The sequence below is a fragment of the Bradyrhizobium sp. HKCCYLRH3059 genome, assembly GCF_051168035.1.
GTDB lineage: Bacteria > Pseudomonadota > Alphaproteobacteria > Rhizobiales > Xanthobacteraceae > Bradyrhizobium.
In genome coordinates this window covers 282,468-392,481 of sequence record NZ_JBNPUF010000002.1, presented here as the reverse complement: position 1 = coordinate 392,481, position 110,014 = coordinate 282,468, and the positions used below count along the sequence as shown (strand labels likewise).

Here is a 110,014-nt window from a genome sequence, read left to right as displayed (position 1 = left end):
GGCGGAAGGTGAGGGGGTCGAGGAAGTCGTCGTCGACGCGGCGGTAGATCACGTCGACCCGCTTCAGCCCCTCGGTGGTGCGCATGAACACCTCGTCGTTCTTGACGATGAGGTCGCGGCCCTCGACCAGCTCGATGCCGAGCTTGTCGGCCAGGAACGAGTGCTCGTAATAGGCGGAGTTGTAGATGCCCGGCGTCATCAGCGCTACCGTCGGCTCGGCCGAGGCGCTGAGCGGCGCCACCGAGCGCAACGCCGACAGCAATTCGTCCGGATAGCGCTCGACCGGCGCGACGCGGTGGCGCGCGAACAGGTCCGGAAACAGCCGCATCATGATCTCGCGGTTTTCCAGCATGTAGGACACGCCCGACGGCGTGCGCGCGTTGTCCTCGAGCACGATGAAGTCGTTGGCGTCGACGCGGACGATGTCGATGCCGGCGATATGGACGTAGACGTCGTGCGGCACGTCCTGGCCGTTCATCTCCGGGCGGAACACCGGGTTCTGGAAGATCAAGTCATCCGGGATGACGTTGGCGCGGAGGATGTCCCGGCCATGATAGATGTCGCGCAGGAACATGTTCAGCGCCTTGACGCGCTGCTTCAGTCCCTTCTCCAGCAGGGTCCATTCCTTGCCCGAGAGGATGCGCGGGATGACGTCGAACGGGATCAGCCGCTCCTGCGCCTCCGCCTCGCCATAGACCGCGAAGGTGATGCCGATTCGCCGGAACAACAGCTCTGCCTCGTGGCGGCGATACTCGAGCGCCTCCGGCGGCGTTTCCTTCAGCCACCGCGACAGCTCCTGATACGCCTGACGGACCTCGCCGCCCGGCCCGTTCATTTCGTCGAACGCAACTGCCATAGATGCCCGTGTGTCCCAGCCTCGCCATACACTGCATGACTCCTCGGGATGGTAGCAAGGGGCGGGCCAGCGCGATATGCATTCTCCTGCGGCATTTCGTGGGGGGGTGCGAAGGCCGTGCCCGAAAAACCGGCTGCGTGGTGCTCAAATCCGCGGCATAGACTGCGACGTTCCGGATGACATTGGCGCCGTGGCGGGCCAAAAGAGACGACAGATGCGAGGAGAAACCATGAGCGAGATCGTCACCGCGGGGTTGCTGGTCATCGGCGACGAGATCCTGTCCGGCCGCACCAAGGACAAGAACATCGGCTTCATCGCCGAATACCTCACCAATCTCGGCATCGACCTCAAGGAGGTCCGGGTGGTCTCCGACGACGAGCCGGACATCATCGCGGCGCTCGATGCGCTGCGGCATCGCTACACCTATGTGTTCACCACCGGCGGCATCGGTCCGACCCATGACGACATCACCGCGGATGCGATCGCCAAGGCGTTCGGCGTCGGCATCGACCACCATCCCGAGGTGGTGGCGCGCTTCCGCGAGCGCTGGAGCGAGCAGGAGCTCAACGAGGCGCGGCTGCGCATGGCGCGCATCCCCGACGGCGCCGAGCTGATCCAGAGCGCCACCATCCTGGCGCCCGGCTTCAAGCTCGGCAACGTCATCGTCATGGCCGGCGTGCCGTCGATCATGCAGGCGATGATGGACATCGTCGCGCCGAAGCTGAAATCGGGCGTGCGCATGCTGTCGGAGACCGTGCGCGCCAATGCCCGCGAGGGCGATATCGGCGGCCCCCTGCGCGAGATCGCCAAGGCGCATCCGGACACCATCATCGGCAGCTATCCCTTCATCGACGAGGATCAGAAGCCGAACACGCATCTCGTCGTGCGCTCGCGCGACCAGGATAAGCTGTCGGCCGCGATGGCAGCCGTGAAGGAGATGCTCGCCGGGCTCAACGTGACGCGCTAAAGCAGGTGCAGCTGTCGAGAACTCGCGGACGAGATGAGATGCCAGACAAGACTTTGAGTGCAGAGGAGCGCGCGGGCCGGGCCTTCCCGGTGTCCTGGGACCAGTTTCATCGCGATTGCCGGGCGCTGACCTGGCGGCTGAACGAGATCGGGCCGTTTCATGCCGTCGTGGCCATCACCCGCGGCGGACTGGTGCCGGCGGCGATCGTGGCGCGCGAGCTTGGCGTGCGCGTCATCGATACGATCTGCATCGCGAGCTATGACCACACCAAGCAGGGCGAGCTGCAGGTCCTGAAGGGCATCTCGGCCGACACGGCGCAACTCGGCGGCGGCACCGGCAAGGGGCTCCTGATCGTCGATGATCTCGTCGACACCGGCAAGACCGGACGCATGGTCCGCGAGATCCTCCCCGACGCCCATTTCGCCACCGTCTATGCCAAGCCGAAGGGCCGACCGCTGGTCGACACCTTCATCACCGAGGTGTCGCAGGACACCTGGATCTTCTTCCCCTGGGACACCGCGCTGTCGTTCGCGCCGCCACTGCGCGACGGGGCGGCGTAAGCCCGGAGAGTGGCGAATAGGGAGTAGCGAATAGGGAATTCGGGTGGGCGAGGCGTTCGCTATTCGCTACTCCCCATTCGCTATTCGCCAGCCGAAGGCTCGCCATGCCGCTGCAGAACCGCGTCACGCCGATGGGCGATATCGTCGCCGCGCCGCATCGCGGCCTCTTCACCGGAAATCGCGGCATCATCCACGACCCCGCGACGAAGACGCTGTTGCGGAAGCGCTGGTCGAGCCCCGCCTGGCTGGTCTGCCTGTGCGAGTTTCGCGGCAAGCGCCGCAAGGTCATGGCAACGCAAAGCTGGACCGAGCTGTTCTTCCTTGACGAGGCGACCGCGCTCGCCGCCGGTCATCGCCCCTGCTTCTACTGCCGCCGCGACGACGCCAAGAGGTTTCGTGCGGCGTGGGAGGAGGGCAACGGCGTCGGGGCACTGCGCATCTCCGAGATCGATCGCGTGCTCCATCGCGAGCGCCTCGATCGCGGTCGCAAGCGCCTGCATCCGCTGCCGACGCCGCTCGCCGCCTTGCCTGACGGGGCCATGGTGCAGGCAGGCGAGGAGAGCTTTCTGATCCGAAAAGGCAGGGCGCTGCCCTGGTCGGCGGCGGGCTATGACGCGCCACGCGCAGGGATCACCGACGCGTTGCTGCTGACCCCGCCCTCGACGCTGCGCGCGATCAAGGCGGGCTACGCGCCGGTGCTGCATCCGAGCGCGATGACCGTCGGGTGATCGGGGCGCCGTGCGGATGTGCCGCGCGGAGCTCCGCGCGTCACCACGTGTAGCGCACGATGCCCTTGCCGGCGTAGCTGCGGGTCACATCCGAGAACTCGCCCTCGAAGCTCGCGGCGGCCGACCAGCCATTCCGCCACTTCATTTCAGCGGAGACCGTGGTCAGCGCTGAATTCTGCGCCTGCCGCGCGCCGTTGACGACGAAGGATGCGCCCGGAAGGGTCTGGAACGTGGCCCCGGCCGACCGGCTGGGGTTGAAGTCATAGGCCCAGGCGAAGCGGCTGCGCAGCGTGAAAACGCCGTCAGCCAGCGCATAGGCCTTGTCGGTGCGCAGGCCCAGCTCCGACCGCGTATCGGTGACGTTCTGCGATCCAAAGCGCAGCGCGAAGGTATTGGCGCCGGAGACCGCATTCTCCGCATAGCCCGGCAGGCTGAACGTCGTGAACTGCGCCGCGGCGTAGGGCGTGATCCCGAACCCCATCCAGGGCGACACGAAGCGATAGCCGCCCTCGACCCGGCCGGCAAAGGTGTTGGCGTCGAAGTTGGCGCGCAGCTGGTCGACGCCGGCCACGGTCACGGTGCGGTTGGTGGTGATGTTCTGCCAGCCATAGGCCAATGCCGCGGAGATATAGGCCGGGCCGACCGTGTGCCGGACGAAGGCGCCGGCCTGGAACAGGTCGGACCGGCCGCTGCCGCCATTGGCGACGCTGAACGTGGTGCCGCCGCCGGCCATCGAGAACCCGGCGATCGTGGACGGCGAGAAGCGGTAGTCGGCGCCGACGGCCGTGCCGTAGATGTTGCTGGTGGTATTGTTGGACCCGAGCGCGGTGTTGCCATCAGTGGTCTGCGAGCCGCCGAAGCCGGCTGCCCACACGCTCCAGCCCGGCCTGACCACGGGCGCGGCCGGCGCCTTGGTGTAGATCGCGGCCAGCGCGTCGTTCGGATTGCGCTTGGACGCAAAAGCAAGCGTCTCTTCCGCGTAGCCGATCGCGCCGCTGGGCGCAGAGCCCTGGTCGCCGCGGCCGCCGATGAACGGATCGGTCATGACGCCCATGAATTGCGTCATCGCATTGAACGTCGTCTGCTGCGAGCCGGTCGCGGTCTCGCCCGAGATCTGCGTCAGCCCCGCTGGCGTCAGCCCGGTGAAGACGACGGGAATGCTGCCGTTCGTGTTGAAGTAGTTGCTGAGCGCGTTGCTGACGTTCTGCTGGTTGATGTTCCCCGACGAGCTCATCGTCAGATTGAGGAAGGCGTTGTTGGCGTCGTAGCTCAACGTCGCGCTGAAGCCCGCCGGCAGGTTGGTGTTGGTGACGCCGCCGAAGGTGCCGCTGACGCCGCCGGTGGCGGTGAGAATGGTGTATTGCTTGGAGATGTAGCTGCCGTTTGCGAAGGTCGCGGTGACGGCGGCGCCCCCGAGCGTCGCAGTGCCGGTGACGGTGGCGAACGACGCCGTGCTCGGATTCACCTGCACCAGGTATTGCGCGCCCGACTGGAACGCGAGGTTGCCGACGATAGCCATGGAGGACGCCGGGGTGCCGTTGCCCGGCGCGAACGAACCTGAGATCGTCGCGTTGGCGCCGGTGACGGTGCCATCTCCGCTCAGCGTGCCGAACGTCTTGTTGAAGCCGTTGAGATCCAGCGTGGCGCCGGACAGCACGCTGAACACCGTGCTGGCGCCGAACGCGCCGGCCGAGCCCGCGCGCAGCGTACCTGCGTCGACATTGGTCGCGCCGGTGTAGGTGTTGGTGCCCGAGAGCAGCAGGATGCCGCCGCCCGCCTTCACCAGGGTGCCGGCGGAAGCGCCGTTGCCGACGATGCCTTGCAACGTGGTCGTGGTCGCGCTGGCTATGTCGATCGTCGACAGCCCGGCAATCTTGAAGTCGCGGCCGTTGGCGAACGTTGTCGTGCCGGTGACCGCCAATGTGCCGCCGTTGGAAATGATCACGTCGTTGGCGACGTTGCCGAGATTGGCGGTGGCGCCGACCGAGAGCGTGCCGGCGCTGATGTTGACGTTGCCGGTGAACGTATTGGTCGCCGACAGCACCAACGTGCCGATGCCGGTCTTGTTGATCGCCGTGTTGACGCCGCCGGTCGTTAGGCCGGTGCCGCCGATCGAGTCGCCGTAGGTCACGGTGCCGCCGGACACGCTGATATTGGCCGTCACGCCGCTCAGGAAGATGCCGGCGCCCTGCGCTGCGCCGGCCGCTGCCGAAAATCCATTGATGGCGCTTGGCCCGATGCCGATGCCGGGGGTGCCGGCGGCGCCACCGGTGACGGTGTTGCCGGAAATCGGCGAGTCGAGAATCGTCAGCGTACCGCCGGTGGCGACGTAGATGGCGCCGCCATTGCCGGCGCCGCCATTGCCGCCGGCGCCGCCGTCGGAGCCGGGTCCGGGACCGCCCGCGCCGCTGGCGTTGGTGGCGCCGTCGCCGCCGGTGCCGCCGTTGCCGCCATTGGCGTTGCCGCTGCCGCCGGGATTGTTGTTGGTGTAGGTGTTGCTGTTGGTGGTGCCGGAGCCGCCGCCGCCACCGCCGCCGTCACCGAGCGCGGCGCCCGCGGTGCCGGCCGTGCCTTGCGTGCCGGTATGTCCGCCGGTGCCGCCCGCGCCGCCGCCGCCGCTGGCACCGCCGTTGTTCGCGGCACCGCCCGCGCCGCCGTTGCCGCCATTCACCGGGTCGGCCGCCGCATTCTGTGCGCTGCCGCCATTGCCGCCGGCGCCACCGGTGGCGCTGTTGCTGGTGAAGGTCACCGCGGCGATCGTGACGTTGGCGCCGCTGCCGACCAGCAGGCCGCCGCCGGCACCGAGACCGCCACCGCCGCCGCCGCCGGAGCCATAGGCCAGACCGCCGCTATAATAGCCGTTCTGGCCGTTCTGGCCGTTGCCGCCGATCGCGGCCGTGTTGGTGATCGCCAGGCTGGAGATGTTCACGGTCGGCGCGTTGGCACCGTTGACGACGATGCCCTGAAACGAGGAGGCGCCGTTGATCGTCTGGCCGTTGCCGGTGATGTTCACCGTGACGTTGCTGTTGGCGGCCTGCAGTTGCGCAAGCGAGCTCGACAGCGTGAAGCCGCTGGTGATGTTGATGGTGACGGTCGAGTTGGCGCCGGCGGCCGCGACCGCTGCCACCGCCGTATTCCAGTCGGTCTGGTTGGCGACATCGATCGCCAGGGCCTGGGTGCTCAACATGGTGCCCGCAAGAAGAACCGAGAGGGTCAGCCAGCGCCGCGACTTCGGCGCAGCAAACATCGTTCTCGCAAGGCAAGCCATTGCATTCCCCAATAATGAAAGCGGAGGTCAGATACGAACTGGATTAAGCAGCAAAAAATTCACGCCACACTTGTGGCCAAGAAATGAAATGTTAGGACACATACTGTCAAGCGCAGCAAAGACACACAGCGTCGGGAATGTTGTGCGTCTGGTATTTTGCTACCAAGGATAGATTTTCCCCATCCGGCGACCGTGATCGATGATCGCTGCGATCTGCTGCAAAACACAGAGCAGTGCATATGAAAGGCTGACGTGGCCATCGCGGCGGTCGTGCAGGGGCAGCAAAGGCGCGGCCGTGCTGTTGCGGCGAATCGCGCGTGGTGAGACCGTGCTCACCTCGGATGCGCTCTTACTTTGATTCCAGGACCGTGTGCGTGTCGCCTCCCGGCGCGATCGCGATTGAGCCAGGGCCCCGAGCGCGATGCCTGGGGGGCGGCGAGCCGTCGACGCCCTTGCTTCGGGTCTGACCTGACATCTGAGTCAGGCAAACCTCTGCCGTGCCAGCTTTGCGCCGGTGCCGAGCGCCATCAGCTTGGCCTCGGCGATCTCGCGCCGCATCGGCGCCATGCCGCAATTGGTGGTGGCGATGATGTTCTCCTTCGGCACCACCTTCATGACGTCCTCGAGGGTCTTGCAGACGTCCTCGGCGGTCTCGATCGCGTCGCTGGCGACGTCGATGACGCCGGCCTGCACGATCTTGTTCTTGAGCAGGCCGAGCAGCTCGATCGGCACCTTCGAATTGCGGCATTCGACGGCGACCTGCTGGATGGTGCTGGCGTCGATGACCGGGAAGGTCTCCTCATACTGCCGCCACTCGCCGCCCAGCGTCTCCTTCCAGTCGGTGTTGGCCTTGATGCCGTAGCCGTAGCAGATGTGCACGGCAGTCGGGCAGGTCAGCCCTTCGGCGGCGCGCTCCAGCGCCTTGATGCCCCAGTCGCGCACCTCGTCCATGTAGACGTTGAAGGCGGGCTCGTCGAACTGGATCATGTCGATGCCGTCGTCGTGCAGCGCCTTGGCCTCCTGGTTCAGCAGCTCGGCGAAGGCGAACGCCATCTTCACACGGTCGCCGTAGTAATTGTCGGCGATGGTGTCGATGATGGTCATCGGTCCGGGCAGCGTGAACTTCAGCGCGCGCGTGGTGTGCGTGCGCGCGATCCGCGCCTCGTCGCCATGGACGCGGCCCTTCAGCGACAGCGGCGCCACCACCTGCGGTACCATCGCCTTGTAGCGGTCCTTGCGGATGCCCATCTCGACCTTGTGGGCGAAGTCGATGCCCTCGACACGTTCCAGGAAACCGTGCACGAAATGCTGGCGCGACTGCTCGCCCTCGGTGAGAATGTCGATGCCGGAATCCTCCTGCAGCTTCAGCGCCAGGATCGTCGCATCGCGCTTGGCACGCGCCAGCTCCTCGCCCTTCGACTTCCACGGAGCCCACAGCACGTTGGGCTCGGCCAGCCATTCCGGCTTCGGCAGCGAGCCTGCGATGGTCGATGGAAACAGCATGGTCGAACTCTCCAGCATAAAGGCGGTCAGGCTTGAGCGCCTGTCTGCCATGGCTTACCCTTTAGGTACAGAAGAACGAAGCCGCCTCGCGTGTTCCGCAGCGCGGCATAATGGTCCGGGGAAGGAATCGTGGAAGGATGATCGATCTCCATTATGCGCCGACGCCGAACGGCTGGAAGATCTCGATCATGCTCGAGGAACTCGGGCTGCCCTATACCGTCATTCCCGTCGACATCCGCGCCGGCGACCAGTTCAAGCCGGAGTTCCTGGCGATCAGCCCGAACAACCGGATTCCCGCGATCGTCGATCACGCGCCGGCCGATGGCGGCGCGCCGTTCCCGGTGTTCGAGACCGGTGCCATCCTGATCTATCTCGCCGACAAGACCGGCCGTTTCCTGCCGCAGGAGACGCGGGCGCGCTCGCGTGTCATCCAATGGGTGATGTGGCAGATGGCCGGACTGGGACCGATGATGGGGCAGCACGGCCATTTCGCGCTCTATGCGGCTGAGAAGATCCCTTACGCGATCCAGCGCTACCGCGACGAGGTGGCCAGGCTGTTCCACGTGCTCGACGTGCAGCTCGGCAAGACCGGCGCCTATGTCGCCGGCGACGACTATTCGATCGCGGACATCGCCTGCTTTCCCTGGATGATGACGCACAAGGCCCAGGGATTCACGCTCGACGACTATCCCGACATCCAGCGCTGGTACGCGGACCTGCGCGCGCGGCCCAAGCTGCAGGCGGGGCTGGCGATCGGCAAGTTCGTCAAGGAGCCGTTCAACGAGCAGTCGCGTCATGTGATGTTCGGCGCGCGCGCGAAGGAGATGACGGGGCGGTCGTGAGCGAGCTCCGCGGCATCGCGAGGAGCATGGGGATAAGCCATCCAGACCGTATGTTGCAGCCCCTGGATTGCTTCGTCGCTACGCTCCTCGCAATGACGGAAAGAGTGGTTTGCACCAACTCTCTCCGTCATTGCGAGCGAAGCGAAGCAATCCAGGGCCACGACCACACTCCGGATTTTTGCGCGCGCAAAGGCGAACTTATCGAGACCTTGAGGAAACACACATGATCGAATTCTTCTTCGACTGCTCCAGCCCCTGGACCTATCTTGCCTTCCACAACATCCAACCGCTCGCGCAAGAATTCGGCGTCGACATCGTCTGGCGGCCGATCCTGGTCGGCGGCATCTTCAACACCGTCAATCCCAGCGTCTATGCGCAGCGCGAGAAGCCGGTGCCGGCCAAGGCGGCCTACACGCTGAAGGACCTCGACGACTGGTCCCGCTCGGCCGGGCTCAAGATCAAGATGCCGCCATCGGTGTTTCCGGTGAACAGCGTCAAGGCGATGCGCGGCTGCATCTGGCTGGGCCAGGACATGGTGCCGTTCGCACGGGCCGTGTTCGAGATATATTGGGGCGAGGACCAGGACATCTCGCAGGATGCGGTGCTGACCGAGGTGTGCCGGCGCGTCGGCATCGATCCGAAGGCGTTCTTCGATGGGATCGCGCAGCAGGGCATCAAGGACCAGCTGCGCATCAACACCGAGGAGGTCGTCAAGCGCGGCGGCTTCGGCTCGCCGACGATCTTCCTCGACGTGACCGACATGTATTTCGGCAATGATCGCCTGCCGCTGATCCGCGAGGCGCTGGCGCGGGCGAAGGGGCGCGCCTGATGCCGCGTGCGATCGTCTGCCGCGAGCTCGGTCCGCCGGAGACGCTGCGGCTGGAGGCCCTACCGCCGCGCTCACTCGGTGACGGCGAGGTGCGAGTGAAGATCCGCGCTGCCGGCATCAACTTTCCGGACATACTGATGGCGGCCGGCGAGTATCAGCTCAAGCCTGAGCTGCCGTTCACGCCCGGCGTCGAGGCCGCCGGTGACGTCGTCGAAACCGGGGCCGGCGTGACCGGCCGCGCCGTCGGCGACAAGGTGATCGTCCGCATGCGCTTCGGCGCCTATGCGGAGGAGGCGGTGGTTGCGGCCAGCCAGCTCACGCCGCTGCCGTCGACTTTCGACTACGCGGAGGGCGCGACCTATCTCGCCGGCCACGGCACCGCTCATCACGCCCTGGTCGATCGCGGCCAGCTCAAGCCCGGCGAGACGCTGCTGGTGCACGGCGCCGGCGGTGGCGTCGGCCTCGCCGCCGTCGAGATCGGCAAGCTGCTCGGCGCAACGGTGATCGCGGCGGCGTCGTCGGAGGAGAAACTCGCGGTGGCACGCGCGCGTGGCGCCGATCATCTCATTCTGTATTCACGCGGGCCGTTCCGCGACGCCGTCAAACACATCACCGATGGCCGCGGCGTCGACGTCGTGTTCGATCCCGTCGGCGGCGAGGTGTTCGAGAACAGCGTGCGCTGCATCGCCTGGGGCGCGCGGCTGCTGGTGATCGGCTTCACCGGCGGCATCGGGCTCGCACGCACCAATCTGATCCTCATGAAGGGCGCAAGCGTGCTCGGCGTTCGCGCCGGCGAGGCGGTGCGGAAGGATCCCGAGCTGGGCGAGCGACGGATGGCTGCACTGCTCGCGTTCGCTGAGCAAGGCAAGCTGCGGCCCAACGTCTCCCACCGCGTTCCGTTCGACAATTACGCATCGGCGATCCGGCTTTTGATCGATCGCAAGGCGATCGGACGCGTCGCGCTGGTGATGGATTAGTTGGCAGGCGTCTGCCCAAAAATTCGGCGGATGGGGCTGTGTATTTTTTTACCACTGGATTCATAGAGTGATCGGACAGGTCGAGGCCGATCATGTTGAAGACGTCGAAGATACTTCACCGCATAGCCCTGTCTGCATTGCTGCCCATCGTCACACTGGCCGCGTTGGCGGCCTACGAGATTTCCACGAAATGGGCGGTGCGTGTCGAGATGACGCGCATGCAGCCGGCGGCGGACGCCGTCGCCAGGCTCAGCCGCTTCGTTCATGAGCTCCAGCGTGAGCGCGGCATGTCGTCGGCATTTCTGAGCAGCAAGGGCACGCAGATGCGTGCCGAGCTGGATCAGCAGCGCAAGCTGACCGATGGCGAGCGCGCGCACGCGGTTGCCGCGCTGGACGGGCTGCGCCGGAGCGCCGCACTGGCCGAGGCGGCGCAGGCGAGCGAACAGGCGTTGACGCAGCTCGATCGCCGCCGCGGCGACATCGATGCCCAAGCCGTCACGCCGGCGGCAGCGGTCAGCTCGCTCACCGAGATCGTCAGCCGGCTGATCAGCCTGATCAGCGGCATATCGAGGCTCAGCGATGACGACGATATCTCCAAGGCGATCATTGCCTATGGCAATCTGACCGAAGGCAAGGAGCGCGCCGGCCTGGAGCGCGCGGTCGTGGCGGGAGGCCTTGCCGCCGGTCGCTTCGAGCAGGCCGCCTACGCGCGCGCCATAGGGCTGGCTGCGGCGCAGGATAGCTATTTCGCGGCCTTTCGCGCCGCCGCCTCGGCGAAAGGACGTGCGGCGTTCGATGCGGCGATGACGGGACCGGCGATCGACGGCGTCGTTGCCATGCGCAAGGTGGTGGAGCAGGGTGGCGTCAGCGGCGATTTCAAAGGGCTCGCGAGCAAGGCCTGGTTCGATGCGGCCACGCTGCGGATCGATCTGCTGAAGCAGGTCGAAGACGCTCTGGCCGTCGAGCTGTCCGAGCTGATGGCCGGCAAGCAGGCCGCGGCCACGGCCAGCCTCGCCGCCGTCGGCGCGCTGCTGCTGGTCGCCTTGGCGCTGAGCCTCGCGATCGTCGTTGCGCTGGCGCGCAGCATCACCGGGCCGATCAACGCCCTCGCCGATACGATGACGCGGCTGGCGAAGGGCGATGTGAGCACTGCAATCGACGCGGTCGATCGGCGCGACGAGGTCGGCCTGATGGCGAGGGCAGTGCAGGTCTTCAAGGAGAACATGATCCATGGCGCCGAGCTCGCTGCCAGGGATGCGGAGGCGATGAGCCAGCGCGCCGAAAAAGCCAAGCGCGTCGGCGAACTGACCGACCGTTTCAGCGGTGACATCGCGGCCGTGATCGACAGCGTGATCTCAGCCTCGGCACAACTCGAATCGACGGCCGCCGTGATGAATCGGACGGCGAGCCGGACCTGCAGTGAAGCGAGCAGCGTCGCGCAGGCGACCGAGGCCGCGTCGAGCAACATGCAGACGATGGCCGCTGCGACGGACCAACTGTCGAGCTCGGTCGCGGGCATCGGCGGTCAGGTGACGCAGTCGGCCGACATGGCGCAGAGGGCGGCCGCGGAGGGGCAGAGGACCAACGAGACCGTGCAGGGCCTTTCCAGCATGGCCGAGCGGATCGGCGACATCGTGCGGCTGATCAGCGACATTGCCGGCCAGACCAATCTTCTCGCGCTCAATGCGACCATCGAGGCCGCGCGGGCGGGCGAAGCCGGCCGCGGCTTTGCCGTCGTCGCCGGCGAGGTGAAGCTGCTCGCCGAGCAGACCGCCAAGGCGACCGGCGAGATCCGCGCGCAGATCTCCGGAATGCAGGAGGTGTCGAGCGAGGCCGTCCGGGCCATCCGCGGCATCACCACGACCATCGGCGAGCTGAACGAGATCGCGTCGTCGATCGCCAATGCCGTCGAGGAGCAGGGCGCGGCGACGCGCGAGATGGCGCGCAACGTCCAGCACGCAGCCAAGGGGACCGACGAAATTTCGCAGAACATCCAGCAGGTCACGGCCGCCGCAAACGAATCCGGCGCCACCGCCAGCCAGGTGCTCGGGGCGTCGGCGGAGCTGCTGCGTCAGTCCGAGAGCATGCGCCGCCATGTCGATGAATTCATTCGCGGCATCAAGGCGGCGTGAGCGATCGCACGCGATGTGATTGGCGGCGGTGATTGGCTGCCGGGGTCGATTGCGATCCTGGTGCTGGTGATGGAGTCGTTGCAGTCGCCGCCCACGCGGTGTCGTCCCGGCCTTGAGCCAGGACCCATACCGCGCAATCTATCGCGTGGCACTCTGGACGCCGTTCTTTACCAAATGGTGTCCTGGGGCCGTGGAGCTACTTGTACTCCCGCTCGTCCCACCACGGGAAATAGTCGGGCATATCGGCCGTCACCGTGTTCTTGAATTGCGCCGGGCGCTTCTCCAGGAACGACACCACGCCTTCCTTGACGTCGTCGGAGCGGCCGCGCGCGTAGATGCCGCGGCTGTCGACCTTGTGCGCCTCCATCGGATCGTCGGCGCCCATCATGCGCCACATCATCTGGCGGATCAGCGCGATCGACACCGGCGCGGTCTTGTCGGCGATCTCGCGGGCCAGTGCACGGGCGGTGGGCAGCAGATCATCCGGCGGCACGACCTTGCTGACGAGGCGGCCGGCGAGCGCCTCCTGCGCCGGAAACACGCGGCCGGTGTAGCACCATTCCAGCGCTTGCGAGATGCCGACGATGCGCGGCAGGAACCAGCTCGACGCCGCCTCCGGCACGATGCCGCGCTGGGAGAACACGAAGCCGAACCGCGCCGCGTCCGAGGCGATGCGGATGTCCATCGCGAGCTGCATCGTGACGCCGATGCCGACGGCGGGGCCGTTGACCGCGGCGATGACCGGCTTCAGCGACTTGAAGATGCGCAAGGTGACCTGGCCACCGCCATCGCGCACCTGCGGATCGGAATAGTCGACGCGGCCATCGGCGTGGCGCTTCACCGGTCCGCGCTTGGCATCGCGATCGAACGTGTCGGCCCCGGAGGAGAGGTCAGCACCCGCGCAGAACGCGCGGCCCGATCCGGTGACGATGATCGCCCTGACGCCGTCGTCCTTGTCGGCGCGATCGAAGGCGTCGATCAGCTCCTCCATCATGGTGCCGGTGAAGGCGTTGAGCTTCTCCGGGCGGTTCAGCGTGATGGTGAGGATCTTGTCGGCGACGTCGTAGAGGATGGTCTGATAGGCCATTGGCGCTTCCTGATGTTGTCGTGGCGCTTATTAGTTGTTTGCTCGTGCCACAATCTCCGCCGTCATTCCGGGATGCGCCCTCTTGGGCGCAGGCCCGGAATCCATAACCACCATCGTGAGTATGGATTCCGGGCTCGTGCTTCGCACGCCCCGGAATGACGACGACTGGGATCGACGATAGGGAGTACAATAGTTCAGCGAGAGGCCGCGTCAAATCGTGACGACATTCCGCATGGCGGGCAAAGCGCCGCGCTTTTCATTGCTCTCCCTGCACGCGATCCGGCAGCGATGTGGTCCACGCTCTGTCCCCGTCATGGCGAGCGTCAGCGAAGCAATCCAGAGTCGTGGGCGGGACTCTGGATTGCGTCGCTTCGCTCGCAATGACGGAGGAAGGAGTGGGGTGACGCGAATCAGGAGGCCGGCAGTATCGGCCATGGCCGCTGCTCGCCGCGTAATCCCTCGAACATCTTGGCCATCCCAAGTACGCCGACATCATCGAAGCGGCGGCCGACGATCTGCAGGCCGATCGGGAAGCCGTCGGGGTCGTAGCCGGCATTGACGGAGATTGCCGGGTTCTCCGACATGTTCCAGGGCACGGTGTAGGTGATGTGCTCGAACGGCCTCTCGGGGTCGTTGACCGGCGAGGCGAACTCGGCGGGGAATTTCACGCCGGGCGAGACCGGCGAGATGATGTAGTCGTAGTCGCAGAACAGTCTTGCCGCGGCGGCGCGTAGCGCCATCGTGACGTTGAAGCCTCTGACGACTTCGACGCCGGAGAGCGCGGCGCCGCGTTCGGCCCAGCGCAGGATGTAGGGCAGGGTCTTCGCGCGCACCTCGGGCGCCAGCCGCGCCAGATCGTCCCACAGCCGTGCACGCCAGAAATTGTCGAGACCATCGAGCATCTCGCGCGTCAGGAAGCCTTTGACCTCGCTGATCACGGCGCCGGCGTCCTCGAACGCTTTTGCCGCAGCCAGGGTCGTCGCGCGCACAGGCTCCTCCAGTGGCTGGCCGACGCCGCCGAGATCGAGCATCAGGCCGATGCGTAGCTTGCGCACCGGCTTCTCCGTGACCTTCCAGTGCAGGTCCGACGGCGGCAGGCTGGTGCCGTCGCGGCGGTCGGGCTTGGACAGCACGCTCATCATCAGCGCGGCATCGTCGACGATGCGCGTCATCGGACCGGCGACGCGGCCGACATAAGGCGGGTCGATCGGCACGCGGCCGAAGCTCGGCTTCAATCCGACGAGGCCGCACCACGACGCGGGCAGCCGGATCGAGCCGCCGATGTCGGTGCCGACATGCAGCGGACCGTAGCCCGCGGCGGCTGCGGCACCCGCACCGGCGCTCGAACCGCCGGGGTTCATGCGGAGATCCCATGGATTGCGCGTCAGCGGATGGAAGCTCGACAGGCCGGACGACAGCATGCCGTAATCGGGCATCGTGGTCTTGGCGAAGATGATCGCGCCGGCCTCGCGCAGCCGCGCCACCGGCGGCGCATCGGCGGCGAGCGGCGTGCGCGTGACGCTGGCTGCGCCGAGCGGCATCGGCTGACCCTTGGTGGCGAGATTGTCCTTCACCGTCGCCGGTACGCCGTCGAGCACGCCGGCCGGCTCGTCATTGGCCCAGCGCGCGGTCGACGCCTCGGCCGCGGCCCGCGCGGCGTCGGCGTCGAGCAGATACAGCGCCTTGATGTGCGGCTCCCACGCCGCCACGTGCGCCAGGACCTCGTCCATCACCTCGGACGGCGAGAACTGGCGCGCGCGATAGCCGGCGATCAGGTCGACGGCGGAGAGATCATGAAGCGAGGTGACGTCATCCGAGACGGGCTTGTGCATGCTGGTACTCCCACGCCGAAGTTCATCTCGATCTGCCGCCCGCTCATTGAGTATGTCAGTCGCGCTAGGCCGCCGGCAGCCGCGTCTCGATGATGCGGGCGAACATGCTGGCGCCGATCGGCAGGATCTTGTCGTCGAGCACGTAGCCGGGATTGTGCACCGGCACCGAGCCGTCATGGCCGACCCAGAAATAGGCGCCGGGAATCGTCTGCAGCATGTCGGCGAAATCCTCGCTGCCCATCTTCGGCGTCGAGCGCGTCAGCACCTTGGATGGATCGACCACGGTGCGCGCGACCTGCTCGACGACCTTGGACTGCTCCTCCTGGTTCACCAGCACGCTGAACGTGTCGCGGATGTCGACATCGATCTCGCAATTGAAGGCGGCCGCCATGCCGGCGCAGATCGCGCGCATGCGCTCGCGCACCAACGCGCGCACGGGGTCCGAGAACGCGCGCACGGTGCCGCACAGCCAGGCATCGCCGGGAATGACGTTGTAGGCCGAGCCGGCGTGGATCTGCGTAATCGAGACGACCGCGGCCTGCAGTGGCTCGACATTGCGGCTGACGATGGTCTGGATCGCCTGCGCCACGGTGGTCGCGATCACCACCGCATCCTTGGAACGCTCGGGCATGGCGCCATGAGCGCCGTAGCCGGAAATCCGGATGTCGAAGAAGTCGGCGCCGGCCATTGCCGGACCGGGCAGGATCGCGATCTCGCCGTGCTCCAAGTCCGGCGCGTTGTGCAAGCCGTACAATTCGTCGCAGGGGAACTTCTGGAACAGGCCGTCCTTGATCATCGCACGTGCGCCGCCGAGGCCTTCCTCCGCCGGCTGGAAGATGAAGTGCACGGTGCCGTCGAAGTTGCGGGTCTCGGCGAGATAGCGCGCGGTGCCGAGCAGCATCGTGGTGTGGCCGTCATGGCCGCAGCCGTGGAAACGGCCGGGGATGGTCGAGCGCCACGGCAGGTTCGTGTTCTCCTCCATCGGCAGCGCATCCATGTCGGCGCGCAGGCCGATCTTCCTGCCGCTGTCGTTCTTGCCCTTCAGCACGCCGATCACCCCGGTGCCGCCGAGGCCGCGATGCACCTCGATGCCCCATTGCGCAAGCTTCTCGGCGACGATGCCGGAGGTGCGCGTCTCCTCGAAGCCGATCTCCGGATGCGCGTGCAGGTCGCGGCGGATGGCGGTGAGCTCGTCGGCGTAAGCCTGGATGCGATCGATGGTGGGCATGGGGCGTTTCCGTTGTCGGGTTAAGCTTCGAACGCCGGGCCGTTCGGCTTGAGGCGGATGCCCGGACGCAAGCTGGTCCAGGGCAGGGTGGAGGGATCGGCGGGCATCGCGCCGGGCGCGGCGCAGATCAGGAGATGTTCGGCGATCGGTTCGAAATCGGCGCGGAAATGCACCGAGCTCTTGTTGACCAGGATCGCCTGCGCGGTCGGCTCGATGCCGACGAAGCGGTACATCTCCTGGTCGGCAAGCTGGGACTTGTGCGAGGCCACGACGACGCGGACGTCGCCAATGCGCAAACACGCTGACGGGCCCATTTCCATCTTGCGGCCGCCGTAGAACGGGCCGGGTGCGACGAAGCGGCCGTCGGAGATCTTCTCGACGATGAAGCTCTCCTCGAACGGCGCATCGCCGGGAATGCCGCTCTTGCCGCCGAGCGACAGCGTCACGGTGGCCCCTTCGCCGGCCGCATGCGCGGCGATCGCCGCTTGCGGATCGTAGATCATGCCGATCGCGGCGCGGCTGGCGCGATTGCGCACCAGCGCGCGCAGCATGCCGGTCGTATCGGAATCGCCGCCCGCGCCGGGATTGTCCTGGGTGTCGGCGATCACGATCGGACGCGTCGCTGTCTTCGCCAGCGTCATCGCATGGCGCACGCCGTCATCGGGCGTGTAGATGCGGCCGTCGAAATCATCCTCGTGGCCCGCGACGATCGCCGCGATCGCATCCGCCGCGGCGTCCGCGTCGGCCTGCGTCCGGCCATAAGCGAACACGCTTGGGCCGCAATGCGCGAAATCGGCGGCGGGAAAGCCGGGCGCGAACGACAGCGTCGGCACCGCCTCGCTCTGCAGCGCCGCAAGCTTCTCGTAGATGCCCTTGGTCGGCTGGTCATTGGTGCACTGCCAGCTGATCGGGATCAGGAACGGCAATTGCCGGAAGGCTTTCGCCAGCGGCGCCTTTGCGCGCAGCAGCAGCGCGAGGTGCTCGGCGCTGGCGCGGCCGGTGTCGGCCATGTCGGTGTGCGGATATTTCCGGTAGGCGATCAGCGCGTCGGCATGTGCCATCATCTCGGGGGTGACGTTGGCATGCAGGTCGAGGCTCGCGACCAGCGGCACGTTCGGGCCGATCACCTCGCGCACGCGCGCCAGGATCTCGCCTTCGCCGTCGTCGAGATGCTCCGTCACCATCGCACCATGCAGGTCGAGATAGACGCCGTCGAGCGGGCCGGCGGCCTCGATACGGTCGACCATCACGCCCGTGATGCGCTCGAACGCATCCCTGGTGACATGCGCCGAGGGACTCGCCGCGCAGGCGATGGTGGGCACGACGTCCCAACCGTTGGCTTCTGCGACCGCCATGAAGCCGGCCTGGCCCGCATTGATGCCGCGCATCGTCGTGAGCACGGAGGCCGCATCGGCGATCGAGGCGCGGCCGCCGCCGTGCATGAACGCGTCGTAGTCCGCTTTCGTCGGTGCGAATGTGTTGGTCTCGTGCAGGAAGCCGCCGATCGCGACGCGCGTCATTACTTCGCCTCAGGCCGTTGAACGTGTCATGACGTTAGACCGGCCCTCGCGGCGCAGGCAAGCGAAGGAGCGATGCCGTTTTGCATGCGGGCCACGATGACGGCGCGCCGGCCTGCACGGACTCTCTCCGCGCGTCATTCCGGGGGCATCGCACGGCGATGAGCCCGGAATCCATACCCACAGGCGGTCGTTGGGAAGCAGGCTGTCGACCAGCCGATATCACCACACCCGCCTGAGGGTATGGATTCCGGGTTCGTGCTGCGCACGCCCCGGAATGACAGCGGTGGGTGGCCCTGCTACGCCACGGCCTCCGACACCGGGCGGAAATTCGCGAAGTCCCAGTTCCGCCCCGGCGCGGCCTCGAGCAGGGATTTCGTATAGGCCTCCTTCGGATGCGTCAGGATCTCGCCGGCCGGGCCCTGTTCGACGATGCGGCCCTTCTGCATCACGACGACGTCGTCGCAGATCTGCGCGGCGACCCGCAGGTCATGCGTGATGAACAGGATGGCGATGCCGAGCCGGCGCTGGATCTCGTCGAGCAGCTCCAGCACCTGCGCCTGCACCGAGACGTCGAGCGCGGAGACCGCTTCATCCGCCACCAGCACGTCGGGATCGAGCGCGAGCGCGCGCGCGATCGCGATGCGCTGGCGCTGGCCGCCGGAGAACTGGTGCGGATAGCGCGAGATCGCGTCCGCGGGCAGGCCGACCAGCTCGAGCAGCTCGCGCGCCCGCGCCATCGCCTTGTCATGCGAGGTGCCGTAGTTGACCGGTCCCTCGGCGATGCTCTCGCCGACGGTCAGCCGCGGGTTGAGCGAGCGGTAGGGATCCTGGAACACGATCTGGATGCGCTTGCGGTGCGGCTGCAGCAGCCGGCGGGTCAGGATCGAGATCTCGTGGCCGGCGAGGCGGACGCCGCCGGAGGTCGGATCGATCAGCCGCACGATGCAGCGGGCCACGGTCGATTTGCCGGAGCCGCTTTCGCCGACGATGCCGAGCGTACGGCCCTTGCGCAGGGTGAGCGTGACGTTCTGCGCAGCGACGACTTCGCGCGCTTTGCCGATGAACGAGCGCTCGCGATAGACCTTGCCGAGCTCGTTGGTCTCCAGCACCACCGGCTCGGTGCTCTCGGGCCGCGGCGGGCGTGGGATCAGGCTGGGCACGGAAGCGAGCAGGTTGCGCGTATAGTCCATCTCGGGGCTGCGCAGGATCTTGTCGAGCGCGCCGGTCTCGACCAGGCGGCCCTGGCGCATCACCGAGACGCGGTCGGCGATCTCGGCGACGACGCCCATGTCGTGGGTGATGAACAGCACGGCGGTGCCGTGATCGCGCTGCAACTCGCGGATCAGCGAGAGGATCTGCTTCTGCGTGGTGACGTCGAGTGCGGTGGTCGGCTCGTCGGCGATCAGGAGTTTCGGCTCGAGCACCAGCGCCATCGCGATCATGATGCGTTGGCGCTGGCCGCCGGACAGGCGATGGGGATAGGAGCCGAAAATGCGCTCGACGTCGGGCAGGTGGACCTGCTCCATCATGTCGAGGATGCGCTTGCGCCGCGTCCGCGCATCGAGAGACGTATGCGCGCGCAGGACCTCGTCGATCTGGCGGCCCACCGGCACGACCGGATTGAGCGCGGTCATCGGCTCCTGGAAGATCATCGCCATCCGGGTGGCGCGCAGCTCGCGCAGCCGGCGATCGCTCGCGGTGAGCAGCTCTTCGCCGACCAGCTTGACGCTGCCGCCGACGGCATGAAGCGCGTTCTTCGGCAGCAGGCCCATCGTGGTCAGCGAGGTCACCGATTTGCCGGAGCCGCTTTCGCCGACGACGCAGAGCGTCTCGCCCTTTTCGACCTTGATCGAGACGCCGTCGATGATGCGCGGGCCGTTCGGGTTCTTCGTCTTGCCGACGGTAACGACGAGATTGTCGATGTCGAGGATGGTGTCGGTCATGTGTTCATTTCTCCAGCGTCATTGCGAGGAGCGAAGCGACGAAGCAATCCAGAGTTCCGGGCGTGGCCCTGGATTGCTTCGCTTCGCTCGCAATGACGAAAAGTGAGATGATCATCCGGGCTACGAACGGCCGTCACTTGCCGGCCTCGCGCTGCTTCATGCGCGGGTCGAGCGCGTCGCGGGCGGCGTCGCCGATCAGGTTGATCGAGAGGATGGCGATCGACAGCAGCAGGCCCGGCCAGAAGATCAGCGACGGCTTGATCTGGAAGTAGGAGCGGCCCTCGGCCATGATGTTGCCCCAGGTCGGCGTCTCCGGGCTGATGCCGGCGCCGAGAAACGACAGGATCGCCTCGGTGAGGATCGCGGCGGCGCAGATGTAGGTGCCCTGGACGATCAGCGGCGCGATCGTGTTCGGCATCAGATGCCGCCACATGATCTTGGGCATCGAGGTGCCCAGCGAGATGGCGGCCTCGACATAGGGCTCCTCGCGCGCGGTCAGCACCACCGAGCGGACCAGGCGGGCCACGCGCGGGATCTCGACGATGGTGATCGCGATCATCACGGTGCCGACGCTGGCGCCCGACAGCGAGACCACGGCGATGGCGAGCAGGATGCTCGGGATCGCCATCAGGCCGTCCATCACGCGCATCAGGATGGCATCGACCCAGCGGAAGAAGCCGGAGACGAGGCCGATCACGAGCCCGATCGCGATCGAGATGATCGCGGCGCCGACGCCGACCAGAAGCGAGATGCGGCCGCCATAGATCGTGCGCGACAGCAGGTCGCGGCCATAGGCGTCGGTGCCGAGCAGGTGTTGCGCGCTCGACGGCTTGAGCCGCTGCGCCGGCGCGAGCAGCACGGGATCGTGCGGCGCCAGCAGCGGTGCGAGGATCGATATCAGCACGATGAGCGACAGGCAGACGGTCGCCACGGCGATGATCGGGGTCGAGGTGAGAAAGCCGAACCGGGGCCCCAGTCGGGTGGTGACCGGGATCGACGGCTCAGGGGTGGTGACGATCGCCATCGGAAAGGGCCTCAGTAGCGGATGCGTGGATCGAGCAGGGTGTAGGCGAGGTCGATCAGGAGATTGACCGCGAGATAGATGAAGGAGGTCAGAAGGATCATGCCCTGGATGACCGGATAGTCGCGCGCCAGCACGGCGTCGACGGTGAGGCGGCCGATGCCGGGCAGGTTGAACACGCTCTCGGTGACCACGACGCCGGAGATCAACAGCGCGAAGCCGGAGCCGATCACCGTGATGACGGGCACGGCCGCATTGCGCAACGCGTGGCGCAGCAGCACCGCGATCTCGCTGACGCCCTTGGCGCGCGCGGTGCGCACGAAGTCCTCGCCGAGCACGTCGAGCATCGCGGCGCGCGTCATGCGCGCGATCAGCGCGACGTAGATGAAGGACAACGCGCAGGTCGGCAGGATGATGCGCTCGAAGAACGGGCCGAAGCCGGCGCTGAGACTCTTGAAGCCCTGAACGGGGACCCAGCGCAGGTTGATCGCGAACAGCTGGATCAGGATGTAGCCGATGACGAACACCGGCACCGAGAAGCCGATCACCGAGAGCGCCATCACGAAACGATCGATCCAGGTGCCGTGCTTCCAGGCCGCGATGACGCCGAGCGGGACAGCGACGAGGATCGACAGGATGATGGTCGAGATCGCGACCGAGATCGACGGCTCGATGCGCTGGCCGATCATCTGCAGCACCGGCACCTTCGAGATCAGCGACACGCCGAGATCGCCATGCAGCAGCTGATTGATCCAGGTGATGAACTGGATGTAGAGCGGCTCGTTCAGTCCGAGCGTGGTGCGGATGCGCTCGAGCTGCTCAGGGGTCGCGTTGTCGCCGGCGAGAATCGCGGCGGGATCGCCCGGCGTCAGCCGCAGCAGCAGAAAGACGAACAGCGCCACCACGCCCATCACGGGGATGGATGCGAGGATGCGGCGAAGCAGATAACCGATCATCTTGAGAGAACCGCCTTCATGGTGCTGGGGCGACGCGCGCAACGTCGTGAGAGAGTGTGCATGTCACCGATATCCATCGCTTTCAAGGTCTCCGGTGTTCGCTCGTCCGCTCGTGCACGCGCGATGACACGGCGTTCGTGATCCGCGCGAACCGTCGCATTTGCGAACAATGTCGCAGCACTTTGCGGCGAACCTTGCGCGAAACTTTGCAAGCCGCATGCCATCATGCGCGCGCCGTGGAGCCGTTGTCTACTCACCGTCCTGGTCCCGGAAAATGAAACCTTGCTGCTGCGCAGCAGGCGGTGCGTAGCCGGGAGAGCGAAGCGACCCCGGGGTCTCGCGCTGCGGCGATGACCCCGCATGTCGCTGCGCTCATGCGGGCTACGAGATCTTGCCCGGAGGCAATCCTACGCCAGGGTCGCGAGCAGCCCCGCCATCAGGCGGCCACGCTCGGCAAGGCTGTCGATCTCGATGTGCTCGTTCAGGGTGTGCATGTCGGTGCCGCGCACCCCGAGGCCGTCGAGGGTCGGAATGCCGAGCGCGCCGGTGAAGTTGCCATCCGAGCCGCCGCCTGCCGAGCCGTGCGGCAGCGACAGGCCGAGCTGTTCGGCGATGTCGCGCGCCTTCTCGTACAGCGCCATGGTTCCGGAATCCGGCTCCCACACCGGCCGCGTCACGCCGCGCGTCACCTTGAAGGTCACGTCGTCGGTGGTGCCGGAGAGCGCCAGCATCCGCTCCACGCCGTGGTCGAGATCGGCCTGCCGCTTCGCCATGCTGAGCGCTTCGCCGGTGGCGGTGGTGGCGACGCAGTTGACCCACTGGCCGGCATGCACGATGCCGACCGAGAAGGTGCAGTCCTCCGTCGTCATGCCGTCGATGGCGAGGATCTGTCGCGCCATTTCCCGGATGGCGGAACGACCCGCGCCGAGCCGTGCGCCGGCATGGCTCGGGCGCCCGATCGCCTCGAGATTGAAGCGGGCGATGGCATAGCGGCCGGTCACCACGCCGTTGTCCTGACGGCCCGGCTCGGGCACCAGCACGTATTTGTTGCGCTGCGCCTCGGCTTCGATGATGTCGCGGGTCGAAGGCGTGCCGACCTCCTCGTCCGGCGTGAACAGGATGGTGATCGGCAGCGGCGTCGCGATGGAAGCCTTGATCAGCTGGCGGATCGCTTCCAGCGTGAGATAGTTGCCGCCCTTCATGTCGCAGATGCCGGGCCCATAGCATTTGTTGCCCTCGCGGCGCCAAGGCAGTCTGGCCAGCGTGCCGACGGGGTGAACGGTATCCATGTGGCCGGCGATCAGGATGCCGGGCTCACCCTGCCGCGGGTGCGGGAAGCGGGCGCGCACGCAGCCGGCGAAACCCTGGCGCCCGGCGATGCGCTCGATCGTCGCACCCATGATGGCCATGTCGCGCGCGGCAAGATCCAGCATGCGCTCCACCGCGGCGGCGTCCCAGGTCGGACTTTCGCACTCGACCCAGCCGCGCAAGCCCCGCAGCATGATTTCGGTATCGAAGGGAAGATGGGCTGGATTCATTTGTGCTCTCTCAAGGCTTTGTCGCGATCTCATGACAGGAGACGGAGTTGCGTACGCCTTGTAAAGCGAAAGCTACGCAGACGTTAACGGCATTGTCAGCCCAGGGCCGCATGCGCTGAATGCGGATTGACGCGAAAGGCGACGTCTGCAACTGTCGAAAGCTCGCGACTTACAGCATGTTAGTTCGCACAAGGATTGATCTGCACGCCCAACGAATGGTCTGGATCTGATGAGTTTCAGGTCAAGCCATCCACTCAGGAGACCTCGTAATGTTCCACAGCCCGCGCTGGAAACGTCTGACGCTCGCGACGAGCCTCGCCGTTTCCATGCTTTCGCTCTCGACGGCGCTGAGCACCCAGGCCATCGCAGCCGGCAAGAAGACGATCACGGCGGTGATGCATTCGGATCTGCGCGTCATCGATCCCGGATTCACGACGGCCTACATCACCCGCGACCATGGCTACATGGTTTATGACACGCTGCTGGCGACCGATTCGAATTTCAAGGTCCAGCCGCAGATGGCGGACTGGAAGGTCTCCGACGACAAGCTGACCTACACCTTCACCCTGCGCGACGGCCTGAAATGGCATGACGGCACGCCCGTGACCGCCGAGGACTGCGTCGCCTCGCTGAAGCGCTGGGGCCGCAATGACGGCATGGGCCAGAAGCTGATGGACTTCACGGCGAGCCTGGAGGCGCCGGATGCCAAGACCATCGTGCTCAAGTTGAAGGAGCCCTACGGACTCGTCCTGGAGTCGATCGCCAAGCCGTCCTCGCTGGTGCCGTTCATGATGCCGAAGCGTCTCGCCGAGACGCCGCAGGGCCAGCAGATTCCCGAGCAGATCGGCTCGGGCCCGTTCAAATTCGTCAAGGCGGAATTCCAGCCGGGCGTGAAGGCGGTGTACGAGAAGAACACCGACTACGTGCCGCGCAAGGAGCCGGCGAGCTGGACGTCCGGCGGCAAGGTGGTGAAGGTCGACCGCGTCGAGTGGATCACGATGCCTGACGCGCAGACCGCTGTGAACGCGCTGCAGTCCGGCGACATCGACTTCATGGAGAACCTTCCCTACGACATGCTGCCGGTGCTGGAGTCGAACTCCGAGCTCAAGATCGACGTGCTGAACAAGTTCGGCTACCAGACGCTCGGCCGCATGAACTTCCTCAACCCGCCGTTCGACAACGTGAAGGTGCGCCGCGCGGCCTTCCTCGCCCTGAACCAGAAGGACGTGCTCGACGCGCTGGTCGGCAACGAGAAGTACCAGAAGGTCTGCGGCGCCGTGTTCGTGTGCGGCACGCCGCTCGAGACCGACGTCGGTGCCGAGACGCTGATCAAGGGCAACGGCATGGCCGAGGCCAAGAAGGCGCTCGCCGAGTCCGGCTATGACGGCACGCCGATCGCGATCATGGCGCCGGGCGACGTCACCACCTTGAAGGCGCAGCCCGTGGTGGCGGCGCAGCTGTTGCGCGAGGCCGGCTTCAAGGTCGACCTGCAGGCCACCGACTGGCAGACGGTGGTGACGCGGCGCGCCAGCCAGAAGCCCGTGAAGGAGGGCGGCTGGAACATGTTCTTCACCAACTGGGTCGGCGCCGACGTCGCCAATCCCGTGGCGAACGTCTCGGTCGGCGGCCGCGGCACCAAGGGCGGCTGGTTCGGCTGGGCCGAGGATGCCGACATCGAGAAGCTGCGCGACGCCTACGCGCGGTCGTCCTCGCTCGACGAGCAGAAGAAGATCGCCACCGAAATCCAGAAGCAGAACTACGAGAAGGTGATCTACATCCCGCTCGGACAATATCTGCTGCCGAGTGGCTGGCGCAAATCGCTGACCGGCGTGCTCGACGGCCCGGCGACGCCGGTGTTCTGGAATGTCGACAAGAGCGAGTAGGCGGCGGACGCACTCGTGACGCAAACAAAGACGCGGCGAAGTGGAGACTTCGCCGCGTCTCTTTTTTGTTCCTGCATTCGCCCGTGCGTTAGCGCCCTTCAGCAGTGCGGATCGCGCACGGCTTCGAGACCCTCGACCATCAAGGGTGGGCTGATCTGATCCTGGGACGGGTTCTTATCGGTGCGGATCGGCATGGCCGGATGTCGGCTGTCCCGCGGCTTGGTGACTTCATTCGGCATCATCAGGCTCCTTGCTGCTGCGCATAACGGACGAGGCGCAGCCGAGTTCCAGATGGCGGGACGCCATCGTCGGCAGTCACGATGTGTGCAGCCGCGTGATGCGGTGACCCATGCGTCCGTGGCGATTGACCTCCGATGGAACTGCTGCAAGTCTCCCTCGCCGAGACTGTTTGCTGAGCGTTTGCAGACGCGACGCAGGACGCCTCGTCAGGCCTTGATCGGTATCGGGGCCCTCGGATGGAAGCCCACGTCAAGAGAGATCGCATGTCACATACTCCGCGCCGGACCGCATCCGCGCTCGTTTCATGGTTCGTCGCCTCGGTCATGGCCGTGTCGATGGCGGGCGTGACGACCCAGGCCCTCGCCGCCGGCAAGAAGACGATCACGGCGGTGATGCATTCGGATCTGCGCGTCATCGATCCCGTGTTCACGCCGGCCTACATCACGCGCGACCACGGCTACATGGTATACGACACCCTGCTCGGGACCGACGCCAAGTTTCAGGTCCAGCCGCAGATGGCAGAGTGGACGGTCTCGGACGACAAGCTGACCTACACCTTCACCTTGCGCGACGGCCTGAAGTGGCACGACGGCGCGCCGGTCACCGCCGAAGATTGCGTCGCCTCGTTGAAGCGCTGGAGCCGCAACGACAGCATGGGCCAGAAGCTGATGGAGGCCACGGCCTCGCTCGAGGCCACCGATGCCAAGACCATCACCTTGAAGCTGAAGGAGCCGTACGGCCTGGTGCTGGAGTCGATCGGCAAGCCGTCCTCCTACGTACCGTTCATGATGCCGAAGCGTTTGGCCGAGACGCCCGCGAACCAGCAGATCTCGGAGCAGATCGGCTCCGGACCGTTCAAGTTCGTCAAGGCGGAATTCCAGCCGGGCGTGAAGGCGGTGTATGAGAAGAACACCGACTACGTGCCGCGCAAGGAGCCGCCGAGCTGGACGGCCGGCGGCAAGGTGGTGAAGGTCGACCGCGTCGAGTGGGTCTCGATGCCCGATGCGCAGACGGCCGTCAACGCGCTGCAGGCCGGCGACATCGACTTCATGGAATTCCCGCCGCTCGATCTCGAGCCGGTGCTATCAGCCAATCCCGATCTTTCGATGAACGTGCTGAACAAGTTCGGCTACCAGACCTTGGGACGCATGAACTTCCTGTTTCCGCCGTTCGACAATGTGAAGATCCGCCGTGCGGCGTTCCTGGCGCTGAACCAGAAGGATGTGCTCGACGCGCTCGTCGGTAACGCCAAGTACTACACGATCTGCGGCGCCGTGTTCGGCTGCGGCACGCCGCTCGAATCCGACATCGGCTCGGAGACGCTGGTGAAGGGCAACGGCATGGAGCAGGCCAAGAAGCTGCTGGCCGAGGCCGGCTATGACGGTACGCCCGTCGTGATCCTCGCGCCGGGCGATGCGATCACCCTGAAGGCGCAGCCGGTGGTCGCCGCGCAGCTGTTGCGCGAGGCCGGCTTCAAGGTCGATCTGCAGACGACGGACTGGCAGACCGTGGTGACGCGGCGTGCCAGCCAGAAGCCGCCCAAGGAGGGCGGCTGGAACATGTTCTTCACCAACTCGGTGATCGCCGACTCCGGCAATCCGATCGGCAGCACCTTCGTCGGCGCACGCGGCCAGAAGAGCCCGTTCGGCTGGCCCGACGATCCCAAGATGGAGGAGCTGCGCGACGCCTTCGCCAAGGCCACGAAGCCGGAGGACCAGAAGCGGATCGCCGCCCAGATTCAGCAGGAGGTCTACGACCAGGTGATCTACGTGCCGCTCGGCCAATGGTTCATGCCGAGCGCCTGGCGCAAATCGATCACCGGCGTCCTGGAAGGGCAGGCCGTGCCGGTGTTCTGGAACGTCGACAAGAGCGAGTGACGAGATGTCGGCCGCGGCCCGTAGCCGCAGCCCGGATGAGCGATAGCGACATCCGGGTTCAAACGCGCTGTGGAGGAGACCCGGATGTCGCTATCGCTCATCCGGGCTACACGACTGCCGACGGGGCCGGCTCTCTCGCCGTCATTCCGGGGCATCGCGCAGCGATGAGCCCGGAATCCATATCCACGCGCCGTCATGTGGCGAAGACAAGCGCCACTGCCATCTCACACCACACCCTGTCCTGTGGCTATGGATTCCGGGCTCGTGCTGCGCACGCCCCGGAATGACGCGAGGATGGAGTGACGTGACGTCGGCAGCAGCCTCGTAGCTATGAGGCCCTGATCTCGTCCAGCGCCGCCAACACCTCGCTGGAAGCGACCTCGACCCTGCCGATCTCGTTGAGCGCTTCATCGATGCGCCCTGAGCTGAACAGGCGCGCGGCTTCCTTGCCGTGGCGGTGCACCGCCTCGTGAGGGCGTTCGAGGTTGCGAAATGCCGGATCGCCGGCCAGACGCTGGCCGCCTTCGCCATAGTACCATTTGCCGAGCCGGCACGTGTGATGATCGGAGAGCTCGTCGGCGCGAAGTTGCAGCCGGCCGACCGACATGTCCACCAGCCGCTTCTTCCAGATCACGTGATCGGCCTTGGCCAATCTCACCACCTGGTTGTCGAGCGAGAGCTTGGCGATCTCGCCCAGCATCTTGCCGACCTTTGCGTCCGTCTTGCCCATGGTGTCCGCGAGCGACATCACCTCGTTGGCATTGGCGGTCGCGAGATCGGCGATGATGGTGATGCCCTGCGCGACCTCGTCGGTTGCGGCGGACTGCTCGGCGAGAATGCCGGAGATCTCATCCATCTTGGTGCTGACCACCGCGGTCCGGGTGCCGGCCTGATCGATCGCCTGCGCCAGATCGTTCATCTCGGACATGCCGACCTCGACCGCCTTGGCGCCGCCGGCCATGGCCTCGACGATGCCGCTCATCTCGGCTTGCAGCCGCTCGATACGACCCTTGATGTCCTCCGTCGCCTTGGTGGTCTGCTGCGACAGGTTCTTGACCTCGGCGGCGACCACCGCGAAGCCCCTGCCGAATTCGCCGGCGCGCGCCGCCTCGATGGTGGCATTGAGTGCCAGCAGGTTGGTCTGGTTGGCGATCGCGTCGATGGTGCCGACGATGGATCCGATCTCGGCGGAGGCGGCGCTGAGATCGGCGATCTTCGCCGAGGTGTCGCGCACGGAGCTGGCGATGCCGTTCATCGTCTGCAACGTCCGTTGTACCGCGGTCACGCTGTTCTCGACGGCCTGGCGCGTCGCGGCAGCCTCGGCAGCGGCTTCGGTCGACGTCGACCGGATGGTGTGCACGGAGGCCTGCATCTCCACCGATGCGGCAGCGAGACTCTGACAGCGTTCGGACTGATTGTTGGAGGCGCCGATCAGGCGCGCCGCGCTGATCGAGGCTTCGTTGCTGTTGATGCAGATGTCGACGACGGAATCGAGATCCTGGGACGCGCGGGCCGCGAGCGCGGTGCCGAGACGATGGATGGCCTCGATCAGTTGCGGCTTGAGCTGGGCGCGCAGCGCGGCAGCATCGACGCCTCCGATATCGCGATTGAGCTTGCCGTCCGCCCAGTCACCGAGGCACTGGGCCAGCGCGTCCTGGAAGGCGTCGTGTGCGGAGGTGTCGGACGCAAGCGGGGCGTCCGATGGTTCGTTCTTTCGGCGGAATCCCAGCATCGTGCCTCTCATTGATGGCGAGCCCCGGCCAGCCTGAGCGACGTCGCACAACCCGCCCGGACGCCGGCAACCGTTGGTTCCACCCTGGTTCGGTTATGGTTAATGGCGGGTTTCTCCTTGCAACCGGCGGTGGCGAGATCTGCAGGGATCGGGGCTCTCGCGTTCTCCGGCCTGCCGCCTTGACGTTTATGTAAGTAGTGGCTTACAGTAAGCCATGACTTACGGAACGACACTGAATGTGCTGGCGGACCCGACGCGGCGGGAGGTGTTCGAACGGCTGCGCGGTGGACCGCGGCCGGTCCATGCGATCGCGGCCGGGATGCCGGTGTCGCGGCCGGCGGTCTCGCAGCATCTGAAGGTGCTGAAGGATGCCGGGCTGGTCGAGGAGCGCAGCGAAGGCGTGCGCCGCATCTACGCGTTGCGCCGTGAGGGGTTGGCCGAGCTGCGCGACTGGCTCGACAGCTTCTGGGACGACGCGCTGCTCGCCTTCAAGATCGAGGCGGAGCGCACGCATCGGCAGACGAAAGGGGGGATCGATGAGTGAGGGGGCCGTGATCGCGCCGGTGCGGAAGCTCGTCCATGTCCGGGCGCCGATCGATCATGCGTTCGACGTGTTCACGCGCGGCCTGACGCGCTGGTGGCCGCATACGCATGGGGTCGGCCGCAAGCCGATCGAGAAGGTGATGCTGGAGCCGAAGCTCGGCGGCCGCTGGCTCGAGATCGCCGAGGACGGCACGGCGACCACGGTCGCGACCATCACGCTATGGGAGCCGCCGCATCGCTTCGTCATGCTGTGGCAGATCGATGCGCAGTGGAAGCCGGACGCGGCGATGCGCTCGGAGGTCGATGTGCAATTCGTTGCCGAGGGCCCGGACGTGACCCGCGTCGAGCTGCTGCACCACAAGTTCGAAACCATGGGCCGCGAGGCCGGCGCGTCGATGCGGCGGGATGTCGACGGCGGCTGGCCGGGGCTGCTGCAGCGCTTCGTAGCCGAGGCCGAGCGGCCGCCGGCGTCATCATGAGCAGTTCATCATCTGCGTGGGGGAGATCGTGATGTCCGAGTTCGTCGTCCATTCCGTGCCGGGGAGCCCGTTCGGGCGCAGCGTGCTGATCGCGCTGGAGGAGAAAGGCGCGCCGTATCGGCTCGCGGCGCTGGCGCCGGGCGACTCCAAGGGCGCGGCGCATCTGGCGCGTCATCCCTTCGGGCGCGTGCCGGTGCTCGCGCATGACGGCTTCGTGTTGTACGAGACCCAGGCGATCCTGCGCTATCTCGACCGCGTGCTGCCCGAGCCGGCCCTGACGCCCGCGGATATCAGGCAGGCCGCGCGCATGGACCAGGTGATGAACATCAGCGACTGGTACCTGTTCCAGGGCGTCTGCAACGTCATCATCTTCCAGCGCATCGTCGGCCCGCAATTCTTCGGGACGACCACCGACGAAGCCGCGATCGCGCGCGCGATGCCGCAGGCGAGAACCGTCATCACGGAGTTGTCGCGGCTGCTCGGCGAGCAGCCGTTCATGGTCGGCGATCATCTGTCGCTGGCCGATCTGCAGGCCGCGCCGCAGGCGAGCTTCCTGTCGTTGACGCCGGAATGGGCGGAGCTGACCGCCGGCCATCCCAACCTCGTCGCCTGGATCGAACGGCTGGAGGCGCGGCCGAGCTTCAAGTCCACCACCATGGTGGAGCTGACGGCGCGAGCGCAGGCGGCGTAGGCGCGTGGCGTCGATCATGCTTCGGGTGAGATCCAAAGCCCAAGCGAGCGATCGCGCCGCGACGGCCGTCGGGATGGATGCGCGACTTTCAGCCGCCTGATTAATCCAGGTTATATCGCTGCGGGCCGGTTCCATTTTAGCTGCGACGCAGGTCGAAGGGCCTCGGCATCCGCCGCACCCGATCGACCGCCACAGCGTCCCGATGACCGAATGACGAAGCCGGGTCGGCGGGACGGATTGGACACAAGCGCGCACCCCTTGATGCTGCGATCAGAACCCGATCTCCCCGGCTGCTGCGTCTCCTGCACCCACGTCGATTCCGGATTCTGTGCCGCGCTTTTCACGGCCTGCCGGGCGCAGTCGGCGCTGCCGCGGCTCCATCAGCAGTTCTTCACCGTCCGGGCCGGCCAGCAGATCAAATGCCAGAGCGAGGCGCGCGACGATGTGCTCGTGCTCTGCAGCGGCTGGGCATTCCGTTACATCCAGTTGTCGGATGGCGGCCGCCAGATCCTGCGCTTCCTGCTGCCGGGCGACATCTTCTCGCCGGCGGCGATCTTCGCCAAAGGCATGAGCTTCTCGGCCAAGGCATTGACCCAGGTCCAGGTCAGCCGGCTCGATGGCGAGGAGGTCCGCAAGCAGTGCCGCGCCGACGAGCTGGTCATGATGGAGGTGTTCCGCTCTCTCGGCGACAACGGCCGGGCCTCCTACGAGCTCATCACCGTGCTCGGCCAGCGTCCGGCCGAGCGTCGGATCGCGCATCTGCTGCTCAGCCTGATGCGGCGCGTCGCGGTGGACGGTGTGGTCCAGCATCACCGCTATCCGTTTCCCTTGAAGCAGCAGCACATCGCCGACGCCGTCGGCCTGACCTCGGTCCATGTCAGCCGCGTGCTGGCGCTGTTTCGCGATCGCAAGATCCTGACGATCTCGGAGGGCAGGCTGGAGGTCACCGATCTCGCCGAGCTCGAGCGGCTGGCGGCGTTGAACTGAGCCGGGCAGGGCGGCCGAGCGGGGCGTGCACAGGGCTGGTGCGGACGGTGGGACTCGAACCCACACGACGTTGCCATCGAGGGATTTTAAGTCCCTTGCGTCTACCCGTTCCGCCACGTCCGCCTGTTGATTGCGCTACCCTTTTTCGTCTGCCGCGGCAAGCGTTAGACGGGAACCGCCCAGTGTTAGACAAAACTCGTTCTGTTCTCGTTCACTTCGCCACGAAGTAGCCAGCGGCAACAGCGAGCGCCTGGAGCCCGATAGAAATCCCGGTGACGATGGCGGCTCTCTGATTTAGGCGAGATCCTTCAGCAAAAGTCCCCAGCACGCTGATCTGCTTTCCTGCCTTTTTTGCCCAAGGATGGTTCATGCCAAGGTAGTACCCGGGGACGTCTTTGGGATCGCCTTCACACACCACTACGACAGAGGCGCGGTACCAAAGATATGCCGCTGCGCCACCGGCGAGCACAGATAGCCAAGTGAGGGTCGTTTGTGCAGTCTCCCAGGTGAGCATTTTCCCTGCAATCTCCATAATCTATGTTCCTCAGCCGCACTACCCCAGCATTGCGAGTGAGCGTGATCTTATATGCCAATGGTAGAGAGCCTTGCCTCTGAAGGAGCCGTCATGGACATAAATGGCCTCTGGACCGCTCAGTTCGCAGCTCTCAGCGAAGGTGTGGGGGTGATGACCATCCAGGATGGCAATTTGTCGGGTGGCGACAGCGGCTACTACTACTATGGATCATATCAACAGGACGGAAATCGCGTCACGGGTAAGATTCGCGTGGTGCACTATGCCGGAGCGCTCAGTAGCGCTTTCGGTCCGCTGAGAGAGCTCGAGGTGAGCTTCGTCGGGCTTGCCGATGATGATCTGATCATGGCGCAGGGCCGGGCGCTTGGTCGTGGGGTGCCTCCCGTCCCGCTGGCAATCAGTCTACGGCGCGTCGCGAGGCCCGGAGATTTCAAATGAAGCTTTTTATTAGCTGGTCAGGGCAGTCGAGCCAACAAATCGCCAACGAGCTCCGAAAATGGTCTCCGTTAATTCTGCCTGCGGTCAAGCCGTTTATCACTACAACTGACATCGAGAAGGGAGCTCAATGGCAGGGGGTGATTCGAGACGAACTTGAGAAATCCAGCTTCGGCTTGGTTGTTCTCACGCGAGAAAACCTGGATTCTCAATGGATTGCGTTCGAGGCTGGTGCCCTGTCCAAGCACCTGTCTGGCCGGGGGGCGACCGTCCTCTTCGACATCGGGCATTCTGACGTCAAAGCGCCGCTAAGAATCTTCCAGGGAACGGTCTTTGGCGAACAGGATTTCCGGAAGCTTATTGGTGATATAAACGAGGCGGTCGAGCCCGAGCAACGCCGTTCCGACGACGAGTTGGATCAGCTCTTTCCAATGCTTTGGCCGAGTATCGAAAAGCCAGTTTAGCTTCTGCTAGAACAATCCTCGATGGCACAACCCGCGGCGGCCGCTGATCGACCACCGGACTACGCCGAACTGGCGCAGGAGATGATGGCGCTGTTGCGTCAACAAAATCTGGTGCTGGCCTCGCCGGAGAAATTCTTTGCTCCTCTTGTCGATGAAATTACAGCAAGACTGACGTCACCCAGACGACGTGCCCCTCCGTCAGCTGATTACGAAACTATCCAAAGAGCTTTAGGAAGGTTACCCTCGGGCGAGATCGTGCGCACCTTGACCGAAGAAGAGCTAAGGGCGCGCGCCCGAGCGATCAGGGAGGAGCGCATGACCGTTGCACAGCGCCAGCGTGAACAGGAGGCTCTGATAGAGGAAGAGCTTCGGCTCGCGCGCATGAAAGCTGCTGAGATCTCGGAAGGCGGTGAGGCCGAAGGATCATAGCTTAAGCGCGGATCATTCTTCAGTTCCGTGTGAATACCCAGGCGATTAATCCATATTCTTCAATCGCTTGAACGCCCGGACTACATTGTCCTCCCGGGAGACGTGCCGAGTATAGTGGGTTCCCATCCGCTGCGACTTGTCGCCCAGCAGGTCGGCGATCTCCGCGTCCGTCGCGCCATTGCGCTTCCACCAGGCCGCGTAGGAGACGCGGAGGCCGTGCAGGGTGGTGCCGGCGCCGATCAGGCCCTCGCGCTCCTTCTCGCGCAGCCAATGGCTCACGGTGGCCTGCATGAGCTTCTCGGAGCTCCACGGCGGGCCGTCGCGGTGGCCTTCTGACGCCCGCGCCTCTTCCGAGACCTCTTCGTCACATCCGATCACCCCTCGACTGCCCTGGAAGACTTACACGCGCAGGTCGTTGTCGTGAAGTGCAATTCGGGTTTCGCGGGCGAGGTCGATGAGAGAAGCGCAGAACGTCAGCAGCGCAGCCATGAACAGCAGCGCCACGCCATATTCGTGGGCAACATCGAACAGGGCGCTGATGAAGGCAACGATGATGATGAGGGCGGTGAGGATCGCAGAAAGGATGGAGCAGAACAGCGACCTGTTCAGGAGCGAAGCCCGGTGCCGCAGCCGGGGAATATCCGTCTTGAGGTAAGCCTTTGAAGCATCATCATCGGTGATGCCGTGAAGGAACTGGGCCCGGTCGACCACACGGTTGATGCGGGAAATAAGAACCGAGATGAAGGACGCGACGGCTCCCAGCAGGAAAGCCGGGGCCGCCACGTTGCCGATGATCCGTGCCAGCTGGTCGATTGAAGGCGTTACCGGCACTAACTGGATTACACTGTCCATCTCCTCGCGCAGTCCTTGCAAGTTCTTCAGGTGTCGCGAACGCGCCGGATGGGCGGGATCTTGAACGTGCCATCCTTAAGGGCAGTCTTGGGCTGATAGACCCTGACGCTGAGATTGAAGGGCAGGCTCGGCGGACACGGAAGCCAATTCGTCTCCTTGTCGGCGCCTGGTGATTGCGCCTGGATGTAGATATCGAGCGAGCCGTCTGGATTGTATTTGATCGGCATCGCCGAAGTTATGCCGTAGCGGTTGATCGCGTTCCGAACATAGAAATTCTCGCGATAGGGCGAGACCGACCAGACCCCAGCTTCGGATGGGAATATCTCGTCCTTCTCCAGATGGAGAACATACTTCGCCGCGCCGTCCAGCACGTTGCCGTCGCCATCGACAAAGGCGGTTGGATAGACCGCATCGTCCGATGTCAGCGCCCCCAATCCAAACCAGGCGATGAATGCCCGCGTGGTGTAGTCGGTACCGAAGCGACCGATATTCAGCGCGCCCTGCCAGCCGTTGACGGTCGGCGCAGTGTAGGGGCCTGTTTCCAGCTTGTACCAGACCTCGGCCGGCGCCCGGTTGATCCCCCGCAGAACGGCCGGATCGAGCTTGGACGGTTCAAAGTCCTTGCCGACCTCGATCCCGATGCGCTTGAGCTTGTCGATAGTCTTGGCGTCGTCAGGGTAAGGCGGGTTGTCCTTCAACGCAGCGGCGAGGCGCTTGAAGAACATCTCGCCGGTCATGAGCCGCACCTGATCGTACGGCGTCGCCGTTGTATCGACACTGGTGTCGATCGGCACATCGGAGGGTGGCGTGTAGGACTTGCCCCAGGCGCTGAGCGGCGTCAGTTGCAATTCATCCTGCAGCTTGTTGATTGCAACGAACTCCTTGGGGCTGTCGCATGCGATCTGGACCAGAACGGATGCGTAGCGGGTCGTCGAACGGAACGTTTGCTTGATGCCATTGGGCGCAACACCGTTCCATTTGGGGCCGGCGATCAGGAAGTTTCCGGCGCCAGTTCCGGTCGTCCGACTGCCCGCCGAGGCGAAATCGTCGGTCCACATGTTGAGCGCCTGCATGATGATGTATCGCCCCTGAGTGTCGGGCTGAGAATAGACGAACGGCTCCTTGTCCAGGTCGATGAATGAAAACGCCCAGAGGGAGTTGACGCTGATGCGGACGCAGTCTTTGAAATCCGGATCGACATAAGTCCGCATCCTGCCGAACTGGTTGACAGGCGCTTTATACTGTTCGGACTTCGACGTGGCCGTCATCACCGCTCGGGTTGCGTCCATCATGACAAGCGGAAAGCCGTAGACATAGCATTCCAACGCAAGAACATACGCCAGTTCTTCCTCGACATCGCCCTTCAGGTCGCCGAGTGCGCGCAGCAGCGGGCCGGCCGCCTCGCTTCTTGTGGATGACAAGGCTGTGCCCAGCCCGGCACCGAGTGCGGTCGTGAGCAGGCAGCGGCGATCAAGCGAAATGCCTTCCTGTCCAGCAGATGAATTCATGAGCGATCTCCTTTTCATTAACGCGCCGCTCGACCCATATTTGACCTAAGCTCGAAACGTCCCGTCTTTCGGTCGCAAGCCGTGGAAGAGGGAGACCACCGCAGATGACGCCCGGAACATATCGGATTCTGAGAGTGGGGAGCTTTTGCTCCCCACTGCTTTGCTGGGAATGACCAGGCTAGTCGTTTGCTTTGGTCGCGGCCTTCTGCATGGCTTTGCGATCTTCCTCAGCCAACTGTTCCGGCTTGATGTTGTAGGTCAGTTTGTCGATCTTGCCGGTGAATCGGAATGGCAGCGTATAGCTATCATCGACCGCGGTGCGGGTATCGAGCCCAACGTCCATGGATTCATCGATCGCCATCATGAATGGAATCGTGTGTTCCATTTTTTGTTGCGACAGCACCCGGCCGTCAACCGAAAGGACACCGCTGCCGCCTTTGCCGAGTCCGGGTCCATCGTATTTGAAGTCGAAGACGATCTTGTGCTTACCCGGACTGAGCGCCTGGCCCAGCCAGTCATCGGCTCCAACGCCGCCCTCCCAGCTGTAACGTTTGAGATTGAGAAGATTGTAGACGAAGACCGGTTTGCCCTTGAGCAGGTAAAGGCCGTAGCCACCGAACCTCCCGCCCATCGTAGCGATCATCCCTTCGGCACCGCCACTGGGCACGGTGATCTCGGCTGTGATCGTGTAGTCCCTGTTCAGGAGGCTGGGAGCATTGGCAATCGGAATGTCAGCGTTCTCACCGACATAGGTGAACTCCGTTCGCCCTGCCGTCCCACTCGGCCGCGGCGTGAGAAGTCGCGGGAGCACCGAGTTATCCAGCGGAAACACCTGGTACCTGCTCGCCTCCGCCGCAAACACCGCCTGCAGTTCCTTGAGCTTCTCGGGATTCTTCGCCGCAAGGTCGTCCGCCTGCGAGAAGTCCTCGGCAAGGTTGTAGAGCTCCCACTTGTACTGCTCGACCGGCGGCAGCGCCTTCGTGCCGACAAGCCACGGCGGCTCGGGTGGTGTGGTCGCGGCGTACCAGCCTTCGTGGTAGATGCCGCGGTTGGCGAACATCTCGAAGTACTGGGTCGTGCGCTTCGACGGTGCGTTGGCATTTGCCTTGTCGAACGTGTACGCCATGCTAACGCCTTCAATGGGCTTCTGCTTGATGCCGTCGACCATGTCGGGCGCCTTGATGCCGGCCGCCTCAAGGATTGTGGGCACGATGTCGATCACGTGATGAAACTGGGGGCGAATGCCTCCGACATCGTTGATGTGGCCGGGCCACGAGATAGCCATACCCTGCCGCGTCCCACCGAAATGCGACGCGATCTGCTTGGTCCACTTGAAGGGCGTGTCGAACGCCCACGCCCACGGCACGGCCATGTGCGGATAGGTCTGGTCCGAACCCCAGGATTCGTAATATCGAAGATACTCGACCTCCGGCAAATCGAGCACGCCATTGGCGACCGTCAGCCAGTTTGGCGTACCCATCATCGAGCCTTCCGAACTCGTGCCGTTGTCGCCGTTGATGTAGATGATCAACGTGTTGTCGAGCTTGCCCATGTCTTCGACGGCCTGGATCACCCGGCCGATCTCATCGTCGACATAGGCGGTATAGGCCGCGAACACGTCGGCCTCGCGAATGACGATCTTTTTCTTCACCTCCGAGAGCGAATCCCACTTCGGCAAGACGTCCGGCCACGGCGTGAGCTGCGTGTTTGCGGGAATCACGCCCAATCGCTTCTGGTTGGCGAAGATCTGGTCTCGCAACTTCTCCCAGCCCTGGTCGAACAGGTGCATCTTGCTGATCTTGTCGATCCATTCCTTGGTTGGCTGGTGCGGGTCATGGGTCGCGCCAGGTACGTAGTAGACGAAGAACGGTTTCTCGGGCGCCGCGGCGTCAAGTTCCTTCATGTAACGGATCGCGTCGTCCGCCATGTCGGTGATCAGGTTGTAGCCCTTCTTCCCGACCCACGGGTAAACGGGGGTGTGGTCGCGGAACAGGTACGGCGTCCACTGGTCGGTCTCGCCACCCATGAAGCCGTAGAAGTACTGGAAGCCCATCCCGCTCGGCCATTGGTCGAACGGACCGGCCGCGCTGTATTGGAAGGACGGCGTGTTGTGGTTCTTGCCGAACCACGATGTGGCATATCCGTTGTCGCTCAGAATCCGGCCGATAGTCGCGTTCTCCGGACCGATGACCGAGTCATAGCCCGGATATCCAGTCGCCAGTTCACTGATCTGGCCGAAGCCGACCGAGTGATGGTTGCGACCGGTGATCAGAGCCGCTCGCGTCGGCGAGCAGAGCGCCGTCGAGTGGAATTGGGTGTAGCGCAGGCCATTCTTGGCGATGCGATCGAGCGTTGGCGTTGGGATCACCCCGCCGAATGTGCTCGGCACGCCATAACCGGAATCGTCGGTCATGATCAGCAGAACGTTCGGCGCACCTTTACGTGGCACGACCGTCGGAGGCCACCACGGCTTCGAGGTCTTCGCATCCTCCGTGATCGTGCCGCCGAATTTCGGCGGTGGCGGTGGAAGCTGGTCGCCCGGAATGGTGATGGTCGCGGCCGGGGAGCCGAGCGGCGGCGTAGTCGGTTGCGCTTGCTGTGCAAACGCGGGGGCGGATATCGCCGACGTCAAAAACAATATGGAAGCAATCGCACGAAAATTCATCGCAGGCCCTCCCCAAGAGGTGCGCGCAACCGCGCAGATGCTTGTGATCCTCTAGGACAGCGCAAGGAGCGACGTTGACGCAGATCAACCCACGCGCGAAGGCCCCTAGGGGCAGATGCGATCGCCTGGCTGTGCTAACCAGCGGGGCACGCTCATCTATTGTATTATTGTATGGACCTGCCGATGTCTCACGCCGGTCAGGCATCTGCAAAGAACCATCAAATATCGAAGAAATATTGAAAGAGCAGGACACGCGCACACGCTCGGCATCGTGCTGCACCGAACAAGTCGAATAACGGACCTTGAGCGAAATCAATGGGGAACATTTTCTGAGTCTCAAACCGTCAAGGGCAAGCTTTCCTGGTCTTCCTGGATCGACAGCGATACGCTATGCTCGCTTACAAGCTCAATCATCCCGTCGTCGGCGCCGCGCTCGCGATCACCTTGATTGCGGTTTCGTTGGTTTCTTGGCAGAAGCTTTCTGCGAAGCATCGGCTTGCGATCAAGAGCGATCGTCTCGAGTAGGGCAATCGTCTTGACCTGGGAGATGGCTGCGCGGAGACAGCGTGGCCCTATGGATGTAGCTGGCAACTGCCTCCTGAAAGACGAGAAACCAAAAGGCACTTTCCCAAGCGGCGACAGGGTTTGTCTTGGTTTCTCTCATGATCACGCGCGAGGCTGTCCTGTCTCTCAGAGCGCCGCGTGAATTTACCTAGGAACAAACAAGCAATTCTTTGCTAAGCGGCGGACCAGCGCGACACTGTGCTTCACTTGCAACATCCGGTTGCAAATTGTTCCCTGTCATCGTGACGGCTATCGCCCGGCGCAGTACGGCCTGTCATACTGTCAGCATCATGCTCGTCACTCACTATGAGCGAGGGTCGTGGTTCGGCAGGAGATTGCCATGAGAATGACGAGGGCGCTTGGCGCTATTGCATTTGCGACCATTGCATCAGTACCGACGATTGTCTCGGCAGATGAGAGCGGCATCAGCTTTTGGATTCCGGGCACATTCGGTAGCCTTGCCGCCACGCCTCAGCAGCCCGGTTGGTCGGCTGCGTCAATTTACTATCATACCTCAGTGTCTGCCGGCAGGGACGTGGCGCGCGCTCGTGAGATCCAGATCGGCCGTATTCCTGCGAATCTGACAGCTACCTTGAACGCAAACGTCAATGCGAACGTCGATCTTGGCCTGCTGAACGCGACCTACGTCTTCGCGACACCGGTTCTCGGTGGTCAGGCGTCTGCAAGCCTGATCGGAATCTACGGCGCAAATACAACCTCGCTCAATGGATTGGTGACGGGCTCGCTTTCAACACCGGGCGGCTCAATTCCGTTCTCGCGCTTTGATTCCGTCAGCGATTCCATCACTGGCTTCGGCGATTTGATCCCCCAATTCGCACTGCGCTGGAACGCGGGCGTCAACAACTACATGACCTACGTGATGGGTGACATCCCTGTCGGCGCTTACCAGTCCACGCGCCTCGCCAATATCGGGATCGGGCATGGGACGATCGATGCGGGCGGCGGCTACACCTATTTCAATCCACAGAGCGGACATGAGCTCTCCGGCGTGCTAGGCTTCACCTACAATTTCACAAATCCTGACACGCAGTATCAAAGCGGCGTCGACATGCACTTCGACTGGGGCGCTTCGCAATTCCTGAGCAAGCAGGTCCAGATCGGGCTGGTGGGCTACGTCTACAAGCAACTTGGCTGCGATAGCGGCTCCGGCGATCGCGTCGGCTGCTTCCGCTCGCAGGTCGCGGGTGTCGGCCCGCAGGTCGGGTTTATCTTCCCGGTTGGTGACATGCAAGGCTACCTCAACTTCAAGGCCTACAAGGAATTTGCCGCGGAAAACCGGCCTGACGGCTGGAACGCCTGGGTGACGTTTGTCATCTCGCCGGCAGCACCAACACCGACCGCGCCACCGAGGCGGATGATCACGAAATAAGGCTTTGATGAGCCGTGGCGGCCCAGCTCCCGCCCCGGCAATCGCCAGCTGACCTGCCCGGCTCTCCCCGGCGAACGCGCTGCGCCACCGCTAGCTACACCACCACCGGTGACACGACCTCGGATCCGGCACGGCTGGTTGTGGATGCACGAGGAGCGGGGACTGATGTGAAGATTGCGCCTGCTGGAGTCGAGCTGTTCGCATGAGAAATTGCCGCAGAACAGTCAACTCTTGCGGGTGTGGCGCTAGTTTGCAGCTTTGTGACTAATAACGACTAATCGTCATCTTTGCGGCATATGGTACCTCCAGCCCACGCAAGGGCGATCATTCGATCAGGGAGGCTATTTTGCATCGCTCTTCTATTCTGGTCCTCGTCGGTATCACTGCAAGCGCGGCGGCGTTTGCTCATGATCACCCCAGTCGGCTTCACGGGACCTATGCGATGACGGGCGCATCGGACTGTATCCAGAACTCGGCGTCGATCGGATTCGATTCGAACTTCTTGCCGAAGGGTCCGGTCGTGTTCTTCGCCACCACCGTCGACGGCGTCATGGTGTTTCGCGCCGACGGCACCGGCACGGTGAACAACCGGTCCTTCACGGTCGACGCCGGCGAAGGGACGACCAGCGATATCTCGTACCAGATCACCTACTCGATTGACCCCGGTGGCAAGCTGTCGGTCAAGGCGGTGCCAGGTACGTACAGCTCCACGACCCTGACCGGACCGAACGCCGGGTTGACGCAAGTCGTCGATGTTCCCGACACCAGCGGATTCATCGGCGAAGCAGCACGGGCCATCGTCCTCGCCCCGCCCGCGCCGACCGTCCTGACGGTCAGTCGTTCCAATGGCACCCAGTTTGCCCGGATCTGCAATGGATCTCTCATCATGACCCGCCTCAGCGACGACGACCGCTGATGTAAGGGCGAGCCATTGTTCGGATCGGGGAGGAAACCATATGCACCGCTTTCTTATTTTGGCCGCCGCTGCGACGGCAAGCACGGCCGCGTCTGCGAATGATCATGCAAGTCTACGCGGAACCTATGCGTTAGCTGGCAAATCGTTGTGCATCCGGAATCCGGCCGCTGTCGGATTCAATTCGAACTTCACGCCAAAGGGCGGCCCGCTGAAGCTCTTTTCCTTCACCGTCGAAGGCGTCATGGTGCTTCGCGCCGATGGCACCGGGATGATGGATGTCCAGGACTTCTCGGTGGACACCGGCGGAGGCGAGACCGGCGTTACCTCATACAAGTTCACCTACACGATCGCCTCCGATGAGAGAGTGTTGCTCAAGGCGGTGCCGGGCACGTACAGCCACACGATCCTGACCGGCCCGATCGCCGGGCTGACGCAAGTCGCCGACGTTGCAGATGCGACTGGGGTGATCAGCGAGGGCGCGCGGACCATCACATTCGCCCAGCCCGCGCCGATCGTCCAATTGGTCAGCCGTCCCGATGGCAACCGGTACGCGCAGATCTGCAATGGATCGCGCATCTATATTCGCATCGGTGATGCCGATCGCTGATCTCGCCAACGGCGGCGCTCTGTGGCCGGCGCCGCCGTCCCGCCCCGAAGCTTGTTTCTCTCGCTCGGGCGGCCTCCTCGTCGCTCCCTTGGGCGCGGCGAGATCGGGGCCGACCTGTCCCCGCCGCCCGCAGCAAGGGATAAGAGGGGATGGTGTCGAAACCGATTGACCGCCCGCACCGTGAAAGGGACCGGATCAAGGTGAAAAACCGTAAGCGTCCGGCAATGGCGTGCCTGATGAAGCTCCTGCTCAAGCCAGCGCGAGCGCCTTGGTAAAGCCTCAATCCGGCCGTCACCAGCTGCTTTGAGATGCCTTCGCGTTGAAGCGCTTTGCCAAGTCTGGGATCACGTGGTGCAAGACATGGACGAAGCGGCCGTTGTAAGGCACGGACCCATCACGAGAATCCGATTCGGATCCGCATCCCTTGCGGGCCGGTCGTTGGGCGAGGTGAGCGTGACGAATCCGAGGACCATCGCAGAGACGAATGCTGCCGCCGTTCGGGCCGATGTCCGCGGCCGATCGGCCCATGATCGAGCCCATGATCGAGCCAATGGCTCGACGCCGCTGCACGGTCGAGGCTGCGTGACCAGCGATCGGCTTCGCGTCGCGCTGGCTGCGGGACTGCTGGGGTTGGGATCGTTGCTGTCGGGCTGCGCCGGCATGAGCGACAGCGTGTCGACCGCCTTCGCGGATCCGGCCAAGTATGAGCTCTATGACTGCAAGCAGCTCGAGGCCGAGCGCAAGGCGCTGGCCGGGCGCGCAGCCGAGCTGCAGGGCCTGATGGCCAAGGCAGAGACCGGAGCCGGCGGCGCGGTGGTGGCCGAGGTCGCCTATCGCAACGACTATATCGCGATCCGTGGCCAGACCCAGTTCGCCGAAGAGGCCTGGCGCCGCAACAAGTGCCAGGAGACCCCGGCGCCGCAGCCGGCTGCTGCGAAATCCGGCAAGCCGGTCAAGCCGGCGCGTCCTGCGCGGCCGATGGCCTCCGGTGCGGGCACGCCGTCGACGCTGCCGCGGGACGGCTCGGTCTACTGAGACCGGGCTGCTTCGCCTACGGCCGCCAGTCGTAGATCCAGCTCTGCCGCGCCGACAGGCGCTGCGGGCCGAGCGCCTTGATGCTGAGGTCGCGGGCCAGCGCCAGCGGTCCGGTCATGTGATAGAGGCGGCCCTGGTTGCGTGCGGTGCGCTGCACCTGGCCGACGCGCGGGCGGCGCAGTCTGGCGTAGCGTTTCAGCGCAGCCGGGATCGCGCCCGGACCGTCCGGGCGCGCCTCGCTCAGGCACTTGGCGAGCACCACCGCGTCCTCGATCGCCATTCCCGCGCCCTGCGCTGCAAAGGGCAGCATGGCGTGCGCGGCGTCGCCCAGCAGCGCGACGCTGCCCTCGGTCCATTCGATGCCTTCGGGGACGCCGAACAGCGCCCATTTGCGCCAGCCGTCGACCGCATTGAGCAGCAGCCGCGCCGTCGCGGGCCAGCGCGGCGGCGCGAACGCCGCCTTCAGCTCGCTCGGATCACCCTCCGTGCTCCAGCCCGGCCGGTTCCAGGTCCCCGGCACCACCGCGACCACGTTGACCTGGCGGCCGGCCGAAATCGGATAGGCGACGAGATGGGCCTCGGGGCCCATCCAGAGCTGCACCCGCGCTGCCGTCAATTCGCGTGGCAATTGCCGGGCGTCGAGCGTGCCACGCCAGGCGATCAGGCCGGAGAACTCGGCGCGGACCTGCGGAAACAGGTGGTGCCGGACCGCCGACCACACGCCGTCGGCGCCGATCAGCGCCAGCGCCACGTCCTGGCGGCGCTCATTGCCGCGGCGATGCACCACGGTCAGACCCTTGGCGTGGGCGGCGACGTCCTCGAACTGGCAGCCGAGCCGCAGTTCGACGTCCGGATGCGCCATCACCTCCGCGGCCAGCGCCGCCTGCAGATCGGCGCGGTGGATCACCCAATAGGGCGCGCCAGCCGCCTGGCTCGCGGCCTCGCCGAGCGGCAGGCGGGCGATCTCGCCGCCGGCCCGCGCGCTCATGATGCTGACGGCGTCGGGCACCACGGCACGCGCGGTCAGCCGCGGCCCCAGGCCGAGATCGAGCAGGATACGGCTGGCGTTGGGCGAGAGCTGCAGGCCAGCGCCGACCTCCTCGAGCCGTTCGGCCTTCTCCAGCACGACGACGCGGAAGCCCTTGGTGGCGAGCGCGAGCGCAGCCGTCAGGCCGCCAATTCCGGCCCCCGCCACATAGACGGTACGCGATGCCACGACACGCCGATCAGGCGACGTCCTTCAGCACGCATTCCGGCGGCCGCGCCTCGCCGGCGGCGAGGTCCGGCGCATAGCGGTACAGCGTCGAGCAGTACGGGCAGATGATCTCTTTGTCGTTGCCGAGATCGAGGAACACGTGCGGATGATCGAACGGCGGATTGGCGCCCACGCACATGAACTCATGCGAGCCGATCTCGATGACGGGGACTCCGGCATCGTTGTTGAAATGCGGGACGATGTTATCGGCCATCGGTATCACCTCGCGTGGCAACGGGAGCGTATGCGGTCAGCACGACGGAGCAGGACGGGACTGAGGTCGCACGGCCGCGCGCGTCGAAAACGGCGCGACCATACTGAGCCTTAAGGCCAATTCCTAGTGCTGGGAACCCGCGTTTGGTGCAACGCACGCCGTTATGTTGTGGCCTGTGGATTCGACACAAACTCAGGGCCGCCGAGAAGCCCTTCTTTCGTCGGGGCCGTTGTGTCAGGCACAAAAATTATTATGTCTCTCCGCATCGTTCCCGCGAAAACGTGAAGGCGGCGTGATCTCGAAGCGAATCAAGCTGGGACTCGGTCTGGCGCTGGCCGGGCTCGCCGTGAGCGCCGCGGTCGGCGCTGCGATATGGCCGCACGCCTATGGGGCCGGAGCCATCGTCGTGGCGCAGGACGATCCGGCGAGGCTGTCGGAGCTTCAGATCGCGTTCGTTCTGCAGAACGATCCGGCGCGGATCATCAGCAATATCGAGGACGCGCTCGCCGCCGGCGATCCAGATCTCGCGGAGAGCTTCGTCGCGCTCGCGCGGGATCAGCAGGTGGTGCTCGACGAGGGGCTGGTGCAGCGCGTGAGCGATGCGGTGGCCGCCGAGAAGGCGCCGGCCAGCGTTGCCAAGCGGTTCGCGACCGGGCTCGTCACCGGCCAGGCCGACGACGTCGCGAGCCTGTCCGGCACGGTAGCCGGCGATCTCTTCGTGTTCGGCGACATCCGCGACGCGGTCCGCGAAGGCAAGCATCTGGTGATGGGCGAGGAGACCGACCGCCTGGTGCTGGGCCTGGCCACGGCCGGTCTTGCCGTCACCGCCGCAACCTATGCCTCGGCCGGCACCGCCGCGCCAGTGCGGGCCGGGCTGACGCTGGTGAAGGATGCGCGAAAGGTTGGCCGGCTCGGCGAGGGGCTCGCCGCCTGGGCGGGACGCTCCGCGCGCGAGGTGGTCGATGCGCCGCTGTTGCAGCAGGCGGTGGCCTCGGGCTCGGTGCTTCGTCCGGGCCAGACCGCGACCGCGATCCGGGCGGCGTTCCGCGCCGAGAAGGCCGGCGCGCTGGTGCGGCTCGCCAAGGATGTCGGCCGCATCACCGAAAAGGCCGGCACGCGCGGCGCACTGGATTCGCTCAAGCTCGCCGAAGGACCGAAGGACATCGCCCGCGCGGCCCGCCTGGCGGAGGCCAAGGGCGGGCAGACGCGGGCGATCCTGAAGCTGCTCGGCCGCGGCGCGCTGCTGCTGACCGCGGGGGCATTCAATCTCGCGCTCTGGCTGTTCGGCGCGCTGATGACGCTGCTCAGCTTCGTCGCATCGCTGAAGGCGATGACCGAGCGGGCCACCCAGGCCTGGCTCGACCGGAGCCGGCGGCGCCGCCTGCGCCGGATGCAGGCCGCGGCCGTCGCTCCCGAACTGGCCGCAACCGCGCCCTGCGGCTAGAGCATGATCCGGAAAAGTGGAAGCCGGTTTTCCGAAAAGATCATGCTCAAACAAAGGGATAAGATCATGATGCGATTCCGTGGAATCGCATCATGATCTAGACTTCGTCCGACCAGCTTCACTCCAGCGTTCCGGGATTCGCGACCGATGCCGAGCTTTCACAACGGCGCCGTTGAAATTGCCTTCATCGACGAGGGGGAGGGCGATCCGATCGTGCTCGTCCATGGCTTTGCCTCGAGCAAGAACGTCAACTGGGTCTATCCGGCCTGGATCTCCGAATTGCGCAAGGATGGCCGCCGGGTGATCGCGCTCGACAACCGCGGCCATGGCGATTCGGCCAAGCTGTACGACCCCACGCTGTATTCGATCGCGGAGATGGCGAGCGACGTCACGGCGCTGATGGATCATCTCGGCCTCGCCAGCGCCGACGTGATGGGCTACTCGCTCGGCGGCCGCATCGCCGCGCATATCGCGCTGACCGCGCCAGAGCGGCTGCGTTCGGCGATCTTCGGCGGCATCGGCATGGCGATGATCGAAGGCGGCGGTCCCGGCGAGAACGTCGCCGCCGCGCTCGAGGCGCCCTCGATCGATAACGTGACCGATCCCGTGGGCCGCACCTTCCGCGCCTTCGCCGACCAGACCCGCTCCGACCGCCTGGCGCTGGCCGCCTGCATGCGCGGCTCGCGCGGCCTGATCTCGCGCGACGACGCCCGCCGTATCGCCGTGCCGGTGCTGGTCGCGGTCGGCACGGCCGACGAGGTGTCGGGCTCGGGTCCGGCGCTCGGCGCGCTCATCCCCGGTGCCGAAGTGCTCGATATCCCCAATCGCGATCACATGCGCGCTGTCGGCGACAAGGTCTACAAGGCCGGGGTGATCGACTTTCTGTCACGGCGCTGAAGCCGTAGCCCGGGCGAGCGCAGCGACCCCGGGGTTCTCCGACACAGCGCGCGAGATCCCGCATGTCGCCGACGCCTTGCGGCGCCGGCTGTCGCTGATGCGGGCTACGGAGGCGTCATGCGGCGGAGCCGTCCACACGCTCGCCGCTGAACCACCTCGTCGCCGCGATCAGCGCGGTGAAGGTGGCGATCCACACCATCCGGGCGCCGTAGCGGTCATGCGGGCCGGAGATGACGCCGCAGATCACGGCATTGCCGAGCAGTGCCAGGGTCACGGTGATGGCGAGCAGGGCCACGTCGTCGCGTCGCCGGCGCCAGATCGCGTGCGCCGCGATCGCCGCCGCCGCCAGCATCGAGGCCAGCGCGACCGGCACGTGCAGCCAGTTGATGACGGCGAAACTGATCTCCCAGTGCTGCTGGTGTGCGGCGCGCATCTTCTTGACCTGCGAGGGGACGTAGCGCTCGATGATGCCATAGGTGTGCGGCAGCCAGCCGTTGGTGCCCTCGCCGGTCGCCACATGCACCAGCTGCTCGGCGGTGGCGACCGCGGCGGCCCTGGCCTGCCACAGCGGGTAGGCCGCGAGCGACCGCTTCACGATGAAGCCCATCTCGTCGTTCATGCCCTCGAAGCGGCCGAGCTTGTTGAACATGCTGTTGCCCCACAGGAAGTCGTCGGCGGTGGGCGGCAGCTCGTTGCGATAGGGGCAGAGCTTCAGCTTCTCGCGGGCGCAATGGTCCTTCAGATATTGCGCCACGATGCCGTCCTGGAGCATGCGGCCGAAGGCGACGCCGGTACCGCCCGGCGTCCACGCGAGCTGGCCGGACAGGGCAAAGTTGGCCGCGAGCAGCATCGCCGCACCCGCGACGATCGTCATGCTGGCCTGGATCAGGCCGGAGAGCGCGATCTGCCGGCGCAGCCAGGGATAGGCGATCCAGCCGGCGCAGCACAGGCCGAACAGCACGCCGAGCGTGGCGCTGTGGGTGGCGGAGGCGAAGGCGACGAAGCCGAACAGCGCGCACTTTTCCAGGACGGTGGTCCGGCGCGCCTGGGTGACCATGATGTAGAGCGCGAGCACCGACAGGCCGGCGAAGATGTCGGTCAGCAGCATGCTGGCGAGCCAGGGCAGGGCGGTGGTCAGGATCAGCAGCAGGCCGATCCAGAGCAGACGCAGCGGTTGGGCCAGTCCCAGCAGGCGCAAGGTGAGCTGCAGGATCCACAGCGTCGCCAGCGCCTGCAGGCCGAGATTGAGCCAGAAGCTCGAGCCCTCGCCCCAATGCAGATAAAGCCCGAACACGGTCGAGCGGCTCGGCACCAGATAGCCTTCGTACCAGCGCGCGAGATAGCCCCCGGTGTCCCACTGCAGCAGCGGGTAGCCGTTCCACAGCGCCGGCGCGACCAGGAAGAGCGGGATGACGATGACGGGGAGCCAGGCCAATCCGGCCTCGGTCGCGCGTTCGTCCAGGATCTGAGTGTTACTGATACCCGTGTCCCCCCGATCAGGAGCACCGTGGCCGAAGTATGGTCAGGGCGATATTCACTAGTAGACGCAGAGCGATGGATGGTAAAGCCGATCCCGTGATCGAACGGGGGGCCGCCGGCCTTCGATCCTCCGGGTGGTTCCTTTTTGCCGCAGCCACCGGTATCCGCCCCACCCGCCCTCCCGCAGGGTGCTCCAGGGGGCGGGAACGGATTGCTTCCCCGGTGATCGTCTTGATTTTGGGTTCCTGCTGCCCACCTTGAGCCGACGCGGTGCCGAATGGCATGGCGGCGCAACCGGGACGTCACCGGCGGGGCGTAACGGAAATGTCTCAATCCCGTGTTCTCTGGGAGGCAGGCTGGCTGGAATGGATCCCCGGCCTCGCGCAGCCCGCTGAGGACATCGTTCCATGCGCCGTGCTATAAGGCCCGCCCACTGAAACTGCGAGAAGCAGCCATGGCTATGCATCAGACCAATCCGCAGCAGGGCAGCAAGCTGGCGACGCTTGATCCGATATGGGATCGGATCCGCCACGAGGCAGAAGAGATCGTGCGTCGCGAGCCCGAGCTTGCGACCTTCATCTATTCAACCGTTCTGCACCACGGCCGTCTCGAGGATTCGGTCGTGCACCGGGTTGCCGATCGTCTCGATCATTCCGCGCTGTCGGGCGACCTGATCCGCCAGACCTTCGACGACGCGCTGCGCGACGAGCCGGACCTCGGCCATGCGTTTCGCGCCGATCTCGTCGCCGTCTACGATCGCGATCCCGCCACCACGCGCTTCATCGATCCGTTGCTCTACTTCAAGGGCTTTCACGCGCTGCAGACGCACCGGCTGGCGCATTGGCTGTACCGCAAGAGCCGCAAGGATTTCGCGTTCTATCTGCAGAGCCGGTCTTCGGCGGTGTTCCAGACCGACATCAATCCGGCGGCGCGCATCGGCCGCGGCATCTTCCTCGATCACGCCACCGGCTTCGTCTGCGGCGAAACGGCCATCATCGAGGACAACGTCTCGATTCTGCACGGCGTGACGCTCGGCGGCACCGGCAAGGAGAACGAGGATCGGCATCCCAAGATTCGTCACGGCGTGCTGATCGGCGCCGGCGCCAAGGTGCTCGGCAACATCGAAGTCGGTCATTGCGCGCGCATTGCCGCCGGCTCAGTCGTCGTGAAGCCGGTGCCGAACAACGTCACCGTCGCAGGCGTGCCGGCGAAGATCGTCGGCGAGGCCGGTTGTGCGGAGCCGTCGCGCACCATGGATCAGATGATCAACGCGATCGGGATCTGAGCCGCGAGCGCGTCGGCGACAGCGAAGTCAAGACCTTCTCATCCAGGGAATTTCGTGCCAACACATCGGCGTCTGTGGATTTGACGATCCGCCGTTTGTCTTGGCGGAATGAATGTGAGATCCACGGCGTCCCTTTCAGGTCGTTCGACATCGCCGGCTCGTCTTGCCTCGATCGATGGGCTGGAATGTCGAACTCATAAGGACACGGACGTTCGCGCTGCAACGTCCGCATCATCTGCAAACCTCGCTGTCGATTGGAGATCACCGTGGACGTTCAGGAAGTCAGGAAGCTCGACGCGTATCTGAAGCGCGTGTTCGGCAATCCCAAGATCCGTGTGGTGCCGCGGCCGAAGAAGGAAGACTCCGCCGAGGTCTATATCGGCGAAGAGTTCATCGGCGTGCTGTTCGTCGACGACGAGGACGACGACCGCTCGTTCCAGTTCCAGATGGCGATCCTGGAAGACGATCTGGTCGAGTAGTTGCCGGATGCAGCGGCCCGCATGAGCGCGAAGCGCATGCGGGGACGCTTGCGAAGATGGCGGCGTTGCCAGAACGAATCGTGGTGCAGGCGCGCCCAGGGGCGCGCTCGCGCGGGTTGAGAGAGCAGCTCCCGCAGACCGGCTCCAGCGTGCTTACGCACACGCTGTCAGCACGCAATCCGTCCGCGGATGAGCCCGGCTTCCATCCACGCCGTCATTCCGGGGCGCGCGAAGCGCGAGCCCGGAATCCATAGCCCCAGGACGGCGTGAGACGCGCGATGGTCGTGGCGCATGTGGTCGCCCCAACATCCGCTCGTGAGTATGGATTCCGGGCTCACGCTTCGCGTGCCCCGGAATGACGATCGGAGAGAGTTTGGCAGCTCTCACATTCGACGTCCGTGCGCGGGCTGCGCTCATCCGGGCCACGATTTCAACGATTGCCTACGACCTACTTCACCGCGTGCATCTGCGCAGTCAGCCGCTCCATCGCGCTCGCCACGTCCTGCCATTGCGACAGCCAGCTGCGGGGGTAGCGAAACACGAGATCCGCGCCCTCGACGCGGCGCTCGCTGAGGCACATGCCCGGCGTGGCGGCATCACGCGTGCAGCGGGCGACCAGCAAAGGCTGCTCGGCCGTGAACAGATCCTCCATGTCGTACGCTGTGCCCGCGCGGAAGCTTCGCATGCTCAATCCGTCCTGCACCGGCACGGCCGTCGGATTGAGATAGCGCGGATAGATCGTCTTCAGTCGCGTCTCGGGCGACATCGCGTCGTGATGCGCCGATATCGAGACGAAGATGCGATCGATCGGGTGCGGCGCCTGATCGATCTGGTCGGCGCTGACGTGATGCGGCGCCTCGGGCGGCGTGAGCGAGGGATATTCGAAGCCGAGATCGACGCGCTCCTGCGGCCCCGTATGGCGCTGGATCTTCACCCGGATGGCGGCCGTCGGCACGTTGAACACGGTGCCGCCGATGCTGACCGGCAGGCGCTCGGGTCCCTTGAAGGTGCCGGCGCGCCAGGTCGGCCAGAGCAGGTAGGCGACCAGCGCGATTGCCGCCGCCGCCAGCACGCAGCCCAGGATGATCGGCACGGCATGGCCATGTCCGTTCGAAGGGCGGGCACTGCGGACCGAAAACATCGTCATGGCGGGCAGGGGATCTCAAGGACCGAATCAGCGCCGACTATGCCATGGCGATGCGGCATTCTGCAGAAACTTACCTGCAGGGAGACGCGCACCGGCCGCGGCCGCCATTAACCCTTCCTTAAGGATAATGTGGCGGGCGCGGTCGCTTTTTGCCAAACCAGCATCGGTCAGTTCTGCAAGCGTGTGAGTGCGTACGATGTCGGCAGAGGCGTTCAATTCCCTGTTCTCGCTCCTCATCGGTTTCGCCTTGGCCGGCGCCTTGGCGAGCGGCTACCAGGCCTATGCCGAACGTCCGCCGGGATTCGAGCTGCTGCAGGAGGGCGTCACGCCCCGGCGGTTCGCCGCGGTGCCATTCCTGGTGTTCGCCGCGCCCTTCATCATCATGCGCAACACGCTGCGCGGCGCCCGCATCGAGCGCCGTCGCTTCGAGTTCGTGATGCTGGCGACCGTGATCGCCGGCTTCTGGAGCATGATGTGCGGCACCTTCGTGGTCATGACGCTGCGCGCCGCGGGCGTGCTGGCCTAGTTCCCGCGCCGGGCGCCGCAGCGGCGCTTGCTTGAAATCGCTCTGGGGGCTGTGCCAAGGTCGCCTGCGAACGGGAGACCTCGATGGCCATCTACGAACTCGACGGGCAGGCGCCCGAGCTGCCGGCGGACGGCAACTACTACATCGCCGACAATGCCACCGTGATCGGCCGGGTGAAGCTCGCCAAGGAGGTCACGGTCTGGTTCGGCGCGGTGATCCGCGGCGACAATGACTGGATCGAGATCGGCGAGAGCTCCAACATCCAGGACAACGCCACCTGTCACGTCGATCCTGGCTTCCCGCTGCGCGTCGGCCGCAACGTCACCGTCGGCCATAACGTGATCCTGCACGGCTGCACGGTCGAGGATGATGCCCTGATCGGCATGGGCTCGATCATCATGAATGGCGCGCATATCCGCCGTGGCAGCGTCGTTGGCGCCGGCGCCATCATCACCGAGGGCAAGGATTTTCCGGAATACTCGCTGATCATCGGCGCGCCCGCGCGTGTCGTGCGCACGCTGGAGCCGGCGCAGGTCGAGCGCATGGGCATCGCGGCCAAGGCCTATGTCGCCAAGGGACCGCGCTACACCAAGGGTCTGAAGAAGATCGGCTGACGTCACGGCCGATGGAGTCGGAGATTCTTCACGTCCCTTCGGACTCGCCTGCCTCCACTGCGCTGGCGACACGTTCGTGGCCGCTCGCCCACAGCGCATGCTGTTCGCTGCCGTCCTGATAGGGATTGGCCTCGGCCGGAATGTTCGCGCGCGCGGCGCGCTCGCCCTGTTCGAACGGATCGGGGTCGGTGCTCATGCTGACGTCCTGCTCCTCTGCTTCGGCTTGTGCTTCGACTGGTTTCTGGACTTGTCGTCGGGCTCGTTCTTGCGTTTGCGCGCAGGCTTGCCTGCGCCATCGCCATCCTCCGCAGCGCTCTTGCGCAGCGCGTCCTTCAGATCCGCCGGCACGCCGTGCTTTTCCAACAGGTCCATGAACGCCTCGTCGGCGAGGTCCTGCAGACTCAGCATCTGATCGCGGCCGAGCTGCTTGAGCTTGTCGAACGTGTCCTCGTCGAAGGCGATCAGCTTGCGCACGGCTCCTTGCTCTCCTCGCCCCATCAATCCTCTCCGATCAACATTCGTTCCGGAACGCGGTCCGTCCGGCTGGGTTGAAGTGTAAAGGGAGACGGTCCCATGGCCAGGTTTTCATTGGGCACCTTGATCGTGATTGCAGGCCTCGGCACGGCCACTGCGGTGTTCGCGCAAGGCGGTGGCGGCGGTGCGGGAGGCGCTGGCGGTGGAGCGAGCGCGGGTGGCGCGGCGAGCGCGGGAGCCGCCGGCATCGGCACGACCGGTACCGCTGCAGGATCAGGGAACGTCGCCGGTCTCGGCAACGCGCAGAACGAAGCCGGAAGCGGCAGCAATCCCTCGCGGCTGTCGCAACCGGGGGCGGCAGCTGCAAACGGGACTAACAGCCTCGGCACAGCGCAGTCGTCCGGCTCGGGCGCAAGCCGGGTGGGGTCGAGCAATTCCGGCGTCACGACCGGCGTGGGTCGTGGAGCGGGAGGCACCGCGGCGACGGGACCGAACCGCGCCAGTGATACCGATGAGCAGGTTCAGCAGGAGAACAAGACGGCCGACCGGAAGGTGAAGAGCATCTGCCGCGGTTGCTGAATATTGCCCGCGGCTCCGGACGTCACGTAACGACATCGAGATCGCGCAGATGTGAGCGGGGTTGCCCGCGCGCCGTTCCAAATCCGGCTTAGAGACATTCGATGGACAGTACCGAGTGCAATGACATTGTCATGCCGGTTGAATTTGGAGACGGATCGATGCGCAAGAGATTGATGGGATTGCTGGCGGGCGCCGTAATCGCGGCCGCAATGATTCCGGGCATGGCGTCGGCGCACGGGCCGGGCGGTTTCCATCATGGCTTCGGCCATCGTGGCTTTGGCCCGGGTTTTGGACTCGGGTTTGGCTTGGGTTTTGGTTATCCCGGCTACTACGGATACGGAGGCTATCCCTATTATTACCCGTACACCTACGAGGACCTCGGCGGCTGTTACGTCGCCCGCAAGCGTGTGCGGACAGCGCGCGGCTGGCGCTTCCGCAACGTCGAGGTGTGTGAATGAAGCTTGGGCGAGGCGACCGGCCGATCCGGTCACTTCGCCTTAACGACATCTCGTGACGATTTGTTGCCGCTCCGATCGGCGGAGCGGCGGCGGAGAAGTAGCTGGCGCAACGCTTGCATGGGATCCAGGCATGATCAACACACTCACATCCCCTGAACTCACGTTTGTCTTCATGGGCGTCGTCGTCAGCCTGGGCGCCGCGCTGGTCTGGATGGCCTGGGAGCTCGAGCAGGGCGGCAGGCAGCTGGCGAAGATCCGTCGCGACGATCGTCGCCTGCGCTAGCAGCCGACGGTCCGGCGCCCGCATGAACGCAAGCGACATGCGGCAAGCGACATGCGGGAAGCCTCGCGGGCGCAGTCTGACGGGTTCGCTCGCCCGGGCCGCGGCTGTCAGCTCAGCACGCCATATTTCTTGAACCACGCCTGCATCTGCGCCCAGCCGTCCTCGGCGGCGTCCTTGCGATAGCTGGGGCGATAATCGGCGTGGAAGCCATGCGGCGCGCCGGGATAGATCTTGAACTCAGCGGTCTTCTTGTTGTCGGCGAGCGCGGTCTTCATGGCTTCGACGCTGGCGACGGGAATGCCGGTGTCGGCTTCGCCGTAGAGGCCGAGCACGGGCGCCTTCATCTCGGGTGCGAGCTGCGTCGGGCTCTTCGGCCAGGCGGGATTGGGCGGATCGATCAGCGGGCCGTAGAACGCAACGCCCGCCTTCAGCGCCGAACTATGCGCCGCATATTCCCACACGGTGCGGCCGCCGCGGCAGAAGCCGACGATGCCGAGACGCGAGGTGTCGCCGCCCTGCGACTTGGCCCAGGCCACCGTCGCGTCGAGGTCCGACAGCAGCTCCGCGTCGGGCTTGGCATTCACGATCGGCAGCAGGTCCTTGATCTCGGTGATCTTGGTGAGGTCGGTCCCGCTGCGGAAGTAGTAGTCCGGCGCCACGGCGAGCGCGCCGAGCTTGGCGAGACGGCGCGTCACGTCCTTGATGTACTGATGCAGGCCGAAGATCTCCATCGCGACCAGCACGACGGGCGGATTGCTGGCGCTGGCGGGGCGCGCGAAATAGGCCGGCATGTCGCGGTCGCCGACCTTGATCTTCGCATCTCCGGCATTCAGGCCGCTGGTGTCGGTGGTAATGACCTCGGCCCGCACCGGGCCGGCAGCCAGCGTGTAGCCGGCCGTCACGGCAGCGGACGCGGTCATGAAGCCGCGGCGTGAGAAGGGGGCGACTTTTGTCAGCCCGATGACATCGGACGTCAGTGCTGGATCGGCGGACATGGGGGCTCCTCTGCGTCTTACGGGCGCATTGAGCCGAGAATTGACGGGGAAAAGCAAGTCACCAGCCGGAGAGCCGCGGCGTCGGATCCGTTCCGGGCGGTCGAACGCGCCGCCACAAAAAACAAGGCCGTCGGCGCAGTATGGCGCCAACGACCTTGCCAGCCCCGGATATTGAAATTGGCCCTGTGCCATCCTGAAATTGGCTCGCCATCCGGTGAAGGCAGGATGGCGTGACTCCCGGTTTCAATCTGTGAAGCACTTCACAGGATCCTGGGAATATTCGGCGGGCTTTCTACGAGCAGGCGTCGGGACCGGCCGTCTCAGGATCGGTTACGACGATGCCGATGGCCGCCGCGGCTGGCATGGGCGCGGGCGCGGATGCTGCGGTTGCGTGGAGCAGGCGCGGCCTGCTCCGAGCTCTGCGTGCTGGCGAACGACTGGCGCAGGCCATCGATGGAGTCCTTCAGGGTCGAGACCTGGTCCGACAGGCGCTTGGTGTCGGCCTGCTGGGCCGCGAGCAGGCGGCGCATGCTCTGCAACTGCTCCTGCATCATCTGCAACTGGTCGATCGATTCCTGCTGGGTGGCCTCCAGGCCCTTGGTCTTCTCCACCAACTGCTCGGACGCCTGCACCGTGCGCGCCTGCAACTGCCGCGTCACCGCGCCGCGCTCGGCTTCCGGCGCGCCGCCATAGGCACGCCACAACATGATGCCGCCGATGCCCGCGATCAGCACCACGAGCGTCGCGGCTGCGAGCGCGATCGGCTGGGCGCCCTTGACGGGGGCCGGGCTGAGCTTCTCGGGGTAGCGTCTGGTGTCGCGCGTCACCGGATTCATCACGAAACCACCCAAATTGAAAAAGCTTCGGATGCTCCTCCCGAAAACTGGGAGAGGCGAAAAACTCGAGCAGAGAACGCTGTCCGCCCAGCCCGCAAATCGTGCATCTGGCGAACGAACCAAGTCGTCAGCTTTTGATTAGGAAATCCGACAAAAGCGAGGCCTGCAAGCCCGAAATGGCGCGCCCGCCGCATGCACCACGCCGGTTCCGGGGCGCGGTCGCGACCAGCCGAAAACTGCGGCCGGACAAATGCTTACTGCGTTGCGCTGCAGTTCCGGCAGATCGTGAGCTTCTGCTTGAGGCGGGCCTCGTCGGCGAGGTCGGCCGCCTGTTCCTCCTCCCAGCTCATCCGGCCGCGATAGCCGGAGCTCGACTGCGCGGACATCACGTCGCCCCGCGAGTCGCCATGGCGCTTCGCGCCTTTGCGCGACGTGCCGATGTCCGGCTCCGTCACCATCTCGGTGTCGGCGTCGGAGGTGGCGACACGGCCGTCCCAGTCGGCCGCAGCGCTCGTCGGCTGCGCGGTAATCACCGCGGGCGTAGCGGCCATCGCCGGCGCGGCTGGGCCGGCCGCGGCCAACGGTCCCGAGCAGCCGGCGCCGGACATGCAGCAGTTCGCCAGGGTCAGGGCCGCGGCCAGCAAGGTCGCGCTTCGCAGGATCATCATCATGCCGACAACCTAAACCCGACGGTCGAGGGAAAACAAGGTTGGCCGGCCGTCGCCGCGCCCCGCCTGTGACATATCGTCAAAGCAAGGCCAAAAAAAGTTGCGGCCAGGCCTTGGGGGAGGCCTGGCCGCGCGCGAACCGGTCTGGGACGGGGAGGGGTGGGGATGTGACCGGGTCGCGTAACTCGAATTCGTGTCTCGCCTCTCTGATCAGCGCTTGCGGACGCCTTAGCGTTCTCTGGCGCTGGCGGTGGCCACTGCCGGGCGGCCGTCGCCGAGCGAGACCCAGACGTTGGGGTCGCTCTGCGACTGCCGCTTGACGAAGCGGTAGCCGGTCTCGGTCCAGGCGACGACGCTCTCGTTCTGATTGTCGAGCACGTACTCGCCCTTGTCGGTCTTCACGGTGAGGACGGCGTGTCCTTCACCCTTCTTGTCGCGCACCACCGTGATCAGCAGCGCCTCGCGGGGCCAGCCGGCATCGATCAGCAGCTTGCGCTTCAGCAGCACGTAATCCTCGCAGTCGCCGTAGCCGTCCGTCGGCAGCGACCATTTCTCGACCACGCCCCAATGGTCCATGTCGGTGATGGGCTTGACGTTCTCGTTGACCCAGCGATTGACCTTTAGCAGATCGCGCCAGGCGGTCTGGGACAGCACGATGTCGCGGGGCTGCGACGCGCCGCCGCGGCATTCCTCGGGCGCCTCGGTGCAGAACTCGACCCAGCCGATCGGCGCCCGTGCGGTGTCGCCCAGGCTCGCATAGAGCACCCGGTCATCACCGGCATGCGCCATCCCGCCCATCGCCATCAGGAAGGCTGCGACCGCCCACCCCGTTGCCTGTCCCGTCCGCTTGACCATTTTGGCCCCCGTTTTCGTTGGGACCATGTGTCTCACAAAGATTTTTCGCTGCCGCTAAATCGCCACGATGGATTTGACGCAAATCCAAGTAAAACAAAGGGCTTATTCGACTTTCACTTGAATCGAATCTAGCTAAAATTTGAATCATTCGCGGTTGAATCGAATGCGCTGCATTAAGCCGGGAACCGCTGCCGTTGCAGGGTCCCCTGCGCTTTTCCCGTCAACAATTAACTGCGCCGGATCACCTGTGCGCTGGCCGAACGCCACACGGCGCCCGTGGTGGCGGACGCCGTGTGCTCCGTGAAGTTGCGGGATTTCAGAGGCTTGCGGCTTTACCGCGCGGTAACGCTGTCTTCGAGCGTTTCGGCGAGCTGGGCGTGCGTGAACTCGATCGCGAAGCCGCCTTCGAGATTTCGCACCACGCGCGCCTGGACGCGGCCGAGCATGACCTGCGATTTCAGCGGCGGCCTGGTCTCGGCCGCAATCGCCGCGCCCGACAGCGACATGTCGATGATGCGGCAGGTCATCTTGGTGCCGTCCTCGAGCGTCAGCACCGCGATCGGGTTGCGCGGAATGATACGGTCGTGGCGGCGATCCTCCGGCAGATTGAGGATGTCGCGGTTGGCGAGCCAGGTCAGCTGCGCGGCGAGCTTGTCGCGCTTGCGCGCGGTGGCGCCGATCGTCATGGCGAAGCCATTGTCGATGATGCGGGTGATCTTGCCCTCGACGCGGCCGATATGGTCGAGATAGGCGATCACGCGGTCGCCGACATTGCCGATGCCGGGCGCGAGCAGCGCCAGCCCGCCCGGCGACATGTTGATCACCTGGCAGGGAAACTCGCGCCGGTCGGGCAGCATGTAGCGGCCGAGCAGGTGGACCTTGACCCGCTGGAAACGGCGGCGCTCCTCGGCGGCCGGAAGAGAGAGTTTTTTGTTCGGCAACGCCATGTTTCGCCACTCAAAGCCGGCTCTTAGCGTGCCGGATGATCCAGTGTTGAAACTAAGTCCTTCACGGTTAATTCAGCGTTACGTTGTGCTCCTGCAGCACTCTGCCGCGGGCCATGACGAGCTGATAGAATGGGCAGGCGCGACATCGCGCCAATGACGCCAACGGAGATGGGAGAGACGTTCATGCGGAGCTTGTTGGGAGCCGTCGTGGCGGTCGTGGTCTGCGTGGTGGCTGGATCGCCGCCGGCCGCGGCAGCCGAGATGAAGGTGACCCTGCTCGGGACAGGCACGCCGACGCCGCGGCTGTCGAGCTTCAGCGCCTCGACCCTGATCGAGGCCGGGCCTGAGCGGCTGCTGTTCGACCTCGGACGCGGCTCCACGATCCGCCTGTTCCAGAAGAGCATCCCGCTCGGCAGCATCACCGCGCATTTCCTCACCCATCTGCATTCCGATCACGTGGTGGGACTGCCGGACATGTGGCTGAGCGGCTGGATCGGCACGCCCTGGGCCTCGCGCAAGGGGCCGATGGTCGTGTTCGGACCGAAGGGGACAGTGGCGATGACGGAGAATCTCACCAAGGCCTTCTCCGAGGACATCCGCATCCGCATCGATGACGAGCACTATCCGCCGGAAGGCGTCGCCTTCGCCGCGGCCGACATTGGGCCCGGCGTCGTCTACGAGCGCAACGGCGTCAGGGTGAGCGCCATCGAGGTCAATCACGGCGAGAAGATCAAGCCGGCGCTCGGCTATGTCGTCGAATTCGACGGCAAGAAGGTCGTGCTGTCCGGCGACACCAAGCCCGATCCGCGGGTGGAGAAGGCGGCGGAGGGCGCCGATCTTCTGATCCACGAGGTGGCGGTGATCGATCCCGAACTGATCAAGACCTATCCGAACTATCGTGCGATCGAGGACCACCACACCTCGCCGGAGGAGGCCGGCAAGATCTTCACCGAGGCGAAGCCGAAGCTGGCGGTCTACTCGCACATCGTGTTCGCCACCGTGAAGCCGGTCCAGGACGTGCCCGAAGAGGCGCTGATCGCGCGCACGCGGACGAGCTATGAGGGCCCGCTCGTGGTCGGGCGCGATCTCACGTCGTTCGTCATCTCGGATCAGGTCGCCGCGTTTGCTCCCGACGGCAGTCCGATCACGCCGCTGACCGGCTCACATTGAGGAGGCGGGACGGCAGCCCAGTTCCCGTAGCCCGCATGAGCGCAGCGACATGCGGGGACGTCTGTCCGCCGGCGATTCACCGTCGGCGTGCGACAGCTTCGACGTGGGCACGCGATGTAAGGATGGTCTGTCCCGGATGTCGCTTTCGCCTGCGCCCTTCGGGCTCCGGCTGGCGCTCATCCGGACTATGAAATCGGCGCTGCACTCAGCGCAGTCCCTCATACACCATCAGGCCGCGGGCGAGCGCGAGCTTGCGCAACGCGCGCGGCACGATCGGCTCGGCGGGCGGATGGATGTAGCGCCATGACACCATCTCCAGCGGACCGAGCGCGCCTTGCGGCGTCTCAAACGGGGCGAGCAGGCCGGTCAGGCTGATCGGCTCATGCGCGCGGGTCGCGAACGGCAGCAGCAGCAGTTCGAAATGCGCGGTCGTGCGATCCGGCGCCTGCGCCGTCACGCCGGCGATCGCCGGCAGCGTCTCTTCGCAGACCACCGCGGTGATCTCCTCGATCTCGCGGCGGCTGGCGGGCGCGAACTGCGCCGGAAAGCTCCTGTCCTTGACGTCGCCGCCGAGCAGGGCGCACAGCCGCGTGCCGGCCATGCGGAACGGAAAGCCGCTGTCGGCATCGCAGGACAAGACGAAGATGTCGCCGAGCAGCTCGCGCACGGCCGACGGCTCGAAGTCGCAGCGCTCCGGCGCCTTGGCATGGCCGCGCCTGTCGTTCCAATAGGCGAAGAGCTCGCGATTGGACGGATGTTTCATCTCGGTGATCCCTCGCGCCCTCGACGTCACGGAGGACATTGCTGTCCCGCTTTCGTCCAGGCGCCTCCCTGGTTTGTTTTCGCAGGAGGGGTGGTGCAGCGTCCATGCCGATGGTGCGATCGTGCCGGCTTTCCCCCGGCCTTCCGCGCGTTAAGGTTAAATTAACGATGAGCTTGGCGGCCGCCGCGCGATCGTTAACAATGCGTTCATCAGATCGCGGCCGGAAGGTGGAAGGTCCGCCGCGATACGGTGAGTTACACGCAGGCGGCGTCAAACAAGTCTGGTCGTCGCGACGGGGCGGGGTGGGGAAAACGACCCCGGGCGCTCCGGACGCGGCAAAGGCCGGCAAGTCTCGGAGGGAGGGTTTTCTCAGAACCCTCCCTCTTTCTTTTGGCGGATCGGCTGTCCTTTCGCCTCCGCAGCCCGGGGCTGCACATCAACTCTGCCGCCATGCGCTTGCACAGGCCGGCCAAAGCCGCCTATCTGACGGATCTGTTCCTCTCGTCGAAGGCGTGCGTTCCGTTGGATTCCCCCTCGTCAGACCTCACGCAGGATCCGCCGCTCCAGCAGGCGCGGGAGCCGATCCTCAATCTGCCGGGCGCACTGACCGCCTACATCCTGCTGATCGCGGTGATCCATCTGCGTGTGCTGCTGCCGGACGAGTGGAACGGCTGGATCATCGACCTGTTCGCCTTCGTCCCGAAACGATACGACCAGACCCTGATGGACGGGGCGTTTCCCGGCGGCACGCCGGCCAAGATCTGGACCTTTTTCAGCTACTCGCTGCTGCACGCCAATCTGGCGCATATCGGTTTCAACGTGCTTTGGCTGCTGCCGTTCGGCAGCGCGCTCGCGCGCCGCTTCGGGGCGGTCCGGTTCTATCTGTTCATGGCGGTGACGGCGGCGGCCGGTGCGCTGGCGCATCTGCTCACGCACGAGCACGCGCTGGCGCCGATGATCGGCGCCTCGGCCTCGGTGTCCGGCACCATGGCGGCGGCGATGCGCTTTGCCTTCGTGAGCGGCAGCTTCCTGTCGTTCACCCGCGGCGATGCCGAGGCGGCGGCCAGGGTTCCGGCGCTGTCGCTGACGCGTGCGCTGCGCAATCCGCGGGTGCTCGGCTTTCTGGCAGTGTGGTTCGGCGTCAACATCGTGTTCGGCATTGGCGGCATCACGCCCGGCGCCGAGGGCGCCGACGTCGCCTGGCAGGCTCATATCGGCGGATTCATCGCCGGACTGATCCTGTTTGCGCTGTTCGATCCCACCCCGCATGTGCGTGACGATGCTGCGCCTGCGTTGCCATCCGACGTGGTCGACCGTTAGGTGCCGCGATCCTGCGCTTGCGAGCGCAGGTGATTTCATTCATCATTTGCGTCCACTGCAACCGGGGCACGATTCCGGATGAACGAAAGCAGGCGATTTGTGCCGCGCAGGCCAGCTTGCGGAGTGCAATGCAACCAAAGCGCGATCAGAAGGATTGGATCCGTTGCATTGCCAGACTGTTGATTGAAGACTCGCTTGACTGACGATCGCTGGAAGCATCGGCCGCAACGACGCCTCGCTCAAGAAGGCACACCGGCCCCTCAAGGAGACGAGCAATGACAGTACGTGCGATCCTCGACACCAAGGGCCATCAGGTCGAGAGCGTCGAGTCCCAGACTACACTCGCCGAAGCCGCCAAGCGGCTCGCCGACCGCAAGATCGGCGCGGTGCTGGTGATGTCGGGTTCCCGGATGGAGGGCATCCTCTCGGAGCGCGACATCGTCCGCGCGCTCGGCGAGCGCGGCGCCGCCGCGCTGACCGAGCCGGTGTCGAACGTGATGACGCGGCGGGTGGTGAGCTGCAAGCCTGCGGATACCGTCGCCTCGATCATGGAAATGATGACCAACGGCAAGTTCCGCCATCTGCCGGTGATCGAGGGCGGCGTCGTGGCCGGCCTGATCTCGATCGGCGACGTCGTGAAGTGGCGCGTCCAGGAATACGAGGCCGAGCAGGAAGCACTGCGCCAGTACATCAAGACGGCGTAGTCGCTCCGCCGCCGGTCGGCGTCACCGCGCCGATCGCTTCCTGGATGGAATCCAGCGCACGTTCGGCCGCCCTGGTGCCGAACGCGATGAGGTCGGCCGCGCGATGAAAGTCGAACCAGCCGATCTGGCCGACGCGCGGCGAGATCAGAAGGTCCGGCGGATCGCCCGCGAGGCGCGCGCGGGTGATGCGGTCCTGCATGATGTTGAAGGCGTCGACCATCACCGACGAGATGCCCGGCCGGCCGCCCTCGCCGAAGAACTGCCGCTTCACCGCGCGCTCCGGCGAGAACAGCCTGCGGAAGCGCCGCTTCGGCGGCGCGCTCTCCATCACTGTCTCCGGCACCTCGACCGGCTGGCCATGCGAGTAGATCGTCGTCGAATGCGTGAACACGTCGCTCGACAGGTTGGCGGCGATCACGATCTCGGCGCCGAGCGCGCGCGCCGCCGACACCGGCACCGGATTGACCATGGCGCCGTCGACCAGCCAGCGGTCGCCGATCAGGACCGGCGCGAAGATGCCGGGCAGGGCGTAGGAGGCGCGCATCGCGTCGACGAGGCTGCCATGGGTCAGCCAGATCTCGTGCCCGGTGCGGATCTCCGTCGCCACCGTCGCCACCTTCATCGGCAGCTCCTCGATGGTGACGCGGCCGAGCGAGGCTTCGAGTTGGGCGGCGAGCTTCTCGCCGCCGATCAGGCCGGAGCCGTTGAGGCGGATGTCGAGATAGCCGAGGATGTTGCGCATCTGCAGGCTGCGCGCCCATTCCTCCAGCGTATCGAGCTGGCCGGCCGCATAGGCGCCGCCGACCACGGCGCCGATCGAGGTGCCGACCACGACATCGGGCACGATGCCGTGCGCCATCAGGGTCCGGATCACGCCGATATGGGCAAAACCGCGCGCCGCGCCGCCGCCAAGCGCAAGGCCGATGACCGGCTTGCGGATCGTGCCGAGACCGACATCGGAACCTTCGGTTCCGTTCGCACGGCGTCCTTTCAGAATGTCCAGCACCGAGATCTCCACGCCTACGCAAACTGTGTGCAACGAGTCGGCAACGGACTCATGACGCATGACAGCCTAGCACCAGCCTAGCAGAAGCATCCTTTATGCCGGGTCGACGGGAGCGCCGGATGCCGCTGATTTGAACTCTCCGCCGGAGAATGCGACCAAGTCGCGCGCTGCTTACGGGGTTCCTCCGGGACAGTTGAGTAGAGGCTTGAATTTGCCGCGTTTTTGTTCAAAAGCAAGACGATGACGACAGGTCGCGGGTTCACCAGATTCCGGCGCAGCGGGCGGCTATGGCTTGTGCTCGCCTTGTCGTGGCCGCTGACCGGGCTCGTGACGCCGCCGGCCGCGGCGCAACTGTTCAGCGACCGGCCACCGCCGATTCCGCCGGCTTCGGTGCCCGATCCCGGGGCGGCGGTGAGCCTGGCGCCACCCTCCGGCCCCGCCGCCGGTCCCATTCCGCCGCCGGCCCCGCAGGTGCTGCCGGGACCGCCCGTCGCCGCGATCCCACCCGGCGCGCCGGCTGCGATCCCGCCGGTTGCTGCTCCACCCGCCGCGGCTCCCAATCAGGGCGTGCTGTCGCTGTCGGCGCGGTTCGGAAAGGACCTGCCGAACATCAATGGCGGTCTGGTCTGGCGCGTGTTCGCCGACCGACCGGACGAATCCGGCGCCTTCAAGATGCTGCGCGAGGATCGCGGCCCGACGCCGAACATCGTGCTGCCGCCCGGCACCTATGTCGTGCATGTCGCGCTCGGCCTCGTCAGCGCGGTCCGGTCGGTGAACCTGAAGACGGAGACCGATCGCGAATCCTTCGTGCTGCCGGCCGGGGGCCTGCGCCTCGAGGGCAGGGTCGGCACCAGCAAGATCCCGCAGAACCAGATCTCGTTCGCCATCTACAAGGGCAGCCAGTTCGATGGCCGCGAGCGGGCGCCGCTGGTGCCGAACGTCGCCGCCGGCGACATGCTGATGCTGCCGGAGGGCACCTATTACATCGTCTCCAACTATGGCGACGCCAACTCGGTGGTGCGCTCCGACATCCGCGTCCAGGCTGGCAAGCTCACCGACGTCACGGTGACGCACCGCGCCGCGGTCATCACCTTGAAGCTCGTCTCCGACAAGGGCGGCGAGGCGCTCGCCAACACCGCCTGGTCGGTCATCAACCCCGGCGGCGACGTGATCAAGGAATCGATCGGCGCCTTCCCCAAGGTCGTGCTGTCCGAAGGCGACTACCGCGCCATCGCCAAGAACGAAGGCAAGGTGTTCGAGCGCTCCTTCAGCGTCGTCAACGGCGTCGACGGCGAGGTCGAGGTGCTCGCGCGCTGAGCGGCTCGCACGCGAAATGGCCCCGCAGAAGGACACCGACTCTCCCCGCTATCTATGAGAGCCAGTCTCCGGGAGAGCCGCATGCAGATATCCCACATCATCCGCCAGGCCATCGAGATCGGCGAGCGCAAGGGCTGGATCACGTTCGACGAGCTGAACGCACTTTGCCCGGGTAACACAGTCGAACCCGAGGACATCGAGCGGATCATGCGGGCGCTCAGCGACGCAGGCATCCGTCTCGAGGAGGACTGATGCAAGAACAGCGTTTTTGGCAGGAGCGCGCCTGACCACGGGTGTCGTCCCGGCGAACGCCGGACCCATACCGCGGATGCTATCGGGGGACGTCGCTGTCAGTGGTCCGCATCACCGCGGCCGGTGGCTATGGGTCCGGCTCAAGGCCGGGACGACAGCGGTGATTGTCGAAGCAGTGGTGCGCGACACGACTCGCTAAGTCGTGCACATCTGCCCGTCGGGTTACTTTGTCGCAGTTATTAGTTCTTGTGTCGTCGGGCAAATCAGGCGGATCTTTCCGCGCATCCCGCCTCGAGATGAGGGGCGTATCGCGGTCGTCACGAGACGCGAGGCGGGGAGCGGTGGGCGTGGTGGATTGCAGCGCGGGTTGCCCGCGCCGACGAACAATTCGCCACGCACGGTCAAGTCGCGCGGTCCTGATATCCCGATGCTGATGTCAACTCACGTTGAGGCTTCGCTTCGCGTGGGGATGGTGGCCAGAAAGCCCGGCGCACCAGGGAGAACGCGAAGCAGCCGTTCAGCCATCGCGCAGGGAGGGCCGGGTTTCCGGCTGACCTGTGGTACCTGCCGCCTGCATTTTTTTCGCAGGCGGGCCACGGGCCTCAGTCGAGGTCCGGCTCTCCCTGCGCCCTCTGTTCGAAGGGGGCGGTTCGATTAGCAAAACTCGGGCAGATATTGTCGCGAGATCGCAGGTTCACGTCCGCATCTATGCCGTATCCGTATCGACCTCGCCGTTGCGACATCGGCGACGAACGTGAAGCGATGCTGTCATAGTCGCTAATGCGCGATAACCATGGAACCACTTAAAACTGTCACAATCGCTGCGCGCGAGGCGCGAAGCCAATGCATTTACAGCTCGTTAAAGCCGTGTCTGCTTCAGATACCGTCGGGACCGACAGGGTGGCGATTGAGTGGGAATGATGCGTGCCGCGACGACCAAGGCGTTGACGACGATCAGCAGCGATCTGTTTGACGACATTCCGGTGCTCAGGCGCAAATGGCAGGCGGCATTGAAGCCGGGCCAGCGCCTGCCGCGCTACGAGGACGTCATGCTGGGCAGCCTCGGCCGTCTCGCCGATCATATCGCGGTGCTCAACAACGAGGACGGTGGCCTCCAGATTTCGCGCAGCGGCCGCTACGTCCAGCAATGGCTGCAGGACGAGCGCTGGGACGTCGCGGTCGAAGCCGTGTCGCCGGATTGCGCCACCGTGCTGGTGGAGGCGGCCAATTGCGCGCTCGTTAGCGGCCAGCCCTATCTCGCTCATGCGCATTGCGTCCGCGACGGCATGGTCCGCAGTTATGACGTGCTGGCGCTGCCGACCAACTCGCGGTGGGGCAGTACGCTGGTCGGGACCTACGTCAACGAGCGCGACGCGCAATATAATCTGCTCGATGCGATCTTCTCGACGACGGACGACGGCGTGGTCTCGCTCGCGACCATCCGCGACAGCGTCGGCATGCCCTGCGATTTCCAGGTGGTTCATCACAATCGCGCGGCGGCCGACCTGCTCAGGCTGCCGTCGGCGACGCTGCAATGGCATCGGCTGAAGCAGGGCGGCAACATGCTGTGCACGCCCGAGGTGATGGCGCGGCTGTTCGACGTCGTCACGCACGGGCGGAGCGACCAGTTCGAGCTCGACAGCGAGGCGCGCAGTCTCAGGCTCGGCGCCCACGCCTTTGGCGACATCATTTCATTGACCATTGCCGACGTGACCGCGCTGAAGCGGCGCGAGGCCTCGTTCCGGCTGCTGTTCGACGCCAACCCGGTGCCGATGTGCATCCTCGATGCGAAGACCGCGCAGATCCTCAATGTCAACGATGCGATGGTCGGGCACTATGGCTACGGCCGGGCGGATCTGCTGTGCATGAATGTCTGGGATCTCTGGCCGCCGGGCGAATGGGAAAGCCTCGATGACGCGCTGCTGCGGCTGGCCGACGGTGATCTGTTTCACCGCGACTGGCGCCATCGCAAGGCCGATGGCAGCGAGATCGAGGTGCTGACCTACGGCCGCGAGATCACCTTCGATGGCCGCGACGGCGTGCTGGTCGCGATCGTCGACATCACCGAGCGTCGTCGCGCCGAGGCGCGCATCGCCTACATGGCGCACCACGACGGGCTGACCGGCCTGCCGAACCGCGAATTCTTCCAGCAGCGCCTCGCGCAGGAGCTCGACGGCGCCGGGGCGGCCGACCGCCGCATCGCGGTGATGTGCATCGACCTCGATCTGTTCAAGACCGTCAACGACTCCTTCGGTCATCCGATGGGCGACCGGCTGCTGCAGGCGGTCGCGGGCCGCCTGACACAGCAGATGCATGGCGGCAAGCTGGCGGCGCGGCTGGGCGGCGACGAGTTCGCGGTGATCATCAGTCAGAGCTGCGGCGCCAGCGACGCCAGCGAGTGTGCCGCCCGCCTGATCGCGGCGCTCAGCGCGCCCTATGACATCGACGGCAACGAGCTCGTGATCGGTGCCTCCATCGGCATCGCGCTGTCGCCGGGCGACGGCGCGAGCTGCGAGGAGCTGATGAAGAACGCCGACATGGCGCTGTACCGCGCCAAACAGGACGGCGGCCGCGTGCATCGGTTCTTCGAAAAGGAGATGGACCGCCAGGCGCAGAAGCGCCGCGACATGGAGCACGATCTGCGCCGTGCCTTCGCCCAGGGCGAGTTCGAGCTGCACTACCAGCCGCTGGTCGACGTCGCGACCGGCGCGATCTCCGCATTCGAATGCCTGCTGCGCTGGCGTCATCCCGACAAGGGCATGATCTCGCCCGCCGATTTCATTCCCGTGGCCGAGGACATCGGCCTGATCGTGCCGCTCGGCGAGTGGGTTCTGCGCGAGGCCTGTCACGAGGCGGCGCGATGGCCCGACGGCATCAAGGTCGCGGTGAATCTCTCTGCGGTGCAGTTCCGCAGCCGCAACCTCGTGCAGGTCGTGGTCCAGGCGCTGGCGCAGTCGGCGCTGGCGCCGGAGCGGCTCGAGCTGGAGATCACCGAGTCTATCCTGCTGGCCGAGACCGAGGCCAATCTGGCGACGCTGCATCAGCTTCGCCAGCTCGGCATCCGCATCTCGATGGACGATTTCGGCACCGGCTATTCCAGCCTGAGCTATCTGCGCAGCTTCCCGTTCGACAAGATCAAGATCGACCGCTCCTTCGTGAAGGATCTCGCGCAGCGCTCCGACTGCCTCGCCATCGTCCGCGCCATCTCCGGCCTCGGCAAGAGCCTCAACATCATCACCACCGCCGAGGGTGTCGAGACATCGGATCAGCTCGAGTGGCTGCGCGCCGAGGGCTGCAACCAGGTCCAGGGCTTTCTGTTCAGCGCGGCCAAGCCGGCCTCGGAGATCGCGGGCCTGCTGGCGCAGTTCGGCGCGAGATCATCGCAGGCGGCGTGAGGATTAGAGGGAAGCGTACGGAATGTTGCACGCGGCTTCGGAGTGCCAATTAGTTGGGGGCTGAGGCATCTCCGCGCGTCATTGCGAGCGCAGCGAAGCAATCCGGACGGCTTCCGCGGAGGAATCCTGGATTGTTTGCGCTCGCAATGTTGGGCGGATGGAGCGTGGCGCGGCAATGAGCCGAGCGATCGCCGGGCGTCTGCTCCTGAAGGTCGCGCCGGTCCCGCGCGTGCCTTCGTCAGAACCGCGTCACGATGTCCGCGAGCGCCGGACGCGGCCGGTCCTCGCTCGGCTTGGCCGGCTTGCCGATGTGAATGAGCCCGGCGAGCTTCTCCTCCGTCTTGAGGCCGAGACCGTCCATCACGTCGCGGTCGAACATGAACCAGCCAGACAGCCAGCAGCCGCCATAGCCGAGTGCGGTGGCCGCGGTCAGGATGTTCATCGCGCTCGCGCCGGCGGAGAGCTCCTGCTCATAGGCCGGCACCTTGGGATGCGGCCGGGTGAAGCTGACGAGGCCGATCACCAGCGGCGCCTCCATGAGGCGATTCTTCTCGACCTCCAGCTCGGCGGCGCTCGCCTGCGGGTTCTTCCTGGCGAACACGGCCGCGATGACCTCGCCGGCGCGGCGGCGGCCGTCGCCCTCGAACACGATGAAGCGCCATGGCGCAAGCTTGCCGTGGTCTGGCACGCGGGCGCCGATGGTCAGAATGGTGTCGAGCTCGGCGGGCGAGGGGCCGGGGCCGCTCATCTCGCGCGGCTTCACGGAGCGGCGGGTCTTCAGCAGTTCAATCGCGTCGGTCACGTCGGTGGGTCTCGTTCGTTGCACGCGCGACAGATAGCATGGGCCTCCGCCTGCAACGAGACCACGGCACGGCGTTTTGATCGGTTCTACTGCACCCGGCGCTGCAGCCTTTGCGGGTTTCGGCGAAGACTTCGCGCGGGACGACGCGGATCGGGGCATATCCGATGCGGCCATCTGTCCTAAGCACGATATTCCCAGCGAATTGTCGAACCTTGGGCGGGCCGGTAAAAACATAGTGCTAAGAGATCCGCCGGGAGTTGCCTCGAGTGCAAGATCTGACGTGCCGATGACCGCACTGATTCCGTCACCTGACGCCGTCGCGCGGCTGCGCGGGACGGCTGGTTTCGCACGGGCGATGCGGGCGTCGACGGCATCGGCGATCAGGCTGTATCGGGGCGATCGCATCCTCAATGCGCTGCTGAGCGACCGGGCGCGGGCGCTGTTTCCGCACGTCGCGCTGTATCTGCATTTTGCCGAGCAGCGCGACGGCGAGCTCGGTCTCACCGTCGGCGCCATGAAGGAGATGTGTGCCAGGCTCGACCTGTGCAGCGGCGGCCGCTGCGAGGCCATGCTGGCGCTGATGCGGGCGACCGGGCTGGTGGCGTCGGCCTCGAATCTGGACCGCCGGCGGCGGCCGCTGGTCCCGACCGACAAGCTGATCGCGCTGCATCGCGAGCGCTGGGGCGTACAGTTCGACGCCATGAGCGCGGTGCTGCCGGCCGCCGTGGGTTACCGGGCTGCGTTGAACGATCCGGCCTTCGTGAAGAGCTTCGTGCTCGAGCTCGGCCGTCGCTTCATCGCCGGCGTCCGGATCCTCGACGGAGCGCCGGAGCTCGAGCCGTTTGCCGAACGGACCGCGGGCATGGTGATCCTGTTCAGCCTGGCCCAAGGCGCCGGGCCGGACCAGCCATTCCCGCCCGACGGCCCCGTGCCGTTCTCAATCAACGGTCTGGCGACCCGCTTTTCGGTGTCGCGCAAGCACGTGCTGACGCTGCTGCGAGACGCAGAGGAGAAGCGCCTGCTCATCCGCAGCACCGACGCCATCACCATTCTGCCGCTGGGGCGCGAGGCGATCGAGCGGATGCTCGCGACGATGTTTCTCTACATGGCCGAATGCGCCGACGTGGCGCTGCAGGCCGCGGGTCGAGACAGAGGTTCGGCGGATGCTGTCGCCAGTCTGTCGGCGTAGCCGCGTAGCCCGGATGAGCGCGCGCCGGAGCCCGTCAGGGCGACGGCGGGAGCGACATCCGGGATCTCACGCGCTGTCGCGGCGACACCGCATGTCGCTGCGCTCGTGCGGGCTACGCGCTACGACGTCACGCCGCCTCGCGCTGACGGCGCCGCACGTCCGGCGGCGTCGCCTCGTCGACCAGGGCGGCGATGGCCTCCGCGGTCGGCATCACGGTCTGGCCGTCGCGGCCGAGCCGGCGGACGGAGACTGAATGCGTCTCGGCCTCCTTCTTGCCGACGACGAGCAGGGCCGGGATCTTCTGCAGCGAGTGCTCGCGGACCTTGTAGTTGATCTTCTCGTTGCGCAGGTCGATCTCGCATCTGAGCCCGGCGCGGCGCAGCGCAGCCAGCACCTGCTTGGCGTATTCGTCGCCTTCCGAGGTGATGGTGGTGACGACGACCTGGGTCGGCGCCAGCCACAGCGGGAAGCTGCCGGCATAGTGCTCGATCAGGATGCCGATGAAGCGCTCCATCGAGCCGCAGATCGCGCGATGGACCATCACCGGCGCCTTCTTGGCGCCGTCGGCGTCGATGTAGAACGCACCGAACCGCTCCGGCAGGTTGAAGTCGACCTGCGTGGTGCCGCACTGCCAGTCGCGGCCGATGGCATCGCGCAACACATATTCGAACTTCGGCCCGTAGAACGCGCCTTCGCCTGGATTGATCTCGGTGCGGATGTGGTTGCTCTGCGCCTTGATCTCGTTCAGCACGGTCGCCATCACGCGCTCGGCGTGATCCCACATCTCGTCGGTGCCGACGCGCTTCTCCGGGCGGGTCGAGAGCTTCACCGTCAGTTCGCCCTCGAAGCCAAAATCCGAGTAGGTCGACAGAATCAGGTCGTTGATCTTCAGGCACTCGTCGGCGAGTTGGTCCTCGGTGCAGAACACATGCGCGTCGTCCTGGGTGAAGCCGCGCACGCGCATCAGGCCGTGCATCGCGCCGGAGGCCTCGTAGCGGTGCACGACGCCGAATTCGGCGAGCCGCAGCGGCAGGTCGCGGTAGCTCTTCAGGCCATGCTTGAAGATCTGCACGTGACCCGGACAGTTCATCGGCTTCAGCGCGAACCAGCGCTTGTCCTCGGCCTCGTCGCCGGCGGACTGCGCCGCGAACATGTTCTCGCGATACCAGTTCCAGTGGCCGGAGGTCTCCCACAGCGACTTGTCGAGGATCTGCGGCGCGTTCACCTCGTCATAGTCGCCGGCGAGGCGCCGGCGCATATAGGCGATCAGCGCCTGGAAGATGCTCCAGCCTTTCGGATGCCAGAACACGACGCCCGGGCCTTCCTCCTGGAAGTGGAACAGGTCCAGCTCGCGGCCGAGCTTGCGGTGGTCGCGCTTTTCGGCCTCCTCGATCTGCTTGAGGTAGGCGTCGAGCTGCTCCTGCTTGGCGAACGCCGTGCCGTAGATGCGGGTCAGCATCGGATTGTTGGAGTCACCGCGCCAATACGCGCCCGCCACCTTCATCAGCTTGAAGGCGTTGCCGATCTTGCCGGTCGAGGTCATGTGCGGACCGCGGCAGAGATCGAACCAGTCGCCCTGGTAGTAGATCTTGATCGGCTCCTCGCCGGGAATGGCGTCGACCAGCTCGACCTTGAAGGCCTCGCCCTTGTCGCGGAACACCTGCTTGGTCTTCGCGCGATCCCACACCTCCTTGGTGAAGGGTTTGTCGCGGCCGATGATCTCGCGCATTTTCTTCTCGATCGCGGCGAAGTCTTCGGGCGTGAACGGCTCGTTGCGGAAGAAGTCGTAGTAGAAGCCGTTCTCGATGACAGGGCCGATGGTGACCTGGGTGCCCGGCCACAGCGCCTGCACGGCCTCGGCCAGCACATGCGCGCAATCGTGCCGGATCAATTCCAGCGCGCGCGGATCGTCGCGGTCGACGAGCTCGAGCCTGGCGTCCTCATTGATCGGATCGTTGAGGTCGACGAGATCGCCGTTCAGCGCCATGGCGACGGTGCGCTTGGCGAGCGAGGGCGAGATGCCCTTGGCGATGTCGAAGCCGGTGGTGCCCCGGGGATATTCACGCCGGGCGCCGTCGGGGAAGCTGATGGTGATCTTCTCGACCGGGGCGGCGGGCTTCAGGTTGCTGAGGCTGTATTGGAAATTGGACTTTTGCTGGTCGGACTTGGAATCAGGCGATTTCGGATCGGACATGGGTCACTCCTTGAGCTCACTCCTGCGAACGAGCGCAGGTAAGCGGGAGCAAGGGGTATAGCAGGGGATTTTCAGGCTGCAACCGGGAGAGGGACGGGAAAACCGCCCAATTGCGGCTGGTGCGGCGATGCGGAGATTGCCGCCGCGGGCCGGTATGATACAACTTCAAGTGTTCGGGGCGTGGGGACGCGTTTGGCGATGGAGTCTGCAGGAGAGGCGCCGCTGTCTGTGTATCGGCGCGGCGGCATTCATGTTGGGGCCGCGCTGATCGTGTTCGTGTTGTCGAGCCTGTCGTCGTTCGCGGCCGTTCCGGCGATGCCAAAGCCGGCGACCCAGCCAAAGCCCGCGGCACATGCGAGGCCGGGTGCCCCGGCCAGGCCTGCAACGGAGTCCAGGCCGGCCGCGCGCCGCGCCGCGTCGCCGCGGGTCGCCGACGGCTCGACGCCGATTGCGTTCGCTCTCGTCAAGGGCTCCTCGGACGCCTGTGGACATGGCTGTGACAGCTGGATCGCCGCCGAAGGCAAGATCGACGGCGGCGCCGCGGCGCGCTTTCGCAAGTTCATGAAGCAGATCGGGGAGCGCAGACTGCCGATCTACTTCAATTCTCCAGGCGGCAATCTGCAGCAGGCGCTCGCCATCGGCGACATGCTGCGCGAGCGCAAGGCCGCCGTGCGGGTGGGACGCACCACCTTGCGCGAGTGCGGCTTCGAGCCTCAGGAGGGCGAAGCTTGTACCAAGCTGAAGCTGTCCGGGCGCGAGCTGCATGGCGAGGTCTGGACGCGGGGGGCGATGTGCAATTCGGCCTGTCCCTACATGCTGCTCGGCGCGCCCACGCGTGAGATCGCAGCGGATGCGACGCTCGCGGTGCATTCGCCGCGCGTCATCCTGAACTTCACCGGCGGCGTGCCGACCCGCGAGATGCGGGCGCAGGCGATGCAGCAGGCGATGGCGCGGGCCGACAAGATGGTGCTCGACTACATCACCAAGCTCGGCGCGGATCCCGCTCTGCTCACGGTGGCGCGGTCCGTCCCGTTCGAGAGCATGCGCATCCTGACGCGGGAGGAGATCGCGCGGTTTGCGCTCGACAGGCGGCAGCGGGTCGAAAGCCCCTGGATGTTCGAGACCGCCAGCCGTGGGATTGCCTACAAGACCATTCTCGCACGCAAGGACGGTGAGAGCACGTTCCAGACCACGCGCTTGCAGATGGTCTGCTTCGATCAGGACCGTTTCGAGCTCGACGTCGAGCGCATCGCGCCGGCCGGCTCGCCGCCGGGTCCGCTGGCGATGGCGAGCGGAGATATGCGGCTCAATTTCCTCTCGCCGCCGCGGCGGTCGGGCGATCGCGAGACCTGGGGCGTGTTCCTGAATGCAAGCCAGGTGAAAACGCTGTCCTTGATGCCGTCGGCCGAGCTGAGCGATTCCCTGTTGAATGTCGCGCGTCGCAATGTCTCGACATTTCCGGTGAGCAGCGAAGGCCTGCAATCTGCTCTGAAGATGCTGACCGAGAGCTGCCCGCCGTCCAGAGCCATCGCCCGTCCGACGAGTACGCCGGTTCCGTGGACGCAGATTCCCTCGCCGCAGGCCTCGGCGGCGCAGTCCGCCCCCGCGCCCTGACGAGAATGGCGGCCAGGACGAAGGAGGGAGGACGAGAGAAAGTCATGGGCGGCATGAGACATTTTCATGCAAATGCATGAAATTCTCTGCTATTGAGGCGCGATGACATCCACTTTCGCTTCCGGGCGCTTTGCGCCGACCGCGCTCATGCTCGGCAATCTCGTCACCGGCTGCTCGGTGCTCGCGCCCGCCGGCCTGCTGTCCGAGCTCGCCGCGGATCTCGCTGTCGGCGTTCAGACGGCGGGACTCCTGATCACCTTCGGCGCGGTGGTGCTCTGCATCTGCTCGCCCTTGACCGCCTGGCTGACGAGCCGCTTCGATCGCCGCCGTCTGCTCGCAGCGACGCTCATGGTCCTCACGCTCGGCAATCTCGCCTCGGCGTTTGCGCCCGATTATGCGAGCCTGCTGGTGCTGCGGCTCGTGATGCTCGCGGTCGGCGCGCTCTATACACCGCAGGCCGCCGGGACGGCGGCGCTGATCAGCCCGATCGAGAGACGCGGCAGCACCATCGCCTATGTCTTCCTGGGCTGGTCGCTGGCGGCCGCCGTGGGGCTGCCCATGATCACCTTCATCGGCAGTCATTCCGGTTGGCGGGCTGCCTATCTCGCCGTCGGTGCGGCCGGCGCGGTCAGCTTTGTTCTGCTGACATGGCGCCTGCCATCCGGCCTGAAGGGCGCGCCGGTTGCGTTGAAGACCTGGACCGAGCTCGGCCGTAACCGCCTGGTGGTTCTGCTGCTCCTGGTCACGACCCTGCAGATGTCGGGGCAGTTCGTGATCTTCACCTTCATGGGACCGCTGTTGAAGCGCCTGACTGGCGCGGACTCCAACCAGATCGGGCTGGTGTTCGCGATCTACGGCGCCTGCGGCTTTCTCGGCGTCGTCATCGCAACCCGGATCGTCGATGGCTGGGGGGCCTACCGGACATCGCTCTTGTTCACCTGCCTGATGTTCGCCGGTGTGTCGGCCTGGACGCTGGCGGCGGGCACCTACGGCCTCATGGCGGTGGCGGTCGCCATCTGGGGGTTGGGGTTTGCGTCCACCAATTCGATGCAGCAGGTTCGGCTGGTGGCAGCCGCGCCGCCGCTTGCCTCGGCGTCGGTGTCGCTCAACACCTCCGTGCTCTATATCGGCCAGGCCATCGGCTCCGCGATCGGCGGCAGTCTGTTTGCACGCGACCTGCTCGGAGCCACCGGCTACGTCGCACTGATGTTCCTGACCCTGGCGTTGCTGGCAATTCTGGCCAGCCGCCAGCGCGCGCGGACCCCGGTTCCGGCCTGAGCAGCGGGTTGGCGCTTGGCAAAGCCGGCCCGACCGGATTAAAGGCCGATGTCGTGGGGGGCTGCTGGGGCGTGGATTCTGCCACGGCCGGCGAGTAGCATCGACGGACGTCCTCGCGTGCCCACGGGTCGGATGAGAGAGATATGGCATGAAGAAGATGATGTTGAGCCTGGCCGCAGTGCTGCTGTGCACCCCTGCGCTGGCCCAGAGCGCGCCGATGGTCGGTGACCGTCCGCTGGTGCAGGTCAAGCCGAAGGGGACGAAGACCGCCGCCGCCGCGCCGGCCAAGCCGCAATCGGCGGCCGCCAAGCTCCAGGCCTGCCTGGAGATCGACGACGGAACCAAGGAGCGCCTGAACTGCTACGACGCCGTCATTCCGCCGGCAGCCAAGCCGAAGGCGATGAAGGCCAAGGTGGTCGGCGACTGCAAGTTCACCAAGGAAGAGGATGAGCGGCTCGCCTGCTTCAACGGCTTCGTCGAGAAGCTTCCGAAGTCCTGAGGCATTGCGGCAGCCTCTGTCTCAGCGGCTCGACACGCGGTTCGACATGTCCTGGGCTCCGGCCGCGATCCGGATCGGCGGCTGGGCGGCCGCCATCTTGACCAGCACATCCTTGATCGGGTTGCGGGTCCATGCCTGCGTGACGTAGTCGCGATGGGTGATGCCCTCGTCGGTCTCGACGAAGACGACGCTGCCCGGGCGCAGCGGCCGGTCCATGTCCTCGGAGACTTCGATGCCGCGATTGCGCAGCATCGCCATCAGTTCCTGATCATGCCGCGCAGTGTAGCGCGTGTAGGAGCTGATGAAAAAGCCGGAGCGGTTGCGCTCGACCCAGTTGGCGAACTTGTCGAGCTGGCCGTAGACCGCATCGAGCAACACGACGCCGCGCACGCGGTCGCCGATGCCGCCGACCTCGAGGCTCCAGGCCGTGGGAAGGAAGCCACCGCTGTAGCCGACGATCACGATGGGCATGCCGGCGAACGTCTTCGCGGCGGCCGGATTGCCGGTCAGGCGGGCGAGGCTGGCCGCAGCCTCGTCCATGAAGCGCTTGAAGCCGCCGGGCTGCCAGAACTTGCCGGCGCTCGAATCGGCGGCGTCGACGGCCATCTGCGGCGCGAGCAGCACCGCGTTGACGCCGGCCGCGGTGATCTGCTGCGGCACCAACTGGCGGTCGCGCACGTCGCGCTCCAGCGTGGCGCCGTTGCCGTGGAAGAACACGACGATCACGCCCGGCTTGCGCACATCGAATTGTTCGGGGACGTGCACCAGCACACGGCTGTCGTTGTAGGTCTGGTCCTGCCAGTAGACGCGGCCGGACAAGCTGCGGTGGCCGCGGCGCTCACCGTTGCTGACGTTCAGGAATGGCGCGTCGGATGCCGGATTGTTACCGAAATAGGGAAAGGCCGACGACTGCATGCTGACGAGGGTCGTCAGATCCTCACGCTGCCGCCGTTCTGACCGTTGCGGCTCCAGCGATGCGATCTGTGAGGGCGCCGGCTTCGGAGCGAAGTCGGAGGGCGTGTGAAGCCGGAAGCTCTCCTGCGCGGACGGGAAGCGGTCGCTGAATTCAGGTGCCGGAAAACGATCGTCGAAGGTCAGCCCCTGGGCCGTCGATGCGTTGGCGGCCAACGCCTCGGGATTGGGCGCCTTGCCGCAATGCGTGAAGGAAAGGCAGATTGCCAGCGCCGATGCCGCGCGCCACCAGAGGCACGAGCCCCTGCGCACAGACGTCACCACTTTCTCGTCTTCCCCGATCATCCGTCCCCAAAGACGCGTTCGAGCCGCAACACGGCTCTTCAACCAGCGGATTTCGTTCAACCTGCGCCGCCGAAATTGAGGTCGCGTTAAGGATCGTGTCCGGTCGACCCCGGGCGTACCGGGACACACCACGCGAACGTGTCGCGATTGTGGGACGGCCGGCGGCCCGATGCAATGCCGCAGCCCAGCCCGGCCGAAATCGGTTCAAAAATACCCTTGAAGAAGGTCATATTTAACGCCCGTTAACGATGTTTGAATGCTTCGGCGGGAACCTGGGCTGAGGCAGAGGAAGGGGCGCCGGGCGTCCCTCGACGAGATGGCTGCATCCGAGGCGGACGATCCCGGCCGGGGCCGGACAGACGGCGACCGGGTTCCATCCGTGTCCTTGCCGGTCGCGACCGCGATCGTCATCGCCGACATGATCGGAGTCGGCGTCTTCACCAGCCTCGGCTTCCAGGTCCGGGACATCCCGTCCGGCTTCTCCATTCTGGCGCTGTGGGCGGTCGGGGGACTGGTGTCGATCTGCGGGGCGCTGTCCTATGCCGAACTCGGCACGATGTTTCCGCGCTCGAGCGGCGAATACAATTTCCTCACACGGGCGTTCCATCCGGCGATCGGCTTCATGGCCGGGTGGGTCTCGGCGACGGTGGGCTTCGCGGCGCCGGTGGCGCTCGCGGCCATGGCGTTCGGCGAATATGGTCGGGCCGTCATCACCAGTGCTCCGCCGATGCTGCTCGCCACGGGTGCAGTCTGGCTCGTGACAGCGGTGCAGCTCGGCGGCATCAGGCAGTCGAGCCGCTTCCAGCTGTTGTCGACCATGCTGAAGCTCGCGCTCATCACCGCCTTTCTCATCGCAGGCTACACCATTGCCGCCCCGCAGTCGGTCACTTTCCTGCCGACCGCGGCCGATATCGGCCACGTGACGAGTGCGGCGTTCGCAACCGGACTGGTGTTCGTGATGTACGCGTTTTCCGGCTGGAACGCGGCGACCTACATCATCGGCGAACTGCATGCGCCGGAGCGGACCTTGCCGCGCGCGCTGCTGCTGGGCACGGTGATCGTTCTGGTACTCTACATCGCGCTCAACGCTGTTTTCCTGCGGGCTGCACCGATGGACGCGCTCGCAGGCCAGCTCCAGGTCGCGAGCATCGCGGGCAGTCATATCTTCGGCGAGACCGGCGGGCGCTTCGTGGCCGCGATGATCTGCGTCGGACTGGTTCCTTCCATTGCCGCGATGATGTGGATCGGCCCGCGCGTGCTGATGACGATGGGCGAGGACATTCCGGCGCTGTCGGTGTTTGCGCGGCGCTCGCGTAATGGGGCGCCGGCCTATGCCGTGCTGTTCCAGCTCACGGTCGCCACCCTGATGCTGTTCACGGAAAGCTTCGAGGCGGTGCTGGACGTCGTCCAGTTCTCGCTGTTGTCCTGCTCGCTTCTCGCTGTGCTCGGACTGATCAAGCTGCGCATCGCGCAGCCCGAACTCACGCGACCCTACCGCGCCTGGGGCTATCCGGTCACGCCGTTGATTTTCCTCAGCGTGACCTTCTTCATGATGTACTATCTCATCACAACGCGGCCCTTGCAGGCAGGGCTCGGCGCAGGCGCAATGGCGTCGGGATTGGTGATCTATTGGTTCGCTCACGCGCGATCGCGCCGTATCGCCGCAACGCTCGCATCGGGTTCGGATTGAAATGCTGTTGGTCTCGAGAGTCTGGTTCGCCGTCGCATGTCTGATCCTTGCCATGAGCTTCGAGGCTCGGGCTCTGACCACCACGCCGGACGATACGGCGCGGGTGCTGGCGGGCATGCCGCCAGCAGCGGGCTCGCCGCTCCTGCCCTTCGTGCAGGATCCGGCGTGGCGGCGCCACGCGGCGTTCTTCGACAACGCCTTCAATCAGCTCGAGCAGCGACAATTGTCGAAGATCAGGGCCTGGGCGGATGCCAATCTGGCCGCGCCGCGGCCGTCGATGTTCTATTTCTTCTCGGGGCCGGATTTTCTCTATGCCGATGCCTTTCATCCGAAGGCAACGACCTATGTCCTGGCGGCACTCGAGCCGACGGGCCCGATCCCGGACCTGACCAGATTGCCCCGAGGCAGCATCGGCCCGGCGCTGTCCTATGTCGAACGCTCGTTGCAATCGGTCCTGAGCTTCTCCTTCTTCATCACCAAGGACATGAAGGTCGACTTGCGCGAAGGCGAGCTCGAAGGGACCTTGCCGATCCTCTACGTCTTCCTGGCGCGCACCGGCAAGACGATCCGCGAGGCCAGTCTGATCTGGTTGGACGAGAACGGCGGATTGCACGGCAACGACGAGGCGCCGACGCGCAATGCGACCAAGGGCGCGCGCATCCTGTTTGCCGGCGCCGACGGGGTCGCCAAGACGCTCTACTACTTCTCCAGCGATCTCTCCGATTCCGGCGTGAAGGCGAGCGGGTTGCTCAAGTTCTGCGAGCCGCTGGGGCCGGGCGACAGTCTCCTGAAGAGCGCGTCCTATCTGTTGCATGAGAACGGCTTCGGGCGGGTCCGTAGCTGGCTGCTGAAGAACAGCGCCACCATCATCCAGGACGATTCCGGCATCCCGCTCGCAAGCTACGAAGCGCGGGCTTGGCGTTTCCTGCCGTTCGGACGCTACGCCGGGCCGATCGACAAGTTTCCGGACATGTATCAGAGGAGCTATGCGAAGCTGTTCGAGCGCGCGCAGCCGCTGGAGTTCGGGATCGGCTATCGCTGGCGCACGCGTGAATCGAATGTCCTGCTCGCGGTGAGATCGCCTCCGGCCGACGCGACAGTCTCGGCCGAAGCGAGCGTCCTTCCAGAGACGGATTACCAGCCGCCGCCGCGCGCCCGGCGCGTGCCGCGGGCGTCGGAGCCGGTTCCTCTCTATCCGCCGCCGCGGCGCGACGATTTCATCTTCTGGCCGAGATGGTAGGGGCGAATCTCACCAGTGCACGCTCTGGCTGGGCACGATGTAGGACGTCGTCGGCGGGGGCAGGGCGGTGCTGTCCGTGAGATAGCGCCAGGCACCGACAATGACGATCAACAAAGCGATGATGCAGAGCAGGTCCACCTGGCGTGCGTCATGATGGCCGGCATGATCGGGACCGACACTCTTGCGCGCTCGGTGGCTTCTGGGGCTGATTGTCCAGCGCATCGTTGTTTCCTCCCGAAGGAAGCGTCACATCAATGCCAGTCCAAGCGGCGCGGTTCCTGCTGACAGCGCCGTCGCATTGCAGAAGCATAGTCCTGGCGTGGGATTTCGCCAGCGCCATCTGCGAGGTCGATCGATCGATTCGGTGCTTGTTGCGCTGCACCTCAGTTCGGCCCGTTGACGCCGCGCCATCGCGCATAGCGCCAAGGCAGGTACCAGCGGGCGCGCGCAGGAGCCGTCGTTGGGACGTTGTCGATGCCGGAGGTGCCAAAGGGCTGGCAGCGCAGCAGCCGGGCGAGCGTCATCCAGCCGCCTGCCCAGAGCCCGAAGCGCTCGATGGCTTCATCAGCATAGACCGAGCACGTCGGCAGGTGCCGGCAATTGTAGCCGACCAGCGGCGACAATGTGTGGCGATAAAGCCAGATCAGCGCGTGAGCCGCGCGGCGCGGGAGTCGCCCCAGCAGCGACCCGATGTGCGCAGAATGGCAGCCGATGTCGGAGCATGAGTGCTTCATGAGCGAAATGCCAGATGGATGTGCGAGCTTCTGACCGGTTCCTCGGCAGGGAACCCTGCTCTCGTTCATTTGTGGTGATGTGATGCAACAATGGCCAGTTTTCAGCGGCGCCGCAGCACGCCGCAGCTGGACGGTCGGTGATTGCCCGGATACGTTTCCCGACAAGGATGTGACAGACTAATAACGGATTTGAGGCCAGCTTGTCAGGTCTTTCCGCAAGAAAACCGAGGAACTGCGTACCGAGCTATACGAGGGGGACGGATTGCGCGTGAGATTGCTGCGGTCGCATGAATTGCGCTGGATGCTACTCGGTGTGGCAGCGCTTGGTTTGGTGGTCGGTGGGGCGATCACCGTTATGTCCAACACGGCGCGCGCCGGCGGCGCGCTCGAAGAGCGCAAACTCCCGATGCGGTTCGGTTGGGTCGCCTGCGAGCCGAATTGCGGCTGGGTCAGCGCGGTCGGGATCGTTACCGGCGACACGCCGAAGGATTTCGAGGATTTCGCGAGGGATCGGGACCTGACGGGCGCCACCCTGGTGCTCGACTCCAGCGGTGGTTCGGTCAACGACGCCATAACCCTGGGTCGCCGGTTCCGTGGGCTGAAGATGCGCACCACGGTCGGCATGACCCAGCGTCCGAGCCGCGCGGGTGACCGGCCGCGCGTGGTGCCCGAGGCCTATTGCGAGTCGATGTGCGTGTTCCTGCTGCTGGCTGGAACCACGCGTTATGTTCCGGACACCGCCCATGTCCGCGTTCACCAGATCTGGATGGGAGACCGAGCGGACGACGCCAAGGCGGCGAGCTATACGGCGCAGGACCTGATGATCGTCGAGCGCGACATCGGGCGTCTCGCCAAATACACCTTCGACATGGGCGGAGCGGGCGATCTGCTGTCGCTGGCGCTGAACGTGCCGCCCTGGGAGGACCTGCATGAGCTGTCGCGCGCCGAGCTGCGCCTCACCAATATCGTGACCACGGATCTGGTCGCCGAGGTGCTGCCGCCAAAGGGGGCGGTGCCCGTCGCCGAGCTCGCGCCGAAGCCGCAGGCCAGGGACAAGCAGCAGGACCGCTTCCCGGCCGCGCTCGACAAGCAACTCTCCCGCACCGCCGAAGCGCTTCCGGCGGCGACGGTGGCGGCGACGCCGCCGCAATAGGCAGCGACGTCGCTGGCGAACCGGCGCCAGCGTCCGAAAGGGGCGACCGGTGCCGTCACCCTCGTGCGAGCTGGCTATGTGATTTCGACGTGCGGGGGAATGATGCCGCCTCAGCCCTGGGCCGCGGCCGGCTGCTCGCCGTTGGCTTTGGCCTCGATCTGGCCGATCGCGTCCACCACGGCATCGAACGTCAGCATCGTGGAGGCGTGGCGGGCCTTGTAGTCGCGCACCGGCTCGAGCAGGGCGATGTCGGCCCATTTGCCTTCCGGCGGCGCACCGTTCTCCTTCAGCATCCTTCTCACCGTCTCCCGCAGCTCGCGCAGCTCCGCGGCGCTGGAACCGATGACGTGGCGGGCCATGATCGAGGAGGAGGCCTGGCCGAGGGCGCAGGCCTTCACGTCGTGGGCGAAGTCGGTCACCACGGGCCCGTCCATCTTGAGGTCGACCTTGACGGTCGAGCCGCACAGCTTGGAATGGGCGGTGGCGGTGGCGTCCGGGTGGTCCAGCCGTCCGAGCCGCGGAATGTTGCCGGCCAGCTCGATGATGCGCTTGTTGTAGATGTCGTTCAGCATGTGCCTGACGTCCCGGAATTACCGGCGTGGCGGCCTTGGCGGCCGGGTTTCATCGCCCTATATTGCGAGTATATGGGAACGATTGGCAGGAATTCCAGCCACATCCACAGGCGTCCGGCGCGAGAGGCGCCAGCCTGCGTGTGGCACCTCTGCAGGTGACGCCCTCAAGGTGATGCTGTGCCGGTGACACTCCGGTCGGACCGCCGACCGGTCGAACGGAGTTGAGATGGACACTTTGATCAAGACGTTGCGCGCGAACAAGCCCGAGGGCAAGCCGTTAGACGCCAAGCTGACTGACCCCCGCGCTGCAGAGCTCGATCCTGCCGATTTTCTCGCCGCCGCCGTGCGGCCGGATCGGCCACGGCCGTCGCGCGCGGAAGCCGAGGCCGCGGTTTACACGCTCCTGAATTACATCGGCGAGGATCCGACCCGCGAGGGGCTGGTCGACACGCCGCGCCGGGTCGTCGAGGCCTATGATGAATTGTACCAGGGCTATCACCAGTGCCCGGCCGAGGTGCTCGACCGCACCTTCGGCGAGACCGCCGGCTATGACGACTTCGTGCTGATTCGCGACATCGAGTTCACGTCGCAATGCGAGCATCACATGATGCCCTTCTACGGCCGCGCGCATATCGCCTATACGCCGGTCGAGCGGGTGGTCGGCCTGTCCAAGCTGGCGCGCCTGACCGACATCTTCGCCCGCCGCCTGCAGACCCAGGAGCATCTCACCGCCCAGATCGCGGCTGCGATCGACGAGGTGCTGAAGCCGCGCGGAGTCGCCGTCATGATCGAGGCCGAGCACACCTGCATGTCGGTGCGGGGCGTCGCCAAGCACGGCGCCATCACCTTCACCAGCCGCTTCACCGGCATGTTCAGGGACAATCCGGCCGAGCAGTCGCGCTTCCTGTCCATGGTGCGGTCGCCGCAACGGTAAGCCTGCCAACCCGTTGAGCAGAGAGTTTCGTGTCTTCATCCTCAGTTGAGCGCGAGGAGGGCTTGGCCTTCCTGCCCAAGTTCGACGCGGCCGGCCTCGTCACCTGTGTGACGACCGATGCCGTGAGCGGCGACGTGCTGATGGTCGCCCACATGAACGAGGAGGCCCTGCGCAAGACGGTGGCGACCGGCGAAGCCTGGTATTTCAGCCGCTCGCGCAATGCGTTGTGGCGCAAGGGGGAGAGCTCGGGCCAGACCCAGCGCGTGGTCGAGATGCGCACCGATTGCGACCAGGACGCGGTCTGGCTGCGCGTCGAGCAGGCCGGCGCGGCGTGCCACACCGGCCGCCATTCCTGCTTCTATCGCAAGGTCGAGCGATCGGATGACGGCAGCGGTGCGCGGCTCGTCTTCGTCGATGCTGACCGGCTGTTCGATCCGGCCGAGGTCTATCGCAAGTAGGCCAGCGACCTGCCTCCGGGCCTGTCCGGTCGTTCATTGGCCCGGCCGGGCCCGGCGAATTAACTCGCCATTAACCATACCCGCCGCATTTTGCCGGACGTTTCCGGCGCGTTCGTCTGCCAGCGAATCTGCAAACAGCGGGTCTTCCCATGTCGGTCGACGCATCCAACTCCTCGTCAACCGGTTTCCTCGATGGCGTCCGGGCGAAGGTCGCAGGCGCGATCAAGCAGGCCGCTGACAGCGTCGGCACCAGCTTCGAATATCTGCTGTCGACCGCCAAGATGGAGTCCGACTTCAATCCGACCGCCGGCGCCTCGACGTCATCAGCGCGCGGGCTCTACCAGTTCATCGACCAGACCTGGCTCGGCACGGTGAAGGAAGCCGGCGCCGATCTCGGCTATGGCCAATATGCCGACGCAATCACCCGGACACCGTCGGGCGACTACACCGTCAGCGATCCCGCCATGCGGCAGGCGATCATGAAGCTGCGCGACGACCCGCAGGCGTCGTCCGCGATGGCGGCTGCGCTCACGCAATCGAACAGCTTCCAGCTCGCCGGCAAGATCGGCCGCCGGCCGACCGATGCCGAGCTCTACATGGCGCACTTCATGGGTGTCGGCGGCGCCGCGAAGCTGATCACCAGCACCCAGGAGACGCCGAATGCGTCGGCCGCGCGGATGTTTCCCAGCGCCGCCGCGGCCAACCGGCCGATCTTCTACGATCGCGACGGACAAGCCCGCAGCGTGTCCCAGGTCTATGCGGTCCTGAACACGCGCTATGCAGGCGCCGCCAATTCGTCGGCCACCCGGGGCGCGCTTGCACTCTATGGTGGGACGAATGTCGCGGCCAATGCGGCCGGCGGCGGCGCGCTGCCGACCACCGACACCGCAACCTTCCTGTCGATGTTTCCGGATGCGCGCGGCTCATCCCGGTCCGGCTCCTCGACGACGGCCGATGCGTCGGCGGTCAACCGGCCGGCAGATCCGATGTTTCGTTCGCTATTCCAGGTTGACGGCCAGTCGAGCCAGGCGGTCTCGCCGACCGTGCGCGAGCTATGGGGCCATTCATCGGTTGCCAGCGCGACCCCGTCGGAGAGCGGCAGTATCGATGCCAGCGGCAATGGTCAGCGCAGGCTCGACCTGTTCAGCGATCCGCACGGCACCTTCTCGGGCTGATGCACCGGCGAAGGCGGTCGCGCTCGTCGCTGAACCATTGATCAAAAAGAACTATTTTGAAGTCCCGCCGCGGCTCGCGCCGCTGGCGGCGGTCGCATTTCCCCCGTCGGATTACGGCCAAATGCGGCGTTGAGTGGTAACATAGTATGTAAACAACCTGCCGCCTTAACAAAACATCAACAAAACCAGCCACTTATGGTGAACGCTTTGTTAAGCGTCGTGGTTTATTTTCGGTGCTGTTGAGGCCCTCGTGGCCTTTGTCTGCAAGTTGCGTAAGCCGGAAAGACCATGATCGTTCGGCAGTTTCTCAGTTGGGTCAGAACCGCACCCGCCGGTGAGCGGGCAGAGGCCACCAGGGCGCTCGCGCGGGCGTGGCTGTTGTCGGATCTTTGCGATGAGGATCGCGGCGCCGCGGAGGGCGCGCTCCTCATGCTGCTGGACGATCCGTCGCCGCTGGTGCGGCAGGCGATGGCGGAGGTGTTCGCCCGCTCGGAGGAGGCGCCGGCCGCCATCGTCCAGGCGCTCGCCACGGACCAGGCTTCCGTGGCCGCCATCATCCTCGAACATTCGCCGCTCTTGATCGATGCCGACCTCGTCGACATCGTCGCGACCGGCAACTCCGACACGCAATGCGCGATCGCGCGCCGCGTCGGCCTGCCCGCGCCGGTGTGCGCCGCGATCGCCGAGGTCGGCAGCGCCGCCGCCGCGCTCGAGCTGATCGAGAATGCCTATGCCGAGCTCGCGCCGTTCTCCTGGGACCGCATCGTCGAGCGCCACGGCCACCTCGCCGCCATCCGCGAAGCGATGCTGGTGCTGGACGACCTGCCGGCCGCGACGCGCGCGGCGCTGGTCGACAAGCTGTCCGAGACGCTGGCGCAGTTCGTCGTCGCCAGGAACTGGCTCAGCGCCGACAGGGCAGGGCGCATCACCAATGAGGCGCGCGACCGCTCGACCATCACCATCGCGGCGCGCTCGCGCGGCGAGGAGCTGCGCGGGCTGGTCCAGCATCTGCGCGCAACCTCGCAACTCACCGCGGGCCTGATCCTGCGCGCGCTTCTCTCCGGCAACGTCGAATTGTTCGAGATCGCGCTATCGGAGCTCGCCGACATGCCGCGGGCGCGGGTGTCAGCGCTGCTCAACGATCGCGGTCGCGCCAGCCTGCAGGGGCTGCTGCGCAAGGCCGGCATTCCCGACACCACCTTCGACGCGTTCAGCATCGCGCTCGAGGTCTGCCGCGAGAACGGCTTTGCCGACACCCTGAGCGGAGCAGCGATCCTGCGTCGCAAGATGGTGGAGCGCGTGCTCACCCATTGCGCCACCGACCGCGACGCGGCCGCGCCGCTCTTGATCCTGCTGCGGCGCTTCGCCACCGAATCCGCACGCGACGAGGCCCGCGAGTTCTGCGACGAGGTGATGGCGGAGGATTTCGTCGCCGGGCTGGAGTTCGGACTGATCGCGGCCTAGCGCAGCTCGCCTGTTCGTCCGCGGATTCCTCAGCAGATCAAGGCCGACATCTCTCCGCCCGTCATTCCGGGGCGCGCGAAGCGCGAGCCCGGAATCCATAACCACAGGGCAACGTGCCGAGGCAAGCTGTCACCGCTCGCGCGCCTCACATTCCATTCTATGGCGATGGATTCCGGGCTCATCGCTGCGCGATGCCCCGAAATGACGCCAGGATGGATGGTGGCCAACGATCCTGCGATGGAATGAATGGATAGTGAGCGGCCAGCCGGCCTATGGCTGATCGCTCGGCACGAGGCTCGGCGCCAGGATCGCTTCGAGATGCTCAGGCCGGTTGCGGTTGACCTGGATCAGATAGTCGTCCGCCACGCGGCGCAGCCGGCGGCTCAATTCGCCTGCGACCGTCGCGCTGTCATACTTCGTATGATCATGCACGATCGCCTGGATGGCGTTGACGTGATGCTCGAACAGCTCGGCGGGGACCTTTTCGAGGTCGGGCGCGTGCTCGATGATCCGGCACAGGCTATCGGCAACCTCGGCAGCGGCGGGATAGCCGAAGGTCGCTGCGTCGCCCTTGATGTCGTGGGCGGCGCGAAACATCTCCTCGCAGGCGTCGTCGTCGAAGCCGGTCCTGAGCACTGCTGCATAGGCCTTGGTCAGACGATCGGCCTCGGTGTCCATCCACGATTTGAACTCGCCGGACAGCTCGGCCAGCGCGGCTTCCGCGCGTGCGATCGGATCGTCGAGATCCTTCTCCTCGGCGCGGCGCAGCACCTTCTTCAGCGGATTGGGCTGGGTGATGACGTGATGCGAGGCGTAGGTCTTGACCTGGACCGCCGGGGCCTTGTCTTTCGCCATCTCGATATCCCCTGATGATGCCGACCAACGCAAATCGACTCACTTCCCCGATTCATAGCCGAGGACCTTGGCGCGCTGGGCGCCGATCCCCCGATTGCGTTAACGCGGGCTCACTGCCGCGCCCCTAAACTGCGGAGCGCGCTTTATCCAGAAGTGACGGCTGCTGGAAGATCTCCGCCTCGCCGCCGATCCGGCGCTCCGGCCCGATATAGGCGGTGTTGGTGTTGCGGCGCCGGTCCGGGCCGAAATAGGTCTTGGTCTTGATGAAGGGCCGCGGATTGGCGACCACGTTGAGGATGCGCTGATACAGGCCCTTGGCCGAGATCGGCTTGGCGAGGAATTCCGTGACGCCGGCGTCGCGCGCGACGGTGACGCGGCGCTTCTCCGAATGTCCCGTCAGCATGATGATCGGCGCGTAGGGATTGCCCTTGGCTTCCGGCTGCCGGATCATCTGCGCGAGCTCGAGGCCGTCGAAGATCGGCATTGCCCAGTCGGTGATGACGATATCCGGCGAGAAATGAGTATACATCTCGAGTGCGGTCGCGCCGTCCTCGGCCTCGTTGACCTCGCGGGCGCCGAACGAATGCAGCAGCGTGCGCAGGATGCGGCGCATGTGCGGGTTGTCGTCGCAGACGAGAAAGCGCAGCTTGTTGAAGTCGATGCGGTACATTTGGCCGGCCCGAAGGGATCACCGGTGATGGCGGTATACCCGCATTAACCATACGGAGCCGCGGGTTAACAAAGCGTTGCGCAGGGCGGCCACGGAGCAAAAAGGCGCGGAAAACCGCCCGATGTCAGTAGCCGAACTGCTCGCTCAGGATCCGCTCTTCCAGGCTGTGGCCGGCGTCGAACAGCATCCGCATCGAGATCGTCTTGTCGGAGAGCACCTCGACCCGCTGGACGTTGCGGACCTCGTCATGGTCGGCCACCGCCGCGACCGGCCGCTTGTCGCCTTCGAGCACCTCGATGATCACATAGGCCGTGTTCGGCAGCAGGGCGCCGCGCCAGCGACGCGGCCGGAACGCGCTGATCGGCGTCAGCGCCAGCAGCGCGGCGTTGATCGGCAGGATCGGGCCCTGCACCGAGAGGTTATAGGCGGTGGAGCCTGCGGGCGTGGCGACGAGCACGCCGTCGGCGATCAGCTCCGGCATGCGCTCGCGCTCATCGATCAGGATGCGCAGCCGCGCCGTCTGTGCCGTCTGTCGGAACAGGTAGACCTCGTTGATGGCGTGGTGGATGTGAACGACGCCCGCGGCATCGGTCGCCCGCATCAGCAGCGGATGGATCACCGATTCCTGGGCCGCTTCGAGCCGTCCGTGCAGATCGATCGTGCTGAACTCGTTCATCAGGAAGCCGACCGTGCCGCGATGCATGCCGTAGATCGGCTTGCCCGAGCGCATGTGGTCGTGCAGCGTCTGCAGCATCAGGCCATCGCCGCCGAGCGCGACCACGACGTCCGCCAGGTCCGGATCGGAGTTGCCGTACAGCGCGGAGAGCTGCGTCAGGGCGGCCTGGGCTTCGGCACTCGGACTCGCGACGAAGGCGATCCGCTCATATCGCTTGGACGTGGTCATGCGTCGCAGGGCTCGCTGGTCAGTTGGCCGGTGACAGGCGCCGTGTCGTCTAGCCGACCTTGCCCGTGCTTGTCCATCGCGGCCGGTATCCTGGGGCAATGGGGCCGGGATGAGGCTGATATGGCCCGGACGTGCGCGCACGCACGGAAGTCATCGTGGCGTCATTTTTCCTGCAGGCTGCGCACGGGGTCCCAGGCCAGGGACCCGGTCGCCAAGCTTGCTTTCACGCGTTCGGCGAAGAAGTGGCTTGGCCGATCGCTCAGTGCGCTGTGCGCGAAGCAGTCGACCGCTTGCGGCAGCTCGCCGGCGCGCCAGTGCGCAAGGCCTGTGGCATAGCTGGTGAGGAGGGTCTGTTCCTCCGGCGTGAGCTCGGCTGCGCGGCCATGCAGCTCGTAGATCTTCAGTGACTGCTCGCGGCCCTTGACCCGGATGGTGTCGAGCTCGCGCCAGGCAAACTCGGTGCCGGCGAGCGCCACCGTGCTCTCCGAGGCGATGATCGTGGTGCCGTAGAATTTGTTGGCGCCCTCCAGCCGCGAGGCCACGTTCACGGCGTCGCTCATGACGGAGTAGTTGAAGCGGCGTTGCGAGCCGAAATTGCCGACCAGCGCGGCGCCGCTGTTGATGCCGATGCGCTGTGCCACCTTGATGCCCTGGAACGCCGTCGACGAATGGTTGAGCTCGGCGAGCTTCGCCTTGCAGTCGAGCGCCGCACGCGCCGCGCTGCGCGCATGGTCGGGATCGTCGAGCGGAGCGCCGAACACGGCGACCACGGAGTCGCCGATGTATTTGTCGACATAGCCGTCGTGGCTTTCGATGACGTCGGTCATGGCCGAGAGATATTCGTTGGTGAGCGCCATGAGCTGCTCCGGCGTCATCTGCTCGGCGAGGCGCGAGAAGCCCTCGATGTCGGAGAAGAACACGGTGACCTCGCGGGTCTCGCCGCCGAGCTGCGGCAGCCGGCGCGAGGCGAGCATGCGGTCGATCTCGTGCGGTGCGAGGTAATAGGCGAAGCTCTTCTGCAGCAGCCTGCGGTCCTTGTCGGTGACCATGAAACGATAGCCGGTGGTCGCAGCCAGCGCGAGCACACCGGCTGCGAGCGGCTCCGTCAAGGGCAGCCCGTAGGCATGGTCGAAGAGGATGGTGGCGAGCGCGGTGTAGAGCAGCGCGAGCCCTGCCAGGATTGCCGCTGCAGAGGCGGGGCGCAGCAATCGGGCGAGCAGCGCAGCCAGCAGGGCGATGGTTGCGGCGATGGCGAAGATCGCTGGGCGTCCGAGCTCGGTGACCGCGTCCTGCCGAACCAGATTGTTCACCGCCGTGGCGTGGATGTAGACGCCGGCAATGGTGCTGCGGGCGAACGTCTCGGAGATCCTGCGCTCGTCCAGAACGCAGCGCGGCCGCCGCGCGCCCTCGGCGCGGGTTGCGAAGCGCTTCGAGGTGAGCCGCCGATCCTCGATCCCGACGGTGCCGAGCAGGACGACCTTGCCGGCGAACTCGCGGCGAAAATAGTCCTTGTCGCCCTTGAGCGCGCAGGCGCGCAAGTCGGCAAACGAATAGGTCGGAATGTCCTGGGCGCCGCCGGCGAAATTCAGGGTCATGGTGCTCGGCACGCTGCCGGGCACCTCGTACGCACCGAGTGTGACGCCATCGGCGGCAATGACCGGCGCGGTGCCGGTTGCGCGCCCCGCCAATTCCAGCGCCATGCTCGGAACGGCCTTGCCGTCGACCGACAGCGTCAGCGGATGGCGGCGGACGACATCGTCGCTGTCGGTATAGGTGTTGAGCGGACGAAGGTTCTGCTGCTGACGCACCGCGATGCGCTGGCCGGGCGCGGGCAGGATCGGCGGCTCGGCAAAGATCTCGCCCAGCACCACCTTGCCGCCGGCGGCCGCGGCCGCGAGCGCACGCAGGAAGTCGCGATCGAAGCCGCGCGTCTTCTCGCCGAGAGTGCTGTCGCCGAGCGGAATCTCCGACTGCTCGATCGAAGTCTGGAACACGATGTCGAAACCGACCACCTTGGCGCCGCCGTCGAGGACGGCCGTCAGCACGCGCCCGATCTCGCCGGTCCAGGTCAACAGCGGCGCGCCCTTGAAGGGGGGCGCCTGATAGCTCTCCTCGTCGACCGCGATCACCACCGCCGGACTCGCTGCTGCATCGTGACGGTTGCCGAAGGTCTCGAAGCGCAGCCATGTCAGCGCATCCAGCGACAGGCCGCGGCCGCGCTCGAAGAGGGGCGACACGAACAGGCCCGCGCACGCCAGCGCGATGGCGATGACGGCAAGCGCGTCGCGCGTCCGGCGTCCGATCGCCACCGACGAGAGCCTTCGGTCTCAGTTGAACCGGATCAATCGCCCGACCGCAGGGCCGGGGCCCGCCTTGGCCTGTGCGTCGACCTTGAACACGATGCGCAAGTTGCTGAAGCTCGCGACATAGGTGCCGCCGGGCGTGAGCGGGTGACTGGTGCCGGCGAAATCGTAGAATCGTCCCTTGTATTGCCGGCCCGAGAGCTCGACCTGCTGGCGCTCGCCGGGCTGGTCGAGGCGTTCGACGGTCAGCGTGCCGCGCCCTTTGGCCTCGAAGATGGGTGACGCGCTGTAGATGATCGCCTGCGCCACCGGCGCGCTGTCCGGTCCAACGCTGCGCACGATCGTGGCCGCGACCTCGCTGGTCTCGCGCGAGGTGGCCTGTGCATGGCTGGCGTCGCAATTGACGATGTCGCTCTTGAGCGTCGCGCCGTCGACCGTGCTTTCGCCGGGGCCGACGGTGACACTGCCGGCGCCGTTGACCGTCTCGCGCCGGCACGATTTGAGGTAGCTCATCACCACGGCGCCATCCGGGCCGAGCTTGATCACCTGGCCGGGCGCGACATAGTCCATCAGCTCGGCGCCGGCCACATCACCCTGGACGTCCTCGACCAGCGCCGCCGGCGGACCGGCCCAGGCTGCCGGCGATCCGATCACGGCCGGTCCGGCGAGCCCGGAGAGGGCTGCGATGATGAGCGTCGGCAACTTCATGATGAACTCCGTGATCGCAATCGGCGGCGGCCTCTTGCCCCAAACCTGGGTGTCCCAGTGATGGGACGTCGGAGGCGATGGAGAGGTTCGAGCCCATAACACACCTGAGGGGAACAGGCACTGGTGCGGATGTGACTTGGATCACGGAAGAGTTGCTTGAGCTTGCTTCCAAGCCGCGGTTCATGCCCTTGCAGAGGTGGCGTGTTGCGCCAAGCGCCTAGGGGAGTGAGCTGATGGCAGGGATGAGATCATCCGTCGCGTGGCCGAGACTGATGGCTTTCGCCTTGACGGCACTGCTCGCCGGCCCGGCCCTGCACGCCGAGGATGCGCCACCGGCGGCGCACGACGCCGCAGCGCCGGGCTCGCATCGCACCGGCTCGGCCGGAAATCGCGCCGCGAGCCCGCCCGGCTCAGCATCGACCGCCGAGCAGCACAAGCTGCCGCCGGACTCTACCACGACACAGAAGCTCGAACTGCCCGGCCGCACGCTGTCGTTCACGGCGACTGCCGGTTCGATCCGCCTGTTCGACGACAAGAGCGAGCCGCAGGCCGACATCGCCTACACTTCGTATCAGCTCGATGGCGCCGACCGCGCCAGCCGCCCGGTGACCTTCTTCTTCAACGGCGGGCCGGGTGCCTCGTCCGCCTATCTGCAGCTCGGCAATGCCGGTCCGTGGCGGATCGGAATCGACGCGGCCAGCGTGACGCCGTCGTCGAAGCTGGAGCTGATGCCGAATGCAGACACCTGGCTCGACTTTACCGATCTGGTGTTCATTGATCCCGTCGGGACCGGCTACAGCCGTTTCGTCGCAACCGGCGACGAGGTGCGCAAACGGTTCTTCTCGGTCGACGGCGACGTGCGTTCGCTGTCGCTCGTGGTGCGTCGCTGGCTGGAGAAGCACGACCGTCTCGCATCGCCCAAATTCATCACGGCCGAGAGCTATGGCGGCATTCGCGGTCCGAAGATCGTCAACAACCTGCAGCATGACCAGGGCATCGGCATCAGCGGCCTGATCCTGCTGTCGCCGCTGATGGACTTTCGCGACTATTCCGGCTCGAGCCTGATGCAATATGTCGCGAGCCTGCCGAGCTATGCGGCCGTCGCGAAGCAGATGAAGGGGCCGGTGACCCGCGCCGATCTTGCCGATGTCGAGCGTTACGCCAGCGGCGACTTCCTGCTCGATCTCGTCAAGGGCGAGGCCGATACGGAAGCCACCAATCGGCTCGCCGACAGGGTCGCGACCCTGACCGGCATCGACCAGGTGGTCAGCCGCAGGCTGGCCGGCCGCTTCGACGTCTCGGAGTTTCGCCGTGAGTTCGACCGCAAGAACGGCCGCATCACCGGGCGCTATGACGGCTCGGTGCTGGGCATCGATCCCTATCCGGATTCGAGCCGCTCGCGCAGCTCCGATCCATCCGGGGACGTGCTCACCGCGCCGTTGACCAGCGCCGCGGTCGAGCTGACGACACGCAAGCTGAACTGGCACCCCGACGGCTCCTATGAGCTGTTGAGCGGGGCGGTGAACCGGTCATGGGATTTCGGAAAGGGCACCAACCCGCCGGAGTCCACCGGCGAACTCCGGCAGATTCTCGCGCTCGATCCCAAGCTCAAACTCCTGGTCGGCCACGGCCTGTTCGATCTCGCCACGCCATATTACGGCTCGAAGATCCTGCTCGACCAATTGCCGGCCTTCGCGCGGCCGCCGCGGGTCAAGCTCGTGGTCTATCCGGGCGGCCACATGTTCTATTCCCGCGACGATGCGCGCAAAGCCTTCCGCGGCGAGGCCGAGGCGTTGATGAAGGAGGGCAGGGAGGAGGCCCGATGAGTGCAGCGACACCCGGGCTATGAGTCTTTCTTGCGCCGGCCCTTGGGATATTTCCGCTCCATCTCGGCCTTCACCACGCGCTCCGGCCGCACCCGTGCGCCGGCGAGCCAGATCTCGCTGACGCCGGACTTGGTGCGCACGCGCCGCACCGCCTCACCATGGCTGGCATAGCCGGCCGCGTGCACGATGCGCCCGGTGTCGCGTCCGGTCACCTCGATGCGGGCGGCATCGAGGAACGGGTTGATGAATACCGGATTGGCGACCATGACCTTGTCACCAAACGGGACGAGATCGACGGCGCCCCACAGCGTCCACCAGCGGCCGGTCCAGTCGCGCGTCTTGCGCGACGGCGCGCCGTGGGTGGCGAAGGCCTGCAGGATGAACTTGACGCCATTGGCCCAGCCGGGTGCCCAGCCGTCGACGGCATTGGTCAGCACGGTGATCGTGATGTCGCGGGCGGGAATGACCGACGTCCGCGAGATGTAGCCCTGGAAGCCGCCGCCATGGCCGAACCAGTCGAAGCCGGCCGTTGTCCCGCTCATGAGCGCCAGGCCGTAATAGGCCTCTTCGACGTCCTGGGGCACGCGCCATTGCCGGCGCACCATCTCGCGCCGGCTCGCGACCGACAGCAGGCTCTTCTTCGCGTTCGGGGCAAGCTGGGCGAAGAAGCGGGCGGTGTCGGCCGCGGTCGCGACGATGCCCGCTGCCGGCATGATCGCGTTGGTCGGATTGTCGCCGGGAATCACGACGCGGCGGCCCACGGGGACGACGCGTGAATGGCCGCGCGCGAACGGGACACTCTTGCCGAGCAGCGTCATGTCGGGCGCGCTTTCTCGCAAGGCCAGGGGCGTCATGACCTCGCGCTGCAGCCAGGCCGGGTAGGGCTCGCCGGTGATCGCCTCGATGACCAGGCCGAGCAGGCCGTAGCCATGGTTGGAATATTTGAACCGGCTGTTGGGATCGATCGCCGGCGGCTGCTTCAGCTCGGCCAGCAGTTCGTCCTTGTCGAGATATGACCGGCCATCCGTGAACTGGCCGGAATCCTTGCCGTCACGGATCAGGCCTGCCGTGTGCGACAGCAGCTGGTTCAGTGTGGCCGCGGCGACATCCGGATGCAGATCCTCGACGTACTGTCCGACGGTGTCGTCGAGCTTCAACCGCTTCTGCTCGCGCAGGCGCATGATGGCGGCGGCGGTGAACGCCTTGGTGTGCGAAGCGATACGGAAGCGGTGCCGCGGCGTCAGCTTCTCGCCGCTGTCGAGATTGGCGTGCCCGAAGGCCGCCTCCAGCACGATCTCACCGCGATGGGCGATCGCAATAATGCAGCCGGGTTGCTCGGAGACCGCGACCTGAAAGGCCAGCCAATCCCTGATGTAATCGAGTGCTGCGCCAAGCCAGGACTCCACGAGGCAATCTCCCATTCAAAAATCTGATGAAAATCGTCTGCACGAGGTTTCATCCATAGCGGATCAACGACAGCGGACAAACGAAAATGGCGCAACCCTTTCGGGTTGCGCCACTGTCGAGATCGGAGCTGGTCCGATCGCGTCGTCAGTAGACGAGGCCGGTGCCCGGCTGCTTCTCGAGCGCGTCGGCCAGCGAGCGATATTCGGGGCTGTTGGTGCCGGCGAGCTGCGCGACCTTGTCGAGGTGGTACTTGGCCTGCTCGCGGTTGCCCTGTTCGAGCTGCCACAGGCCGTAGTACTGCCAGGTGCGCACGTGGTTCGGATCATCCGCCAGGGCCTGCTCGTAGTACTGCTTGGAGGCCTGGTAGTTGCCGAGCTTGCGGTAGGAGTAGCCGATCAGATTGGCAACGTCGGCGACGTCCTCGCGGTTCAGCGCCTTGAGCTGCTGGATCGCGGTGGCGTAGTCGCCGCGATCATAGATCGAGGTATAGGCCGTGCGATAGGCCGCCAGGAACTTCGGATCTTCGATGCTCGAGCTCTTGTCCTTCTTCTTCTTGCCCGAATCCGACGCCGGCGGCGACGACGGGGTATCGCTGCCCGCGGCATAGGCCTTCGACAGAAGCAGCGGCCCGGAGGCCACGGCCATCGAGAACAGAGCCAGCGTGGCAATCCTGAGCGCAGACTTTTTCATTCGTATCTCCCGAGTTGTCGATCCAACAGGTGACTGCGTACGGGGAAGAACTCCCGCAGCTGCGAAATATTCCCGGCCATTTGCGCGGATTTTGCGCCGCGATCGGTGCATTATACGGACGACATGATGACAGACCAGTCACCTCGATGACTATCCCTTCATGTCCATGAACCGAAAACAGCGCTTTACTTCAGGGTGGGTTCAGTGCCGGTTCCCTATCGTCGTCTCCATGATCACGAGCCCATCCAGACTGGATGGTGCCTCCAGATCTTCACATCACGGAGACGACCATGCTGAAGTCAATGTCTGTTGCGCTGCTCGCCGCGTCGATCCTGACTGCGCCCGCGTTCGCTGCTGGTGCTGCAAAAACCGATACGTCCGCGAAGTTCAGCCAGACCACTGGCACCGCGAAGACCGATGTGAGCAAGACCGATGCGGCCAAGACCAACGCCACCAAGCCGGGCGCGACGCAGGCCGGCGACAAGGCGAACGAGATGAAGCCCACCGTCGGCAAGACGAAGACCAAGCCGCATGCCTCGCTTGTCCGCCACAAGCATCGCCACGTGGCGCATCTCAGCCATCACAACAAGGTGAGCTTCAAGCGCGTGACGCCGGCGACCCGCCGCGGCTGATCTAGCCAAGGCCACGCAGAGCCGATCTGGTCGTTGACCGCCGGGGCGCGCCAGAGCGCTCCGGCGGCAGCGGCTTGACGAAGGCGTGAGCCGGGACGGATTTCCCGGCCTCTGGCTTTGAGCTAGAACGGCCCCGGGATTGGCTTTCAAGAGTTGGGCGCCTGGGGATGGGGAGAATGAGCTGGTGGCCGGCAACCGCGCTGGCGCTGCTGTTGGCGGGGTGCGCCAGCGGAGGTCCTGCCGCGTTCATGAGCGAGGACAATCGCGGCATCTCCTACACCGGCGATCGTGGTGTCGGCAGCCAGCCGTTTCCAGCCAACCACCGCAGCGAGATCCTGTCCTATCTCAGGACCTACCTGAACAATCCGGTCGGGGTGCGCGACGGCGTCATGGCGGAGCCGGTGCAACGGACGGTCGGTGGCCGGCTGCGCTATGTGAGCTGCCTCCGCTATGCGGCGCGCGAGTCCGACGGCAGCTACCGTCCGGCGCAGGAGCGCGCGGCGGTGTTCGTCGACGGCCGGTTCGACCGTCTGGTCGAGGATGCCGGCGAGCTCTGTGCCGGGTCGACTTACGCGCCATTCCCGGAGCTGGCCGGCCTCACGCGCTAGGCCGCGGCGTTTTCAGGTCCCGGCGTTTTCGAAGGATGGCCACGTCGTCGCAGCGCCTTGCCAAGCCGCTTGCCCGATCACAAATCAGGGATGGACCGAACGCTTTGTCGCCTCGCGGCGACCAAATATCGGGCGAGGCGTCAGCTTCACGAAATATTCGGGAAGCCTATGGAACAAAAGGCCTTTGTTGCCCTCTGGTGACACCGCAGCAGCAATCACAGCTGCGTCACCGCCACCGGGCAACCCAAATGCGGCCATGATGTTCGATAGATGTCGCAAACGAATAACGGGGACGTCCCATGAAGCGGTTTTTATTCAGTGCAGTGGCTTTGACCACATTGGCTGCCCCGGCTTTCGCCGCCGATATGCCTCCGCGCACCTACACCAAGGCACCGGTCTACACGCCGCCTCAGGCGATCTACAACTGGACCGGCTTCTATCTCGGTGGTCACCTCGGCGGCGCCTTCGCGGGCAATAACAGCCTGGAAGGCAACAACGGCCGCTTCCTGGGCGGCGTGCAGGGCGGCTTCGACTACCAGTTCGCCCCGAACTGGGTGCTCGGCATCGAAGCCCAGTACAGCTGGATGGATCGCAATACGACCAATTTCGGCTTCCCGGGGGCTGCGGTCGTGACCTCGACCGGCGCCAACCAGCTCGGCTCGGTCGCCGGCCGCCTCGGCTACACCTGGGGACCGGCATTGCTCTATGCCAAGGGCGGTTATGCCTGGCGGGACGGCAACAATCTCGGGGTGAGCGTCGCCGGCGTGCCGACGGGCTTCACCACGTCCGGCAATACCAAGGACGGCTACACCGTCGGCGCCGGCCTCGAATACATGTTCGCGCCGAACTGGTCGGCCAAGGCTGAATACCAGTACTACAATTTCGGCAATACGACCTTCACGGGTGGGCCGGCTCCGGTTGTGGGCAGCCGCTTCAACAGCGACGAGCATACGGTGAAGGTCGGCGTGAACTACCGCTTCGGCTGGGGCGGACCAGCCGCCAGCAAGTACTAAGCGAGATCGCCGAGCCCGTGACCGGCGGCGTTCGGCTGGAAGCGGATCACGCCTCAATTCCAACACGCCCGCGCCGTCTGGTGCGGGCGTGTTGCTGTCCGGTGGTTGGCTGGCGATGGTTTCGGGATCGCTCACGCAGTGCGAAAAAATTTTCAAACCTTCGTGAAACTTTCGCCATCAGTTGATATTATCGGTGCGCCGGTTTGATGGATCATCCCACATGCGTATCTTGGTGTCCGTGCTGTTGTTGTCGGCGGCTGTTTTGCCGTGCTCCGCCCAGACCGTTCTGAAGACCGAACCGTTGATGCTGGCCCCCTACGAGGTGGCGCTGGTGCAAACCGCGTCCTGCCCGTCGGGCAAGGTGCTGAAGGTGACCGGTGCGATCCGCGGTGTCAGCCGCAAGCGTGCCTGTGTCGCCCTTCCGGCCGAAACGGCATCGCTGGCGACGGCGACGCCCTGAGAACGGGCTTCATGGCGACCTTCCAGCGGGCAGCTCCGGCTGCCCGCTGATCGCGGGTCTGTCTGTCGAAAAATCCTTGATGAAGGCAAGTCGTCCGCGGGACCGGACTGGCATGAAGACGTGAATGTCTTCTGCCGGCGGCTTCCGTCCAGGCCCGCCGAGGCTCGGGGACAGCAGCGCACAGAGGCTATAAGTATCACCCGAGAAGTATCACCCGCGGCGCGCTTCCGCCGCAGCCGCTCAGGATGCGAACGGGATGTTGAACTCCTGCTCGGCTTCGGCACGGTTCTGCCAGGGATCTTCCTCGGGCTCGGCGGCGCAGGGCCGGATCTCGTAATCATTGTCGAGCTGCAGATGCGCGGTCGATCGCGCATTGATCATCACGTCCACCACCAGCCCGCTCTGCCGCGCCAGCCGCCAGACATCCCCCTCGGTCGGATAGGCCTTGCTCAACTTGGCGTCGTTGCAAAACAGCGCGTAGGGCATTCCAAACAGCTCCAGAGAAGCGAAGGATGAACCGAGAATGAACGGCACGTGCAGCGAGACACTGGCGCGCCTGGGGCAGGAAAGGGGCCTTTTCGGGCGGCCGAGTCGTAAACGAGTCCTAAATTTTTGAAAAAAGAATCCGTGGGACTCCGGGGCTAGAATCGCCAGATGGTTAAGCCCATGGGAACCGATCTCCACATCTTCTGCGGGCGGATCCAGCTGACGCTCGCCTTTGGGCTGCTGCTCGCCTTCGTCGCCAATGTGGCGCTGCTGTGCGCCTGGCTGTGAGCCGGCGCGGCGATTGCGGATATGTTTGTGTACCCTCGGCCATAGATCCCCGGCGCGGTCGCCTTTAGTCCTCAGGGAGGGCGCTCCGTCCGGCCGATGCTTTCAGGCGCGCGAGTGTCGCGCTGAAATATTCCTGACGCTCCCGATTGAAGCGCTCCTGATGGGCCCGGAAGCGCGCGACGCGGGCGCGAATCTCCGCCTGCATGTCGCGCTGCAGATCGAGCTGCGAGGCGATGCTGGTGAAGCGCTCCGCAGGGACCGGGCTCGGGGCGGCGAACGAAGCCTCGGACGCAATGGCGTCGGGCGCTCTCGGCCTTGCAGGCTCCCCCACGGCATTGGGGATTGCGACTTGCACGTTGCCGCCGCGACGTGCCTCGGCTTCAACGGTGTTGCCGATCACGTGCTCGACAGCGGCGTGCGTCGGGCGACCGGCCACGGCCTGCTGCGGTGTGATGGGGGTGCCGGCCGGAACGGTAGGCAGCTCGAACTGGGCGAAGTCGGCCGGCTTGCCGGTCACAGACTGCACGAAGGCCATGGTCTGCGCGATCAGCGCATCACGCTCTTCCTTCCACGTCATGACGCTTGTCCCCCGATGCCTCAATTGCAACAAAAGCGGCTGACGAAATCAAGTTGAAGACCAGTGACTTCTGGGGATAAGCAGGAGTTCTAGGTGAGATGTGACAACAATGTTGCCACAGTCTGAACTCGTTTCGTCCCCCACCCGCAAAAGGCGATACCGGCAATCCAATCCCGCACAGATGGTTCCTAAGCGGCGGTTTTTCCGGAGCTCTTCTTGACAGAGGAGCGCGGCTCGCCCCTATGGCCGAGCCGCCCCGGTCTTCGGGGCATCATCTGCTCGCAACCTTCGTGCACCGTCCGGGCACTTCGCAGACTTCGATGGACAACCCCTCACGCTCCGAGCGGTCGCGCAAGGCCGCGCTCACCGCCGCCCTCACCATCATCGCCCGCGATGGTCCGGGGCGGCTGACGCTCGACGCCATCGCCCGCGAGAGCGGGCTGAGCAAGGGCGGCCTGATGCACCAGTTTCCCAACAAGGAAGCGGTGCTCAAGGCTCTGCTGGAACAGCAATTCCTGCACTTCGACGAATTCGCCAGCAGGTACAGGGCTGGAGCCGGCAAAGCGGCTGATCAGCCCGAGCTCGCGACGCAGATCGCGATCTCGCGGGAGCTGATCGCCCAGCAATATTCGGTGGCGCAGGCCATGCTCGGGGCGCTCGCCCAAGAGCCGGGATTGCTGGCCGATGCCCGTGCCAAGGATGCCGAGAGAGTAGCCGAGATCCGCGGCGAGGCCGATGACGCTGATCTCGCGGTCCTGCGATGGGCGGCGGCACGTGGGCTTGCCTTGATGACGATGCTGCGCGTCTCGCCGCTGGAGCAGCCGGACCTGGACCGTCTGTTTGCCCGCCTGCTCGACGACCAACAATGGATTGCATTCCGGCAGGCCGGGACGACTGGGGAGCGATGACACGCTCGAGCTCGGCGCCATCTCCATCATTGGACGGTTCGATCTGAGCGAAGTCGGGCTGGCTTGCCGTCCGACTTCCGTGCGCCGATGCCTCCTGGAGGTCCCCTGCCGACCGCCTCGACGTGTGGAACAATTCTTTTCATTCGATTTGTATTTACAAACCGCCTGGTCGGTTTATTGGGGTGGCCATGTCGACGCGCCGGCAACGGCGCCGCAATCGTGGAGGAGGGGATGAGGAGTCGATTTCCGAAGTCTGGCTTCGCGCGATCGCCGCGAGCCTCTGTGCCGGATGCAACACGGTGACGCCGGTGGCCTATTCCGGGGTGGCGTCGGCGCGCTATCTGGCGCCCAACACATCCGATCCATCGGGCCGGGTGCCTTACCGCTACGGGGCTGCCACCGACTGGCGCAGCTACGACAAGGTGACGCTCGATCCGGTCGTGATCTATCGCGGCGCGGATCATCAGTTCGGCGACATGTCCGACCGGGACAAGGCTGCGCTCGCCGCCTACATGCAGCGGCGTTTCCTGGAAAGTCTCTCGGCGCGCTTCCAGATCGTCCATCAGCGGGGGCCGAATACGCTGCGCGTGCGGCTCACCCTGACCGGCGCCGTCGCCAACACGCCGGTGCTCGGCACCGCCTCGCGCTTCGATCTCGCGGGAGCCCTCTACAACGGCGTGCAGAGTGCACGCGACGGTGAGGGACTGCTGACCGGCTCGGTATTCTACGCGGCCGAGATCTTCGATGCCGCGAGCGGGCGACTGCTGAGCGCCTTCGTCAGCAAGCAATATCCCTCGCCCTACGACATCAAGGCCAGCGTTGGTGCGCTCGCGGCCGCCGAGGCCGGAATCGACAAGGGCGCCGAGGCCCTGGTCGCGCAGCCCCAGTGAGCGGGCCGTGCGAACGATCGCGTCGCGCGGGCAGATGGCCCCGCATCGGGGCGCCTTCGTGTGCGCGCTTTGGCATCGAGGGCACGGCCAGATCTCGGGCAGTCAGCGGCGACGTCAACCCGGCCGTACGAGCGCGTGGCTCGAGGCCATGGAGACAGTGAGGTCCCTGGACATGACATTGAGATTCGTTCTGCGCGTCGGCTTACGCATCGTCGTCGGCCTGCTGCTGTCGATGGCGGAGGGCCGCGGTCACGTCGCTCCCGTCGGCGATCCGTTCGGCACATGGTTGACCGAGGACGGCCGCGCCCGCGTCCGCGTCGAGCGCTGTGGCGCGATGGCCGACCGCGTCTGCGGCTACATCGTGTGGATGAAGGAGACGGCGGATGCCAAGGGGCAGCCGTTCCGCGACCGGCTGAATCCCGATCCGGCCAGGCGCGGCCGTCTGCTGCTGGGCCACCAGATGCTGCTCGGCCTGAAGCTGAACGCCGACGGCCGCCACAGCGGCGAGGTCTACAACGCCGAGGACGGCAAGACCTATGCCGTCTCGATCTGGCGCGAGGGCCCGAAGATGCTGGCGGTCAAGGGCTGTCTGCTCGGGCTGTTCTGCGCGACGCAAGGCTGGGTGCTGGTCACGGATCAGGTGCCCGGCCAACTCATCGGAGCGACCGGCGAGGGCGGCGGGCCGTTGCCGGATCCAGAGTGGACTGCGCCCAGGCCGCCGTCGGCGACCGGCATCGCCAAACCCGCGGTCAGGACGAGGGCGAATTGACGCCTAAAGCCGGTGACAGCCATTGCCGCAGCAAATCCCAACTTCACGGAAGCTGGTGCCGGCTGAGGGGATTGAACCCCCGACCTTCGGTTTACAAAACCGCTGCTCTACCGCTGAGCTAAGCCGGCGAATGCTGGTGGCGGAGATCTCGTCGTCAGTTTGCGACGAGGTCTCGCGAAGCGCGGTGTTCCTACCAGAGTTGATGCAGTCCGGCTACTCCCCGCGTGAGCGCCGCTTCTGCCATCAGCCCAGCAAAAAGGGCGGCCGTTGGGCCGCCCCTGTCGGAGCCGATCGTCGAAGCCGCTCCGGCTCGATCTTTACTGGCAGATGTGCATCAGCCCGTCGCTGCCCTTGAACATGGTGCCGGGGCGGCAGACCAGGCCGTTGCGGGTCGCGTAACTGTTCCAGTCGCCATAATAGCCGTTCGGGCCGCGATCATAGCTCGGTTGGCCGTAAGAGGGGCCGGGACTGTACGCATAGGCATCCGCGGTGCGGAACGGCGCGGTCGCGATGGCGCCGGCGGTTCCGATGGCTGCGCCTGCGATGCCGGCAGCGGTGCCGACCGCTCCAGCGGCGACGTCAGCCGGCCAGAAGCCGCTGTTGCGGCGATCGCTGTTGCGGCGATCCCAGCCGTTGTTGTTCCATCCGGTATCGGTGCGCTGCTGCATCATGGCCCCGTCCTGGCGGGCCATGTGCCGGTGCTGCATCATTCCTTCCTGCTGGTGGTTCATATGCCGGTGGTGCACGTCGCGCGCCATGGCCGGGCCGGCGAGCGCCGTTGCGAGTACCGCAGCCCCGAGAATAGCAAATCGTGTCATGGAATACTCCATCGTTGCGCCCCACCTGCTAAGCGCAAGCCGGCCCCGTCGTTCCCGCCGCGACGGGAATGTTTTGGAACGACATGAGGCCCGGTGCCTTCGGAGGCCGGAGCCGCGGTTGCGGTCCGGCTTGCTCCGACCCGAAGGCTGTTAGTCTTGCGGACAGGGCAGCGGGGTTGATGCTGGCAATATTGTCGCTCATCGGCTGATGATCAGCCATTAACCCTCGCACTCGAACCCCACCCGGGCTTTAACCCGGAATGGTGGCTCCCGCGTTAGTCTTACCAGCAGATTGATGTGCGCGTTTAACCCATCGGGGCGCGCGTTGCGGTATTGGTAGGATGACAACCGGGGCGTGAATTCATGCGTACTACAACGGCTCTTGTGATTCTGATTGGAGCGTCTTCCGCCGCGCTCGCCAGCGAAGGCTTCGAGATCGTCATTCCGCAGCGGCCCGGCGTGCCCGTCGTCATCAACGGCATCGATGCGTCCTACGCCGTCGTCGAAGGCCAGTACGGTCTTGGCAGGGGCAACTACATGCAGCCGACGATCTATGGCGGCCGGCCGGTCGAGCCCGAGCCATATGTTGGCCATTACTATCCAACCCTCGGAGCAAGGCCCGGCTATGGCCGGATGGAGATCGAGCCGCCGGCCGATCGCAAGCTGCCGAAGCCGGCCGAGAGCTATTCCCGCTCGTGGGGCGCCCAATCCCAGATGCAGCCGCCGGAGCCGGCGGTGCCGATGTATCCGCCTGCCGTCATCCTGGCTCCGCCCGATGGTGATCCTCGCGGCTATCCCAATCGGCCGCCGGCCTACCGCCGCTAGCCAGCAACTCACCATCGACAGCCAGACCAAGCAAGAACAGATCAACAGGAGAGAGTTATGCGTGGAGTAGTTTCAGGACTTGTCGCCATTGCCGGCCTCGCCGTCGCCGGCAGCGCGCCGGCCGCGGCCTGCGGCGCCACCGCCTGCGGCCCGTGCGGCTACGCCGCGCCGTGCGCGCCGCAGGTCACCTATCAGCCGACCGTGACGTACCAGCCCACGGTGACGTATCGGCCGCAATATTTCTATCAGCCCGGCTACACCTACACCTACGGCCATGGCTGCGGCGCCTGCGGCGCGAGCTATGAGCGGCTGCCCGAGCCGACCCGGCAGTATTACTATGTCAACCAGGGCCCGACCTACAGCGGTCCTGGCGCCTTCGCGCCGTATCCTGCCTATGAGGAGCAGGCGCTTCCGGTCTACAGCTATCATCACCGCCGCCACGCCTATCGCTGGGGCGCTTCGCCTTATTATCACGGGCAGCGCGTGCTGCGCCGCTATTACTGATCAGACGGACGTTCGTTCGCGCCAACGCCCGTGCGCCTCATGCGCGCGGGCGTTTCGTCATTTTGACATCAAGCCGAGCCGGCTCGCGCCGATATAGAGCGCGAGCACGGCGGCATTGGAGACGTTGAGGCTCTTGATCGCGCCGGGCATGTCGAGCCGCGCCACGACGCTGCAGGTCTCGCGCGTCAATTGCCGCAGGCCCTTGCCCTCGGCGCCCAGCACCAGTGCGAGCGGCTCGCGCAAGGCGACCGCCGCGATGTCCTCCTCGCCCGCGCTGTCCAGCCCCACCGTCTGAAAGCCGCGCTCGTTCAGCCGCGTCAGCGCGCGTGCGAGGTTCTGCACCGTGATGATCGGCACCAGCTCCAGGGCGCCCGATGCGGACTTGGCCAGTACACCGGTGGCCTCCGGACTGTGGCGGGCGGTGGTCACGATCGCCTTTACGCCGAACGCCGCTGCCGAGCGCAAGATCGCGCCGACATTGTGCGGGTCGGTGATCTGGTCGAGCACCAGGATCAGTCCCTCGGCCGCGAGCGTGTCGATGTCCGGCGAGGGCAGGGGCTCGGCCTCCGCCAACAGGCCCTGGTGCACGGCGTCCGGACCGAGCCGCTGGTCGATCTGGCTGGGGCGCACGATCTCGGGCGTCACCCGCGTCTCGATCCGCTCGTCGGCAAGCCGCCTGGCGGCGTTCTCGGTCAGGTAAAGCTTGCGAATCCGCCGCTTCGGATTGGCGAGCGCCAGGGTCACAGTGTGCCAGCCATAGAGAATGACGGGCGCATCCGAGTCCTGGTCGCGCTCCCGCCACGGCTGGGGGCGCTCGAATCCGCGCGGTTTGCCGGAGAATTTACCGCCCGGACGGCGAAAAGGGGGCTTTCGGTCGCGTTCGCTCATGGCCCGAGCTTCTGTCACGGCCTGCGGATTCTGGCAATTTGGCACCGCTGAGACGGGAAAATTCGTCGTCCCTTGGTTGACTTCGAGGGCCGGGTTCGATCATAAGGGCCCCGGCCGCGCGCGCCCGCTCCTTCGGGCCCCGCGGTCTTACCGTCTCCATGGCGCTGATGGTCCCGACGCTGCTGTTCCGCGGCCGGCCCGAATTGCCATCGATACGGGGGAGTGTCCCGAGTGGCAAAGGGAGCTGACTGTAAATCAGCCGCCTCATGGCTTCGCAGGTTCGAGTCCTGCCTCCCCCACCATTCACTGCCTCTCAGCTCCACGAGATTTTTCGAGGACAATGGACCCCATTGGCCATTGCTTCCCTGCAGACTATGCGTCGAAATATATGGGTCGCATCTGGGTCTGCCGGCCGGTCGTGATCTTCATTGGATCCTTCGTTGTTCGCGATCCCTGGGCGGCGATCGCTCACGGCTGTCGTGACGACGCGCCAGAACCCAGGCTTCCGACATCTGCGGGGCCGACGTGGCAATGGCGGGCGACTGATCGCCTGTTGCCGTTCCGCCGTCTCGGGTTGAGGGCCCCGGCTGCGACATCTCAGTTAATGCCGCGGAAGCGGTCCATATTGAAGATAAACACGAAAAACTCGACATTCTCTGACGCGAGATTTTTCTTTATGAAATAAATAGCTGACTTTAAATCACCGCCTCAGCCTCACGTCATCCCCACGACCTTGATTTCGCTTCAGATTCTGAAATCTTTGCCCTGAGGAATATGGCGGAGCGTAGCTATTCTGCCACAACCGGGCGGCTTTTCGCCGCAAATGTGGCGAGTCACATTGCGAGCCGATCTCGGGTTTGTTATCGGTTCCCTATGTTGAAGATCGTATATACACCCATTTTCATATGTGTTGTGGGAATGAGCTTTAGCCCGGCATTGGGCGCTGAGCCGTTCACCATCCAGGACGCCATCAACCAGGCGGTGAAGACCAATCCCGGTGTCGGAGAGGCCGCCGCCAATCGGCGGGCCACCGAAGCCGAGCTTCGCCAGTCCCAGGGGACGCTGCTGCCGCAGGTCCGGCTCGATGCGAGCGCCGGACCGGAGATGCTCAAGCAGTATGTCTCGCCGGCGCCGAGCAACAATGGCCGCTACCTGCGCGGCCGCGAGGCCGGCGTGGTGGTCCGTCAATTGCTGTTCGATGGCTTTTCCTCGATCAATGAAGTGTGGCGACAGGCCGCGCGGGTCGATGCCGCCGCGTACCGCGTGCTGGAGCGAACCGAACTGATTGGTCTCGATGCCGCCGAAGCCTATGTCGACGTGGTGCGCTACTCCAGGCTGGTCGCTCTGGCCGAGAAGAACCTCAAGGTTCATCTCGAACTGCGCAAGAACGTGCTGGCCCGTTTCCAGGGCGGCCGGGCCGGCGAGGGCGACACGCAGCAGGCCGAGGAACGGGTTGCGGCAGCGCAGGCCGTGCTCGAGGAATTCCGTCTCAGCCTCGAAGTGGCGCGCGCGAAGTACCGCAAGGTCGTCGGCGTCGAGCCTTATAACCTGCGTTTCCCCGGCCGGCTGTCCGACATGCCGCGGGACAAGGCGGAATCGCTCGACATCGCCTACAAGTTCAATCCGACCCTGCGCGCTGCCGCGGCGGATGTGACGGCCGCCAAGCGGGGATTCGATGCCACCACCGGCACCTTCCTGCCGACGCTTTCGCTCGAAGGCCGCGCGACGACCGGCAAGGAATCGATCACCTACAACAATCGTTACGACGAGGTCAGCGGCAAGGTCGTTGCATCCTGGGATATCTTCAACGGCGGCCAGAACAGCTGGCGCCGCGAAGAAGCCGCGCAGCGGATGATCCAGGAGCAGCAGAAGCATGCTCGTCTGCAGCGCGATGCGCTGGAGTCGATCGACAAGGCCTGGGCGGCCCGGATCATCACCGCCGATCGCGTCTCAGCTCTTGTCCGCGATGTCGAAGCGGCCCGCCGCACGTTCGTCGCCTACAACAAGGAGTATGAGCTCGGCCAGCGCACGCTGATCGATCTCTTGAACTCCCAGAACCAGTACTTCAACGCCAACGTGTCGCTGGTGTCGGCGCGCGGTGTGGTGGTGTTTGCCGACTATCAGCTGCTCGCCGCGATGGGCCAGATGCTGAACTACCTGAAGACCGGGCATCCGCCGGAGACCGAGCCGGTGGACACGCCGAGTGGCTTCATCGGCTACAGCCTGGCGCCCATTCGGCTGAGTGCGCCGGCGCCCGGACCGCAGCCGCTGAGCTCCGCCGGTCCGGTGCCGATGTTCGGCCTGCATGACGGTACGCCGAAGCATCCCGCGCCGATTACCTTTGGCGATCGGTGGGCCTCGAGCGATCCCGAGGATACGACGCTGTTCGTCGCGTCCGGAAAATACGGCGGATACGCTCAGAGCCCCAACGGGCACGCGCCGAAATAGGTGAGACTAACAAGAGCCGGTGCATGTCGCGCCGGCTTTTCACCATACGCATTTACTTTGCGCTGAGTTTGTCGCGAAACACCTGTAAAAATCTCAGAAAAGCCAAGTGCGGGCCAAAGAATTAGGCTAAGGCAAATTATTAGCAAGAAGCAATGGGTGCCGGTCCGCGTTGCTCGGTGGGCCAGATGGATTTCCGAGGCGTCGTTGAACATTCGTCCGACAAGGTTCGAGCTCGAAGAGACGGCGCACGTGATGCCCCAGATGAGCGCAGCCGCACCAGCAGCTGATCCTCTCAGTGACAGTCTGCTTTACCTCGCTGCTCATCACGGCCGCGCCCTGAGCCGCAGCGCGCTGCTGTCCGGATTGCCGCTCGACAGCGGCGTGCTCAGCATCGCGCTCTACGAGCGCGCCGCGCAGCGGGCCGGGCTCGAGGCGCAACTGGTCGAACGGCCGCTGAGCGATATTCCCGCGCTGGTGCTGCCCTGCGTGCTGATGTTTCACGACGGCACCACGCGCATCCTGCTGACGATCGACGAGGCCGCCGGCCGTCTCACCATCATCGATCCTTCGCGCCGCGAACAGCCGGCGATCGAGCGCTTCGAGGCGGTCGCGGCGCGGTATGTCGGCTTCGCCTATCTGGTGCGGCCCGCCACAATTGCCGATCCGCGCGTGGCGGCAGCCGGTGAAGTGCCGAAGACGCACTGGTTCTGGTCGGTGGTCAGCCGCTTCGGCGCCAATTACGGCCATGTCGCGATCGCCGCGTTCATCGTCAACATCCTGGCGCTGGCCGCGCCCCTGTTCACGATGAGCGTCTACGACCGCGTGATCCCGAACGGCGCGATCCCCTCGCTGGTCGCACTCGGCGTTGGCCTCATGCTGGCCATCGGATTCGACTTCCTGCTCAAGGTGGTGCGCAGCCGCATCATCGACATGACCGGAAAGAAGATCGACGTGGTGCTCGCCGCGAACATCTTCGAGCACGTGATGTCGCTGAAGATGGACAAGCGGCCGCCATCGGTCGGCATCCTCGCCAATCAGCTCCGCGACTTCGATTCGGTGCGCGAGTTCTTTACCTCCGGCACCGTGGTGTCGGCGACCGACATGCTGTTCGCGGTCGTGTTCATCATCGTGCTGTTCATCATCGCCGGTCCCATCGCCTGGATTCCGCTGCTGATGCTGCCGGTGATGATCGCCGTCGGGCTGCTGATCCAGCGGCCGCTCGAACGCGCGATGCGGCAGATGCAGGCGCAATCCGCCGCGCGTCACGGCATTCTCGTGGAATCGCTCAACGGGATGGAGACGGTCC

Annotated in this window: 107 protein-coding genes and 3 tRNA genes (2 of these 110 only partly in view); 60 read left to right on the top strand and 50 right to left on the bottom strand. The window is 65.4% G+C overall.

Annotated elements, in window-relative coordinates:
- Positions 1–856 carry the 5' portion of a circularly permuted type 2 ATP-grasp protein gene (locus ACQR13_RS08745; RefSeq protein ID WP_315749414.1) on the bottom strand. The gene continues 563 nt to the left of window position 1, outside the view, so 856 of the gene's 1,419 nt are visible here — the first part of the coding sequence; its start codon is at positions 854–856; its stop codon lies beyond the left edge, outside the window.
- A gap of 229 nt (positions 857–1,085) precedes the next feature.
- Between ACQR13_RS08745 and ACQR13_RS08740 the strand changes: the two genes are divergently transcribed.
- The 3 genes from ACQR13_RS08740 (at position 1,086) to ACQR13_RS08730 (ending at position 3,111) form a co-directional block, all read left to right on the top strand.
- On the top strand, positions 1,086–1,823 hold the full coding sequence (locus tag ACQR13_RS08740) for a competence/damage-inducible protein A (protein ID WP_315759531.1): 738 nt from the start codon (positions 1,086–1,088) through the stop codon (positions 1,821–1,823).
- Between the two features lie 38 nt (positions 1,824–1,861).
- Positions 1,862–2,383 (top strand): xanthine phosphoribosyltransferase, encoded by a 522-nt coding sequence (gpt, locus tag ACQR13_RS08735; protein ID WP_315714724.1) that lies wholly within the window; start codon positions 1,862–1,864, stop codon positions 2,381–2,383.
- A gap of 104 nt (positions 2,384–2,487) precedes the next feature.
- Positions 2,488–3,111: a hypothetical protein gene (locus ACQR13_RS08730; RefSeq protein ID WP_434862746.1), complete on the top strand. Its 624-nt coding sequence runs from the start codon at positions 2,488–2,490 to the stop codon at positions 3,109–3,111.
- Between the two features lie 40 nt (positions 3,112–3,151).
- On the opposite strand, the gene ACQR13_RS08725 is transcribed toward ACQR13_RS08730, so the two are convergent.
- Together ACQR13_RS08725 and ACQR13_RS08720 are read right to left on the bottom strand one after the other, a co-directional pair.
- Entirely contained in the window at positions 3,152–6,358 is a 3,207-nt protein-coding gene (locus ACQR13_RS08725; RefSeq protein ID WP_434862745.1) for an autotransporter domain-containing protein, read from the bottom strand.
- Between the two features lie 501 nt (positions 6,359–6,859).
- On the bottom strand, positions 6,860–7,882 hold the full coding sequence (locus ACQR13_RS08720) for a methionine synthase (protein ID WP_315714721.1): 1,023 nt from the start codon (positions 7,880–7,882) through the stop codon (positions 6,860–6,862).
- A 137-nt stretch (positions 7,883–8,019) separates the two neighbouring features.
- Between ACQR13_RS08720 and ACQR13_RS08715 the strand changes: the two genes are divergently transcribed.
- The 4 genes from ACQR13_RS08715 (at position 8,020) to ACQR13_RS08700 (ending at position 12,662) form a co-directional block, all read left to right on the top strand.
- Complete coding sequence (locus ACQR13_RS08715) at positions 8,020–8,724, top strand: glutathione binding-like protein (RefSeq protein ID WP_315749420.1); 705 nt, start codon at positions 8,020–8,022, stop codon at positions 8,722–8,724.
- A 223-nt stretch (positions 8,725–8,947) separates the two neighbouring features.
- Positions 8,948–9,553: a 2-hydroxychromene-2-carboxylate isomerase gene (locus ACQR13_RS08710; RefSeq protein WP_315826247.1), complete on the top strand. Its 606-nt coding sequence runs from the start codon at positions 8,948–8,950 to the stop codon at positions 9,551–9,553.
- Complete coding sequence (locus tag ACQR13_RS08705) at positions 9,553–10,530, top strand: NADPH:quinone oxidoreductase family protein (RefSeq protein ID WP_434862744.1); 978 nt, start codon at positions 9,553–9,555, stop codon at positions 10,528–10,530. Before ACQR13_RS08710 ends, ACQR13_RS08705 begins: the two co-directional genes overlap by 1 nt.
- A gap of 92 nt (positions 10,531–10,622) precedes the next feature.
- Positions 10,623–12,662, top strand: a complete 2,040-nt coding sequence (locus tag ACQR13_RS08700; RefSeq protein WP_434862743.1) for a methyl-accepting chemotaxis protein — start codon at positions 10,623–10,625, stop codon at positions 12,660–12,662.
- Between the two features lie 196 nt (positions 12,663–12,858).
- Here ACQR13_RS08700 and ACQR13_RS08695 read toward each other — a convergent pair whose 3' ends face one another.
- The 8 genes from ACQR13_RS08695 to ACQR13_RS08660 form a co-directional block, all read right to left on the bottom strand.
- On the bottom strand, positions 12,859–13,749 hold the full coding sequence (locus ACQR13_RS08695; RefSeq protein WP_315714716.1) for a crotonase/enoyl-CoA hydratase family protein: 891 nt from the start codon (positions 13,747–13,749) through the stop codon (positions 12,859–12,861).
- A gap of 410 nt (positions 13,750–14,159) precedes the next feature.
- Positions 14,160–15,581 (bottom strand): amidase, encoded by a 1,422-nt coding sequence (locus tag ACQR13_RS08690; protein ID WP_434862742.1) that lies wholly within the window; start codon positions 15,579–15,581, stop codon positions 14,160–14,162.
- 64 nt (positions 15,582–15,645) lie between these two features.
- Entirely contained in the window at positions 15,646–16,809 is a 1,164-nt protein-coding gene (locus ACQR13_RS08685) for a M20 aminoacylase family protein (RefSeq protein ID WP_434862741.1), read from the bottom strand.
- 20 nt (positions 16,810–16,829) lie between these two features.
- Positions 16,830–18,329 carry a M81 family metallopeptidase gene (locus ACQR13_RS08680; protein ID WP_434862740.1) on the bottom strand — a complete coding sequence of 500 codons (1,500 nt, stop codon included), beginning with the start codon at positions 18,327–18,329 and terminating at the stop codon, positions 16,830–16,832.
- 296 nt (positions 18,330–18,625) lie between these two features.
- A complete protein-coding gene (locus tag ACQR13_RS08675) occupies positions 18,626–20,272 on the bottom strand; it encodes an ABC transporter ATP-binding protein (protein ID WP_434862739.1) in 1,647 nt (548 codons plus the stop codon).
- Between the two features lie 133 nt (positions 20,273–20,405).
- Positions 20,406–21,296: an ABC transporter permease gene (locus ACQR13_RS08670; RefSeq protein WP_315714711.1), complete on the bottom strand. Its 891-nt coding sequence runs from the start codon at positions 21,294–21,296 to the stop codon at positions 20,406–20,408.
- An 11-nt stretch (positions 21,297–21,307) separates the two neighbouring features.
- Positions 21,308–22,249: an ABC transporter permease gene (locus ACQR13_RS08665; protein ID WP_315714710.1), complete on the bottom strand. Its 942-nt coding sequence runs from the start codon at positions 22,247–22,249 to the stop codon at positions 21,308–21,310.
- A 407-nt stretch (positions 22,250–22,656) separates the two neighbouring features.
- Positions 22,657–23,787 carry a M20/M25/M40 family metallo-hydrolase gene (locus tag ACQR13_RS08660; protein ID WP_434862738.1) on the bottom strand — a complete coding sequence of 377 codons (1,131 nt, stop codon included), beginning with the start codon at positions 23,785–23,787 and terminating at the stop codon, positions 22,657–22,659.
- Between the two features lie 269 nt (positions 23,788–24,056).
- Between ACQR13_RS08660 and ACQR13_RS08655 the strand changes: the two genes are divergently transcribed.
- A complete protein-coding gene (locus ACQR13_RS08655; RefSeq protein WP_315749432.1) occupies positions 24,057–25,670 on the top strand; it encodes an ABC transporter substrate-binding protein in 1,614 nt (537 codons plus the stop codon).
- A 98-nt stretch (positions 25,671–25,768) separates the two neighbouring features.
- Here the strand turns inward: ACQR13_RS08655 and ACQR13_RS08650 are convergent, their stop codons facing one another.
- Positions 25,769–25,909 carry a hypothetical protein gene (locus ACQR13_RS08650; protein WP_315714707.1) on the bottom strand — a complete coding sequence of 47 codons (141 nt, stop codon included), beginning with the start codon at positions 25,907–25,909 and terminating at the stop codon, positions 25,769–25,771.
- Positions 25,910–26,173: 264 nt separating this feature from the next.
- Between ACQR13_RS08650 and ACQR13_RS08645 the strand changes: the two genes are divergently transcribed.
- Positions 26,174–27,787, top strand: a complete 1,614-nt coding sequence (locus ACQR13_RS08645; RefSeq protein WP_315826241.1) for an ABC transporter substrate-binding protein — start codon at positions 26,174–26,176, stop codon at positions 27,785–27,787.
- Between the two features lie 328 nt (positions 27,788–28,115).
- Here the strand turns inward: ACQR13_RS08645 and ACQR13_RS08640 are convergent, their stop codons facing one another.
- The gene (locus ACQR13_RS08640) at positions 28,116–29,519 is read right to left on the bottom strand and encodes a methyl-accepting chemotaxis protein (protein ID WP_315826240.1); all 1,404 of its coding nucleotides are present in this window, start codon (positions 29,517–29,519) and stop codon (positions 28,116–28,118) included.
- A 214-nt stretch (positions 29,520–29,733) separates the two neighbouring features.
- Here ACQR13_RS08640 and ACQR13_RS08635 point away from each other — a divergent pair, with 214 nt between their 5' ends.
- The 4 genes from ACQR13_RS08635 to ACQR13_RS08620 all read left to right on the top strand — a co-directional run bounded on the left by ACQR13_RS08635 (position 29,734) and on the right by ACQR13_RS08620 (position 32,219).
- The gene (locus ACQR13_RS08635; protein WP_315714704.1) at positions 29,734–30,063 is read left to right on the top strand and encodes an ArsR/SmtB family transcription factor; all 330 of its coding nucleotides are present in this window, start codon (positions 29,734–29,736) and stop codon (positions 30,061–30,063) included.
- Entirely contained in the window at positions 30,056–30,541 is a 486-nt protein-coding gene (locus ACQR13_RS08630; RefSeq protein ID WP_315826239.1) for an SRPBCC family protein, read from the top strand. The genes ACQR13_RS08635 and ACQR13_RS08630 overlap by 8 nt, the downstream gene beginning before the upstream one ends.
- A 31-nt stretch (positions 30,542–30,572) precedes the next feature.
- Entirely contained in the window at positions 30,573–31,232 is a 660-nt protein-coding gene (locus ACQR13_RS08625; protein WP_434862737.1) for a glutathione S-transferase family protein, read from the top strand.
- 261 nt (positions 31,233–31,493) lie between these two features.
- Complete coding sequence (locus ACQR13_RS08620; RefSeq protein WP_316175582.1) at positions 31,494–32,219, top strand: Crp/Fnr family transcriptional regulator; 726 nt, start codon at positions 31,494–31,496, stop codon at positions 32,217–32,219.
- Between the two features lie 36 nt (positions 32,220–32,255).
- Here the strand turns inward: ACQR13_RS08620 and ACQR13_RS08615 are convergent.
- Positions 32,256–32,342: transfer RNA gene (locus ACQR13_RS08615), tRNA-Leu, on the bottom strand.
- 88 nt (positions 32,343–32,430) lie between these two features.
- Positions 32,431–32,751 carry a hypothetical protein gene (locus ACQR13_RS08610; RefSeq protein WP_315826236.1) on the bottom strand — a complete coding sequence of 107 codons (321 nt, stop codon included), beginning with the start codon at positions 32,749–32,751 and terminating at the stop codon, positions 32,431–32,433.
- Positions 32,752–32,844: 93 nt separating this feature from the next.
- Here ACQR13_RS08610 and ACQR13_RS08605 point away from each other — a divergent pair, with 93 nt between their 5' ends.
- Genes ACQR13_RS08605 through ACQR13_RS08595 form a run of 3 tightly spaced genes read left to right on the top strand, consistent with a single transcriptional unit; the run spans position 32,845 to position 34,079 of the window.
- A complete protein-coding gene (locus ACQR13_RS08605) occupies positions 32,845–33,189 on the top strand; it encodes a GrlR family regulatory protein (protein ID WP_315826235.1) in 345 nt (114 codons plus the stop codon).
- Positions 33,186–33,650 carry a toll/interleukin-1 receptor domain-containing protein gene (locus ACQR13_RS08600; RefSeq protein WP_316164480.1) on the top strand — a complete coding sequence of 155 codons (465 nt, stop codon included), beginning with the start codon at positions 33,186–33,188 and terminating at the stop codon, positions 33,648–33,650. The genes ACQR13_RS08605 and ACQR13_RS08600 overlap by 4 nt, the downstream gene beginning before the upstream one ends.
- Positions 33,651–33,671: 21 nt before the next feature.
- Positions 33,672–34,079, top strand: a complete 408-nt coding sequence (locus ACQR13_RS08595; protein WP_315826233.1) for a hypothetical protein — start codon at positions 33,672–33,674, stop codon at positions 34,077–34,079.
- Positions 34,080–34,124: 45 nt separating this feature from the next.
- On the opposite strand, the gene ACQR13_RS08590 is transcribed toward ACQR13_RS08595, so the two are convergent.
- From ACQR13_RS08590 to ACQR13_RS08575, 4 genes are all read right to left on the bottom strand, one after another.
- Positions 34,125–34,370, bottom strand: a complete 246-nt coding sequence (locus tag ACQR13_RS08590; protein ID WP_315826232.1) for a hypothetical protein — start codon at positions 34,368–34,370, stop codon at positions 34,125–34,127.
- 108 nt (positions 34,371–34,478) lie between these two features.
- Positions 34,479–34,931: a DUF2721 domain-containing protein gene (locus ACQR13_RS08585; protein WP_315826231.1), complete on the bottom strand. Its 453-nt coding sequence runs from the start codon at positions 34,929–34,931 to the stop codon at positions 34,479–34,481.
- Between the two features lie 26 nt (positions 34,932–34,957).
- Complete coding sequence (locus ACQR13_RS08580; RefSeq protein ID WP_315826230.1) at positions 34,958–36,439, bottom strand: DUF1254 domain-containing protein; 1,482 nt, start codon at positions 36,437–36,439, stop codon at positions 34,958–34,960.
- 178 nt (positions 36,440–36,617) lie between these two features.
- Positions 36,618–39,104: an arylsulfatase gene (locus tag ACQR13_RS08575; protein ID WP_316194605.1), complete on the bottom strand. Its 2,487-nt coding sequence runs from the start codon at positions 39,102–39,104 to the stop codon at positions 36,618–36,620.
- Positions 39,105–40,014: 910 nt separating this feature from the next.
- Between ACQR13_RS08575 and ACQR13_RS08570 the strand changes: the two genes are divergently transcribed.
- The 4 genes from ACQR13_RS08570 (at position 40,015) to ACQR13_RS08555 (ending at position 43,616) form a co-directional block, all read left to right on the top strand.
- Complete coding sequence (locus ACQR13_RS08570; RefSeq protein WP_315714978.1) at positions 40,015–41,058, top strand: SphA family protein; 1,044 nt, start codon at positions 40,015–40,017, stop codon at positions 41,056–41,058.
- A 442-nt stretch (positions 41,059–41,500) separates the two neighbouring features.
- Positions 41,501–41,974, top strand: coding sequence for a hypothetical protein (locus ACQR13_RS08565; RefSeq protein ID WP_434862736.1), 474 nt, complete (start codon positions 41,501–41,503; stop codon positions 41,972–41,974).
- A 40-nt stretch (positions 41,975–42,014) separates the two neighbouring features.
- Positions 42,015–42,581 (top strand): hypothetical protein, encoded by a 567-nt coding sequence (locus ACQR13_RS08560; RefSeq protein ID WP_434862735.1) that lies wholly within the window; start codon positions 42,015–42,017, stop codon positions 42,579–42,581.
- Positions 42,582–43,241: 660 nt separating this feature from the next.
- On the top strand, positions 43,242–43,616 hold the full coding sequence (locus ACQR13_RS08555; protein WP_409999229.1) for a hypothetical protein: 375 nt from the start codon (positions 43,242–43,244) through the stop codon (positions 43,614–43,616).
- 16 nt (positions 43,617–43,632) lie between these two features.
- Here the strand turns inward: ACQR13_RS08555 and ACQR13_RS08550 are convergent, their stop codons facing one another.
- A complete protein-coding gene (locus ACQR13_RS08550; RefSeq protein WP_434862734.1) occupies positions 43,633–44,832 on the bottom strand; it encodes an FAD-dependent monooxygenase in 1,200 nt (399 codons plus the stop codon).
- 10 nt (positions 44,833–44,842) lie between these two features.
- Entirely contained in the window at positions 44,843–45,085 is a 243-nt protein-coding gene (locus ACQR13_RS08545; protein ID WP_315714692.1) for a zinc-finger domain-containing protein, read from the bottom strand.
- Between the two features lie 292 nt (positions 45,086–45,377).
- On the opposite strand from ACQR13_RS08545, the gene ACQR13_RS08540 reads away from it, so the two are divergent.
- Positions 45,378–46,529, top strand: a complete 1,152-nt coding sequence (locus ACQR13_RS08540) for a hypothetical protein (protein WP_410052322.1) — start codon at positions 45,378–45,380, stop codon at positions 46,527–46,529.
- Between the two features lie 147 nt (positions 46,530–46,676).
- Positions 46,677–47,426: an alpha/beta fold hydrolase gene (locus ACQR13_RS08535; protein WP_315714691.1), complete on the top strand. Its 750-nt coding sequence runs from the start codon at positions 46,677–46,679 to the stop codon at positions 47,424–47,426.
- 115 nt (positions 47,427–47,541) lie between these two features.
- On the opposite strand, the gene ACQR13_RS08530 is transcribed toward ACQR13_RS08535, so the two are convergent.
- On the bottom strand, positions 47,542–48,861 hold the full coding sequence (locus ACQR13_RS08530) for a hypothetical protein (RefSeq protein ID WP_316192750.1): 1,320 nt from the start codon (positions 48,859–48,861) through the stop codon (positions 47,542–47,544).
- Between the two features lie 498 nt (positions 48,862–49,359).
- Between ACQR13_RS08530 and cysE the strand changes: the two genes are divergently transcribed.
- Positions 49,360–50,190, top strand: coding sequence for a serine O-acetyltransferase (gene cysE / locus ACQR13_RS08525; RefSeq protein ID WP_315714689.1), 831 nt, complete (start codon positions 49,360–49,362; stop codon positions 50,188–50,190).
- Positions 50,191–50,456: 266 nt separating this feature from the next.
- The gene (locus ACQR13_RS08520; protein WP_006611186.1) at positions 50,457–50,669 is read left to right on the top strand and encodes a DUF3126 family protein; all 213 of its coding nucleotides are present in this window, start codon (positions 50,457–50,459) and stop codon (positions 50,667–50,669) included.
- 448 nt (positions 50,670–51,117) lie between these two features.
- Here ACQR13_RS08520 and ACQR13_RS08515 read toward each other — a convergent pair whose 3' ends face one another.
- A complete protein-coding gene (locus tag ACQR13_RS08515) occupies positions 51,118–51,816 on the bottom strand; it encodes a hypothetical protein (RefSeq protein ID WP_316192749.1) in 699 nt (232 codons plus the stop codon).
- A gap of 196 nt (positions 51,817–52,012) precedes the next feature.
- Here ACQR13_RS08515 and ACQR13_RS08510 point away from each other — a divergent pair, with 196 nt between their 5' ends.
- Positions 52,013–52,342 carry a DUF6949 family protein gene (locus tag ACQR13_RS08510; protein WP_009027540.1) on the top strand — a complete coding sequence of 110 codons (330 nt, stop codon included), beginning with the start codon at positions 52,013–52,015 and terminating at the stop codon, positions 52,340–52,342.
- Between the two features lie 83 nt (positions 52,343–52,425).
- A complete protein-coding gene (locus ACQR13_RS08505; RefSeq protein ID WP_316170253.1) occupies positions 52,426–52,956 on the top strand; it encodes a gamma carbonic anhydrase family protein in 531 nt (176 codons plus the stop codon).
- A gap of 28 nt (positions 52,957–52,984) precedes the next feature.
- On the opposite strand, the gene ACQR13_RS08500 is transcribed toward ACQR13_RS08505, so the two are convergent.
- Together ACQR13_RS08500 and ACQR13_RS08495 are read right to left on the bottom strand one after the other, a co-directional pair.
- Positions 52,985–53,152, bottom strand: a complete 168-nt coding sequence (locus ACQR13_RS08500; RefSeq protein WP_316164487.1) for a ribosome modulation factor — start codon at positions 53,150–53,152, stop codon at positions 52,985–52,987.
- Positions 53,149–53,454, bottom strand: coding sequence for a hypothetical protein (locus tag ACQR13_RS08495; protein ID WP_315749454.1), 306 nt, complete (start codon positions 53,452–53,454; stop codon positions 53,149–53,151). Before ACQR13_RS08495 ends, ACQR13_RS08500 begins: the two co-directional genes overlap by 4 nt.
- Positions 53,455–53,529: 75 nt before the next feature.
- Here ACQR13_RS08495 and ACQR13_RS08490 point away from each other — a divergent pair, with 75 nt between their 5' ends.
- From ACQR13_RS08490 to ACQR13_RS08480, 3 genes are all read left to right on the top strand, one after another.
- Entirely contained in the window at positions 53,530–54,009 is a 480-nt protein-coding gene (locus ACQR13_RS08490) for a hypothetical protein (RefSeq protein ID WP_316175593.1), read from the top strand.
- Between the two features lie 158 nt (positions 54,010–54,167).
- Positions 54,168–54,467 (top strand): hypothetical protein, encoded by a 300-nt coding sequence (locus tag ACQR13_RS08485; RefSeq protein WP_315714683.1) that lies wholly within the window; start codon positions 54,168–54,170, stop codon positions 54,465–54,467.
- Positions 54,468–54,597: 130 nt separating this feature from the next.
- Entirely contained in the window at positions 54,598–54,750 is a 153-nt protein-coding gene (locus ACQR13_RS08480; protein WP_315715000.1) for a hypothetical protein, read from the top strand.
- A 107-nt stretch (positions 54,751–54,857) separates the two neighbouring features.
- Here ACQR13_RS08480 and ACQR13_RS08475 read toward each other — a convergent pair whose 3' ends face one another.
- From ACQR13_RS08475 to ACQR13_RS08455, 5 genes are all read right to left on the bottom strand, one after another.
- Positions 54,858–55,670, bottom strand: a complete 813-nt coding sequence (locus ACQR13_RS08475) for a dienelactone hydrolase family protein (protein ID WP_409977902.1) — start codon at positions 55,668–55,670, stop codon at positions 54,858–54,860.
- A 395-nt stretch (positions 55,671–56,065) separates the two neighbouring features.
- Positions 56,066–56,581, bottom strand: a complete 516-nt coding sequence (locus ACQR13_RS08470) for a hypothetical protein (protein WP_315714681.1) — start codon at positions 56,579–56,581, stop codon at positions 56,066–56,068.
- Positions 56,582–56,835: 254 nt separating this feature from the next.
- Positions 56,836–57,252 carry a hypothetical protein gene (locus ACQR13_RS08465; protein WP_434862733.1) on the bottom strand — a complete coding sequence of 139 codons (417 nt, stop codon included), beginning with the start codon at positions 57,250–57,252 and terminating at the stop codon, positions 56,836–56,838.
- Between the two features lie 225 nt (positions 57,253–57,477).
- Positions 57,478–58,104, bottom strand: coding sequence for a transglutaminase-like cysteine peptidase (locus tag ACQR13_RS08460; RefSeq protein ID WP_315714679.1), 627 nt, complete (start codon positions 58,102–58,104; stop codon positions 57,478–57,480).
- Between the two features lie 332 nt (positions 58,105–58,436).
- Entirely contained in the window at positions 58,437–59,051 is a 615-nt protein-coding gene (locus tag ACQR13_RS08455; RefSeq protein WP_315714678.1) for a PilZ domain-containing protein, read from the bottom strand.
- A 183-nt stretch (positions 59,052–59,234) separates the two neighbouring features.
- On the opposite strand from ACQR13_RS08455, the gene ACQR13_RS08450 reads away from it, so the two are divergent.
- On the top strand, positions 59,235–60,221 hold the full coding sequence (locus tag ACQR13_RS08450) for an MBL fold metallo-hydrolase (protein ID WP_316202842.1): 987 nt from the start codon (positions 59,235–59,237) through the stop codon (positions 60,219–60,221).
- Between the two features lie 205 nt (positions 60,222–60,426).
- Here the strand turns inward: ACQR13_RS08450 and ACQR13_RS08445 are convergent, their stop codons facing one another.
- A complete protein-coding gene (locus ACQR13_RS08445; RefSeq protein ID WP_315714676.1) occupies positions 60,427–60,984 on the bottom strand; it encodes a PAS domain-containing protein in 558 nt (185 codons plus the stop codon).
- Positions 60,985–61,506: 522 nt separating this feature from the next.
- Between ACQR13_RS08445 and ACQR13_RS08440 the strand changes: the two genes are divergently transcribed.
- Both ACQR13_RS08440 and ACQR13_RS08435 read left to right on the top strand, forming a co-directional pair.
- The gene (locus tag ACQR13_RS08440) at positions 61,507–62,304 is read left to right on the top strand and encodes a rhomboid family intramembrane serine protease (RefSeq protein WP_315714976.1); all 798 of its coding nucleotides are present in this window, start codon (positions 61,507–61,509) and stop codon (positions 62,302–62,304) included.
- A gap of 275 nt (positions 62,305–62,579) precedes the next feature.
- Complete coding sequence (locus ACQR13_RS08435) at positions 62,580–63,008, top strand: CBS domain-containing protein (protein ID WP_315714675.1); 429 nt, start codon at positions 62,580–62,582, stop codon at positions 63,006–63,008.
- On the opposite strand, the gene ACQR13_RS08430 is transcribed toward ACQR13_RS08435, so the two are convergent.
- On the bottom strand, positions 62,995–64,014 hold the full coding sequence (locus tag ACQR13_RS08430; RefSeq protein WP_315714674.1) for a patatin-like phospholipase family protein: 1,020 nt from the start codon (positions 64,012–64,014) through the stop codon (positions 62,995–62,997). The genes ACQR13_RS08435 and ACQR13_RS08430 overlap by 14 nt on opposite strands.
- Positions 64,015–64,254: 240 nt before the next feature.
- Here ACQR13_RS08430 and ACQR13_RS08425 point away from each other — a divergent pair, with 240 nt between their 5' ends.
- The 3 genes from ACQR13_RS08425 (at position 64,255) to ACQR13_RS08415 (ending at position 68,978) form a co-directional block, all read left to right on the top strand.
- Positions 64,255–65,331 carry a hypothetical protein gene (locus ACQR13_RS08425; protein WP_315714673.1) on the top strand — a complete coding sequence of 359 codons (1,077 nt, stop codon included), beginning with the start codon at positions 64,255–64,257 and terminating at the stop codon, positions 65,329–65,331.
- A gap of 81 nt (positions 65,332–65,412) precedes the next feature.
- Positions 65,413–65,583, top strand: a complete 171-nt coding sequence (locus ACQR13_RS08420) for an RNA polymerase sigma factor region1.1 domain-containing protein (protein WP_316170248.1) — start codon at positions 65,413–65,415, stop codon at positions 65,581–65,583.
- A gap of 920 nt (positions 65,584–66,503) precedes the next feature.
- Positions 66,504–68,978: a putative bifunctional diguanylate cyclase/phosphodiesterase gene (locus tag ACQR13_RS08415; RefSeq protein ID WP_316202883.1), complete on the top strand. Its 2,475-nt coding sequence runs from the start codon at positions 66,504–66,506 to the stop codon at positions 68,976–68,978.
- Between the two features lie 238 nt (positions 68,979–69,216).
- Here ACQR13_RS08415 and ACQR13_RS08410 read toward each other — a convergent pair whose 3' ends face one another.
- Positions 69,217–69,780, bottom strand: coding sequence for a nitroreductase family protein (locus tag ACQR13_RS08410; RefSeq protein ID WP_316164494.1), 564 nt, complete (start codon positions 69,778–69,780; stop codon positions 69,217–69,219).
- A gap of 286 nt (positions 69,781–70,066) precedes the next feature.
- Here ACQR13_RS08410 and ACQR13_RS08405 point away from each other — a divergent pair, with 286 nt between their 5' ends.
- On the top strand, positions 70,067–70,969 hold the full coding sequence (locus ACQR13_RS08405; protein ID WP_409999218.1) for a hypothetical protein: 903 nt from the start codon (positions 70,067–70,069) through the stop codon (positions 70,967–70,969).
- 127 nt (positions 70,970–71,096) lie between these two features.
- Here the strand turns inward: ACQR13_RS08405 and thrS are convergent, their stop codons facing one another.
- On the bottom strand, positions 71,097–73,163 hold the full coding sequence (thrS, locus tag ACQR13_RS08400; protein WP_315714669.1) for a threonine--tRNA ligase: 2,067 nt from the start codon (positions 73,161–73,163) through the stop codon (positions 71,097–71,099).
- 315 nt (positions 73,164–73,478) lie between these two features.
- On the opposite strand from thrS, the gene ACQR13_RS08395 reads away from it, so the two are divergent.
- The 3 genes from ACQR13_RS08395 to ACQR13_RS08385 all read left to right on the top strand — a co-directional run bounded on the left by ACQR13_RS08395 (position 73,479) and on the right by ACQR13_RS08385 (position 76,554).
- Positions 73,479–74,777: a hypothetical protein gene (locus ACQR13_RS08395; RefSeq protein ID WP_434862809.1), complete on the top strand. Its 1,299-nt coding sequence runs from the start codon at positions 73,479–73,481 to the stop codon at positions 74,775–74,777.
- 102 nt (positions 74,778–74,879) lie between these two features.
- On the top strand, positions 74,880–76,055 hold the full coding sequence (locus tag ACQR13_RS08390; RefSeq protein ID WP_434862732.1) for an MFS transporter: 1,176 nt from the start codon (positions 74,880–74,882) through the stop codon (positions 76,053–76,055).
- 148 nt (positions 76,056–76,203) lie between these two features.
- Entirely contained in the window at positions 76,204–76,554 is a 351-nt protein-coding gene (locus tag ACQR13_RS08385) for a hypothetical protein (RefSeq protein ID WP_315714667.1), read from the top strand.
- A gap of 21 nt (positions 76,555–76,575) precedes the next feature.
- Here the strand turns inward: ACQR13_RS08385 and ACQR13_RS08380 are convergent, their stop codons facing one another.
- Positions 76,576–77,787 carry an alpha/beta hydrolase gene (locus tag ACQR13_RS08380; RefSeq protein ID WP_409998609.1) on the bottom strand — a complete coding sequence of 404 codons (1,212 nt, stop codon included), beginning with the start codon at positions 77,785–77,787 and terminating at the stop codon, positions 76,576–76,578.
- Positions 77,788–78,127: 340 nt separating this feature from the next.
- Between ACQR13_RS08380 and ACQR13_RS08375 the strand changes: the two genes are divergently transcribed.
- Positions 78,128–79,501: an APC family permease gene (locus tag ACQR13_RS08375; RefSeq protein WP_315826213.1), complete on the top strand. Its 1,374-nt coding sequence runs from the start codon at positions 78,128–78,130 to the stop codon at positions 79,499–79,501.
- A 1-nt stretch (position 79,502) separates the two neighbouring features.
- Positions 79,503–80,741 carry a hypothetical protein gene (locus ACQR13_RS08370; RefSeq protein WP_434862731.1) on the top strand — a complete coding sequence of 413 codons (1,239 nt, stop codon included), beginning with the start codon at positions 79,503–79,505 and terminating at the stop codon, positions 80,739–80,741.
- A gap of 9 nt (positions 80,742–80,750) precedes the next feature.
- On the opposite strand, the gene ACQR13_RS08365 is transcribed toward ACQR13_RS08370, so the two are convergent.
- Both ACQR13_RS08365 and yidD read right to left on the bottom strand, forming a co-directional pair.
- Positions 80,751–80,963 (bottom strand): hypothetical protein, encoded by a 213-nt coding sequence (locus ACQR13_RS08365; RefSeq protein WP_315714664.1) that lies wholly within the window; start codon positions 80,961–80,963, stop codon positions 80,751–80,753.
- A gap of 161 nt (positions 80,964–81,124) precedes the next feature.
- Positions 81,125–81,475 carry a membrane protein insertion efficiency factor YidD gene (yidD, locus tag ACQR13_RS08360; RefSeq protein ID WP_315749469.1) on the bottom strand — a complete coding sequence of 117 codons (351 nt, stop codon included), beginning with the start codon at positions 81,473–81,475 and terminating at the stop codon, positions 81,125–81,127.
- 262 nt (positions 81,476–81,737) lie between these two features.
- Between yidD and ACQR13_RS08355 the strand changes: the two genes are divergently transcribed.
- Positions 81,738–82,628 carry a hypothetical protein gene (locus tag ACQR13_RS08355; RefSeq protein ID WP_315714662.1) on the top strand — a complete coding sequence of 297 codons (891 nt, stop codon included), beginning with the start codon at positions 81,738–81,740 and terminating at the stop codon, positions 82,626–82,628.
- 110 nt (positions 82,629–82,738) lie between these two features.
- Here ACQR13_RS08355 and ACQR13_RS08350 read toward each other — a convergent pair whose 3' ends face one another.
- The gene (locus ACQR13_RS08350) at positions 82,739–83,200 is read right to left on the bottom strand and encodes an iron-sulfur cluster assembly scaffold protein (RefSeq protein WP_315826211.1); all 462 of its coding nucleotides are present in this window, start codon (positions 83,198–83,200) and stop codon (positions 82,739–82,741) included.
- A 226-nt stretch (positions 83,201–83,426) separates the two neighbouring features.
- On the opposite strand from ACQR13_RS08350, the gene folE reads away from it, so the two are divergent.
- The 4 genes from folE to ACQR13_RS08330 all read left to right on the top strand — a co-directional run bounded on the left by folE (position 83,427) and on the right by ACQR13_RS08330 (position 87,231).
- Positions 83,427–84,134 (top strand): GTP cyclohydrolase I FolE, encoded by a 708-nt coding sequence (gene folE / locus ACQR13_RS08345; protein WP_315714660.1) that lies wholly within the window; start codon positions 83,427–83,429, stop codon positions 84,132–84,134.
- Between the two features lie 29 nt (positions 84,135–84,163).
- Positions 84,164–84,592: a phosphoribosyl-AMP cyclohydrolase gene (hisI, locus tag ACQR13_RS08340; protein ID WP_315749472.1), complete on the top strand. Its 429-nt coding sequence runs from the start codon at positions 84,164–84,166 to the stop codon at positions 84,590–84,592.
- Positions 84,593–84,741: 149 nt separating this feature from the next.
- Positions 84,742–85,767 carry a lytic transglycosylase domain-containing protein gene (locus ACQR13_RS08335; RefSeq protein ID WP_316170242.1) on the top strand — a complete coding sequence of 342 codons (1,026 nt, stop codon included), beginning with the start codon at positions 84,742–84,744 and terminating at the stop codon, positions 85,765–85,767.
- A gap of 288 nt (positions 85,768–86,055) precedes the next feature.
- A complete protein-coding gene (locus tag ACQR13_RS08330; protein WP_315714656.1) occupies positions 86,056–87,231 on the top strand; it encodes a DUF2336 domain-containing protein in 1,176 nt (391 codons plus the stop codon).
- 270 nt (positions 87,232–87,501) lie between these two features.
- Here the strand turns inward: ACQR13_RS08330 and ACQR13_RS08325 are convergent, their stop codons facing one another.
- The 5 genes from ACQR13_RS08325 to ACQR13_RS08305 all read right to left on the bottom strand — a co-directional run bounded on the left by ACQR13_RS08325 (position 87,502) and on the right by ACQR13_RS08305 (position 92,671).
- Positions 87,502–88,086: an Hpt domain-containing protein gene (locus tag ACQR13_RS08325; RefSeq protein WP_434843473.1), complete on the bottom strand. Its 585-nt coding sequence runs from the start codon at positions 88,084–88,086 to the stop codon at positions 87,502–87,504.
- A 124-nt stretch (positions 88,087–88,210) separates the two neighbouring features.
- Positions 88,211–88,756, bottom strand: coding sequence for a response regulator (locus tag ACQR13_RS08320; RefSeq protein ID WP_172107934.1), 546 nt, complete (start codon positions 88,754–88,756; stop codon positions 88,211–88,213).
- Positions 88,757–88,880: 124 nt separating this feature from the next.
- On the bottom strand, positions 88,881–89,660 hold the full coding sequence (locus tag ACQR13_RS08315; RefSeq protein WP_315714654.1) for an NAD kinase: 780 nt from the start codon (positions 89,658–89,660) through the stop codon (positions 88,881–88,883).
- A gap of 161 nt (positions 89,661–89,821) precedes the next feature.
- Positions 89,822–91,969, bottom strand: coding sequence for a CHASE2 domain-containing protein (locus tag ACQR13_RS08310; RefSeq protein WP_434843472.1), 2,148 nt, complete (start codon positions 91,967–91,969; stop codon positions 89,822–89,824).
- Positions 91,970–91,987: 18 nt separating this feature from the next.
- Positions 91,988–92,671, bottom strand: a complete 684-nt coding sequence (locus ACQR13_RS08305; protein WP_315714652.1) for a hypothetical protein — start codon at positions 92,669–92,671, stop codon at positions 91,988–91,990.
- Positions 92,672–92,904: 233 nt separating this feature from the next.
- On the opposite strand from ACQR13_RS08305, the gene ACQR13_RS08300 reads away from it, so the two are divergent.
- Positions 92,905–94,497, top strand: a complete 1,593-nt coding sequence (locus ACQR13_RS08300; RefSeq protein ID WP_434843471.1) for a S10 family peptidase — start codon at positions 92,905–92,907, stop codon at positions 94,495–94,497.
- 17 nt (positions 94,498–94,514) lie between these two features.
- Here ACQR13_RS08300 and ACQR13_RS08295 read toward each other — a convergent pair whose 3' ends face one another.
- Together ACQR13_RS08295 and ACQR13_RS08290 are read right to left on the bottom strand one after the other, a co-directional pair.
- Positions 94,515–95,903 (bottom strand): serine hydrolase domain-containing protein, encoded by a 1,389-nt coding sequence (locus tag ACQR13_RS08295; RefSeq protein WP_316225266.1) that lies wholly within the window; start codon positions 95,901–95,903, stop codon positions 94,515–94,517.
- Between the two features lie 145 nt (positions 95,904–96,048).
- The gene (locus tag ACQR13_RS08290; RefSeq protein ID WP_315714649.1) at positions 96,049–96,594 is read right to left on the bottom strand and encodes a tetratricopeptide repeat protein; all 546 of its coding nucleotides are present in this window, start codon (positions 96,592–96,594) and stop codon (positions 96,049–96,051) included.
- Between the two features lie 290 nt (positions 96,595–96,884).
- On the opposite strand from ACQR13_RS08290, the gene ACQR13_RS08285 reads away from it, so the two are divergent.
- From ACQR13_RS08285 to ACQR13_RS08270, 4 genes are all read left to right on the top strand, one after another.
- Positions 96,885–97,226, top strand: coding sequence for a hypothetical protein (locus ACQR13_RS08285; protein ID WP_434843470.1), 342 nt, complete (start codon positions 96,885–96,887; stop codon positions 97,224–97,226).
- Positions 97,227–97,402: 176 nt separating this feature from the next.
- Positions 97,403–97,834 carry a hypothetical protein gene (locus tag ACQR13_RS08280; RefSeq protein WP_409998611.1) on the top strand — a complete coding sequence of 144 codons (432 nt, stop codon included), beginning with the start codon at positions 97,403–97,405 and terminating at the stop codon, positions 97,832–97,834.
- Positions 97,835–98,133: 299 nt separating this feature from the next.
- Positions 98,134–98,847 (top strand): outer membrane protein, encoded by a 714-nt coding sequence (locus tag ACQR13_RS08275; protein WP_434843469.1) that lies wholly within the window; start codon positions 98,134–98,136, stop codon positions 98,845–98,847.
- A gap of 220 nt (positions 98,848–99,067) precedes the next feature.
- On the top strand, positions 99,068–99,307 hold the full coding sequence (locus tag ACQR13_RS08270; protein WP_315714646.1) for a DUF6719 family protein: 240 nt from the start codon (positions 99,068–99,070) through the stop codon (positions 99,305–99,307).
- Between the two features lie 240 nt (positions 99,308–99,547).
- Here ACQR13_RS08270 and ACQR13_RS08265 read toward each other — a convergent pair whose 3' ends face one another.
- Positions 99,548–99,793 carry a hypothetical protein gene (locus ACQR13_RS08265; RefSeq protein ID WP_315714645.1) on the bottom strand — a complete coding sequence of 82 codons (246 nt, stop codon included), beginning with the start codon at positions 99,791–99,793 and terminating at the stop codon, positions 99,548–99,550.
- A 180-nt stretch (positions 99,794–99,973) separates the two neighbouring features.
- Between ACQR13_RS08265 and ACQR13_RS08260 the strand changes: the two genes are divergently transcribed.
- On the top strand, positions 99,974–100,081 hold the full coding sequence (locus ACQR13_RS08260) for a hypothetical protein (RefSeq protein WP_041750859.1): 108 nt from the start codon (positions 99,974–99,976) through the stop codon (positions 100,079–100,081).
- Between the two features lie 64 nt (positions 100,082–100,145).
- On the opposite strand, the gene ACQR13_RS08255 is transcribed toward ACQR13_RS08260, so the two are convergent.
- A complete protein-coding gene (locus ACQR13_RS08255) occupies positions 100,146–100,658 on the bottom strand; it encodes a hypothetical protein (RefSeq protein ID WP_434843468.1) in 513 nt (170 codons plus the stop codon).
- Positions 100,659–100,900: 242 nt separating this feature from the next.
- Here ACQR13_RS08255 and ACQR13_RS08250 point away from each other — a divergent pair, with 242 nt between their 5' ends.
- The 3 genes from ACQR13_RS08250 to ACQR13_RS08240 all read left to right on the top strand — a co-directional run bounded on the left by ACQR13_RS08250 (position 100,901) and on the right by ACQR13_RS08240 (position 103,225).
- Positions 100,901–101,566, top strand: a complete 666-nt coding sequence (locus tag ACQR13_RS08250; RefSeq protein ID WP_434862730.1) for a TetR/AcrR family transcriptional regulator — start codon at positions 100,901–100,903, stop codon at positions 101,564–101,566.
- Positions 101,567–101,865: 299 nt separating this feature from the next.
- Positions 101,866–102,456, top strand: a complete 591-nt coding sequence (locus tag ACQR13_RS08245; RefSeq protein WP_434862729.1) for a DUF3313 domain-containing protein — start codon at positions 101,866–101,868, stop codon at positions 102,454–102,456.
- Between the two features lie 172 nt (positions 102,457–102,628).
- Positions 102,629–103,225 carry a DUF2147 domain-containing protein gene (locus ACQR13_RS08240; RefSeq protein WP_316175615.1) on the top strand — a complete coding sequence of 199 codons (597 nt, stop codon included), beginning with the start codon at positions 102,629–102,631 and terminating at the stop codon, positions 103,223–103,225.
- Between the two features lie 53 nt (positions 103,226–103,278).
- Here ACQR13_RS08240 and ACQR13_RS08235 read toward each other — a convergent pair.
- Positions 103,279–103,353, bottom strand: a tRNA-Thr gene (locus tag ACQR13_RS08235).
- Between the two features lie 189 nt (positions 103,354–103,542).
- Complete coding sequence (locus ACQR13_RS08230) at positions 103,543–104,043, bottom strand: hypothetical protein (protein ID WP_315749493.1); 501 nt, start codon at positions 104,041–104,043, stop codon at positions 103,543–103,545.
- A 363-nt stretch (positions 104,044–104,406) separates the two neighbouring features.
- Here ACQR13_RS08230 and ACQR13_RS08225 point away from each other — a divergent pair, with 363 nt between their 5' ends.
- Together ACQR13_RS08225 and ACQR13_RS08220 are read left to right on the top strand one after the other, a co-directional pair.
- Positions 104,407–104,868: a hypothetical protein gene (locus ACQR13_RS08225; RefSeq protein WP_315714639.1), complete on the top strand. Its 462-nt coding sequence runs from the start codon at positions 104,407–104,409 to the stop codon at positions 104,866–104,868.
- A gap of 57 nt (positions 104,869–104,925) precedes the next feature.
- Positions 104,926–105,372, top strand: coding sequence for a hypothetical protein (locus ACQR13_RS08220; RefSeq protein WP_315749495.1), 447 nt, complete (start codon positions 104,926–104,928; stop codon positions 105,370–105,372).
- Positions 105,373–105,429: 57 nt separating this feature from the next.
- Here the strand turns inward: ACQR13_RS08220 and rlmB are convergent, their stop codons facing one another.
- A complete protein-coding gene (rlmB, locus tag ACQR13_RS08215; protein WP_315714637.1) occupies positions 105,430–106,260 on the bottom strand; it encodes a 23S rRNA (guanosine(2251)-2'-O)-methyltransferase RlmB in 831 nt (276 codons plus the stop codon).
- A 216-nt stretch (positions 106,261–106,476) separates the two neighbouring features.
- Between rlmB and ACQR13_RS08210 the strand changes: the two genes are divergently transcribed.
- The 3 genes from ACQR13_RS08210 to ACQR13_RS08200 form a co-directional block, all read left to right on the top strand.
- A tRNA-Tyr gene (locus tag ACQR13_RS08210) sits at positions 106,477–106,562 on the top strand.
- A gap of 616 nt (positions 106,563–107,178) precedes the next feature.
- On the top strand, positions 107,179–108,708 hold the full coding sequence (locus ACQR13_RS08205) for a TolC family outer membrane protein (RefSeq protein ID WP_315729346.1): 1,530 nt from the start codon (positions 107,179–107,181) through the stop codon (positions 108,706–108,708).
- 252 nt (positions 108,709–108,960) lie between these two features.
- Positions 108,961–110,014, top strand: the 5' end (the start) of a protein-coding gene (locus tag ACQR13_RS08200; RefSeq protein ID WP_315749497.1) for a type I secretion system permease/ATPase. Its footprint extends 1,130 nt past the window's final position; the window shows 1,054 of its 2,184 coding nt (coding positions 1–1,054); it begins with the start codon at positions 108,961–108,963; its stop codon lies off the right edge, out of view.

Excerpts from the sequence above, each read along its gene's own strand:
- ACQR13_RS08405 (WP_409999218.1), top strand. The coding sequence starts at position 70,067 with ATGACCGCACTGATTCCGTCACCTGACGCCGTCGCGCGGCTGCGCGGG.
- ACQR13_RS08505 (WP_316170253.1), top strand. The coding sequence starts at position 52,426 with ATGGCCATCTACGAACTCGACGGGCAGGCGCCCGAGCTGCCGGCGGAC.
- ACQR13_RS08300 (WP_434843471.1), top strand. The coding sequence starts at position 92,905 with ATGGCAGGGATGAGATCATCCGTCGCGTGGCCGAGACTGATGGCTTTC.
- ACQR13_RS08285 (WP_434843470.1), top strand. The coding sequence starts at position 96,885 with ATGCTGAAGTCAATGTCTGTTGCGCTGCTCGCCGCGTCGATCCTGACT.
- ACQR13_RS08220 (WP_315749495.1), top strand. The coding sequence starts at position 104,926 with ATGCGTGGAGTAGTTTCAGGACTTGTCGCCATTGCCGGCCTCGCCGTC.
- ACQR13_RS08425 (WP_315714673.1), top strand. The coding sequence starts at position 64,255 with ATGACGACAGGTCGCGGGTTCACCAGATTCCGGCGCAGCGGGCGGCTA.
- ACQR13_RS08720 (WP_315714721.1), bottom strand. The coding sequence starts at position 7,882 with ATGCTGTTTCCATCGACCATCGCAGGCTCGCTGCCGAAGCCGGAATGG.
- ACQR13_RS08205 (WP_315729346.1), top strand. The coding sequence starts at position 107,179 with ATGAGCTTTAGCCCGGCATTGGGCGCTGAGCCGTTCACCATCCAGGAC.
- ACQR13_RS08470 (WP_315714681.1), bottom strand. The coding sequence starts at position 56,581 with ATGAATCCGGTGACGCGCGACACCAGACGCTACCCCGAGAAGCTCAGC.
- ACQR13_RS08365 (WP_315714664.1), bottom strand. The coding sequence starts at position 80,963 with ATGCGCTGGACAATCAGCCCCAGAAGCCACCGAGCGCGCAAGAGTGTC.
- ACQR13_RS08605 (WP_315826235.1), top strand. The coding sequence starts at position 32,845 with ATGGACATAAATGGCCTCTGGACCGCTCAGTTCGCAGCTCTCAGCGAA.
- ACQR13_RS08705 (WP_434862744.1), top strand. The coding sequence starts at position 9,553 with ATGCCGCGTGCGATCGTCTGCCGCGAGCTCGGTCCGCCGGAGACGCTG.
- ACQR13_RS08685 (WP_434862741.1), bottom strand. The coding sequence starts at position 16,809 with ATGCCCACCATCGATCGCATCCAGGCTTACGCCGACGAGCTCACCGCC.
- ACQR13_RS08330 (WP_315714656.1), top strand. The coding sequence starts at position 86,056 with ATGATCGTTCGGCAGTTTCTCAGTTGGGTCAGAACCGCACCCGCCGGT.
- ACQR13_RS08265 (WP_315714645.1), bottom strand. The coding sequence starts at position 99,793 with ATGCCCTACGCGCTGTTTTGCAACGACGCCAAGTTGAGCAAGGCCTAT.
- ACQR13_RS08700 (WP_434862743.1), top strand. The coding sequence starts at position 10,623 with ATGTTGAAGACGTCGAAGATACTTCACCGCATAGCCCTGTCTGCATTG.
- ACQR13_RS08260 (WP_041750859.1), top strand. The coding sequence starts at position 99,974 with ATGGGAACCGATCTCCACATCTTCTGCGGGCGGATCCAGCTGACGCTC.
- ACQR13_RS08490 (WP_316175593.1), top strand. The coding sequence starts at position 53,530 with ATGGCCAGGTTTTCATTGGGCACCTTGATCGTGATTGCAGGCCTCGGC.
- ACQR13_RS08560 (WP_434862735.1), top strand. The coding sequence starts at position 42,015 with ATGCACCGCTTTCTTATTTTGGCCGCCGCTGCGACGGCAAGCACGGCC.
- ACQR13_RS08725 (WP_434862745.1), bottom strand. The coding sequence starts at position 6,358 with ATGTTTGCTGCGCCGAAGTCGCGGCGCTGGCTGACCCTCTCGGTTCTT.
- ACQR13_RS08650 (WP_315714707.1), bottom strand. The coding sequence starts at position 25,909 with ATGCCGAATGAAGTCACCAAGCCGCGGGACAGCCGACATCCGGCCATG.
- ACQR13_RS08500 (WP_316164487.1), bottom strand. The coding sequence starts at position 53,152 with ATGAGCACCGACCCCGATCCGTTCGAACAGGGCGAGCGCGCCGCGCGC.
- ACQR13_RS08475 (WP_409977902.1), bottom strand. The coding sequence starts at position 55,670 with ATGACCGCGTCCGCTGCCGTGACGGCCGGCTACACGCTGGCTGCCGGC.
- ACQR13_RS08690 (WP_434862742.1), bottom strand. The coding sequence starts at position 15,581 with ATGCACAAGCCCGTCTCGGATGACGTCACCTCGCTTCATGATCTCTCC.
- ACQR13_RS08255 (WP_434843468.1), bottom strand. The coding sequence starts at position 100,658 with ATGACGTGGAAGGAAGAGCGTGATGCGCTGATCGCGCAGACCATGGCC.
- yidD (WP_315749469.1), bottom strand. The coding sequence starts at position 81,475 with ATGAAGCACTCATGCTCCGACATCGGCTGCCATTCTGCGCACATCGGG.
- ACQR13_RS08485 (WP_315714683.1), top strand. The coding sequence starts at position 54,168 with ATGCGCAAGAGATTGATGGGATTGCTGGCGGGCGCCGTAATCGCGGCC.
- ACQR13_RS08610 (WP_315826236.1), bottom strand. The coding sequence starts at position 32,751 with ATGGAGATTGCAGGGAAAATGCTCACCTGGGAGACTGCACAAACGACC.
- ACQR13_RS08595 (WP_315826233.1), top strand. The coding sequence starts at position 33,672 with ATGGCACAACCCGCGGCGGCCGCTGATCGACCACCGGACTACGCCGAA.
- ACQR13_RS08395 (WP_434862809.1), top strand. The coding sequence starts at position 73,479 with ATGCCAAAGCCGGCGACCCAGCCAAAGCCCGCGGCACATGCGAGGCCG.
- ACQR13_RS08580 (WP_315826230.1), bottom strand. The coding sequence starts at position 36,439 with ATGAATTCATCTGCTGGACAGGAAGGCATTTCGCTTGATCGCCGCTGC.
- ACQR13_RS08620 (WP_316175582.1), top strand. The coding sequence starts at position 31,494 with ATGCTGCGATCAGAACCCGATCTCCCCGGCTGCTGCGTCTCCTGCACC.
- ACQR13_RS08545 (WP_315714692.1), bottom strand. The coding sequence starts at position 45,085 with ATGGCCGATAACATCGTCCCGCATTTCAACAACGATGCCGGAGTCCCC.
- ACQR13_RS08695 (WP_315714716.1), bottom strand. The coding sequence starts at position 13,749 with ATGGCCTATCAGACCATCCTCTACGACGTCGCCGACAAGATCCTCACC.
- ACQR13_RS08350 (WP_315826211.1), bottom strand. The coding sequence starts at position 83,200 with ATGCTGAACGACATCTACAACAAGCGCATCATCGAGCTGGCCGGCAAC.
- ACQR13_RS08435 (WP_315714675.1), top strand. The coding sequence starts at position 62,580 with ATGACAGTACGTGCGATCCTCGACACCAAGGGCCATCAGGTCGAGAGC.
- ACQR13_RS08585 (WP_315826231.1), bottom strand. The coding sequence starts at position 34,931 with ATGGACAGTGTAATCCAGTTAGTGCCGGTAACGCCTTCAATCGACCAG.
- ACQR13_RS08645 (WP_315826241.1), top strand. The coding sequence starts at position 26,174 with ATGTCACATACTCCGCGCCGGACCGCATCCGCGCTCGTTTCATGGTTC.
- ACQR13_RS08275 (WP_434843469.1), top strand. The coding sequence starts at position 98,134 with ATGAAGCGGTTTTTATTCAGTGCAGTGGCTTTGACCACATTGGCTGCC.
- ACQR13_RS08740 (WP_315759531.1), top strand. The coding sequence starts at position 1,086 with ATGAGCGAGATCGTCACCGCGGGGTTGCTGGTCATCGGCGACGAGATC.
- ACQR13_RS08390 (WP_434862732.1), top strand. The coding sequence starts at position 74,880 with ATGACATCCACTTTCGCTTCCGGGCGCTTTGCGCCGACCGCGCTCATG.
- ACQR13_RS08455 (WP_315714678.1), bottom strand. The coding sequence starts at position 59,051 with ATGGCGTTGCCGAACAAAAAACTCTCTCTTCCGGCCGCCGAGGAGCGC.
- thrS (WP_315714669.1), bottom strand. The coding sequence starts at position 73,163 with ATGTCCGATCCGAAATCGCCTGATTCCAAGTCCGACCAGCAAAAGTCC.
- rlmB (WP_315714637.1), bottom strand. The coding sequence starts at position 106,260 with ATGAGCGAACGCGACCGAAAGCCCCCTTTTCGCCGTCCGGGCGGTAAA.
- ACQR13_RS08465 (WP_434862733.1), bottom strand. The coding sequence starts at position 57,252 with ATGATGATGATCCTGCGAAGCGCGACCTTGCTGGCCGCGGCCCTGACC.
- ACQR13_RS08555 (WP_409999229.1), top strand. The coding sequence starts at position 43,242 with ATGAGCGACAGCGTGTCGACCGCCTTCGCGGATCCGGCCAAGTATGAG.
- ACQR13_RS08680 (WP_434862740.1), bottom strand. The coding sequence starts at position 18,329 with ATGACGCGCGTCGCGATCGGCGGCTTCCTGCACGAGACCAACACATTC.
- ACQR13_RS08665 (WP_315714710.1), bottom strand. The coding sequence starts at position 22,249 with ATGATCGGTTATCTGCTTCGCCGCATCCTCGCATCCATCCCCGTGATG.
- ACQR13_RS08575 (WP_316194605.1), bottom strand. The coding sequence starts at position 39,104 with ATGAATTTTCGTGCGATTGCTTCCATATTGTTTTTGACGTCGGCGATA.
- ACQR13_RS08420 (WP_316170248.1), top strand. The coding sequence starts at position 65,413 with ATGCAGATATCCCACATCATCCGCCAGGCCATCGAGATCGGCGAGCGC.
- folE (WP_315714660.1), top strand. The coding sequence starts at position 83,427 with ATGGACACTTTGATCAAGACGTTGCGCGCGAACAAGCCCGAGGGCAAG.
- ACQR13_RS08535 (WP_315714691.1), top strand. The coding sequence starts at position 46,677 with ATGCCGAGCTTTCACAACGGCGCCGTTGAAATTGCCTTCATCGACGAG.
- ACQR13_RS08670 (WP_315714711.1), bottom strand. The coding sequence starts at position 21,296 with ATGGCGATCGTCACCACCCCTGAGCCGTCGATCCCGGTCACCACCCGA.
- ACQR13_RS08570 (WP_315714978.1), top strand. The coding sequence starts at position 40,015 with ATGACGAGGGCGCTTGGCGCTATTGCATTTGCGACCATTGCATCAGTA.
- ACQR13_RS08630 (WP_315826239.1), top strand. The coding sequence starts at position 30,056 with ATGAGTGAGGGGGCCGTGATCGCGCCGGTGCGGAAGCTCGTCCATGTC.
- ACQR13_RS08270 (WP_315714646.1), top strand. The coding sequence starts at position 99,068 with ATGCGTATCTTGGTGTCCGTGCTGTTGTTGTCGGCGGCTGTTTTGCCG.
- ACQR13_RS08445 (WP_315714676.1), bottom strand. The coding sequence starts at position 60,984 with ATGAAACATCCGTCCAATCGCGAGCTCTTCGCCTATTGGAACGACAGG.
- ACQR13_RS08280 (WP_409998611.1), top strand. The coding sequence starts at position 97,403 with ATGAGCTGGTGGCCGGCAACCGCGCTGGCGCTGCTGTTGGCGGGGTGC.
- ACQR13_RS08250 (WP_434862730.1), top strand. The coding sequence starts at position 100,901 with ATGGCCGAGCCGCCCCGGTCTTCGGGGCATCATCTGCTCGCAACCTTC.
- ACQR13_RS08495 (WP_315749454.1), bottom strand. The coding sequence starts at position 53,454 with ATGGGGCGAGGAGAGCAAGGAGCCGTGCGCAAGCTGATCGCCTTCGAC.
- ACQR13_RS08305 (WP_315714652.1), bottom strand. The coding sequence starts at position 92,671 with ATGAAGTTGCCGACGCTCATCATCGCAGCCCTCTCCGGGCTCGCCGGA.
- ACQR13_RS08625 (WP_434862737.1), top strand. The coding sequence starts at position 30,573 with ATGTCCGAGTTCGTCGTCCATTCCGTGCCGGGGAGCCCGTTCGGGCGC.
- ACQR13_RS08565 (WP_434862736.1), top strand. The coding sequence starts at position 41,501 with ATGACGGGCGCATCGGACTGTATCCAGAACTCGGCGTCGATCGGATTC.
- gpt (WP_315714724.1), top strand. The coding sequence starts at position 1,862 with ATGCCAGACAAGACTTTGAGTGCAGAGGAGCGCGCGGGCCGGGCCTTC.
- ACQR13_RS08600 (WP_316164480.1), top strand. The coding sequence starts at position 33,186 with ATGAAGCTTTTTATTAGCTGGTCAGGGCAGTCGAGCCAACAAATCGCC.
- ACQR13_RS08660 (WP_434862738.1), bottom strand. The coding sequence starts at position 23,787 with ATGAATCCAGCCCATCTTCCCTTCGATACCGAAATCATGCTGCGGGGC.
- ACQR13_RS08715 (WP_315749420.1), top strand. The coding sequence starts at position 8,020 with ATGATCGATCTCCATTATGCGCCGACGCCGAACGGCTGGAAGATCTCG.
- ACQR13_RS08230 (WP_315749493.1), bottom strand. The coding sequence starts at position 104,043 with ATGACACGATTTGCTATTCTCGGGGCTGCGGTACTCGCAACGGCGCTC.
- ACQR13_RS08415 (WP_316202883.1), top strand. The coding sequence starts at position 66,504 with ATGCGTGCCGCGACGACCAAGGCGTTGACGACGATCAGCAGCGATCTG.
- ACQR13_RS08225 (WP_315714639.1), top strand. The coding sequence starts at position 104,407 with ATGCGTACTACAACGGCTCTTGTGATTCTGATTGGAGCGTCTTCCGCC.
- ACQR13_RS08375 (WP_315826213.1), top strand. The coding sequence starts at position 78,128 with ATGGCTGCATCCGAGGCGGACGATCCCGGCCGGGGCCGGACAGACGGC.
- ACQR13_RS08675 (WP_434862739.1), bottom strand. The coding sequence starts at position 20,272 with ATGACCGACACCATCCTCGACATCGACAATCTCGTCGTTACCGTCGGC.
- ACQR13_RS08510 (WP_009027540.1), top strand. The coding sequence starts at position 52,013 with ATGTCGGCAGAGGCGTTCAATTCCCTGTTCTCGCTCCTCATCGGTTTC.
- ACQR13_RS08385 (WP_315714667.1), top strand. The coding sequence starts at position 76,204 with ATGAAGAAGATGATGTTGAGCCTGGCCGCAGTGCTGCTGTGCACCCCT.
- cysE (WP_315714689.1), top strand. The coding sequence starts at position 49,360 with ATGGCTATGCATCAGACCAATCCGCAGCAGGGCAGCAAGCTGGCGACG.
- ACQR13_RS08325 (WP_434843473.1), bottom strand. The coding sequence starts at position 88,086 with ATGGCGAAAGACAAGGCCCCGGCGGTCCAGGTCAAGACCTACGCCTCG.
- ACQR13_RS08450 (WP_316202842.1), top strand. The coding sequence starts at position 59,235 with ATGCGGAGCTTGTTGGGAGCCGTCGTGGCGGTCGTGGTCTGCGTGGTG.
- ACQR13_RS08315 (WP_315714654.1), bottom strand. The coding sequence starts at position 89,660 with ATGACCACGTCCAAGCGATATGAGCGGATCGCCTTCGTCGCGAGTCCG.
- ACQR13_RS08460 (WP_315714679.1), bottom strand. The coding sequence starts at position 58,104 with ATGGTCAAGCGGACGGGACAGGCAACGGGGTGGGCGGTCGCAGCCTTC.
- ACQR13_RS08480 (WP_315715000.1), top strand. The coding sequence starts at position 54,598 with ATGATCAACACACTCACATCCCCTGAACTCACGTTTGTCTTCATGGGC.
- ACQR13_RS08635 (WP_315714704.1), top strand. The coding sequence starts at position 29,734 with ATGACTTACGGAACGACACTGAATGTGCTGGCGGACCCGACGCGGCGG.
- ACQR13_RS08290 (WP_315714649.1), bottom strand. The coding sequence starts at position 96,594 with ATGAAAAAGTCTGCGCTCAGGATTGCCACGCTGGCTCTGTTCTCGATG.
- ACQR13_RS08370 (WP_434862731.1), top strand. The coding sequence starts at position 79,503 with ATGCTGTTGGTCTCGAGAGTCTGGTTCGCCGTCGCATGTCTGATCCTT.
- ACQR13_RS08710 (WP_315826247.1), top strand. The coding sequence starts at position 8,948 with ATGATCGAATTCTTCTTCGACTGCTCCAGCCCCTGGACCTATCTTGCC.
- ACQR13_RS08335 (WP_316170242.1), top strand. The coding sequence starts at position 84,742 with ATGTCGGTCGACGCATCCAACTCCTCGTCAACCGGTTTCCTCGATGGC.
- ACQR13_RS08640 (WP_315826240.1), bottom strand. The coding sequence starts at position 29,519 with ATGCTGGGATTCCGCCGAAAGAACGAACCATCGGACGCCCCGCTTGCG.
- ACQR13_RS08590 (WP_315826232.1), bottom strand. The coding sequence starts at position 34,370 with ATGCAGGCCACCGTGAGCCATTGGCTGCGCGAGAAGGAGCGCGAGGGC.
- ACQR13_RS08320 (WP_172107934.1), bottom strand. The coding sequence starts at position 88,756 with ATGTACCGCATCGACTTCAACAAGCTGCGCTTTCTCGTCTGCGACGAC.
- ACQR13_RS08515 (WP_316192749.1), bottom strand. The coding sequence starts at position 51,816 with ATGACGATGTTTTCGGTCCGCAGTGCCCGCCCTTCGAACGGACATGGC.
- ACQR13_RS08240 (WP_316175615.1), top strand. The coding sequence starts at position 102,629 with ATGACATTGAGATTCGTTCTGCGCGTCGGCTTACGCATCGTCGTCGGC.
- ACQR13_RS08730 (WP_434862746.1), top strand. The coding sequence starts at position 2,488 with ATGCCGCTGCAGAACCGCGTCACGCCGATGGGCGATATCGTCGCCGCG.
- ACQR13_RS08655 (WP_315749432.1), top strand. The coding sequence starts at position 24,057 with ATGTTCCACAGCCCGCGCTGGAAACGTCTGACGCTCGCGACGAGCCTC.